The sequence below is a fragment of the Gordonia sp. VNK21 genome, assembly GCF_046098115.1.
In the GTDB taxonomy this organism is placed as follows: domain Bacteria; phylum Actinomycetota; class Actinomycetes; order Mycobacteriales; family Mycobacteriaceae; genus Gordonia.
Genome location: NZ_JBJURU010000007.1, coordinates 87,148 through 201,296, shown reverse-complemented (window position 1 = coordinate 201,296; position 114,149 = coordinate 87,148). Strand labels below are relative to the sequence as shown.

General features: G+C 70.1%; 100 protein-coding genes, 1 pseudogene and 3 riboswitches (1 of these 104 running past the window's edge). Of the genes and pseudogenes, 50 read left to right on the top strand and 51 right to left on the bottom strand.

The window, feature by feature from the left end; translation table 11 throughout:
• Window positions 1-821, top strand: partial view of an NAD(P)/FAD-dependent oxidoreductase gene (locus ACJMNC_RS09815; RefSeq protein ID WP_408947765.1) — the 3' portion only. Its footprint begins 424 nt before the window's first position; only the last 821 of its 1,245 coding nucleotides appear in the window; the start codon falls outside the window, past its left edge; the stop codon is at window positions 819-821.
• 106 nt (window positions 822-927) lie between these two features.
• Window positions 928-1,437: an IclR family transcriptional regulator C-terminal domain-containing protein gene (locus ACJMNC_RS09810; protein ID WP_408947764.1), complete on the top strand. Its 510-nt coding sequence runs from the start codon at window positions 928-930 to the stop codon at window positions 1,435-1,437.
• 41 nt (window positions 1,438-1,478) lie between these two features.
• Here the strand turns inward: ACJMNC_RS09810 and ACJMNC_RS09805 are convergent.
• Together ACJMNC_RS09805 and ACJMNC_RS09800 are read right to left on the bottom strand one after the other, a co-directional pair.
• Window positions 1,479-2,561: pseudogene (locus ACJMNC_RS09805) on the bottom strand (AMP-binding protein); the annotation flags it as partial.
• Window positions 2,562-2,633: 72 nt separating this feature from the next.
• Complete coding sequence (locus tag ACJMNC_RS09800) at window positions 2,634-3,641, bottom strand: MBL fold metallo-hydrolase (RefSeq protein WP_408947763.1); 1,008 nt, start codon at window positions 3,639-3,641, stop codon at window positions 2,634-2,636.
• A gap of 371 nt (window positions 3,642-4,012) precedes the next feature.
• Between ACJMNC_RS09800 and ACJMNC_RS09795 the strand changes: the two genes are divergently transcribed.
• The 3 genes from ACJMNC_RS09795 to ACJMNC_RS09785 all read left to right on the top strand — a co-directional run bounded on the left by ACJMNC_RS09795 (window position 4,013) and on the right by ACJMNC_RS09785 (window position 6,521).
• Window positions 4,013-5,335 (top strand): DUF222 domain-containing protein, encoded by a 1,323-nt coding sequence (locus ACJMNC_RS09795; protein ID WP_408947762.1) that lies wholly within the window; start codon window positions 4,013-4,015, stop codon window positions 5,333-5,335.
• Window positions 5,336-5,543: 208 nt separating this feature from the next.
• Window positions 5,544-5,771 (top strand): DUF167 domain-containing protein, encoded by a 228-nt coding sequence (locus tag ACJMNC_RS09790; RefSeq protein ID WP_408947761.1) that lies wholly within the window; start codon window positions 5,544-5,546, stop codon window positions 5,769-5,771.
• 9 nt (window positions 5,772-5,780) lie between these two features.
• Window positions 5,781-6,521 carry a glucosamine-6-phosphate deaminase gene (locus ACJMNC_RS09785; RefSeq protein ID WP_408947760.1) on the top strand — a complete coding sequence of 247 codons (741 nt, stop codon included), beginning with the start codon at window positions 5,781-5,783 and terminating at the stop codon, window positions 6,519-6,521.
• Between the two features lie 26 nt (window positions 6,522-6,547).
• Here the strand turns inward: ACJMNC_RS09785 and ACJMNC_RS09780 are convergent, their stop codons facing one another.
• Window positions 6,548-8,077, bottom strand: a complete 1,530-nt coding sequence (locus tag ACJMNC_RS09780) for an acyl-CoA synthetase (RefSeq protein WP_408947759.1) — start codon at window positions 8,075-8,077, stop codon at window positions 6,548-6,550.
• Between the two features lie 125 nt (window positions 8,078-8,202).
• Window positions 8,203-9,732: a class I adenylate-forming enzyme family protein gene (locus ACJMNC_RS09775; RefSeq protein WP_408947758.1), complete on the bottom strand. Its 1,530-nt coding sequence runs from the start codon at window positions 9,730-9,732 to the stop codon at window positions 8,203-8,205.
• Window positions 9,733-9,909: 177 nt separating this feature from the next.
• Here ACJMNC_RS09775 and ACJMNC_RS09770 point away from each other — a divergent pair, with 177 nt between their 5' ends.
• Window positions 9,910-10,671, top strand: a complete 762-nt coding sequence (locus tag ACJMNC_RS09770; RefSeq protein ID WP_408947757.1) for an enoyl-CoA hydratase/isomerase family protein — start codon at window positions 9,910-9,912, stop codon at window positions 10,669-10,671.
• A complete protein-coding gene (locus ACJMNC_RS09765; RefSeq protein WP_408947756.1) occupies window positions 10,671-11,159 on the top strand; it encodes a nuclear transport factor 2 family protein in 489 nt (162 codons plus the stop codon). The genes ACJMNC_RS09770 and ACJMNC_RS09765 overlap by 1 nt, the downstream gene beginning before the upstream one ends.
• A gap of 9 nt (window positions 11,160-11,168) precedes the next feature.
• On the opposite strand, the gene ACJMNC_RS09760 is transcribed toward ACJMNC_RS09765, so the two are convergent.
• The gene (locus ACJMNC_RS09760) at window positions 11,169-12,305 is read right to left on the bottom strand and encodes a TetR/AcrR family transcriptional regulator (RefSeq protein WP_408947755.1); all 1,137 of its coding nucleotides are present in this window, start codon (window positions 12,303-12,305) and stop codon (window positions 11,169-11,171) included.
• A gap of 214 nt (window positions 12,306-12,519) precedes the next feature.
• Here ACJMNC_RS09760 and ACJMNC_RS09755 point away from each other — a divergent pair, with 214 nt between their 5' ends.
• On the top strand, window positions 12,520-13,311 hold the full coding sequence (locus ACJMNC_RS09755) for an enoyl-CoA hydratase/isomerase family protein (RefSeq protein WP_408947754.1): 792 nt from the start codon (window positions 12,520-12,522) through the stop codon (window positions 13,309-13,311).
• Between the two features lie 84 nt (window positions 13,312-13,395).
• On the opposite strand, the gene ACJMNC_RS09750 is transcribed toward ACJMNC_RS09755, so the two are convergent.
• The 3 genes from ACJMNC_RS09750 to ACJMNC_RS09740 all read right to left on the bottom strand — a co-directional run bounded on the left by ACJMNC_RS09750 (window position 13,396) and on the right by ACJMNC_RS09740 (window position 16,745).
• The gene (locus ACJMNC_RS09750; RefSeq protein ID WP_408947753.1) at window positions 13,396-14,574 is read right to left on the bottom strand and encodes an acyl-CoA dehydrogenase family protein; all 1,179 of its coding nucleotides are present in this window, start codon (window positions 14,572-14,574) and stop codon (window positions 13,396-13,398) included.
• Window positions 14,575-14,825: 251 nt separating this feature from the next.
• Complete coding sequence (locus ACJMNC_RS09745) at window positions 14,826-15,290, bottom strand: tRNA (cytidine(34)-2'-O)-methyltransferase (RefSeq protein WP_408947752.1); 465 nt, start codon at window positions 15,288-15,290, stop codon at window positions 14,826-14,828.
• Between the two features lie 45 nt (window positions 15,291-15,335).
• Window positions 15,336-16,745, bottom strand: a complete 1,410-nt coding sequence (locus ACJMNC_RS09740; RefSeq protein WP_408947751.1) for a type I restriction endonuclease — start codon at window positions 16,743-16,745, stop codon at window positions 15,336-15,338.
• On the opposite strand from ACJMNC_RS09740, the gene ACJMNC_RS09735 reads away from it, so the two are divergent.
• Both ACJMNC_RS09735 and ACJMNC_RS09730 read left to right on the top strand, forming a co-directional pair.
• Window positions 16,647-17,468 carry a bifunctional methylenetetrahydrofolate dehydrogenase/methenyltetrahydrofolate cyclohydrolase gene (locus ACJMNC_RS09735; protein WP_408947792.1) on the top strand — a complete coding sequence of 274 codons (822 nt, stop codon included), beginning with the start codon at window positions 16,647-16,649 and terminating at the stop codon, window positions 17,466-17,468. The genes ACJMNC_RS09740 and ACJMNC_RS09735 overlap by 99 nt on opposite strands.
• Window positions 17,465-17,776, top strand: a complete 312-nt coding sequence (locus tag ACJMNC_RS09730) for a DUF3017 domain-containing protein (RefSeq protein WP_408947750.1) — start codon at window positions 17,465-17,467, stop codon at window positions 17,774-17,776. The genes ACJMNC_RS09735 and ACJMNC_RS09730 overlap by 4 nt, the downstream gene beginning before the upstream one ends.
• A gap of 65 nt (window positions 17,777-17,841) precedes the next feature.
• On the opposite strand, the gene ACJMNC_RS09725 is transcribed toward ACJMNC_RS09730, so the two are convergent.
• Both ACJMNC_RS09725 and ACJMNC_RS09720 read right to left on the bottom strand, forming a co-directional pair.
• Window positions 17,842-18,996, bottom strand: coding sequence for a homoserine O-acetyltransferase (locus tag ACJMNC_RS09725; protein WP_408947749.1), 1,155 nt, complete (start codon window positions 18,994-18,996; stop codon window positions 17,842-17,844).
• A gap of 37 nt (window positions 18,997-19,033) precedes the next feature.
• Window positions 19,034-20,335 carry a bifunctional o-acetylhomoserine/o-acetylserine sulfhydrylase gene (locus ACJMNC_RS09720; RefSeq protein ID WP_408947748.1) on the bottom strand — a complete coding sequence of 434 codons (1,302 nt, stop codon included), beginning with the start codon at window positions 20,333-20,335 and terminating at the stop codon, window positions 19,034-19,036.
• 61 nt (window positions 20,336-20,396) lie between these two features.
• Window positions 20,397-20,509, bottom strand: a riboswitch (SAM riboswitch).
• A gap of 259 nt (window positions 20,510-20,768) precedes the next feature.
• Between ACJMNC_RS09720 and ACJMNC_RS09715 the strand changes: the two genes are divergently transcribed.
• The 6 genes from ACJMNC_RS09715 to ACJMNC_RS09690 all read left to right on the top strand — a co-directional run bounded on the left by ACJMNC_RS09715 (window position 20,769) and on the right by ACJMNC_RS09690 (window position 28,423).
• On the top strand, window positions 20,769-22,622 hold the full coding sequence (locus tag ACJMNC_RS09715; RefSeq protein ID WP_408947747.1) for a PE-PPE domain-containing protein: 1,854 nt from the start codon (window positions 20,769-20,771) through the stop codon (window positions 22,620-22,622).
• Window positions 22,623-22,840: 218 nt separating this feature from the next.
• Window positions 22,841-24,061 (top strand): NADP-dependent isocitrate dehydrogenase, encoded by a 1,221-nt coding sequence (locus ACJMNC_RS09710; RefSeq protein WP_408947746.1) that lies wholly within the window; start codon window positions 22,841-22,843, stop codon window positions 24,059-24,061.
• 75 nt (window positions 24,062-24,136) lie between these two features.
• Window positions 24,137-25,426 carry an MFS transporter gene (locus tag ACJMNC_RS09705; RefSeq protein ID WP_408947745.1) on the top strand — a complete coding sequence of 430 codons (1,290 nt, stop codon included), beginning with the start codon at window positions 24,137-24,139 and terminating at the stop codon, window positions 25,424-25,426.
• The gene (locus tag ACJMNC_RS09700) at window positions 25,423-26,277 is read left to right on the top strand and encodes an exodeoxyribonuclease III (protein WP_408947744.1); all 855 of its coding nucleotides are present in this window, start codon (window positions 25,423-25,425) and stop codon (window positions 26,275-26,277) included. Before ACJMNC_RS09705 ends, ACJMNC_RS09700 begins: the two co-directional genes overlap by 4 nt.
• Before the next feature lie 43 nt (window positions 26,278-26,320).
• Window positions 26,321-27,355 carry a tryptophan--tRNA ligase gene (trpS, locus tag ACJMNC_RS09695; RefSeq protein ID WP_408947743.1) on the top strand — a complete coding sequence of 345 codons (1,035 nt, stop codon included), beginning with the start codon at window positions 26,321-26,323 and terminating at the stop codon, window positions 27,353-27,355.
• Window positions 27,356-27,367: 12 nt separating this feature from the next.
• Entirely contained in the window at window positions 27,368-28,423 is a 1,056-nt protein-coding gene (locus ACJMNC_RS09690) for a YhjD/YihY/BrkB family envelope integrity protein (protein ID WP_408947742.1), read from the top strand.
• A gap of 40 nt (window positions 28,424-28,463) precedes the next feature.
• Here ACJMNC_RS09690 and ACJMNC_RS09685 read toward each other — a convergent pair whose 3' ends face one another.
• The 5 genes from ACJMNC_RS09685 to sdhC form a co-directional block, all read right to left on the bottom strand.
• Window positions 28,464-29,729 carry a serine hydrolase gene (locus tag ACJMNC_RS09685; RefSeq protein WP_408947741.1) on the bottom strand — a complete coding sequence of 422 codons (1,266 nt, stop codon included), beginning with the start codon at window positions 29,727-29,729 and terminating at the stop codon, window positions 28,464-28,466.
• 122 nt (window positions 29,730-29,851) lie between these two features.
• Window positions 29,852-30,637 (bottom strand): succinate dehydrogenase iron-sulfur subunit, encoded by a 786-nt coding sequence (locus ACJMNC_RS09680; RefSeq protein ID WP_408947740.1) that lies wholly within the window; start codon window positions 30,635-30,637, stop codon window positions 29,852-29,854.
• Window positions 30,637-32,391, bottom strand: coding sequence for a succinate dehydrogenase flavoprotein subunit (gene sdhA, locus ACJMNC_RS09675; protein ID WP_408947739.1), 1,755 nt, complete (start codon window positions 32,389-32,391; stop codon window positions 30,637-30,639). The genes ACJMNC_RS09680 and sdhA overlap by 1 nt, the downstream gene beginning before the upstream one ends.
• Window positions 32,392-32,405: 14 nt before the next feature.
• Window positions 32,406-32,834 carry a succinate dehydrogenase hydrophobic membrane anchor subunit gene (locus ACJMNC_RS09670; RefSeq protein WP_408947738.1) on the bottom strand — a complete coding sequence of 143 codons (429 nt, stop codon included), beginning with the start codon at window positions 32,832-32,834 and terminating at the stop codon, window positions 32,406-32,408.
• 13 nt (window positions 32,835-32,847) lie between these two features.
• Window positions 32,848-33,255 carry a succinate dehydrogenase, cytochrome b556 subunit gene (gene sdhC / locus ACJMNC_RS09665; protein WP_408947737.1) on the bottom strand — a complete coding sequence of 136 codons (408 nt, stop codon included), beginning with the start codon at window positions 33,253-33,255 and terminating at the stop codon, window positions 32,848-32,850.
• A gap of 157 nt (window positions 33,256-33,412) precedes the next feature.
• On the opposite strand from sdhC, the gene ACJMNC_RS09660 reads away from it, so the two are divergent.
• From ACJMNC_RS09660 to ACJMNC_RS09650, 3 genes are all read left to right on the top strand, one after another.
• Window positions 33,413-33,853, top strand: a complete 441-nt coding sequence (locus ACJMNC_RS09660) for a cytidine deaminase (protein ID WP_408947736.1) — start codon at window positions 33,413-33,415, stop codon at window positions 33,851-33,853.
• Window positions 33,850-35,151 (top strand): thymidine phosphorylase, encoded by a 1,302-nt coding sequence (locus tag ACJMNC_RS09655; RefSeq protein ID WP_408947735.1) that lies wholly within the window; start codon window positions 33,850-33,852, stop codon window positions 35,149-35,151. Before ACJMNC_RS09660 ends, ACJMNC_RS09655 begins: the two co-directional genes overlap by 4 nt.
• Window positions 35,152-35,283: 132 nt before the next feature.
• On the top strand, window positions 35,284-36,387 hold the full coding sequence (locus ACJMNC_RS09650; protein WP_408947734.1) for an adenosine deaminase: 1,104 nt from the start codon (window positions 35,284-35,286) through the stop codon (window positions 36,385-36,387).
• On the opposite strand, the gene ACJMNC_RS09645 is transcribed toward ACJMNC_RS09650, so the two are convergent.
• The 4 genes from ACJMNC_RS09645 to ACJMNC_RS09630 all read right to left on the bottom strand — a co-directional run bounded on the left by ACJMNC_RS09645 (window position 36,388) and on the right by ACJMNC_RS09630 (window position 39,829).
• A complete protein-coding gene (locus tag ACJMNC_RS09645) occupies window positions 36,388-37,134 on the bottom strand; it encodes a GAP family protein (RefSeq protein ID WP_408947733.1) in 747 nt (248 codons plus the stop codon).
• Between the two features lie 115 nt (window positions 37,135-37,249).
• Window positions 37,250-38,521: a primosomal protein gene (locus ACJMNC_RS09640; RefSeq protein ID WP_408947732.1), complete on the bottom strand. Its 1,272-nt coding sequence runs from the start codon at window positions 38,519-38,521 to the stop codon at window positions 37,250-37,252.
• 70 nt (window positions 38,522-38,591) lie between these two features.
• Window positions 38,592-39,503, bottom strand: a complete 912-nt coding sequence (locus tag ACJMNC_RS09635; RefSeq protein WP_408947731.1) for a C40 family peptidase — start codon at window positions 39,501-39,503, stop codon at window positions 38,592-38,594.
• Window positions 39,500-39,829 carry a type VII secretion target gene (locus tag ACJMNC_RS09630; RefSeq protein ID WP_408947730.1) on the bottom strand — a complete coding sequence of 110 codons (330 nt, stop codon included), beginning with the start codon at window positions 39,827-39,829 and terminating at the stop codon, window positions 39,500-39,502. Before ACJMNC_RS09630 ends, ACJMNC_RS09635 begins: the two co-directional genes overlap by 4 nt.
• Before the next feature lie 143 nt (window positions 39,830-39,972).
• Here ACJMNC_RS09630 and upp point away from each other — a divergent pair, with 143 nt between their 5' ends.
• Window positions 39,973-40,617, top strand: a complete 645-nt coding sequence (gene upp / locus ACJMNC_RS09625; RefSeq protein ID WP_408947729.1) for a uracil phosphoribosyltransferase — start codon at window positions 39,973-39,975, stop codon at window positions 40,615-40,617.
• A gap of 7 nt (window positions 40,618-40,624) precedes the next feature.
• On the opposite strand, the gene ACJMNC_RS09620 is transcribed toward upp, so the two are convergent.
• From ACJMNC_RS09620 to ACJMNC_RS09610, 3 genes are all read right to left on the bottom strand, one after another.
• Window positions 40,625-41,422, bottom strand: coding sequence for a hypothetical protein (locus tag ACJMNC_RS09620; protein WP_408947728.1), 798 nt, complete (start codon window positions 41,420-41,422; stop codon window positions 40,625-40,627).
• Between the two features lie 82 nt (window positions 41,423-41,504).
• Window positions 41,505-43,037: a phospho-sugar mutase gene (locus ACJMNC_RS09615; RefSeq protein WP_408947727.1), complete on the bottom strand. Its 1,533-nt coding sequence runs from the start codon at window positions 43,035-43,037 to the stop codon at window positions 41,505-41,507.
• Window positions 43,027-43,854 carry a purine-nucleoside phosphorylase gene (locus ACJMNC_RS09610; protein WP_408947726.1) on the bottom strand — a complete coding sequence of 276 codons (828 nt, stop codon included), beginning with the start codon at window positions 43,852-43,854 and terminating at the stop codon, window positions 43,027-43,029. Before ACJMNC_RS09610 ends, ACJMNC_RS09615 begins: the two co-directional genes overlap by 11 nt.
• A gap of 90 nt (window positions 43,855-43,944) precedes the next feature.
• Here ACJMNC_RS09610 and ACJMNC_RS09605 point away from each other — a divergent pair, with 90 nt between their 5' ends.
• Window positions 43,945-44,640, top strand: a complete 696-nt coding sequence (locus ACJMNC_RS09605) for an enoyl-CoA hydratase/isomerase family protein (protein ID WP_408947725.1) — start codon at window positions 43,945-43,947, stop codon at window positions 44,638-44,640.
• A complete protein-coding gene (locus tag ACJMNC_RS09600; RefSeq protein ID WP_408947724.1) occupies window positions 44,640-45,842 on the top strand; it encodes an amidohydrolase in 1,203 nt (400 codons plus the stop codon). The genes ACJMNC_RS09605 and ACJMNC_RS09600 overlap by 1 nt, the downstream gene beginning before the upstream one ends.
• Before the next feature lie 12 nt (window positions 45,843-45,854).
• Here ACJMNC_RS09600 and ACJMNC_RS09595 read toward each other — a convergent pair whose 3' ends face one another.
• Complete coding sequence (locus ACJMNC_RS09595; RefSeq protein WP_408947723.1) at window positions 45,855-46,346, bottom strand: gamma-glutamylcyclotransferase; 492 nt, start codon at window positions 46,344-46,346, stop codon at window positions 45,855-45,857.
• A gap of 106 nt (window positions 46,347-46,452) precedes the next feature.
• On the opposite strand from ACJMNC_RS09595, the gene ACJMNC_RS09590 reads away from it, so the two are divergent.
• Window positions 46,453-47,853, top strand: a complete 1,401-nt coding sequence (locus ACJMNC_RS09590; RefSeq protein ID WP_408947722.1) for an NAD(P)H-quinone dehydrogenase — start codon at window positions 46,453-46,455, stop codon at window positions 47,851-47,853.
• Window positions 47,854-47,868: 15 nt separating this feature from the next.
• On the opposite strand, the gene glpK is transcribed toward ACJMNC_RS09590, so the two are convergent.
• Window positions 47,869-49,395: a glycerol kinase GlpK gene (gene glpK / locus ACJMNC_RS09585; protein ID WP_408947721.1), complete on the bottom strand. Its 1,527-nt coding sequence runs from the start codon at window positions 49,393-49,395 to the stop codon at window positions 47,869-47,871.
• Window positions 49,396-49,445: 50 nt separating this feature from the next.
• Here glpK and glpD point away from each other — a divergent pair, with 50 nt between their 5' ends.
• Window positions 49,446-51,191 carry a glycerol-3-phosphate dehydrogenase gene (gene glpD, locus ACJMNC_RS09580; protein WP_408947720.1) on the top strand — a complete coding sequence of 582 codons (1,746 nt, stop codon included), beginning with the start codon at window positions 49,446-49,448 and terminating at the stop codon, window positions 51,189-51,191.
• A 166-nt stretch (window positions 51,192-51,357) separates the two neighbouring features.
• Window positions 51,358-51,774: a pyridoxamine 5'-phosphate oxidase family protein gene (locus tag ACJMNC_RS09575; RefSeq protein ID WP_408947719.1), complete on the top strand. Its 417-nt coding sequence runs from the start codon at window positions 51,358-51,360 to the stop codon at window positions 51,772-51,774.
• Between the two features lie 112 nt (window positions 51,775-51,886).
• On the opposite strand, the gene ACJMNC_RS09570 is transcribed toward ACJMNC_RS09575, so the two are convergent.
• A complete protein-coding gene (locus ACJMNC_RS09570) occupies window positions 51,887-52,690 on the bottom strand; it encodes a DNA-formamidopyrimidine glycosylase family protein (protein WP_408947718.1) in 804 nt (267 codons plus the stop codon).
• Between the two features lie 9 nt (window positions 52,691-52,699).
• Window positions 52,700-57,346 carry an ATP-dependent helicase gene (locus tag ACJMNC_RS09565; RefSeq protein WP_408947717.1) on the bottom strand — a complete coding sequence of 1,549 codons (4,647 nt, stop codon included), beginning with the start codon at window positions 57,344-57,346 and terminating at the stop codon, window positions 52,700-52,702.
• Window positions 57,347-57,451: 105 nt separating this feature from the next.
• Window positions 57,452-57,527, top strand: a riboswitch (cobalamin riboswitch).
• Between the two features lie 77 nt (window positions 57,528-57,604).
• Between ACJMNC_RS09565 and ACJMNC_RS09560 the strand changes: the two genes are divergently transcribed.
• From ACJMNC_RS09560 to ACJMNC_RS09550, 3 genes are read left to right on the top strand one after another with little or no spacing between them, the layout of a single operon-like run.
• Window positions 57,605-57,838: a CbtB-domain containing protein gene (locus tag ACJMNC_RS09560; RefSeq protein WP_408947716.1), complete on the top strand. Its 234-nt coding sequence runs from the start codon at window positions 57,605-57,607 to the stop codon at window positions 57,836-57,838.
• A 51-nt stretch (window positions 57,839-57,889) separates the two neighbouring features.
• Window positions 57,890-58,708 carry a CbtA family protein gene (locus tag ACJMNC_RS09555; protein ID WP_408947715.1) on the top strand — a complete coding sequence of 273 codons (819 nt, stop codon included), beginning with the start codon at window positions 57,890-57,892 and terminating at the stop codon, window positions 58,706-58,708.
• A 7-nt stretch (window positions 58,709-58,715) separates the two neighbouring features.
• Complete coding sequence (locus tag ACJMNC_RS09550; protein ID WP_408947714.1) at window positions 58,716-59,243, top strand: histidine phosphatase family protein; 528 nt, start codon at window positions 58,716-58,718, stop codon at window positions 59,241-59,243.
• On the opposite strand, the gene ACJMNC_RS09545 is transcribed toward ACJMNC_RS09550, so the two are convergent.
• Window positions 59,218-60,504 (bottom strand): serine hydrolase, encoded by a 1,287-nt coding sequence (locus tag ACJMNC_RS09545; protein ID WP_408947713.1) that lies wholly within the window; start codon window positions 60,502-60,504, stop codon window positions 59,218-59,220. The genes ACJMNC_RS09550 and ACJMNC_RS09545 overlap by 26 nt on opposite strands.
• A 62-nt stretch (window positions 60,505-60,566) precedes the next feature.
• On the opposite strand from ACJMNC_RS09545, the gene ACJMNC_RS09540 reads away from it, so the two are divergent.
• Entirely contained in the window at window positions 60,567-61,793 is a 1,227-nt protein-coding gene (locus ACJMNC_RS09540) for an acyl-CoA dehydrogenase family protein (RefSeq protein WP_408947712.1), read from the top strand.
• A gap of 27 nt (window positions 61,794-61,820) precedes the next feature.
• Here ACJMNC_RS09540 and ACJMNC_RS09535 read toward each other — a convergent pair whose 3' ends face one another.
• The 3 genes from ACJMNC_RS09535 to ACJMNC_RS09525 form a co-directional block, all read right to left on the bottom strand.
• Window positions 61,821-62,204 (bottom strand): VOC family protein, encoded by a 384-nt coding sequence (locus ACJMNC_RS09535; RefSeq protein ID WP_408947711.1) that lies wholly within the window; start codon window positions 62,202-62,204, stop codon window positions 61,821-61,823.
• Window positions 62,205-62,347: 143 nt separating this feature from the next.
• Window positions 62,348-62,962: a hypothetical protein gene (locus ACJMNC_RS09530; RefSeq protein ID WP_408947710.1), complete on the bottom strand. Its 615-nt coding sequence runs from the start codon at window positions 62,960-62,962 to the stop codon at window positions 62,348-62,350.
• 163 nt (window positions 62,963-63,125) lie between these two features.
• Window positions 63,126-64,643, bottom strand: a complete 1,518-nt coding sequence (locus ACJMNC_RS09525) for a flavin-containing monooxygenase (RefSeq protein ID WP_408947709.1) — start codon at window positions 64,641-64,643, stop codon at window positions 63,126-63,128.
• 110 nt (window positions 64,644-64,753) lie between these two features.
• Here ACJMNC_RS09525 and ACJMNC_RS09520 point away from each other — a divergent pair, with 110 nt between their 5' ends.
• A complete protein-coding gene (locus ACJMNC_RS09520; protein WP_408947708.1) occupies window positions 64,754-65,986 on the top strand; it encodes a PucR family transcriptional regulator in 1,233 nt (410 codons plus the stop codon).
• A gap of 18 nt (window positions 65,987-66,004) precedes the next feature.
• Here the strand turns inward: ACJMNC_RS09520 and ACJMNC_RS09515 are convergent, their stop codons facing one another.
• On the bottom strand, window positions 66,005-67,459 hold the full coding sequence (locus ACJMNC_RS09515) for a short-chain fatty acyl-CoA regulator family protein (protein ID WP_408947707.1): 1,455 nt from the start codon (window positions 67,457-67,459) through the stop codon (window positions 66,005-66,007).
• A 118-nt stretch (window positions 67,460-67,577) separates the two neighbouring features.
• On the opposite strand from ACJMNC_RS09515, the gene prpD reads away from it, so the two are divergent.
• From prpD to ACJMNC_RS09490, 5 genes are all read left to right on the top strand, one after another.
• Window positions 67,578-69,080 (top strand): 2-methylcitrate dehydratase PrpD, encoded by a 1,503-nt coding sequence (gene prpD / locus ACJMNC_RS09510; protein ID WP_408947706.1) that lies wholly within the window; start codon window positions 67,578-67,580, stop codon window positions 69,078-69,080.
• Entirely contained in the window at window positions 69,080-69,994 is a 915-nt protein-coding gene (gene prpB, locus ACJMNC_RS09505; protein WP_408947705.1) for a methylisocitrate lyase, read from the top strand. The genes prpD and prpB overlap by 1 nt, the downstream gene beginning before the upstream one ends.
• Window positions 69,991-71,133, top strand: coding sequence for a bifunctional 2-methylcitrate synthase/citrate synthase (locus ACJMNC_RS09500; protein ID WP_408947704.1), 1,143 nt, complete (start codon window positions 69,991-69,993; stop codon window positions 71,131-71,133). The genes prpB and ACJMNC_RS09500 overlap by 4 nt, the downstream gene beginning before the upstream one ends.
• Window positions 71,134-71,236: 103 nt before the next feature.
• Window positions 71,237-74,539: a pyruvate carboxylase gene (locus ACJMNC_RS09495; protein WP_408947703.1), complete on the top strand. Its 3,303-nt coding sequence runs from the start codon at window positions 71,237-71,239 to the stop codon at window positions 74,537-74,539.
• Window positions 74,540-74,600: 61 nt separating this feature from the next.
• Window positions 74,601-75,221: an NUDIX hydrolase gene (locus tag ACJMNC_RS09490; protein ID WP_408947702.1), complete on the top strand. Its 621-nt coding sequence runs from the start codon at window positions 74,601-74,603 to the stop codon at window positions 75,219-75,221.
• A gap of 31 nt (window positions 75,222-75,252) precedes the next feature.
• Here the strand turns inward: ACJMNC_RS09490 and ACJMNC_RS09485 are convergent, their stop codons facing one another.
• On the bottom strand, window positions 75,253-76,902 hold the full coding sequence (locus tag ACJMNC_RS09485; RefSeq protein WP_408947701.1) for an FMN-binding glutamate synthase family protein: 1,650 nt from the start codon (window positions 76,900-76,902) through the stop codon (window positions 75,253-75,255).
• A 147-nt stretch (window positions 76,903-77,049) separates the two neighbouring features.
• A complete protein-coding gene (gene metE, locus ACJMNC_RS09480; RefSeq protein ID WP_408947700.1) occupies window positions 77,050-79,311 on the bottom strand; it encodes a 5-methyltetrahydropteroyltriglutamate--homocysteine S-methyltransferase in 2,262 nt (753 codons plus the stop codon).
• Window positions 79,312-79,435: 124 nt separating this feature from the next.
• Window positions 79,436-79,656, bottom strand: a riboswitch (cobalamin riboswitch).
• A gap of 173 nt (window positions 79,657-79,829) precedes the next feature.
• On the opposite strand from metE, the gene ACJMNC_RS09475 reads away from it, so the two are divergent.
• Entirely contained in the window at window positions 79,830-80,402 is a 573-nt protein-coding gene (locus ACJMNC_RS09475) for an NTP transferase domain-containing protein (RefSeq protein WP_408947699.1), read from the top strand.
• Window positions 80,403-80,437: 35 nt separating this feature from the next.
• On the opposite strand, the gene ACJMNC_RS09470 is transcribed toward ACJMNC_RS09475, so the two are convergent.
• The 6 genes from ACJMNC_RS09470 to ACJMNC_RS09445 all read right to left on the bottom strand — a co-directional run bounded on the left by ACJMNC_RS09470 (window position 80,438) and on the right by ACJMNC_RS09445 (window position 91,357).
• Window positions 80,438-85,906 carry a carboxyl transferase domain-containing protein gene (locus tag ACJMNC_RS09470; protein ID WP_408947698.1) on the bottom strand — a complete coding sequence of 1,823 codons (5,469 nt, stop codon included), beginning with the start codon at window positions 85,904-85,906 and terminating at the stop codon, window positions 80,438-80,440.
• Between the two features lie 240 nt (window positions 85,907-86,146).
• Window positions 86,147-86,518: a hypothetical protein gene (locus tag ACJMNC_RS09465; RefSeq protein ID WP_408947697.1), complete on the bottom strand. Its 372-nt coding sequence runs from the start codon at window positions 86,516-86,518 to the stop codon at window positions 86,147-86,149.
• Between the two features lie 31 nt (window positions 86,519-86,549).
• Window positions 86,550-88,364: an acetyl/propionyl/methylcrotonyl-CoA carboxylase subunit alpha gene (locus ACJMNC_RS09460; RefSeq protein WP_408947696.1), complete on the bottom strand. Its 1,815-nt coding sequence runs from the start codon at window positions 88,362-88,364 to the stop codon at window positions 86,550-86,552.
• Between the two features lie 213 nt (window positions 88,365-88,577).
• Window positions 88,578-90,008 (bottom strand): condensation domain-containing protein, encoded by a 1,431-nt coding sequence (locus ACJMNC_RS09455; protein WP_408947695.1) that lies wholly within the window; start codon window positions 90,006-90,008, stop codon window positions 88,578-88,580.
• A 16-nt stretch (window positions 90,009-90,024) separates the two neighbouring features.
• Window positions 90,025-90,450, bottom strand: coding sequence for a SufE family protein (locus tag ACJMNC_RS09450; RefSeq protein WP_408947694.1), 426 nt, complete (start codon window positions 90,448-90,450; stop codon window positions 90,025-90,027).
• Window positions 90,451-90,460: 10 nt separating this feature from the next.
• Complete coding sequence (locus ACJMNC_RS09445; RefSeq protein WP_408947693.1) at window positions 90,461-91,357, bottom strand: sulfurtransferase; 897 nt, start codon at window positions 91,355-91,357, stop codon at window positions 90,461-90,463.
• 156 nt (window positions 91,358-91,513) lie between these two features.
• On the opposite strand from ACJMNC_RS09445, the gene ACJMNC_RS09440 reads away from it, so the two are divergent.
• Both ACJMNC_RS09440 and ACJMNC_RS09435 read left to right on the top strand, forming a co-directional pair.
• Entirely contained in the window at window positions 91,514-92,464 is a 951-nt protein-coding gene (locus ACJMNC_RS09440; RefSeq protein ID WP_408947692.1) for a neutral zinc metallopeptidase, read from the top strand.
• 176 nt (window positions 92,465-92,640) lie between these two features.
• A complete protein-coding gene (locus ACJMNC_RS09435; RefSeq protein ID WP_408947691.1) occupies window positions 92,641-93,573 on the top strand; it encodes a type IV toxin-antitoxin system AbiEi family antitoxin in 933 nt (310 codons plus the stop codon).
• 85 nt (window positions 93,574-93,658) lie between these two features.
• On the opposite strand, the gene ACJMNC_RS09430 is transcribed toward ACJMNC_RS09435, so the two are convergent.
• From ACJMNC_RS09430 to ACJMNC_RS09420, 3 genes are read right to left on the bottom strand one after another with little or no spacing between them, the layout of a single operon-like run.
• Entirely contained in the window at window positions 93,659-94,312 is a 654-nt protein-coding gene (locus ACJMNC_RS09430) for a Maf family protein (protein WP_408947690.1), read from the bottom strand.
• The gene (locus ACJMNC_RS09425) at window positions 94,309-94,569 is read right to left on the bottom strand and encodes an acyl-CoA carboxylase subunit epsilon (protein WP_408947689.1); all 261 of its coding nucleotides are present in this window, start codon (window positions 94,567-94,569) and stop codon (window positions 94,309-94,311) included. The genes ACJMNC_RS09430 and ACJMNC_RS09425 overlap by 4 nt, the downstream gene beginning before the upstream one ends.
• Window positions 94,566-96,191, bottom strand: coding sequence for an acyl-CoA carboxylase subunit beta (locus ACJMNC_RS09420; protein WP_408947688.1), 1,626 nt, complete (start codon window positions 96,189-96,191; stop codon window positions 94,566-94,568). Before ACJMNC_RS09420 ends, ACJMNC_RS09425 begins: the two co-directional genes overlap by 4 nt.
• 113 nt (window positions 96,192-96,304) lie before the next feature.
• On the opposite strand from ACJMNC_RS09420, the gene ACJMNC_RS09415 reads away from it, so the two are divergent.
• A complete protein-coding gene (locus ACJMNC_RS09415) occupies window positions 96,305-97,135 on the top strand; it encodes a biotin--[acetyl-CoA-carboxylase] ligase (RefSeq protein WP_408947687.1) in 831 nt (276 codons plus the stop codon).
• A 31-nt stretch (window positions 97,136-97,166) separates the two neighbouring features.
• Here ACJMNC_RS09415 and ACJMNC_RS09410 read toward each other — a convergent pair whose 3' ends face one another.
• Complete coding sequence (locus tag ACJMNC_RS09410; protein WP_408947686.1) at window positions 97,167-97,757, bottom strand: DUF6069 family protein; 591 nt, start codon at window positions 97,755-97,757, stop codon at window positions 97,167-97,169.
• Window positions 97,758-97,884: 127 nt separating this feature from the next.
• On the opposite strand from ACJMNC_RS09410, the gene ACJMNC_RS09405 reads away from it, so the two are divergent.
• Genes ACJMNC_RS09405 through ACJMNC_RS09395 form a run of 3 tightly spaced genes read left to right on the top strand, consistent with a single transcriptional unit; the run spans window position 97,885 to window position 100,400 of the window.
• Entirely contained in the window at window positions 97,885-98,400 is a 516-nt protein-coding gene (locus ACJMNC_RS09405) for a PH domain-containing protein (protein WP_408947685.1), read from the top strand.
• On the top strand, window positions 98,397-99,098 hold the full coding sequence (locus ACJMNC_RS09400) for a response regulator transcription factor (protein ID WP_408947684.1): 702 nt from the start codon (window positions 98,397-98,399) through the stop codon (window positions 99,096-99,098). The genes ACJMNC_RS09405 and ACJMNC_RS09400 overlap by 4 nt, the downstream gene beginning before the upstream one ends.
• A 6-nt stretch (window positions 99,099-99,104) precedes the next feature.
• On the top strand, window positions 99,105-100,400 hold the full coding sequence (locus ACJMNC_RS09395) for an ATP-binding protein (RefSeq protein WP_408947683.1): 1,296 nt from the start codon (window positions 99,105-99,107) through the stop codon (window positions 100,398-100,400).
• Here ACJMNC_RS09395 and ACJMNC_RS09390 read toward each other — a convergent pair.
• Window positions 100,372-100,932 carry a GtrA family protein gene (locus ACJMNC_RS09390; protein ID WP_408947682.1) on the bottom strand — a complete coding sequence of 187 codons (561 nt, stop codon included), beginning with the start codon at window positions 100,930-100,932 and terminating at the stop codon, window positions 100,372-100,374. The two genes, ACJMNC_RS09395 and ACJMNC_RS09390, sit on opposite strands and share 29 nt — an antisense overlap.
• A gap of 90 nt (window positions 100,933-101,022) precedes the next feature.
• Between ACJMNC_RS09390 and ACJMNC_RS09385 the strand changes: the two genes are divergently transcribed.
• The 3 genes from ACJMNC_RS09385 (at window position 101,023) to ACJMNC_RS09375 (ending at window position 103,316) form a co-directional block, all read left to right on the top strand.
• Window positions 101,023-102,261, top strand: coding sequence for a 5-(carboxyamino)imidazole ribonucleotide synthase (locus tag ACJMNC_RS09385; protein WP_408947681.1), 1,239 nt, complete (start codon window positions 101,023-101,025; stop codon window positions 102,259-102,261).
• Window positions 102,262-102,322: 61 nt separating this feature from the next.
• Window positions 102,323-102,841, top strand: coding sequence for a 5-(carboxyamino)imidazole ribonucleotide mutase (purE, locus tag ACJMNC_RS09380; RefSeq protein ID WP_408947680.1), 519 nt, complete (start codon window positions 102,323-102,325; stop codon window positions 102,839-102,841).
• 7 nt (window positions 102,842-102,848) lie between these two features.
• Window positions 102,849-103,316 (top strand): DUF664 domain-containing protein, encoded by a 468-nt coding sequence (locus ACJMNC_RS09375; RefSeq protein ID WP_408947679.1) that lies wholly within the window; start codon window positions 102,849-102,851, stop codon window positions 103,314-103,316.
• Here ACJMNC_RS09375 and ACJMNC_RS09370 read toward each other — a convergent pair.
• The 5 genes from ACJMNC_RS09370 to ACJMNC_RS09350 are packed head-to-tail and all read right to left on the bottom strand — an operon-like array spanning window position 103,283 to window position 106,931.
• Entirely contained in the window at window positions 103,283-104,332 is a 1,050-nt protein-coding gene (locus ACJMNC_RS09370) for an NAD(P)H-dependent flavin oxidoreductase (protein WP_408947678.1), read from the bottom strand. The two genes, ACJMNC_RS09375 and ACJMNC_RS09370, sit on opposite strands and share 34 nt — an antisense overlap.
• Window positions 104,332-105,054 (bottom strand): GNAT family N-acetyltransferase, encoded by a 723-nt coding sequence (locus tag ACJMNC_RS09365; protein WP_408947677.1) that lies wholly within the window; start codon window positions 105,052-105,054, stop codon window positions 104,332-104,334. Before ACJMNC_RS09365 ends, ACJMNC_RS09370 begins: the two co-directional genes overlap by 1 nt.
• On the bottom strand, window positions 105,044-105,811 hold the full coding sequence (locus ACJMNC_RS09360; protein ID WP_408947791.1) for a dienelactone hydrolase family protein: 768 nt from the start codon (window positions 105,809-105,811) through the stop codon (window positions 105,044-105,046). The genes ACJMNC_RS09365 and ACJMNC_RS09360 overlap by 11 nt, the downstream gene beginning before the upstream one ends.
• A gap of 50 nt (window positions 105,812-105,861) precedes the next feature.
• Window positions 105,862-106,242: a nitroreductase family deazaflavin-dependent oxidoreductase gene (locus tag ACJMNC_RS09355; RefSeq protein WP_408947676.1), complete on the bottom strand. Its 381-nt coding sequence runs from the start codon at window positions 106,240-106,242 to the stop codon at window positions 105,862-105,864.
• Window positions 106,239-106,931 (bottom strand): Type 1 glutamine amidotransferase-like domain-containing protein, encoded by a 693-nt coding sequence (locus ACJMNC_RS09350; RefSeq protein ID WP_408947675.1) that lies wholly within the window; start codon window positions 106,929-106,931, stop codon window positions 106,239-106,241. The genes ACJMNC_RS09355 and ACJMNC_RS09350 overlap by 4 nt, the downstream gene beginning before the upstream one ends.
• Window positions 106,932-107,006: 75 nt before the next feature.
• Between ACJMNC_RS09350 and ACJMNC_RS09345 the strand changes: the two genes are divergently transcribed.
• On the top strand, window positions 107,007-107,747 hold the full coding sequence (locus ACJMNC_RS09345; protein ID WP_408947674.1) for a TetR/AcrR family transcriptional regulator: 741 nt from the start codon (window positions 107,007-107,009) through the stop codon (window positions 107,745-107,747).
• Between the two features lie 26 nt (window positions 107,748-107,773).
• Complete coding sequence (locus ACJMNC_RS09340; RefSeq protein ID WP_408947673.1) at window positions 107,774-108,946, top strand: acyl-CoA dehydrogenase; 1,173 nt, start codon at window positions 107,774-107,776, stop codon at window positions 108,944-108,946.
• A gap of 132 nt (window positions 108,947-109,078) precedes the next feature.
• Here the strand turns inward: ACJMNC_RS09340 and ACJMNC_RS09335 are convergent, their stop codons facing one another.
• Together ACJMNC_RS09335 and ACJMNC_RS09330 are read right to left on the bottom strand one after the other, a co-directional pair.
• On the bottom strand, window positions 109,079-109,801 hold the full coding sequence (locus ACJMNC_RS09335) for a TIGR03089 family protein (RefSeq protein ID WP_408947672.1): 723 nt from the start codon (window positions 109,799-109,801) through the stop codon (window positions 109,079-109,081).
• 48 nt (window positions 109,802-109,849) lie between these two features.
• On the bottom strand, window positions 109,850-111,649 hold the full coding sequence (locus tag ACJMNC_RS09330) for an LCP family protein (protein ID WP_408947671.1): 1,800 nt from the start codon (window positions 111,647-111,649) through the stop codon (window positions 109,850-109,852).
• A gap of 135 nt (window positions 111,650-111,784) precedes the next feature.
• Here ACJMNC_RS09330 and rfbD point away from each other — a divergent pair, with 135 nt between their 5' ends.
• The 3 genes from rfbD to ACJMNC_RS09315 all read left to right on the top strand — a co-directional run.
• Window positions 111,785-112,681: a dTDP-4-dehydrorhamnose reductase gene (gene rfbD / locus ACJMNC_RS09325; protein ID WP_408947670.1), complete on the top strand. Its 897-nt coding sequence runs from the start codon at window positions 111,785-111,787 to the stop codon at window positions 112,679-112,681.
• A 9-nt stretch (window positions 112,682-112,690) separates the two neighbouring features.
• On the top strand, window positions 112,691-113,581 hold the full coding sequence (locus tag ACJMNC_RS09320) for a glycosyltransferase family 2 protein (protein ID WP_408947669.1): 891 nt from the start codon (window positions 112,691-112,693) through the stop codon (window positions 113,579-113,581).
• 60 nt (window positions 113,582-113,641) lie between these two features.
• The coding region (locus ACJMNC_RS09315; protein WP_408947668.1) for an NDP-sugar synthase at window positions 113,642-114,149 on the top strand (508 nt) is incomplete at its 3' end.

Sequence of the window (114,149 nt, the reverse complement as noted above, 5' to 3'; positions counted from 1 at the left end):
TCACCGAAGGCGCCCGGACCGTGGTGATCGGCGCCGGGTTCATCGGCTCGGAGGTGGCCTCGGGTGCCAACAAGCGGGGAGTGGACGTGACGGTGGTCGAGGCACTGCCGACCCCGCTGGTCCGGGCGACCGGTGAGGCGATGGGGCACGCCATCGCCTCGCTGCACCAGCGCAACGGCACCGAACTGCGCTGCGGCGTCGGTGTTTCCAGAGTGGAAGGCGACGAGCACGTCGAGCGGGTCGTCCTCGCCGACGGCTCGGTGATCGACGCGGACCTGGTAGTGGTCGGCATCGGCGTGACGCCGGCCACCGATTGGCTCGCCGGCAGCGGTATCGAGGTGGACAACGGCGTCGTCTGCGACGAGACGCTCTGGACGGGAGTGCCGGGGGTCTATGCCGCCGGTGACGTGGCGAACTGGTTCAACCCGGTCCTCGGTGTGCGCCAGCGTATGGAGAACTGGACGGCAGCGGCCGAACAGGGTGCCGCGGCCGCGCGCAACGCCCTGGACCCGGCCAACGCCAAACCCTATGGGACGGTGCCGTACTACTGGTCGGACTGGTACGACGTCCGGATCCAGTTCGTCGGCTCCCCGGAGGCCGACGAGGTGCGCGTGGTCGACGGCGATCCGGCCGGCGGCGGCAAGTGGGTCGCCCTCTACCGGCGGGGAGACCGGCTGATCGGCGCCCTGACGCTCAACGGGCAATCGGTCATCATGAAGTACCGCGTGCAGATCATGAAGGAGACCTCCTGGGAGGACGCGCTGGCCTTCGCGCAGGCGCGCAAGGCCAAGATGGCGGAGAAGGCGGCGGCACGTGCGTGATCGACGTCGGCCATGACCGGCCAGAGCGCCACCCCGCGCATGCTGTCCACCGTTGCGCGCACCGGACGAGTGCTCAATCTGTTCACGCCGATCCGGCCCGAATGGGGTGTGCGGGTTCGAAGCCAAGGCACAGCAGCTGGTTCAGCGTTTCTCCGTGCATGTCGGCGGGACCATCACCGTGGGCGCCTGGGACGGCCTGCACGTGGTCTGCGTGGCCGGCACCGGGCCCGGACCGCAGTGCCGGCCCGGCGGCATCCTGCCCGGGCACGCCACCGCGCTGGGCAAACTCCTGATGGCCGGGCTGCCCCGGGAATCGACCCACGACATCGTCGAACGCTTCGGTCTTCCGCAGATCACCGCTGAGACAGTGGATCAGATCACGGTGTTCGACCGGCAACTGGAAGTCACCCGCAGTACCGGGGTGGCCTACGAGCACTCCGAGTACGTGCCCGGCTACGCATGTCTGGCGACCGGTGCCTATCACCGATCCGATCTGGTGGCCGCGGTCTCCGTCGCCGCCCCGGAGGAACGCTTCGCGGTCCGCCGCGAGGAGTTCGCCGCGGCGGCGCGCGGCATCGCACGGATGCTCACCGCGCCCGCCGGGGCGACGCCGTAGCGCTCACCCGATCGATCGGCCGTGCCCCTCCCAGTCATCTGGCCCGGGGCCGAGACGGCGATCTCGCCGATCTCGCCGGTCGGCACCTCGTTGCCGTCCGGATCCACGATCGTCACGATCGCGTTCGGGGTGGGACGGCCCACTGAGCGCAGGTATTTCCCGGTGTGCTCGTGCGGCTGCAGCATCGTCACCGTGATGCACTCGCTCTGGGCGTACAGCTGGTAGAGGACCGGACCGAACTTGTCCAGGGCTCGCTGCAGGGTGCGCTCGGCGATCGGCGAGGCCGCGTAGTTGAGGCACCGCATGCTCGACAGGTCGCGGGTGTCGATGTCGGGGTGGGCCAGCAGCGCGGTGATCATCGTCGGCACCACCAGGGTGCAGGTGGCCCTCTGGGTTTCGATGAGCTCCAGCGCCCGGCCGGCGTCGAAGGCCGGCATGACGATGATCCGGCCGCCCACCTGCAGCAGGGGCCACAGCCACAGCGACGCGGCGTGGGTCAGCTGCCCGGCGGCCAGGTATGCATCCCGAGAGTCGATCTGCGGTGTGACCCAACGGTATTCGTCGTCGTTGTTCATCCATTGGGCGATGGTGTGCACGATGCCTTTCGGTCGGCCGGTGGTGCCGGCGGAGAACCGGATCACGTGCACATCGTCGGGATGGTGCTCCACCGTCGGCGCCTCGGGCGACGCGGCAGCGAGCACCTCCTCGTAGGCCAGGGTGCCTTCGGGAGCGTCGCCGTCGAAGACGACGACGTGCTCGAGCGTCTCCAGGCTGGGCAGATGGTCGGCGATGACGGGGTAGAGGGCGGCGTTGACGAAGAGTGCCCGGGCATCGACCAGCTCGGTGAGATAGGCGTTCACCTCTCCGGCCTCGTGCGCGTAGAGGCCGGCGCGCACGAAGCCGCCGACGGCACAGCCGGCGATCAGCTCGACCGTCTCGAATGCGTTGTTGGACAGCAGCGCGACGCGATCGCCCTTCTCCAGTCCCAAGCCGGACAAGGCATTGGCGATGCGGCAGGCGCGCTCGTACAGCTCACCGTGGGTCTGTTCGCGGCCGTCGCACCAGACTGCGGGCTGGTCGGAGTACTGGCGAGCGGATTTCTGCAGAATCTGGCTGAAGTTCATGGCCACGACCGTGGCACCGGCGGATCGGCCGCCGCCCGGGCTGTCCGGGAGTCTCGGACAGGCGCGGTGGGGTCAGGACGTATGGAAGCTCTCTACCTCGCCGGTGGTCATGGTGAGCCGCCCCTGCGTCGCCAGATGGACCAGGTGCGCGCGGACCTCCAGAATCGCCGTCATCGCGTGCACCGGGGACAGCTCGGACAAGGCGCGGTTGCGGCGGGTCCAGACCATGCCTCCGGCTATCCCGGCGGCGGTGGACGCTCCGGCCGCGACCGCATCGTGGATCGCAGTCAGGCGCTCGTCGTGGTGGGCGAGCAGTTCTCTGGCCCGGACGTCGGTCCGGGCGGTCAGGGCGCCGTGCGCGGGCAGCATCCGATGTGAGGGGCCTTCGGCGGAAGCGCGGAGCGAGCCGAGATAGGAGGTCAGCGGTGAGGGCTCGGGCGTGCGCTCGAAGCCGATCGACGGGGTGATGCGGGGCAGCAGGTGGTCCCCGGTGAAGGTGACGCCGGTGCCGGGGAGGTCGTAGACCACGTGGCCGCGGGTGTGGCCGGGAGTGGCGTGCACCTCGATCCTCTGGTCCGCGCCGGTGAGCACCTGGCCGTGGTCCAGCCAGTGATCGGGAGGCCCGAAGCGCAGGTCCTTCTCGTAGTCGTCGAGCTCGAGGCGGTCGATCGTGTCGGCCAGCTCGGGGGCTCCGGCCAACCGGAGCAGACGTACCTGCTGCGGGTGCAGGCCGTCGTTCAGATCGAAGGCGTCGATCGTGTGATGCTCGTCGTGGCCGAGATGGACGGGGATGGAATAGCGCTGCTGCCAGTCCATGGCCAGCGTGTAGTGGTCCCAGTGGCTGTGGGTGATCAGCATGCCGCTGACGTCCGCGGGCGTCCGGTCGAGCTCTGCCAGGGCGTCGACCAGGATGGCCTCGCTGGTCTCTTCGCGCCAGCCGGGGTCCACCAGGATCAGGGAGTCGTCGTCGACGAGCGCGTAGGAGTTGATCTCGGTGAGATCGGGCAGGGGGAGGGGCAGCGGGATGCGAAACACCCCGCTGGTCACTGCCTCTGCCAGGTTCGGATGTGAACGGGTCATGCGCCGACCTCCCATCGGGATGGTGATCTGAACTTCTTCGGCTACCACCATTATTTATTATGAATTCAAATTAGATGGTAGCCGACGGAAGGGTCGGCGGCTGGTGTGGGGCGGACTTCATTCCCGGGGCCGGCGCCGGCCGGCCGGGCTGTCCGCGTGCTCTGGGAAGATTCTTTGGAAACTATCGATCGAACACTTGTGCCCATTGGGTATGGCATGTAACGTAGGAGTTGACCACAATTGCCGTCAGTTTCCGGAGGATCACCACATCCAGCCCGACCCGGCCGACAGCCGCACCCCTTGCACTGCCGGCCGAGCCGATTCATTGCCCTGAATCGCACCCTTGTGCATGAGCACCAAGTGAGACCCACATGGACGCACACACTTTGACCGGCTTCACCGACGCTCTCGTCGACGAACTCTCGACCACCACCGATGCCATCCGCGCCGACGTTGATGACGGTGGGGCGCTCGGTGCACGCCTGGCTGCGGTCGGTCCGGGCACCGATGATCGGCTGGTCCTGGATCTGATCGTCGCGGTGACCCGGTTGCGCAATGTCCTCGACCATCTCCTCGCGCTGCTGGTGGCGGTGGCTGAGCGGAACCGGATTCCGGCGCGCCGCCGGCTCAAGACGGGGCCGGACCTGTTGCTCGCGATCGGTGCAGCCCCGGTAGTCGCGTACCGGATCGGGCGCCTCGCCCGTAACCTGCATCGGCTGCCGACCGTCGCCTCGGCTCTGCGGGATGGTGCGATGTCGGCGGAGTTCGCCGACGCGATCACCCAAGGCGTCGACCACATCGAACGCCGTGTGCCGATCACCAGCGAGCAGCGCGAGCTGATCGTGCGGACCCTGACCGTGCAGGTGACTCCGGCCGCCGTCGCCGCCCGGGCACGCGCCTTCGCCATCGAACTCGCCCCCGCCGCCGAAGAGGTTTCGGACGAGAGGGTTCCGGTGGCGGAGGACACCGATCTCAACGAGATGACCCTGACTCAGGGCGGGGACGGGCGATTCACCGCGACGCTGGATCTGGATGTGGTCGCCGGCGACGCTCTGGTGACTGCACTGGATCCGCTGACCAAACCGGTCCCGCAACCTGACGGCACCGACGATCCGCGCTCACCGGCACGGCGGCGCGGCGATGCGATCGTGGACCTGCTGCGCGCCTACCTCCACGGTGCCGACAGGCCCGTCTCCGGCGGCGTGCTTCCGACCGTCACGGTCATCCGGCAGGGCCTGCACGATCAACTCGGCTACGGCGGTCCGATCACCGCGACCACCGCCGAGTTGATCGCCTGTGACTGCTCCACCTCCCAGGTCCTCGTCAACGACAGTTGCGTACCCCTGGACGTGGGGAGAAGCCGGCGCCTGTTCACCGGCGCCCTCCGCAAAGCCCTTGAGGTGCGGGACCGCGGATGTGCGTTCCCCGGCTGCGGCCGGCCGGCCAAATGGTGCGACGGCCACCACATGACTCCGTGGACTCAAGGTGGGACTACGTGTCTCGACAACGGTGTTCTGCTCTGCCGACGGCATCACACCCTGATCCATCACTCCGGATGGGAGGTGGTGCTCGGTCCGGATCGGCACCCGTGGTTCCGGCCGCCGGTCGATCCCGAGCGCCCGCACGCGCGCCGTGAACTGATCCGGTCGAACGCGCGCCGCACCCTGACCATCTACCAGCACCCCGCCGCCTGATCGTCCCCATCGCCCCAAGTTGTTTGAGACACACGTTGTTTGAGACGCACGTTCTTTGAGAACTTCATATCGAACACGGGCCCCGTCACGGGTGCCGGTCGCGCCGAGGACAGAGGCGCACCGGCACCCGGGCGGGAGCCTGCCCACTCCGGTGGCGCGCGGCGCCGATTATTCTTTTCGAGTAGTTCGCGAGTCAGGAGCGCCGGCGATGAGTGACACCGTCACGGTCATGGTCAAACCCAACAGCCGTAAGGGGCCGTTGGTGGAGACCGGCGACGGCGGGGCGCTGACGGTCTACGTCCGCGAGCCGGCCACCGAAGGTAAGGCCAACAAGGCGGTCGCACTGTTGCTCGCCAAGCATTTCGGGGTGCCCAAGTCGACGGTGGAACTGGTCGGCGGCGCCACGTCCCGCCACAAGCGATTTCGGATCGGGTGACGGCAGACGATGCGGATAGTGATCACGGAGCAACCGGAACTGGTGATCGCCGATCGCGTGGCCGCGGCCGTCCGGGACGGCGCCCGGACCATCGGGCTGGCCACGGGGTCGTCGCCGTTGAAGGCCTACGGCGAACTGATCCGTCGGCATCGCGACGAAGGCCTCAGCTTCGCGGGAGTGTCCGCAGTGTTGCTCGACGAGTACATCGGCCTGCCTCCCGATCATTCCCAGTCGTTCGCGCGGTTCATCCGCGAACACCTGACCGACGGGCTCGACCTGGCGGCCGTCTACGCGCCGGACGGGATGGCCGCCGACCTGCCGGCCGCCGCCCGCGCCTATGACGAGTTGATCGCCCGGCTCGGCCCGGTATCGGTGCAGGTCCTCGGGATCGGCGCCAACGGGCACCTCGGCTTCAACGAGCCGGGATCGTCGTTCACCTCGCGGTCGCGCGTCGTCCAGCTGGCCCGGCGGACCCGCGAGGACAACGCCCGCTTCTTCGGCTCCGTCGACCAGGTGCCCAGCTCGGCCATCACTCAGGGCCTCGGCACCATCTGCGAGGCACAGGAACTCGTGCTGATCGCCACCGGGGAGGCCAAGGCGGAGGCCGTCGCCGCGGCGGTGGAAGGCCCGGTCGGCGTCGGCTGCCCCGCCTCGGTGCTGCGACGGCATCCGCATGCGACGATCGCGGTCGACGAAGCCGCCGCCGGCCTGCTGCATCATCGCGAGCGATACCGGCTCCCGGATACCTGAGCCCGTCGGGCGTGACGACTCCGCACCTACGAATAGGTGGCCGTGAGCTTGCCCTTGACCAGCTTGCCGGTCGGCGTGCGAGGCAGATCGTCGACGAAGTCGACGCTCTTCGGAGCCTTGTAGTGTGCGATCCTCGCACGCACGTAGTCGATCAGTTCGGCCGCCAGCTCGGGCCCGGGTTGGACTCCGTCGCTGACCTTCACCACGGCCTTGACCTGCTCGCCCATATCGGGATCCGGGACTCCGATCACGGCGATGTCGTCCACCGCCGGATGCAGGGCGAGTACGTTCTCGATCTCCTGCGGGTAGATGTTGACCCCGCCGGAGATGATCATGAACGACTTGCGGTCGGTCAGATACAGGAAGCCGTCATGATCGACGTAACCGACGTCGCCCACGGTGGTCCAGGTCGGGTGCTCGGGATGTTGGGCCTGAGCAGTCTTCTCGGGATCGTTGTGGTACTCGAACGGAAGCGTCTCGCGCTCGAAATAGATCGACCCCACCTCGCCGACCGGCATCTCGCTGCCGTCGTCCGCGCAGATGCGAATGGTCCCGAGTCCGGCGCGGCCGACCGACCCCGGATGCGTCAGCCACTCGTCGGCGGCGATGAACGTGACGCCGTTGGCCTCGGTCGACGAGTAGTACTCGTCGACGATCGGCCCCAACCAGTCGATCATCCGGTGCTTCACCTCGGGCGGGCACGGGGCGGCGGCATGGATCACCTTCTGCAGACTCGAGAGGTCGTATCCTGCCCGCACGTCGTCGTCGAGTTTGAGAAGCCGGACGAACATGGTCGGCACCATCTGGGCGGCGGTCACCCGGTACTTCTCGATGTCGTGCAGGGCCTGTTCGGCGTCGAACTTCTCCGCCATCACGACCGTGCCGCCGAGCGCCTGAATGATCCCGCCCCACCGCAGCGGCGCCGCGTGATAGACGGGAGCCGCCGAGTAGTAGACGGTGTTCCCGTCGAACCCGTACAGATGGCTGAACATGGCGATGTACGGATCCCCGGGCTCGTTCACCTCACGGTCGGGTAGCGGAGGCGCAATGCCTTTCGGCCGGCCGGTGGTGCCGGACGAATACAGCATGACGCTGCCTGCCGGCTGCCTGCCGGGAATGCCTTCCGGCGCGGCCGACAGCACCTCTTCGTAGTCGGTGAAGCCGGGAAGGGCGTGGCCGAAGGCGATCCGGACGGTGACCTTCGGGCTGAGATCGGCGACGGTCCGGCCGAGATCGCCGAGCGCCCCGGAGACGATGAGCGCCCTGGCGCCACTGTCATCGACGATGAACGCCGCCTCTTCGGCGGTCAGATGCCAGTTGACGGCCGTCAGATACAGGCCGCAGCGCTGCGTCGCCCAGAAGATCTCGAAGACCTCGGCAGCATTGTCGGACAGCAGGGCGACCACGTCGCCGCGTTCGAGTCCCGCGTCGCGGAAAGCCGCCGCCAGCCTCCGGGACCGGTGCTCGAGCTCACCGTAGGTCACGGTGAAGCCGGTTTCGGCGATGATGACGGCCGGCCGGTCCGGGTCGGACTGGGCATGAGTGCCGGGATACATGGTGGTGGGTGCTCCTCGGTGATGGGCGGTGGCCAGAGACAGGGTGGGATTACAGACGGGGGGCTTACAGACAGGGGGGATTACAGACAGGGGGGATTACAGGCGGGGAATGAGATGCAGGGGGATCAGTCGGCGAGGAGGTCGTCGCGGATGGCCCGCTTGAGGATCTTGCCGGACAGATTCCGCGGGATCGGCGCGACGACCAGCTGGCGCGGTAGCTTGTAGTCGGCGAGCAGCGATGCGCAGTGGGCACGCAGATCCTCGATCGTCAGAGTCTGTCCGGGGACCGGTGTCACCACGGCGACCACGGTCTCTCCGTACACCTCGTGCGGGCGGCCGACCACGGCACAGTCGGCGACGGCCGGGTGGGTGGCGACCGCGCTCTCGACCTCGGCGGAGTAGATGTTTCGGCCGCCGCTGATGATCATGTCCTTGATCCGGTCGACGATCGTCATACCGCCGTCGTCGTCGAGACGGGCCAGATCACCGGTGTGCAGCCAGCCGTCGCGGAGAGTTTCGGCGGTGGCGGCCGGGTTGTTCCAGTATCCCTTCATCACCGACTCGCCGCGCAGCAGAACCTCCCCGACCTGGCCGGGCCGGACGTCCGAGCCGTCCGAGTCGACGATCCGCACCGCCATCATCGGGGTCGCTCGATAGCCGGTGACGTCAGGACGTGCGGCGACCTCCGCCGGCCGAGAGTAGATGCCGTTGGGCCCGGCTTCGGTCTGGCCGAAGAACGAGTAGATGCGCGCATGCGGGATCTCGTTCTGAATGCGGGCCGCCAGCGGCGCCGGCATCGGTGCGGCGCCGTAGAACCCGGACGTCCACGAGCTCAGGTCCAGCTTCAGTTCCGCCTGAGCGTCGAGCATCAGCTGATACATGGTCGGCACCCCGAAGAAGGCGGTCACCTTCTCCCGGGCCATCGTCTCGACGACGGTGCGCGGCTCGAACCTGGGCAGGATCACATGCTTGGCGCCGAGCATGATTCCGCTGATCAGCATCAGCGTCAGCTGTCCGGAATGGTAGAGCGGAGCGACGTGCAGCAGGCAGGCGCTGTCGCTGATGCCTGCGGTGCCCAGGCTGATGGCGACCCCCGCCCAGAGCAGCCGATGATGATCCATCAGCACGCCCTTCGGCAGACCCGTCGTCCCCGAGGTGTAGACGATCAGCGCGTCGTCGGACTCGTTCACCTGCACGTCCAACGGCAGCGACGAGTGCTCGCGGCTCGCTTCGAGAGCATCGGGACCGTGCTCCCCGGGGCCGAGCAACAGACGCGTGACGGTCCCCGCCGTACCGAGGTGAGCCAGAGCCTCGTCGACGGCGGCCGCGGGACCGGGCTCGGAGAGGACCATCGCCGCCCCCGAATCGCTCACGATGTGCGCGATCTCCGGAGCGGCCGACTGCGGATTCACCGGGACCACGATGGCACCGAGCCGGGCGGCCGCGTAGAAGGCCAGGACGAACTCGATGCTGTTCCCGCTGACCAGAACACACCGGTCGCCCTTGGACAGGCCGTGGTCGGCGAAGCCGCGGGCCAGCCGGTTCACGACCTCGTCGAGCTCGCGGTAGGAGAGTCGCTGCTCGCCGCAGCACAGGGCCGGAGCGTCGGGGGTACGCGCCGCGGAGTAACTGAGTGAGCTTCCGATCGTTGTCATGTACGAGTCCTCGAGTTGGCGTCAGTGAGATATCAGTCACCCTAACTGAGATTCACCAAAGATCAAACACGATGTTCGACAAACCGCGATTTCTGTCGCATACTACTGGTGATGACGCGAGACCATCTCGTCCACCGAGGTGACAATCGGTCGAATATGAATTAACCAAGGAGTGAGATGAAGAGCTATACGGAGATCACTGCGACGATCGAGAACGGCGTGGGAACGATCGCCTTCAGCCGCTACGAACGCCGCAATGCGCTCAGCCTCGAGCTGTTCGCCGACCTGAGCGACTGCCTCGACGATTGGCGGGAGAACGACGACGTCGCCTGCGTGGTGATCACCGGCGGCGAGGACGTCTTCTGTGCCGGCCTGGATCTGAAGCTGCAGTCGATGTTCACCAACAAGGAGCGTCGGGATGCGTACTCGAAGGCCTGTCTGCGTGCGTACGGCACCCTGCTCGACTACGCCAAGCCCACCATCGCGGCAGTCGGCGGACCGGCGCTCGGCGGTGGCTGCGACATCGCGGTGTTCTGCGACATCCGGATCGGCGCCGAGAACGTCGTGATGGGATTCCCTCAGATCAAGATGGGGCTGACGCCGTACTTCTCGCCGCTGTGGAAGATCGTCGGTCTGAGTCAGGCGAAGCTGCTCACGCTCTCCGGTGACCGGATCGACGCGGCCGAGGCCGCCCGCATCGGTCTGCTCGACCGCCTAGTCCCGACCGGCACCGTGGTGGCCGAGGCGACCCGTCTGGCCGAGTCGATTGCCGAGACCACGACCGAATCGGCCGCCAACAACAAGGAGATGATGCTCCGGTCGCCGGCGATGGACCCGATCAGTGCGCTCACGTACGAGACGCTCGCCTACCGCGAGGTGATCTGGCACGACAGCGTCGTCGACCGCATCGGCGCCGCCTACAAGAAGCTGGGCCAGTGATGACCGACGACGCCTTCTTCCGGGACTTCGGTACGCGCTGGGAGGCCGCCTGGAACTCGCATGAGACCGATCGGGTCCTGGAGCTGACGCATCCCGACATCCACTGGAACGACACGGTCTTCTGGCCGCAGGAGATCGACGGGCACGCCGCGCTGCGCGGGTACATCGACACCATCTGGCAGGTGATGCCCGACGTGGAATTCGAAGAGGTGCAACTGTTCACGGCGCCGGCGGACGGCCGGGCACTGTACCTCTTCCAGCAGACTGCGACGGCGCCGCCGAAGTTCGGCACCGATCAGCGCGCCGTCACCTACGGCTGCGACATCTTCCTCGGCTTCACCGACGGGCTGCTGTCGAATTACCTGGCGCAGTACGAGATCTCGGACATGATGCGCCAGTACGGGGCGCTGCCGCCGCGTGACGGACGGGTCGGGGGCCAGTATCTGCTTTCGCTGCTCGGCCGGGGCGACTGGCGCGAGCGGCGGTGAATCGCGCGGCTACGGCGAGGTGCTCGTCGACCTCACGAGATCTGCGGTGAGGTTGGCGAGCACCTCGCCGTAGCCGGGTTCTGCCGGCGCGCGAGGATGCCCGGACAGCTCATTGATGATGCTCAGCGCGCAGGACGCCAGAATCCGGGCCGAGACGTCCTTGCAGCCGCGCACATCCGCGATGAGCGTGGCCCAGGACTGAACGTAGTCGCGATGGGATCGCTCCACCCACCGGCGATCCGAGTCGGGCAGATGGGGGCCTTCGTTCGTGTAGATCACGAACAGACTGTGGTGGCTGATGGCCATCTGCGCGTAGCGGTGCAGCCAGATCGTGACCACCTCGGCGGGATCGGTCGATTCGGAGAAGGCCAGGCCGCGGTCGAACTCGATCCAGCCCACCGCCCGGCGCATCAGCGTCTCGAGGATCTCGCTCTTGGTGTCGAAGTGTGAGTAGATGCTCGGACCCGACATGCCTACCGCCTCGCCGATGTCGGCCAGACTCACCGCGTCGTAGCCGTGCATCGCGAACAGCTGGGCGGCGGCGACGAGGAGGCGTTCGCGGCGCGAGACCTGCGGCTGGAACGGCGGGAGCGGTGCCGTTCGCATGTCCGGTGCGGGATCCGTCCGGCGATGCAGGGTGAAGATCGTCGACACCGCCGCAGCGATGTTCCGGATGAGTGCGGTGTCGGTGTTCTTCTGTGGATACTCCGAGGGGGCGGCCAGGCAGGCGACGGCCGCCCGGGCCCTCAGATCGAGATCGTCCGGGCCGGCGTCCGGCCGGGAGACCGCGAGGTGGTGCCGGATGGTCTCCTGGATCGTGCGCAGCTGTGCACGCGTGGCCGCCTGGGCATCGTCGCTCAGATTCTGCAGATCCCGGTGCACGATGATCCATAGATCGCGGTGCTCGACGGCTGACTGGGCCAGCCGCTCGGCGAAGTCCGCGTCGGACGCGCCGGGCTGCCCGGCCTGCGTCACGACGTGGCAGACGTCGGTGAGCTCCGAGTCGATCACGGCCTGCAGGATCTCGCCCTTGCCGGTGAAGTGTTTGTACAGGGCGGGCGCCGAGATCCCGGCGCCGGCGGCGATGTCCTTGAGGGTGATCTGCTGGTAGCCGCGGCGGGAGAATGCGGATGCCGCGACCTGCACGATCTGCCGTCGCCGCTGCTGACTGTCGATGGGGGACCTCCTGTGGGTTCGACGATTGTAGGCAGACTTCGCCTGCGCGCAGCGAATCCGGACGTAGAACCCCCCCAATAAATCAAACACATTGTATGATTTACCTACGGATGATCGGCTCCGGGCCCATCCGTGTTCATCCGGATCGATTCGATGATCCGCGCACTCCGAAGGAAGAAGGGCCATGCCTGAATACCAGTACCTGTTGACCTCTGTTGAGGACGGCGTCGGGATCCTCCAGCTCAACCACCCGCAGAAGCGCAATGCGCTCGGCTGGGAACTGCATCGGGAGATCATCGCTGCTCTCGAGGGGTGGGCCTACGACGACGAGGTGGCCGCCGTGCTCATCATCGGCAACGAAGACTACTTCTGCTCCGGATGGGCGCTCGATGTGCTGCAGGGGACGCAGGGCGGCGACCGCACCGAGTTCACGGACCTCGCTCTGGCGCTGATGGTCGCGATCTACGACTATCGCAAGCCGACCGTGGCCGCGGTGGCCGGTGTCGCGCCGGGCTACGGCATGGACGTGGCCAACATGTGCGACATCACGATCGCCTCGGCCAATGCGGCGTTCGGCTCGACGCAGGTCAAGTACGCGATGAACGGCTTCTACCACGCGATGCTCGCGAAGATGAACACCCAGCGCGCCCGGCGGATGCTCTTCACCGGCGATCCGATCACCGCGGAGGAGGCGTTGCGCGTGGGCCTCGTCGACGAGGTGGTCGAGCCCGGGACACTGCGTGAGAACGCCCTGCGGCTGGCCAAGCAGATCGCCGAGAACGGCTCGGAACTGACGACGGTCCTCAAGGAGGTGGCCCTGCGCGCTCAGAACATGGATCACATCGGGGCCACCGCGTACGAACTGCGCGTCACCCACGATCTGGTGCAACGGGGACTCTTCACCCGCCGGATCGCCGAGGGGCTGGCCCGGATCAAGGAGGGGACCAGTAAGGCCACCGAACGTCTCGCGCGCTGAACGGTTCGCGCTGAACTGTTCTCGGACGACGACGGCGCCGGTGCGGTGGATTCGTATCCGCCGCACCGGCGCCGTCTGTTGTGATCAGAAGCCCAGCGACTTGCCGATGATCTCTTTCATGATCTCGGTGGTGCCACCGTAGATCGACTGGATCCGCGCGTCGGCGAAGTCCCGGCTGACCTGGTACTCGCGCATGTAGCCGTAGCCGCCGTGCAGTTGGAGGCAGCGATCGGCCACCCGCATCTGGAGCTCGGAGGCCCACCACTTGGCCTTGGCCGCCTGGACCGCCGTCAGCTCACGGCGGGTGTGCAGCTCGACGCATCGGTCGACGTAGACTCGCGCGATCTCCACTTCGGTGGTCAGCTCGGCCAGCAGGAAGCGGCTGTTCTGGAAGGAGCCGATCGGCACGCCGAAGGCATGCCGCTCGGCAACGTAGGCGAGGGTGCGCGCCAGGGTGCCCTCGGCTGCGGAGACTGCCGTCACCGCCAGCGACAGGCGCTCCTGGGGAAGGTTGCGCATCAGCTGGTAGAAGCCCTCGCCTTCCTCGCCGAGGCGATTGGCGACCGGTACCCGGACATCGGTGAAGCTGAGTTCGCTGGTGTCCTGCGAGTGCAGGCCGAGCTTGTCGAGATTGCGCCCCTTCTCGAATCCGGGCGTGCCGGCCTCGACCGCCAGCAGGGTGAGTCCCTTGTGCGGGTTGTCCCCGGTCCGCGCCGCCACGATCACCAGATCGGAGTTCTGCCCGTTGGAGATGAAGGTCTTGGCGCCGTTGAGAACGTAGTGGTCGCCGTCGCGCACTGCCCGGGTCTTGATTCCGGACAGATCGCTGCCGGTTCCCGGTTCGGTCATCGCGATGGCGCCGATGATCGTGCCGGCCGTCATTCCGGGCAGCCACCGGCTCTTCTGCTCGTCATCGGTCAGGTCGAGCATGTACGGTCCGATGACGTCGTTCTGCAGGGCCAGTCCGAGCCCGGCGCCGCCGAGGCCCGACCGCGCGAACTCCTCGTCGAGGACGGCGTTGAAGCGGAAGTCGTCGACTCCGGCGCCGCCGTACGACTCGGGAGTGGGGAACAGGAGCAGGCCGGCCGCTCCGGCGGCGCTGAACATCTCCCGGTCGACGATCTTCGCCGCCTCCCAGTCCTCGAAGTTCGGTGCGACGGTGGTCGCGATGAAGCCGGCGACGGTCTCCCGGAACTGTTCGTGCTCGGGTTTGTAGACGGTGCGAGGAATGGTGGATACGGAACTGGTGGACGGGGAAGCCACTGCGATTCTCCTTAGGGTGCGATCCGCCTGTCGGCGCGCAGCTGGCGCCGCGCAGCACGGAGAGGGCTCGGTGCACGAAGTCGTACACCGTGTACGACAAAGTAATCGTACACGGTGTACGTCATTACGGCGGCTCCCGGATGGTCTCGGCGTGCATGAACCCGCGACCCCGGGGCGCAGAAGAAATTTCGGCACTGAAGTGTGGATCAGATCCACACTTCAGTGCCGAAATTTCTGTGCGAGAGGGTGGGTCAGACTGCGCCGTCGAATCCGTGCTGGCGCCAGGCCTCGTAGAGCGCGACGCTGGTGGCGTTCGCCAGATTCATCGACCGCCGGCCGGCCAGCATCGGGATCCGCAGCCTGTCGGTGACCTGCGGATCGTCGAGTACGTCGCCGGGCAGCCCGGTGGGTTCGGGACCGAACAGCAGCACATCGCCCTCGCGATAGGCGACGTCGGTGTGGAAGCGCGAGGCGTGTGCGGTGAACGCGAAGACGCGTTCCGGCTTCAGCTTCTCCCACGCGGTCGGCAGGTCCGGATGCACCGTCACCATGGCCATCTCGTGATAGTCCAGGCCCGCGCGCTTGACCTGGGCGTCGGACAGCGAGAACCCGAGCGGCTCGATCAGGTGCAGTTCGCAGCCGGTGTTCGCCGCGATCCGGATGGCGTTTCCGGTGTTCGGCGGAATGCAGGGCTGGAAATACACGATCCGGAACATGGAAGCCGAGTCTACGGGCCGCTCTGCGCTCACCCCCCGGCGCGGCTATTGGTAGCTGCGCACCGTCTTCCTGATCTCGTCGGCGACGGTGTAGATGTCGACGACCGACTCGATGTCGTGCCGGGTTCCGTCCTTGCCGTGTTCAAAGGTGGTGACGAACTTGACGTTCTTGCCGTTGAGGTGGAGCCGGATGATCGGCTTCCGGTTGTTGTCGTCGAGAAGGATTGCGAAGTAGTTCTTCGCATCCCGGTAAGTGACCCGTTCGGGACCCACCTCGGCGACTGCGATCGCCCGGACGATGTTGAAGCCTTCGAGTTCCTCCTCGGTGGTCACGATGTCGGGATCTGTCTCCGGCTTCGGCGCCGCCTCGCTCGTCGCGGCTTCTGAGGGTTGCTGGGCGCGCACCTCCGGTACGTCGATGTCGCCGACTGCCGCATCGTCGCCCAGGGCGGTCTTCAGACGATCATTGACCTGGGCGCCGATGTACTGACTCAGTGCCTGCGCGACGAGCGGACGGAACTGGTCGACCACCTTCTGAGTCGCCTTGCCGTCGTACACGCGCGAGACGAAGTAGCGCACCCACTCGTCCGATGGTTCCTTCACCTCGTTGGCGAGCACTCTGCGGATGCCGCCGACGTATTTGAGTTCCTGCGCGGCGTTGATCACCGAGTCCAGGTCGAAGGAGTCCTTGGCGAGCTTCTGGACCTCCGGCAGGAGGCCGCGGTCCAGGTCGAGAAGATCGAAGACCAGGAACGGCCGATCATCCATGCGGTTCGGAAGGTCGCCGTCTGTGAATACCTGGTACTCCTGGCCGTTCGTCAGAATCGCGATACGCGCCGATGTGACCGAGAAGTACCGGAAGAGCTGGCTGGCGTACTTGAGATCGAGCGCGGCGCCGATCGGCTTGCACTCGATGAGGATCTGTACCTCGCCGTTGTGGAAGATCGCGTAGTCGACCTTCTCGCCCTTCTTCAGCCCGACATCGGCCGTGAACTCTGGCACCACCTCTGCCGGATCGAAGACGTCGTAGCCGAGGACGTTGGAGATGAACGGCATGATGAAGGCGTTCTTCGTCGCCTCCTCGGTCTCGATACGGCTCTTGCTATTGCGGATCTTCTGCGCCAGCGCCTTGGTCGCCTCGGCGATACTCATCATGGTCCTCCTGGTGGGATACAGCCGCACGCTATCCCGGGCTTCGGACAGTGCTTCTGCGGTTGCCGACGAAAGCACATGTACGACCGACATCCCGGCCGGACGGGGCGGCCGGAGCGCCGTTGTGCGTTCGGCGGGGGAGAAGTGGAACAATAGGAAGCCGTGACGGCGATTCGACTGGACGGCAAGCTCACCCGCGACGAAATCTTCACCGACCTGAAGGCGCGCGTCGATGCGCTGCGCGCGGCCGGCATCACGCCCGGCCTGGGCACGGTGCTCGTCGGCGACGACCCGGGCTCGCATTCGTACGTCAAGGGCAAGCACGCCGACTGCGCGAAGATCGGCGTCGCCTCCATCCGCAAGGACCTGCCGGCCGACGCGACCACCGAGCAGCTCAACGCCGCGATCGACGAGCTCAACGCCGACCCGGCCTGCACCGGCTACATCGTGCAGCTGCCGCTGCCCAAGCACCTCGACGAGAACGCCGCCCTCGAGCGGATCGCGCCGGAGAAGGACGCCGACGGCCTGCACCCGATCAACCTGGGACGGCTGGTCCTGGGCAAGGAGTCGACGCTGCCGTGCACCCCGCGCGGGGTGATCCACCTGCTCCGCCGGTACGACATTCCGCTCGACGGCGCGCACGTGACCGTGGTCGGCCGCGGCGTCACCATCGGCCGCCCGATCGGGCTGCTGCTGACCCGCCGCAGCGAGAACGCCACCGTCACCCTGTGCCACACCGGCACCCGGGACCTGGCCGCCGAGGTGCGCCGCGCCGACATCGTGATCGGTGCCGCCGGTGTACCGCACCTGATCACCGCCGACATGGTCAAGCCGGGCGCCGCGGTCATCGACGTGGGCGTGAGCCGCACCGAATCCGGGCTCACCGGCGACGTCGCCCCCGACGTGTGGGAGGTGGCCGGCGCCGTCTCCCCGAACCCCGGCGGGGTGGGCCCGCTCACCCGGGCGTTCCTGCTCGTCAACGTCGTCGAGCGAGCCGAACAGCAGCTGGAGGCGAGCCGGCAGTGACCGCGAGCGCCGCCGCGGCCCGGCAGTCCGAACGCCGGGCCCGCATCCTCCGCCAGATCCCGTTCTTCGCGGTCCTGGCGGTGGTCGCGGTGGCGGCGATCCTGGTCATCATCGACCGCTGGCGCCGCGGCGCCTTCGTCTTCGGTGCGGCCCTGCTGCTCGGCGCGGTCCTGCGGGCGCTGCTGCCCAGCGAACGCGCCGGTCTGCTGCAAGTGCGCAGCCGGCCCTTCGACATCGGAGCGATGGCCTCGATGGGAGTGCTGGTGATCTGGCTGGCGACGTCGATCGACTCGCTGGGCACCGCGTGACGGCCACCGCGTAACCGCGCCGCACCAACAGGGCCGCACGAACAGGGCCGCCAAGCCCGGGGCTGTCAGGCCCGGAGCCGGCGGGCCAGTGCCATGGTGTCGGTGAGCAGTACCCGGATCGGCTCGAACTCGGTGAGGAAGCCGTCGTGACCGCTCGCCGAATGCACCACGCGCAGCCCGTCGACGGCGCCGCCGAGCTGTTCGGCCAGCTCCACCTGCTGGTAGAGCGGATACAGCCGGTCGGAGTCGATTCCGCCGACCACCACCGGCACCGTGGAGGCGTTCAGCACCGCCTGCACGCCGCCCCGGTCACGCCCCACGTCGTGGCTGTTGAGCACCTCGGTCAGGGCCACATAGCTGGCCGGATCGAACCGTTTGGTGAGCTTGTCGGCCTGGTACTCCAGGTAGCTCTGCACCGAGAAGCGGCCGTCGACCAGCGGGTCCTCGTCGCCCTGCGGCGAGTTCTCGAAGCGCTCGTCCAGCTCGCGGTCGCTGCGGTAGGCCAGATGTGCGATCCGGCGGGCGATCCCCATCCCGGTCATCGGGGCGCGCCCGGTGCCGTGATAGTCGCCGCCCTGCCAGTCCGGATCCGCGGTGATCGCCGCGATCTGGGTGGTCTGGGTGCCGATCTGATCGGCCGACGCCCGGGCGCCCACCGCCAGCACCAGGCCGGCGTCCACCAGCTCCGGATACATGATCAGCCACTCGAGCGCGCGCGCTCCGCCCATCGATCCGCCGGCCACCGCGGCCACGCGGGAGACGCCGAGACGCTCGAGCGCGATCGCCTCCGAGCGCACCAGATCGCGGACCGTCAGCCTCGGGAAACGTGAGCCCCACGGGCGGCCGTCCGGGGCGATACTCGACGGTCCGGTGGATCCGTAGCAGCCGCCGATCGCATTCGGCGCCAGTACGCACCATTCATCGGTGTCCACCGCGCACCCCGGCCCGACCAGGCCGTCCCACCAGCCCGGCATCAGGAAACGCTCGTTGGCCGGACCGGCCACATGCGAGTTGCCGGTCAGCGCGTGCAGGGCGAGCACGATGTTGTCGCGCGCGGCGTTCGGCGTACCCCAGCGCTGGAAGGTGATGGAGGCGTCCGGCAGCACCGCGCCGTTCTCCAGTGTCAGATCGCCGATGGCGACCGAGGTCTCGGCCCCGTCCGGACCGGTGGTCCAGTCGGGGCCGTCGACCGTGGTGATCGGGTCGATGCTCAACGACACCGGCCGTCTCCGTGTGATGGGCTGATCACGATGCGCCTCAGGCCTTGGCGGCGGCGAAGCCCTGCTCGAGGTCGGCCAGGATGTCGTCGATGTTCTCGATGCCCACGGCCAGGCGCACCAGACCCGGGGTCACACCCGCGGCCAGCTGCTCCTCGGCGGAGAGCTGGCTGTGGGTGGTCGACGCCGGGTGGATGACCAGCGAGCGGACGTCGCCGATGTTGGCCACATGGCTGTGCAGGGTCAGCGCGTTCACGAACTTCTTGCCGGCCTCCACACCGCCCTCGATCTCGAAGCCGATCACGGCGCCCTGCCCCTTCGGCGCCAGCTTCTGGCCGCGCTCGTAGTACGGCGAGGACGGGAGACCGGCGTACGAGACCGAGGTGACCTGCGGGTGCGCCTCGAGGAACTCGGCCACGCGCTGGGCGTTGGCCACATGCCGCTCCACCCGCAGGCTCAGCGTCTCGATGCCCTGGGCCAGCAGGAAGGCGTTGAACGGCGAGACGGCCGCACCGGTGTCGCGCAGCAGCTGAGTGCGCGCCTTGAGCGCGTACGCCGGAGCACCGAGGTCGGCGAAGACGACGCCGTTGTAGCTCGGATCCGGGGTGGTGAAGCCGGGGAACAGGTCCTGACCGTCGCGCTGGACGCGCCAGTCGAAGGTGCCGCCGTCGATGATCACGCCGCCGATCGCGGTGCCGTGCCCGCCGATGTACTTGGTGGCCGAATGCACGACGATGTCGGCGCCGTGCTCGAAGGGCTTGACCAGGTACGGGGTGGCGACCGTGTTGTCGACGATCAGCGGCAGCGAGTTGCTGTGCGCCACCTCGGCCACGCCCTCGATGTCGAGGATCTGATTGTGCGGGTTGGCGATGGTCTCACCGAACAGTGCGCGGGTGTTCGGCTTGATCGCCGCACGCCACGACTCCAGGTCGTCCGGGTCCTCGACGAAGGTCACCTCGATGCCGAACTTGGGCAGCGTGTGCTGGAACAGGTTGTAGGTGCCGCCGTAGATGCGCGGGCTGGAGACGACGTGGCCGCCGGCCTCGACGATGTTCAGGATGGCGTAGGTGGTCGCCGCCTGGCCGGAGGCCACCAGCAGCGCCGCCACACCGCCGCCGAGCGCGGCCAGCCGCTGCTCGACCGCATCCTGCGTCGGGTTCATGATGCGGGTGTAGATGTTGCCCGGCTCGGCCAGGGCGAACAGGTTGGCCGCATGGTCGGTGTCGTTGAAGACATACGACGTGGTCTGGTAGATCGGCAGCGCCCGGGCGTTGGTGTCGGGAACCACCTGGCCGGCGTGCACCTGCAGAGTCTCGAAGCTCCAGTTGCTGGTGTCGGACATCAGTCGTCAATCGCTTTCTGGTCGGCCGGGCTCACGCCCGGGAGGTGGGGTCCGACCTGCGGACCCGCGCTTGCCGCGACGGCTTGTCGCGACCAGGTCATCACCCGGAGCACCCCACCGCGGTTGGAGGGTTGCCGGACAGCAAGCCGGGGCTCGATGCTGACACTCATGACCTGCAGTCGAGGATATAGCACCGCTTGACGGCCCCGTTAACGCCGTAATCGGCGTGCACAAAAGTCTCGCGGACCCGGGCGTGCATGTTATTGAGCCGGGCGAATCGGGCATCGCGATCCGCCGGGGATTCGACAACGGATCGATCTCTGTCACGCGATCGGACCAATCGGCGTCCGGAGCGCTGCGCGGGGCGACGGAGCCGCACCACGATGGGCCCAGCAAGCGGTCACAGCCCGACCGCTGCGGATCGGGGGATCCGATGAGTTCAGCACAGCACCACCAGTCTCGACGGGGCCGTCTCCGGCGGCACGACGGCACACGACCGTTCGCCACCCGGGCGGCTGCGGCCGTGGCGGCGGTTCTGGCCGTGGCCGTGGCCGTCGTCCTGCCCGGCGGCGTCGCGATGGCCGACGACGACGAGTGCGGCACCGGTGCGGCGATCGTGGTGGCCGGCACCAACGATCCGGACGCGATCGCGCTGCGCGGGGTGTCCGACCGGTACCGGGACGACGGCTACCGGGTGATCAACGTGTCGGAGGATCCGGCGGACTACGCGACCACCCTGTGGCCGCTCGGATCCGTCGGGTACGACGACGACGTCGCCAAGGGCACCGCCGCCACCTACGCGGCACTCGAGGAGTATCAGGCCGCCTGCGCGGGCAGGCCTGTGGCGATCATCGGCTATTCGCAGGGCGCCCGCATCGCCGGCGACGTCCTCAACGGCCTGGCCACCGACACCGACGGCTCGGTGACCGGGCCGGACGGCCGGGAGTACGCGGTGAGCAAGACCGGGGTCTCGGGCACCCTCTACTCCGATCCCCGGCGCGACGGCCCGGAGTCGAGCCGCGGCGTCGAACTGGCGCTGCCCGGAATCGTCCCGGGACTGACCCTGGCCGGGGCGCGCCCCGGTGGCTTCGGCGACATCCCGGTGACCACCTATTGCTGGCAGAGCGACGGCATCTGCGACCTGGCCGATCCGCTGCACGACCCGCTCGGGGCGCTCGACTCGCTGGTGGGCTTCCTGACCACCCGGCACGGGATGTATCCGCGCACGCTGATGCAGCACTCCGACGCGGACAATCTGGGACAGCCGGGCACCGAGCCGATCTGCACCAGCATCACCACGGTCGGCAACACCACCACCTGCTTCGTCGACGACGGATCGGCGATGGGGGAGCTGGGCGCAACCCTCGCCGGATCCGCCCTCGGGCTGGTGGGACTGACCCTCGACGACGTCGTCCTGATCGACCGGGACATCGACCTGTACGCATCGCTGCGCCGACTGCTCAACGTCAACGGCGTCCTCCCGCACGCCGACCTCGGTGATCTGCAGCAGTACCTGGCCCCGATCCTGAACGTGCTGCCGCCGCTGCCGTACATCGGCTACGCCGGTGCCCACGTTCCGGATCTGCTGGCCGTCGCCGACCTGCTGACCCACCTGGTGACCCTGGACGGGGACGGTCTGCGCAACGACGCCGCGGTCTTCGGCGGCAGCGCGCTCAGCTTCCTCAAGGCGCCGTTCAACGCCGCGGCGTACCGGCGCGCACAGCTGTCGCTGGTGCGCGACCAGCGGCGGCTCACACCGCTGCTCGACCCCGTGCGCGGTGTCCTGAGCGGCACCCGCCCGGTGATCCTGGGACTGGACGAGTGCGACTCGCTCAACTGGGGCCACCCGCAGACCTGCCCGGCGGCCACGACGGCCACCGCGGCCGGCGGCGGATCGCCCGACGAGGACGCCGCGCCGAGGCCGGCGGCGGAACTCGCCGTCGGGGCCGGTGACGGCCGGGACGACCACAGCGGGGACGACCGCAGCAGCGACGACCGCAGCGGGGAGGGCAACAGCGGGGCCGGCAACAGCGGGGAGCACGACAACCCGGACGGTGACATCGGCGACACTCTGGGCAACAACGGCGGAAATCTCGGCGACCCCGAGGCGAACGCCGGTGACGACGAGTCCGCCGGTGACGGCGGGGACGCGGGGGCCGGCCCGCCGGATGCCGGCGGCGAGGCCGTCTCACCGTCGCCGGACGCGCCGCCGCAGGCCGGATCCGGTGCGTCGCCGCAGCCGGGGGCCGAGCCCGCCGCACAACCGTCGGGTGAACCTGCGACATGACCGCACCTGACTGTTCGGTAAGCGGACTCCGGGGTGTGATGTGGGATATGCTGGTCATCAAACAGTACGAGCGTTCTGTTTGGACCTGTTCAACGCGGAGCGGGAACTCGTACTAGGTTTGAGGCCGGACTGCTGCGCAATCCGCAGCACTATCCGGCACCGTGAGGAGTCGCGTCATTACCCGAGCGCGGCCGACGCCGAGGAGGGCACCGAGCCATATGGGCAAGATCAAGGTTGAAGGCACCGTCGTAGAGCTCGACGGCGACGAGATGACCAGGATCATCTGGCAGTTCATCAAGGAAAAGCTGATCCATCCGTACCTGGACGTCAACCTTGATTACTACGACCTGGGTATCGAGTACCGCGATGCCACCGACGACCAGGTGACCGTCGACGCGGCGCACGCCATCCAGAAGCACGGCGTGGGCGTCAAATGCGCCACCATCACGCCCGACGAGGCCCGCGTCGAAGAATTCGGCCTCAAGAAGATGTGGCGTTCGCCCAACGGAACCATCCGGAACATCCTCGGCGGCACCATCTTCCGCTCGCCGATCATCATCTCCAATGTGCCGCGCCTGGTGCCCGGCTGGACCAAGCCGGTGGTCATCGGCCGTCACGCCTTCGGCGACCAGTACCGCGCCACCGACTTCAAGGTGCCCGCCGGCGGCACCGTCACCATCACCTACACGCCCGACGACGGCTCCGCGCCGATCGAGCACGAGATCGTCAAGATCCCCGACGAGGGCGGCGTCGTGATGGGCATGTACAACTTCAACAAGTCCATCGAGGACTTCGCGCGGGCGTCGTTCAACTACGGCCTGCAGCGCAACTACCCGGTGTACCTGTCCACCAAGAACACCATCCTCAAGGCCTACGACGGCGCCTTCAAGGACATCTTCCAGGACGTCTTCGACCGCGAGTTCAAGAGCCAGTTCGACGCGGCCGGCCTGCACTACGAGCACCGGCTGATTGACGACATGGTGGCCTCCTCGCTCAAGTGGGAGGGCGGCTACGTCTGGGCGTGTAAGAACTACGACGGCGACGTCCAGTCCGACACCGTCGCCCAGGGGTACGGCTCGCTGGGTCTGATGACCTCCGTGCTGCTCACCCCGGACGGCAAGACCTGTGAGGCCGAGGCCGCGCACGGCACGGTCACCCGGCACTACCGGCAGCACCAGCAGGGCAAGCCCACCTCCACCAACCCGATCGCCTCGATCTTCGCGTGGACCCGCGGCCTCGATCACCGCGGCAAGCTCGACAACACCCCCGAGGTGCGCGAGTTCGCCGAGAAGCTCGAAGACGTGGTCATCAAGACCGTGGAGTCGGGCAAGATGACCAAGGACCTGGCGCTGCTGGTCGGCGGCGACCAGAAGTTCCTCACCACCGAGGAGTTCCTGGCCACCCTCGACGAGAACCTGCAGGCCGCCCTGAAGGCCTGACCGGTTCCGTCCCGTCCGGGACGCACATCGTTCGGCCGGGGAATCGTTGACGGCGGGCCCGGCGTTGAGGTTCTGGTGAGCTCTTCGTCTTCTCCGGGCCGCTCTTCTCCGGGCCGCTCGTCGCCCTCCGCCGGACCGGCGCCGCGGCATCGGTCCCATCGGGTGGGACTGGTGCTGCTGGTGCTGGCCCTCGGCGGCTTCGGCATCGGCACCACCGAATTCGTCGCGATGGGGCTGTTGCCCGACATCGCCGAGGACCTGAACGTCACCGAGCCCACCGCCGCCGGCCTGATCTCCATGTACGCCCTCGGCGTGGTGGTGGGCGCACCGTTGATCGCGGTCCTCGCCGCGCGGGTGCCGCGGCGGGTGCTGCTGATCGGCCTGATGGTGGCCTTCACACTGGGCAACGCGCTGAGCCTGATCGCCCCGAACTACGAGACGGTGATGGCGGCGCGGTTCGTCGCCGGACTGCCGCACGGCGCCTACTTCGGGGTCGGTGCGCTGGTGGCGGCGCATCTCGCCGGTCCGGGTCGACGCGCCCAGGCCGTCGGCCAGATGATGATGGGTCTGTCGGTGGCCAATGTGGTGGGTGTGCCGGTGGCGACCTGGCTGGGTCAGCACATCGGCTGGCGCGCTGCGATCGCGTTGGTGGTGATCATCGGCGCGATCACGGTGATCGCCCTCTGGTGGGTGCTGCCGGCGCTGCACGACATGCCCACCTCGGATCCACGCACCGAACTGCGCGGCCTTCGCACCGGCCAGATCTGGCTGACGCTGCTGGTCGGGGCCGTGGGATTCGGCGGCTTCTTCGCCTTCTACACCTTCCTCAATTCGGCGCTCACCTCACTCGGGCACCTGCCCGAGTCGGTGGTGCCGGTGGCGTTGGCGATGTTCGGCGCCGGCATGGTCACCGGCAACTACGTGGGCGGCCGGCTCGCGGACACGCTCGGAGACAAGGCGATCGGTCTGGGCATGCTCGCCACCGCCGCGGCACTGGTGCTGTTCGCGGCGCTGGTGAGCACCGGCTGGCCGGCGGTGGTGGTGACCTTCTTCATCGGCTGCGCCGGTTCGAGCGCCATCCCCGGTCTGCAGACCCGGCTGATGGATGTGGCCAAGCAGGCGCAGACCATCGCCGCCGCCCTCAACCACTCGGCCCTGAACGTGGCCAATGCGCTCGGGGCGTGGATCGGCGGGGTGGTGGTGGCCGCCGGCTACGGCTACCGGGCGCCGGCGCTGGCCGGTGCCGCACTGGCGCTCGCCGGGGTGGCGGTGCTGGTCGCGGCGGTGGCCGTCGGCCGTCGCTGGGCCGCGCAGGACCTGCACGAGGAGCCGGTGCCGACCGGCGGCTACGGTGGGTCCTCGTGAGCGCTCAAACATCCGGATTCACCGTCACCACCATCAACGTCAACGGCGTCCGCGCCGCCGTGAAGCAGCGCAACGACGACAACCCGGGCATGTTGCCCTGGCTGACCGCCGCCGCCCCGGATGTGGTGCTGCTGCAGGAGATCCGGGCCAGCGAGAAACTCGCCCGTAAAGCCCTCGCGCCGGCCCTCGACGACGGCTGGCAGCTGGTCATGACCGAGTCGTCGGTGGCCGGGCATGCGGGCGTCGGCCTGCTCACCCGGACCGAGCCGGCCGCCGTGCGGATCGGCTTCGGCAGCGACGAGTTCGACGGTCTCGGCCGCTACCTGGAGGCCGACGTCGACCACGACGGGCAGACCGTGACCGTCGGCAGCCTCTATCTGCCGACCGGCGCCGCGCTCACCGAGGACCCGAAGGACGTCGCCAAGTACGAGGAGAAGCTGCGCTTCCTCGACGAGTTCGGCCCCTACCTGGACGGGCTCCTCGCCTCCGGGCGTGCGGCGGTGGTCGCCGGGGACTGGAACATCGCCCCCGACGAACGCGACATCAAGAACTGGAAGGGCAACCGGAAGAACGCCGGCTTCCTGCCGCATGAACGGGAGTGGGTCGCCGCCCGGCTGGCCGGCGGCTGGGTGGATGTGGCGCGTGAACACCACGGCGACGTCCCCGGCCCGTACGCCTGGTGGTCGTGGCGCGGCAAGGCCTTCGACAACGATGCCGGCTGGCGCATCGACTACCACCTGGCCACCCCGCAACTCGCCGCCCGCACCCGCCGGACCTGGGTGGACCGGGCCGATGCCTACAACCTGCGCTGGTCCGACCACGCCCCGGTCAGCGTCGTCTTCGGTTCCTGACCTGCCCGCCGCGGCGCGCGGCGGCTTTGAGAGAATCAGGCCTATGACCACCGATTCGACACCGACTCCGCAGCCGCGCCGGGTGCTCTCCGGAATCCAGCCCACCAGCGATTCCTTCCATCTCGGCAACTACCTCGGTGCGGTGCGGCAGTGGGTGGCGCTGCAGGACCAGTTCGACGAGGCCTACTACTTCATCCCGGACATGCATGCGATCACCGTGCCGCAGGATCCCGCGCAGCTGCGTGAGCGGACGCTGCGCGCGGTGGCTCAGCTGCTGGCCGTGGGTGTGGATCCGCAGCGGGCCACGCTCTACGTCCAGTCGCACGTCCCGGAGATCGCGCAGCTCACCTGGGTGCTGACCTGCCTCACCGGTTTCGGCGAGGCCAGCCGGATGACGCAGTTCAAGGACAAGAGCGCCAAGTCCGGGCAGGACGCGGCAGGGGTGGGGCTGTTCACCTACCCGATCCTGATGGCCGCCGACATCCTGGCCTTCCAGGTCGACGACGTCCCGGTGGGCGAGGACCAGCGTCAGCACCTGGAACTGACCCGGGACTTGGCGCAGCGCTTCAACAAGCGCTACGGCCGCGCGCTGAAGGTGCCGCGCGCACACATCGTGGAGGACTTCGCCAAGATCTACGACCTGCAGAACCCGACCGCCAAGATGAGCAAGTCCGCCGACTCGGACAAGGGCCTGATCAACCTGCTCGACGACCCCAAGGCGTCGGCCAAGAAGATCCGCTCGGCCGTCACCGACACCGACACGGTGATCGCCTTCGACCGGGAGAACAAGCCCGGCGTCTCCAACCTGCTGACCATCCAGGCCGCCCTGACCGGCCGGGACCTCGACGAGATCCTCGCCGGCTACGAGGGCAAGCAGTACGGGCACCTCAAGGTGGACACCGCCGAGATCCTCACCGACTTCGTCACCCCGCTGCGCGGGCGCGTCGACGAATACCTCGCTGACCGGGCCGAACTGGATGCGATCCTGGCCGCCGGCGCGGCCAGAGCCCGCGAGGTGGCCTCGGTCACACTCGCCGACGTCTACGAGAAGATCGGATTCGTCGCGCCTATCGCGTAGCCTCTGGAACCGATGGGTGACTCGATCAAGAAACTGATCGCGCGGCTCAAGGCGGTCTACGCCGAGTTGACCGAGCGATGGGGTTGGCTGGCGCACCTGCTGGCGATGCTCGAACGGTACAACCAGCGGCGCGGCAATCTGTACGCCTCGTCGATCGCCTTCATCGGCATCCTGTCTCTGGTTCCGATCCTGATGGTGGCCTTCGCGATCGCCGGTTTCGTGCTGGCCAGCCGCCCCGATCTGGTGCAGACGATCATCGACTCGGTCGTCGAGCACATCCCCGGTGACCTCGGGGACACCCTCAGTGACGTGATCCGCTCGGCGATCGACTCCCGCGCCACCGTCGGTGTGATCGGTCTGGTCTCGGCCGCTCTGACCGGGATCGGCTGGATGAGTCTGTTCCGGACGGCGCTCACCGAGATCTGGGGTGGCCGGGCCAAACGGAACGCGATCCTCTCCAAGGTCTTCGACCTGCTCATCTTCGTCGGTCTCGGGGCGGTGTTCCTGCTGATCGTCGCTTTGTCGGTGGTCGCCAACGGCCCGATCGCGCAGTGGCTGATCGACAATCTGACCTTCCTGCCCGGCAGTCTGCGCGGCGGTCTGCTCAGCTGGGGTTCGCGGGCTGTCTCGCTGCTGGCCATCTGGGCGCTGCTCTGTTACGTCTACTCGCGGCTGCCGCTGCATCGGGTGCCGGTGCGCGCTGTGGCGGCGCCGGCCGCCGTGGTCGCACTGGTCTTCGTGCTGCTGTTCACCCTGGGCACCTCGTACCTGCAGTCGATGTTCGCCAGTCCGGCCGCCGCCGCCTTCGGTCCCGTCCTGGGTGTGATGGTCTTCGCCTACCTGGCCTCGCGGATCGTGCTGTACGGGGCCGCCTGGGCGGCATCGAACCCGGCGAACGAGGCCTACCAGATGGTCGACGAGGTGGAGCCGCCGGTGGAGGTGGAGGAGCCGGTGCTGCTCTCCCCGGTGTACGAGAACTCGCCGACGGCCCGGCCGCGCCAGCTGCTGGCCGCGATCGGACTCGGTGCGGCCGTCGCCGGTCTGGTGGAACTGTTCCGCCGGAACTAGCGCGCCCGTCCGCAGGGCCGGCCGTTCGGCGCGCCGGGATTCAGCCGCGACGGCGGCGGAGCATGCGGACGGCGATCGCCGCCAGCAGTGCCGCCACGAGAATCGCGATCACCGAACCGACGGTGACCCACGTCGAGCCCGAGGACTCCTGGTTGAGGGCGGCCTGCGGCTGCGGCTTCCCGGCGTAGGGGGAGACGTCCGAGCCGTCGGTGGCGGCGAGTGAGCCCACCGAGGTGCCCGCCGGTGCGGCGAATCCGTAGTCGAACATCCGGGCCGCCTGATCGGCGTAGGTATTGCCCTCGGTGGTCAGGCCGTACATCTGCACGATGAGCACCTTGCGGCCGTCCCGTTCGGCGGCGCCGACGAAGGTCTTGAGGGCGTCGTCGGTGTAGCCGGTCTTCCCGCCGAGCATGCCCGGGTATCCGTCGCGCAGCAGCGGATTGGAGGTGTCCATCCAGTACCCGGGATGGTCGACGTCGCCGGGCACGTCCTTGCGGGCCGGATAGCCGGGGAAGTCGTAGCCGCGCATCGCCATGACCTCGCGGAAGGTGGGGTGGCGCATGGCCTCGCGGAAGAGCACCGCCAGGTCGTACGGGGAGCTGGACATGCCGGCGGCGTCGAGTCCCGACGGGGTGGCGGCACGGGTGTCGAGGGCCCCGAGCTCGCGGGCCCGGGCGTTCATCAGGTCCAGGGTCTCCTGGTAGCCGCCGAGCTGCCGGGCCAGTGCGTTGGCGCAGTCGTTGCCGGAGACGATGAGCAGACCGGTGACCATGTCGCGTACCGTGTACTGTCCGCCCGGTCCGACTCCGCAGGCGTCGCCCTCCATGCTCCAGTCGTTGGCGGTCACCTCCACCTTCGCGTCCAGGTCGAGGTGTTCGAGCGCCAGGATCGCCAGCAGCACCTTGATCGTCGACGCCGGGCGGAACCGGCCATGCGGGTCCTTCGCGGCGATGATGTCGCCGGACTCCAGATCGGCGATCAGCCAGCCCTGCGAGTTCAGGTCGGCCGGCAGCGGACCGGCGGCGGGGTCGGCGACCACCCCGCACTCGCCCAGGCGCGCCCCGCCCACCGGCTCGTCCGGCACCGCCAGCGCCGTCGGGCTGGCCTCACCGGGGGCGACCACCTCGGACTCGTCGACGGCCGGGGCCGGCCACACCCGGTACGGGCAGTCCGCGGACTGCCCGCCGGCCGCGGCAGGGCTGGTGGCGGGCTCTGCGGCGGCGGGACCGGTCAGGGCGAGCGTCGAGACGGCGATCGCCGCGGCGGTGGCCGGCGGCAGGATCCGGGACAGGCGTGAAGCGAGCATTGCCCGATGATTCTACTGGCCGGACCGGCGCAGCCCGTCGCAGATCACGCGATCCCCGGAGACGAGCAGGGCCCCGCCGGTACGCGACCGGCGGGGCCCTCCTCTGGGCTGCAGAGATGGTTCTAGCGGGAGAACATCAGGGCGCGCTTGACTTCCTGGATGGCCTGCGTGACCTGGATGCCGCGCGGGCAGGCGTCGGTGCAGTTGAAGGTGGTGCGGCAGCGCCACACGCCGTCCATGTCGTTGAGGATGTCCAGACGCTCCACGGCGCCCTCGTCGCGGCTGTCGAAGATGAAGCGGTGCGCGTTGACGATCGCGGCCGGGCCGTAGTAGCTGCCCTCGTTCCAGAACACCGGGCAGCTGGTGGTGCAGCACGCACACAGAATGCACTTGGTGGTGTCGTCGAACCGGGCACGGTCCTTCTGCGACTGGATCCGCTCACGCGTCGGCTCGTTGCCGCTGGTGATCAGGAACGGCTTGATGGCGCGGTAGGCGTCGAAGAACGGCTCCATGTCGACCACGAGGTCCTTCTCCACCGGCAGACCCTTGATGGGCTCGATGGTGATGGTGATCTCCTTGGCCGGATCCTTGGGGAGCAGATCCTTCATCAGGAGCTTGCAGGCCAGCCGGTTCACCCCGTTGATCCGCATCGCGTCGCTGCCGCACACGCCGTGCGCACACGACCGGCGGAAGGTGAAGCTGCCGTCGAGGTAGCCCTTGACGTACAGCAGCAGGTTCAGCAGACGGTCGGTCGGCAGCGCCGGCACGCGGAAGCTCTCGAAGCCCTGGGCGTCGGGATCCTCCGGGTTGAAGCGGTAGATCTTGAGCGTGACCATCGTCGCCTCGGGCGGAACCGGAGGCAGCGGAGGCTCGTTGGCCGCGGGGTTCTTCTCCAGAGTTGCAGTCATCAGTACTTCCGCTCCATCGGCTCGTAGCGGGTCTGGACCACGGGCTTGTAATCGAGCTCGATGTCCGAGATCAGACCCTGCCCCTTCTTGTAGGCCATGGTGTGAACCATGTAGTTCTCGTCGTCGCGCTTCTGGTAGTCCTCGCGGGCGTGGCCGCCGCGCGACTCCTTGCGGTTCAGCGCGCCGACGACGGTCACCTCGGCCAGCTCGAGCAGGAAGCCCAGCTCGACGGCTTCGAGGAGATCGGAGTTGAACCGCTTGCCCTTGTCGTGGATCCGCACGTGGTTGTAGCGCTCCTTGAGCGCGCGGACGTCGCTGAGCGCCTGGTTCAGCGTGTCCTCGGTGCGGAAGACCGCGGCGTTGTTGTCCATGGTCTGCTGCAGCTCGGTGCGGATGTCGGCCACCCGCTCGTTGCCGTGCTCGGAGAGCAGGCCGGCCAGCCACTCGTCGACCATCGCGGTGGGAGTCTCCTCCAGCGGCACGAACTCGTGGCTGTTGGCGTACTCGGCGGCGGCGATGCCGGCGCGCCGGCCGAAGACGTTGATGTCGAGCAGCGAGTTGGTGCCCAGGCGGTTGGCGCCGTGCACCGACACGCAGGCGCACTCGCCGGCCGCGTACAGGCCGTGGACCACCTGGTCGTTGTTGGCCAGTGCCTGACCGGTGATGGTGGTGGGGATGCCGCCCATCACGTAGTGACAGGTCGGGTACACCGGCACCAGCTCGGTCACCGGGTCCACACCCAGGTAGGTGCGGGCGAACTCGGTGATGTCCGGCAGCTTCTCGTTGAGGACGTCCTCGCCGAGGTGGCGCACGTCGATGTAGACGTAGTCCTTGTTGGGGCCGGCGCCGCGGCCCTCGAGCACCTCGGTGACCATCGACCGGGCGACGATGTCACGCGGCGCGAGGTCCTTGATGGTGGGGGCGTAGCGCTCCATGAAGCGCTCGCCGTCGACGTTGCGCAGGATGCCGCCCTCGCCGCGGACCGCCTCCGAGATGAGGATGCCCAGGCCGGCCAGGCCGGTCGGATGGAACTGGTGGAACTCCATGTCCTCGAGCGGCAGGCCCTTGCGGAAGACGATCCCCATGCCGTCACCGGTGAGGGTGTGTGCGTTGGAGGTGGTCTTGTACATGCGGCCGGATCCGCCGGTGGCGAAGACGATCGACTTGGCGTGGAAGACGTGGATCTCGCCGGTGGCCAGCTCGTAGGCGACGACCCCGTTGGCGACGGGCTCGCCGTCCTCGTTGGTCGTCATGTTGATGTCCAGGGCGTAGAACTCGTTGAAGAACTCCACGTCGTGCTTGACGCAGTTCTGATACAGCGTCTGCAGGATCATGTGGCCGGTGCGGTCGGCGGCGTAGCAGGCGCGGCGGACCGGGGCCTTGCCGTGATCGCGGGTGTGACCGCCGAAGCGGCGCTGGTCGATCCGGCCCTCAGGGGTGCGGTTGAACGGCAGACCCATCTTCTCCAGGTCGAGCACCGCGTCGATGGCCTCCTTGGCCATCAGCTCGGCGGCATCCTGGTCGACGATGTAGTCGCCGCCCTTGACCGTGTCGAAGGTGTGCCACTCCCAGTTGTCCTCCTCGACGTTGGCCAGTGCGGCGCACATGCCGCCCTGAGCCGCGCCGGTGTGGCTGCGGGTGGGGTAGAGCTTGGTCAGAACGGCGGTGCGGGCGCGCGGCGCGGCCTCGATGGCTGCGCGCATCCCGGCGCCGCCGGCGCCCACGATGACGACGTCATAGCGGTGTTCCTGCATGAGGGTCAGGTCTCCTAGTTGCCGAAGGTGAGGATCGCGTAGGTGCCGAGGACGAGGACCAGGAGCATCGAGATCCCCAGGACCACATTCAGCCAGAAGCGGGTGGCGTCCTTACGGGAGTAGTCCGCGATCACGGTGCGCAGGCCGTTGCCGCCGTGCAGCTGAGCCAGCCACAGCATGAGCAGATCCCAGATCTGCCAGAACGGCTGCCGCCAGCGGTCGGCGACGAAGGCGGCGTCGATGCGGTGCACGCCGTCGTCCCAGGCGAGCATGATGAACATGTGGCCGATGGCCAGGATGATCAGGGCCAGGCCCGAGAAGCGCATGAACAGCCATGCCCACTTCTCGAAATTGCCGCCCTTGCGCGGGCGCGGGCTCCGCGGATTGTCCAGGCTGGCCGGGCGGTCGTACTCCTTGCCCAGGGTCTTTGCTTCAACAGTCATGGGTTGCGGCTCCCTAGAAGGCGTGCGTGAACAGGATCTGCAGCAGGCGCACGGCCGCAGCGATGAACACGATGGCGAAGACGGTCAGGACGGTCCACAGCATCTGGCGCTGGTACTTGGCGCCCTTGCCCCAGAAGTCCACGAGGATCACGCGCAGGCCGTTGAGTGCGTGGTAGAGCACGCAGAAGACCAGGCCGATCTCCATCAGGCCGATGATCGGAGTCTTGTAGGTCTCGATGATCTCGGTGTACGTGCTCTCGTTCACGCGGATGACCGCGGTGTCGAGGACGTGCACGAAGAGGAAGAAGAAGATGCTGACGCCGGTGATGCGGTGCAGCACCCACGACCACATGCCCGGGTCTCCCCGGTAAAGAGAGCGCTTGCGCACCGGTGCCGGTGCAACCTCCGTGGGGGTGCTCATCGCGAAACTACGCCTCCAAAGTGTCGACTAGAAACCTCGGGCACCGCGGGCATGACCGCGCCGAGCGGGTCCCAATACGTTTGACTTTAAACCCATGCTGAGTGATGTCGTAAATTGCTCGAATAATGTGACCTAAGACAATTGTTGTTTATTAGGTATGCCTTACCTACGGCCATTTAGGGAAAGGAGTCGCCCGGTGACTCAGGAAATCGACTTCACCACCCTTCGTGATGCCGCCAGAGGGGTGGTGACCAGGGCATATGCACCCTACTCGGGGCTGTCTGTGGGTGCCGCCACACTGAGTGAAACGGGCCACATCGCGGTCGGATGCAATGTGGAGAATGTCTCATACGGTCTCGGTGTCTGCGCGGAAGTGTCGATGGTCGCCGGCGCTGTTTCTGCGGGAGAGCGGAGGCTGCTCGCAGTGAGCGTCTGCGACGGCCGCGGGCGCCTGCTGACCCCCTGCGGACGGTGCCGGCAGGTACTGCTCGAGTTCGGCGGTCCCGGACTGCTGGTGGACACCGACGACGGTCCGCGACGGCTCGGTGAGCTGCTCCCGGAGGCCTTCGGTCCCGACGATCTCGAGCGCGGCCGGTGAGCGCGGCCCTCGACCCGGTGAGCGTGATCGTCGCCAAACGCGACGGGCGCGAGCTGACCGGCGGGCAGATCGCCGCCGTCGTCGACGGCTACACCCGCGGGCGGGTGGCCGACGAGCAGGTGTCCGCGCTGCTGATGGCGATCCTGCTGCGCGGAATGAGCCGCCGGGAGATCGTCGACTGGACCGGGGCGATGATTGCCTCGGGCAGCCGGCTCGACCTGAGCGGGCTGCGCCGGGACGGACACCCGTTGGTGACCGTCGACAAGCACTCCACCGGCGGGGTGGGCGACAAGATCACCCTGCCGCTGACCCCGCTGATCGCCGCCTGCGGACTGGCCGTCCCGCAGATGTCCGGCCGCGGCCTCGGGCACACCGGCGGCACCCTGGACAAGCTCGAGGCCATCCCCGGCTGGCGGGCCGACCTGACCGCCGACCGGCTGGTCGAGCAGCTCGAGCAGGTCGGTGCGGTGATCTGCGCGGCCACCGCCGACCTGGCGCCGGCGGACCGCAAGCTCTACGCGCTGCGCGATGTGACCGGCACCGTCCCGGCGATCCCGCTGATCGCCAGCTCGATCATGAGTAAGAAGATCGCCGAGGGCACCTCGGCGCTGGTGCTGGACGTCAAGGTGGGGAGCGGCGCCTTCATGACCACCGTGGACGACGCTGCCGAACTGGCCCGGACCATGGTCGATCTGGGTGCCGATGCGGGTGTGCGCACCCGTGCCCTGCTCACCGACATGTCCACCCCGCTCGGCCGCAGCGCCGGCAACGCCGTCGAGGTGGCCGAGGCGCTGGAGGTGCTGGCCGGGGGAGGACCACCCGACGTGCGCGACCTGACCCTGGCCCTGGCGGAGGAGATGCTCGCCGCGGCGGGCCGGGCCGACGTCGACCCGGCGGCGGTGCTCGCCGGCGGGAAGGCCATGGATGCCTGGCGGGCGCTGATCGCCGCGCAGGGTGGCGATCCCGCGGCCCCGCTGCCGCGGGCCCGGCACACCCGGCAGGTGGAGGCGGCCGCGTCGGGCTACCTGGCGGGACTCGATGCGCTGGCCGTGGGCCATGCGGCCTGGGAACTCGGGGCCGGTCGTTCGGTGCCCGGCGAGGCCGTCTCACCGGTGGCCGGGGTGACCTGGCATGCCGGGGTCGGCGACCGGGTGCACGCCGGTGCGCCGCTGCTGACTCTGCACACCGACCACCCGGAGCGATTCGAACGGGCCCTGGCCCGTCTCGACGGGGCGGTGACGATCACCGCGGAGCGTCCGCAGGTACCCGGCAGCCGGGTCCTCGGCCGGGTGGAGTGACGCCGCGGCGGCGCCGGAGCGGACGAATCCTCGGTGGCGCCGATGCCGCCCGGGGTGAACACTCGGCGACATCTTCGGCTCGTCGGCGTCGGGCGGCCCAACGGGGCCGGTAGGCCGGGTTACCGTCGAGGCATGATCACCCTCGACGACTGCCGGCTCGCCCCCAAGGTTCTGCTGCACGATCACCTCGACGGTGGACTGCGACCGGCCACCGTGCTGGAACTGGCCGAGCAGGACGGCTACCGGGGACTGCCCGCCGACGACGCCGCCGCGCTGGCCACCTGGTTCGCCACGGCCGCCGACAGCGGCTCGCTCGAGACCTACCTGGAGACCTTCACCCACACCGTCGCCGTCATGCAGACCGCCGACGCACTGCGCCGGGTGGCCCGCGAATGTGCGGAGGACCTGGCCGGGGACGGCGTGGTGTACGCCGAGGTGCGCTTCGCCCCGGAACTGCACGTAGAACGCGGACTGAGCCTGGACGAGGTGGTCGAGGCGGTGCTCGCCGGTTTCGCCGAAGGCCAGGAACAGGCCCGCGCCGCCGGCACGCCGATCACGGTGCGCACACTGCTCACCGCCATGCGGCACGCCGCCCGCTCACAGGAGATCGCGGAGCTGGCGGTGCGCTTCGCGGGCCGGGGAGTGGCCGGCTTCGACATCGCCGGCGCCGAAGCCGGGAACCCGCCGTCGAGACACCTCGCCGCCTTCGAGTTCATGCGGGACCACAACGCGCACTTCACCATTCATGCCGGTGAAGCCTTCGGGCTGCCGTCGATTCACGAGGCGATCGCCTTCTGCGGCGCGGATCGTCTCGGCCACGGGGTGCGGGTGATAGACGACATCACGCTGCCGCCGGGCTGCGGACCGGACGATCGGGACTTCACCGGGGCGAGGCTGGGCCCGATCGCCGACTACGTGCGGGACAAGCGGATTCCGCTGGAGCTGTGCCCGAGCAGCAATGTGCAGACCGGGGCGGTGCCGTCCATCGAGCAGCATCCGTTCAACATTCTGGCGCGGCTGCGGTTCCGGGTGACCGTGAACACCGACAACCGGCTGATGAGCAACACTTCGATGAGCCGCGAGTTCCTCCTGCTGCACGAGGTCTTCGGCTTCGGCTGGAGCGACTTCGAACGGTTCACCGTCAACGCCATGAAGTCGGCGTTCATTCACTTCGATGAGCGCATCGCGTTCATCGACGAGGTGATCAAGCCGGGCTACGCCGTGCTGATGGGCTGATCAGAGCACGCTCTCGATGCCCTCGTAGAGGTAGTAGACGCCGAGCACTGCGAACAGCACGATGCTGATGGGGGTCAAGTGCGCCTCGATCCACTCGCGGGCGCGGCGCAGCGGACCGATGACGCGGTCGCCGGCCACCAGTGCGACCGTCACCGGCACGATGACGCCGATCGACGCGATCAGTGTGAAAATCGCTGCGGCGAGGAAGGTTTCGGGAATGTTCAGGTCTTCGGTGCCCAGGGTGGCGCCGGCACTGATGCCCAGCGGGATGTTCTTGAAGACGATGACGCCCTGCGCCAGGCCCAGGCCGAAGCAGCCGAGGACGCTCACGCCGTCGAGCCGGTCGAGCAGGCCCGGTTTCGCGGAGGCGGTGGGCACACCGAACTCGGTCTCGAGGTATTCGGCCGGCGCCTGCGCGCCGTCGGGACCGCCCTTGCGGCGTTTGAGCCAGGCGATCGCGGCGAGCAGGAAGAAGAGGCCGGCGAAGACCAGTTTGCCGATGCTGATGCCGTCGGCGGTGTCCTGCGGATTCTCCTCGTCGGCGGAGTCGACGAGCCACCAGGAGAGCATGGTGATGGCGAACAGGGTGGTCCACCAGCCGACGCCGAAGAGGCTCGCGCGCAGCGGGCCGCGATCCCCGAGGAGCAGCACGATGGCCGTCGTGATCGCGAACGGACTGATAGCCAGCGCGATGGCGTAGGCGAGCGTATCGGCCAGCGTGGTCCACATGAGGGCGGATGTTGCCACACCATCACCCAGAGACGGCGCCGATCTGCCCGGGTACGGCGAGATCTGGCACGGACTGCTCCCGATGCGTCCGGCCCGGAGCGATGCTCCGGGCCGGACGTGGTCGATCGGGGCGTCAGCCGCGGCGGACCAGACGCTCCTCGAAGTCGTGAACCAGGGCGCGCCAGGACTCGGCCTCGTTGTCGAACGGTCCGGACGGCGCCAGCCGGTTCGGATCGGGGTTGATCGCGTAGTCCACGAACCAGCCGAGCGGGGTGGTGGTGCCCAGCGCCTCGGAGACGGTGCCCAGATCCGCGAAATCGGCGGCATCCGTGAGCAACTCCACCGCCAGATCCAGCTGCTTGCCGTCCACCCGGCGCGGCCCCTCGAGCATGTCCTCGTCGATGCCCGAGAGCGCGTACACGTTCTCCGGCAGCACGTCGTAGACCAGCTCGCCGCCGTTGGCCATCGCCTGCACCTCGTCGTAGGTGGAGACGTGGGCCAGGGCGTGATCGTTGGAGTTGGCCAGATAGCGGGTCAGTCCGCGTTCGGAACTGAAGCCGTAGATGACGCCGTCTTTGCCCAGGAAGACCGGTTCGTCGCCGAGATAGCAACGCAGGGAGAGGAACTCGCCCTCGTCGGTGTAGATCCGGATCGGGTCGATGCCGACCTCGGCCCAGAAACCCTCGTCCTCGTCGTCCTCGTCGTCCGCGTCCTGATCGTCGTCCTCGTCGGACTCGCCGTCCTCCGAGTCGTCGTCGAGCGGGTCGATCGGATCGAAGTCCGGCTCGTCCTCGTCCTCGGCGGAGGCGGCCGCCTCGAGCTCGTCCTCGGCGATCTCGAGGGCCTTGGCGTCCACGTCCGGGACGCTGACCACGCCGTCGAGCTCGTCGATCACGTCGTCCCAGTGCTTGGCGATCAGCCGGCCGATGCGCACCCACAGGTCGATGCCGTCGCGGCCGCGGAAGTTGTCGGTGCCCACGGTCACCGCACCGGTGATCGGGTTGGCGGTGAAGAACTTGGTGGTGGCCGGCAGCTCACAGACCTCGCCGAGAATCCGGACGATCTCCAGTGCGTCCTCGAGTTCGGCGACCACCTCGGGCCGCGGGTCCTCGGCGGCGAGCTCGGGGACGCCGATCAGGTCGTAGCTGTGCTTGTCGTCGGGGATCAGCTCGGTGATCGCCACCTGCTGCAGCGTCTCCCACTGCGGATGGTCCACCAGGTCGTTGTCGTCGTCGGTGCGCACGAAGGCGGCCAGCGCGGCGACCGACTCGAACGCGTACAGATCGTCCTCGAGCCCGAGGAAGCCCTCCCACTCGTCGTCGCCCTCGCGCCAGCGCGGAGCCCACAAGGTCACGAGATTGCCCTCGGTGAGGCCGAGTTCGATGGGAACGATGTCACCTGCCATGCGCATGAGCCTACCGGTGGCGATCGGTGTCATCGACCCGGTGTCGCAGGTTGGCTGCGCGGGCGCGGTCTCACCTCGGCCGGTAGAAGCCTTCGAAGGTCTGATCGAGGTTGGTGGTGCGCACCGGACTCACCTGAACGGGGTCGCCGGCCTCGACAATCTGACCATTGCCGACGTACATCGCCACGTGACCGGACCACACCGCCAGATCGCCCGGCTGCAGCTCGGACCGGGCGACCGCATAGCCGGCGGTGTCCTGGTCCTGCGCCAGCCGGGGCAGTTCGAGTCCGGCCTGGCGGTAGGCCCACTGCGTCAGTCCGCTGCAGTCGAAGCCGCCGGGCGCGGTGCCGCCCCACACATACGGGGTGCCGCGCTGACTCAGGGCGGCCCGCACCGCGGCCGCCGCCCGGGCATCGGGCGCGTAGGCCACCGAGCCGTCGGGCAGGGTGATCGGGATCCGCCCACCGCCGGCCACCGTCACCTCGGCGGGAGCCGGCGTCCGGCCCAGCCGCGCCGCATCCCCGGCCAGTTCCGCCTGCGTCTTCTGCACCACCGCCAGCCCGCGCTGCAGATGCGCCGCGGCCACCGGCAACAGGGCGGCGAGCGTCGCCGGGGACAGGGTCGGCGCCACGGCGGAGGCCGACGCGACGAACGAGTCGACGAGCCCGTTCAGCTCGGTGTTGGCCCGCCGTACCCGGTCGGCGGCCGTCTGCACCACCGCCGCGTAGTCCACCCCCTGATCGGCCAGCGCCCGGTCCTCGGTCGCCGCCCGCTCGGCCAGCGCGGTGGCCGCGGTCCCCGCACGGCCCCGCCAGCCGTCGACGGCCTGCCGGCCGGTCCGGGCCGAGAGTTCGGCGGCCTGCTCGAGCCGTTGCGACGCCGATCCCAGCGCCGCGTCCACCCCGCCGGCCGGCAGCACCCCCGTGCCCAGAGCTGCCACCAGCGCCCGCAACGGCGCGACCAGTATCTCCACCCCGCTCATACCGTCACCTCCCCGCCGTTTGCGGTATCCGCGCCGTCGTAGGCCAGGGCTGCGACGGCGGTACGGTCCGCATGCTCGACGTGGACGGCGCTCGCCGCGTCCAACTGCCGGGCCCGCCCGTTCATCGCCGCGGTGAGTGCACCCAGAAAGGGCGCACCGATCAACCCGAAGGTGGGCACCAGTTGCGCACTGTCGAAGCGTTCGGCGGCCGCCTGCGCGGCCACCGCCCCGGCCGCACCGCTCTGCGCGCCGGCGATGCCGGTCAGGGTGTCTGGGGACACGGTCAGCGCAGAGCCGCCGATAGTCGTAGTCGTCTCGTCGTTCATGACAATTGGACGCAGCGCACGCCGGTTCGGTTCCACGAAACGCCGGGGGCCGTCGAACCGGGCAGGCAGGTCGACCGCGCCCGCACGACCGACCTCGATCAGACCGTCGAAGGCTTCTAGCGGCCCCGATAGGCTGATGGCCCATGAGCACCGATGCGGTCGACCTGCACGTCGTGGCCCACCCGCTGGTCCAGTCCCGGCTCACGGCGCTGCGCGACGAACGGACCGGGAACGACCGGTTCCGCGAAACGCTGTCCCAGCTGGCCCGCATGCTGGTCTACGAGGCGTTGGCGCAGGCGCCGACGGTGGACCGGCCGGTGACGACGCCGATCGGCCCGTGCGCGGGCACCCGGCTGAGCCGGCCGCCGCTGCTGGTGCCGGTGCTGCGCGCCGGCCTGGGCATGCTCGATGCGGCGCTGTCGATGGTCCCGGAGGCCGGGATCGGCTTCGTCGGACTGGCCCGCGACGAGCAGACCAAGCAGCCGTGCGAATACCTGGTGTCGCTGCCCGACGACCTGAGCGAGCAGCCGGTGATCATCCTCGAACCGATGCTGGCCACCGGCGGATCGCTGGTGCATGCGCTCGACGTGCTGGCCGCCCGCGGCGCCGCCGACGTCACCATCGTCTCGGCGGTGGGGGCGCCGCAGGGCCTGGCGGCGCTGCAAGCTTCCGGTCATCGCGTGCGGCTGATCCTGGCCGCCCTCGACGACGGCCTCAACGAGGACGCGTACATCGTCCCCGGGCTCGGCGATGCCGGCGACCGTCAGTACGGCCCGCGGCAGTTCTGACGCCCGGTCAGCGCCACCACGACTGATGCCACGGCTCATCGCCGATGGTCGAGCCGTTCTCGGTGATCAGCAGCCGGTCCGGCGAGATGATGTAGCTCACCGCACCGCTGCTGGCGGTGATGCTCTGCCCGGACCGAGTGGGGAAGTCGATGTGCTTGCCGGCGCCGTCGGCGAGCGCCTTGTAGTAGTACCGCCCCTCCTGTGCGCCCACCTGGCAGATGAGGACCTGCGAACGGTGAGTGCGACCGATGAAGATCACCGGATCGGCGGAGTCGTCACAGGTGGGGCCGCCGTCGGTGAAGCCGTGCGCATCGGTGCTCGATACCCCGAGCGGCGCCGAACCACCGGCGGCCGTCGTCGCGGCGGTGGTCTGCGCGGTGGCGGTACGGGTCACCGTGGTCTGCTCGGCCGGTGCGGACTCGGTGTGCGTGGAGGTGACCGTGACGGCCGACGAGGCGTCGCCGGCAGTGGTGCCGCCACCGGATCCGCCGAGATTCTTGACCACCAGGAAGGTGACGGTGCCCACCGCGATCAGGCCCGCGATCAGGGCGATTGCCAGAATCCACTGGTGACCGCCGCCGCGCGGGCCGGGACCGGTGGGATAGCCCCCCGCTGCGGGATACCCGCCGGACGGCGGATAACCGCCGGGCGCCGGATATCCGCCGGCTGTGGGGTACTCCGTGCTGTGCGGCTGACCCGGGTACTGCCCGCCGTAGCCGGCCTGGTCGGGCATCTCCGGGAGCGATCCGGCGATCTGCGTCGGTTCATACGGTGCCGACTGGTCGTCGTCGTACGGCCTCGTCATCGATCCCCCTGGCGTGGTGCGCGGTCGCGCCGCTGATGATCGGGCGCTGACCAGGATGATAGCGGCAGGTGGCGACAGTCGATCATTCGTCCGACAGGGCCTTCAGGGCCCGCGCCAGCAGCCCGTTCAGGCCCTCCGGTGCGGTTCCCGGCGCCGCCGAGACCTGACCGCAGAACTTGATCTTCGGCTCGGTGCCGCTCGGCCGGACCACGATCCGCAGGGCGACGCCGTCGGCGGAGGATCCGGACAGCTCCACCGCATCGGTGCGCAGCCGCCCGACGCCGGCGGCGGTCCCGTCCGCGAAATCGCGCACCTGCACGAGGATCCCGCCCAGCTCGGCCGGAGGAGCCGAACGCAGCCGCGCCATGACCGCGTCGAGGTCGTGCTGCCCGGCCAGCCGCCGGCTGCGCTGCGCCGTCCGGTGCGGTCCGTAGACGGCGGCCAGCTCGTCGAGCCGGGCCGCCAGATCGGTGCCCGCCCGTTTGCGTTCGGCGGCGAGCAGCGACAGCGCCACGGCGGCACTGATCCCGTCCTTGTCGCGCACCGCCTCCGGATCCACACAGTGCCCGAGCGCCTCCTCATAGGCGTAGACCAGCGGCTCACCGGCCCGCACCAGGTGTTTGAATCCGGTCAGGGTGCGCCGGGCGTCGGCGCCGCGGGCCCGCGCCAGAGTGTCCAGCAGCGTTCCGGAGACGATCGACGAGGCCACCACCGGCGCGGGCGCACCGAACGGCTCGTACTCGTCGAGCACCGCGTCGCCGAGCAGCGCACCGGTCTCGTCGCCGGTGAGCATGCGCCAGCGGCCGCCGACCGGAACCCCCACCGCGCACCGGTCGGCGTCCGGATCGAGGGCGATCGCCAGATCGGCCTCGCAGTTGCGAGCCAGCTCCAGCAGCAGATCGGTGGCCCCCGGCTCCTCGGGATTGGGGAAGGCGACGGTCGGGAAGTCCGGATCGGGAGTGAACTGAGCGTCCACCACCCGGACGTCGGTGACACCGGCCTGCGTCAGTGCCGCCAGCGCCGTCGCCCCGCCCACCCCGTGCATCGGGGTCAGCGCGATCCGCAGCGGCGCCGCCGCCGGCCGCCCGAAGCGGACGCGCAGCCGGGCCAGATAATCCGGGAGCACCGCCTGCGCCCGCCGGTCGGATGTCACCGCCCGCCGGGCGACGCGTGCCGGATCGCCGGCCAGCCCGATCTGCTCCTCGATCTCGCTGTCGGCCGGCGAGATCAGCTGCGCGCCGCCGTCGAGATACACCTTGTAGCCGTTGTCGGCCGGCGGATTGTGCGAGGCCGTGATCATCACCCCGGCCACCGCGGCCAGCCGCCGCGTGGCGAACGCCACCAGCGGCGTGGGGCCCGGCTCGGGCAGCAGCACCACGTCGAAGCCGGCCGCGGCGAGCACCTCGGCGGCGGCCGTCGCGAACTCGGCCGAGCCGTGACGGGCATCCCGGCCCACCACGACGGTCCCGCCCGCCCGGCCGTGGGCGCCGAGCCAGGCCGCCAGGCCCGCCGTCGCCGTGACCACGTTGGGCACGTTCATCGCGTCCGGTCCGTCGCCGACCGGGCCGCGCAGCCCGGCCGTGCCGAAACGCAGCCGCATCGGCTCAGTGCTCATCGCGGGTCCGGTCGCCCAGAGCGCCGATCACCTCGGCGAGCAGTGCACCCATCCGAGCCGCCGAGGCGGCGCCCACCTGCAGCACCTCGGTGTGGTCGAGCGGCTCGCCGGTGATCCCGGCCGCCAGATTGGTCACCAGCGACAGCCCCAGCACGTCCAGACCGGCGGCCCGGGCCGCGATCGTCTCGTGCACCGTCGACATGCCCACCAGGTCGGCGCCCATCGTGGCGAGCATCCGGATCTCGGCGGGCGTCTCGTACTGCGGTCCGGGCAGGCCGGCGTAGACGCCTTCGGTGAGCGTCGGATCCACGCTCCGCGCCAGCCGGCGCAGCGCCGGGGAGTAGGCGTCGACCATGTTCACGAACTCCGCCCCGGTCAGCGGGGAGCGTCCGGTCAGGTTCAGCTGATCGCTGATCAGCACCGGCCGGCCCACCGACAGCCCGGAACCGATGCCGCCGGCGGCATTGGTCAGCACCACGGTGTGCGCGCCGGCCGCGGCCGCGGTGCGCACCGGATGCACCACCCGCGAGAGGTGGTGACCCTCGTAGGCGTGCACCCGGCCCAGCAGCACCAGCACCCGGGCGCCGCCCACCCGCACCGACAGCACCTTCCCGGAGTGGCCGCGCGCCGACGGCACGGAGAAGCCGGGCAGCGAGGTCATCGGGATCTCGGCGGTCGGCACGCCCAGCTCGGTGGCCGCCGGGGCCCAGCCCGAGCCCAGCACCACCGCCAGATCGTGACGCGGACAGTCGGTTTCGGCGGCGATGGCGGCTGCGGCGGCGACGGCGGCGGCCGACGGATCGTGCGTGGGGTCCATGGCCTGCAAGCCTAGAGCCTGCCGGCGCCGTGGTGGAGGAGTCGGGCGGTGCCGATCATCACGCGGATTCGCCGCGATAAAGTCACTGCCATGCCGTACGTGAATCTGACCGATGACGCCGCCGAAGTCTTCCTGGGCGCGGCGGGCGCCGAACTGGACGAGCACAACCCGGAGAACCGGTTCGGGCTCAGCTGGCTGCAGGAGGTGAACCAGGCGTTCGACGACGCCCTGGCCTCCGGCAAGCCGATCATCCTCACCGCCACCGGCAAGTACTTCACCAACGGTCTCGACACCGACTACATCGCCGCCGAGTTCGCGAAACTGCCCGGCTACCTGGACACGGTGCACGCCCTCTACACCCGCGTGCTCACCGCACCGGCCCCGGTGATCGCCGCGGTCAACGGCCACGCCTTCGGCGCCGGCGCCATGCTCACCCTGTGCGCCGACTACCGGATCATGCGCACCGAGCGCGGCTTCTGGTCGCTGCCCGAGGCCGCCCTGAACATGCCGTTCACCCGCGGTATGGCCTCGCTGATCCGCCACCGCATCCCCGACGCCGTCGCCACCGAGGCGATCCTCACCTCCCGGCGCTACAACGGTGACGCCGCCGCGGCCGCCGGTATCGTCGACGAGGCCGTCGCCGTCGATGACCTGCTGACGCGCGCCCACGCGGTGGCCGGCGAACGCGCCCACCTGGTGGGCGAGAACCTGTCGGTGATCAAGCGCGGCTTCCGGCTGCCGCTGCTCGAGGACCTGGCCGTGCAGACACCGCCGACGCTGCTCTGATGACTGCCGCGCACCCCGATCCGATCCGGTCCTGGCTGGACGCGAACCTCGACCAGGTGATCGCCTGGCGCCGCGAGATCCACGCCAACCCGGAACTGTCGCGCGCCGAGTTCGCCACCACCGCCAAGATCGTCGACGTGCTCACCGGCGCCGGCCTGACCCCGCAGGTGCTGCCGCGCGGGACCGGGGTGGTCTGCGACTTCGGCCCGGCCGACAGACCCCGGATCGGTCTGCGCGGCGACATCGACGCCCTGCCCGTCCCCGAACGCACCGGCCTGCCGTTCAGCTCCCGCGTCGACAACGTCTCGCACGCCTGCGGGCACGACGCGCACACCGCCATGCTGATGGGCGCCGGCTGCCTGCTGGCCGGACTCGACGACCTGCCCTTCTCGGTGCGGCTGATCTTCCAGGCCGCCGAAGAGGTGATGCCCGGCGGCGCACTCGACGCGATCGACGCCGGCGTCACCGACGGGCTCTCGCGCATCTTCGCCCTGCACTGCGACCCGCATCTGCCGGTGGGCACCGTGGGACTGCGCACCGGTGCGCTCACCTCGGCCGCGGACTGGATCGAGGTCCGGCTGCACGGTCCCGGCGGGCACACCTCCCGCCCGCATCTGACCACCGACCTGGTGTACGCGATGGGCGCGATGATCACCGGGCTGCCGGGGGTGCTGGCCCGGCGGGTGGATCCGCGTTCGGGCACCGTCATGGGCTGGGGGGCGGCGCACGCCGGCGATGCGCCCAACGCCATCCCGCAGGAGGGCACGCTGCGCGGCACCGTCCGCACCGGCGACCACACCGTGTGGGGCGACCTCGAGCCGCTGGTGCGCAGCATCGTCGGCGAACTCGCCGGGCCGATCGGCGTGGGCTACGACCTGACCTACGTGCGCGGGGTGCCGCCGGTGGTCAACGACGAACACAGCATCGGCATGCTGCGCCGGGCGGTCAACAACATCGATCCGGCCGCCGAAGTGGACACCCCGCAGTCGCCCGGCGGCGAGGACTTCGCCTGGTACCTCGACCATGTGCCCGGCGCGATGGCGCGGCTGGGCGTCTGGTCGGGCCTCGGTGAGCACTTCGACCTGCACCAGCCGAACTTCGATCTGGACGAGCGCGCCATCGGCGTCGGGGTGGCGACCCTGGCCGGCGTGGTCCTCGGCGGCGAACTGGACCTGGAGATCCCGGCCGTTCCCGCCAACTGAGGCCGCCGGGGCTCAGCCCTGGTTGTCGAGCGGCTCGTCCGGGCCGGGGCCCACGTTGCGGGCCTCGTGCAGGCGCAGCCGCTGCACGTACTCGGCCGGTGCGCCGGCCACCTCGGCAGCGTCGGCCATCACCCCCAGATAGCGGGCCGACGGCAGTCCGCCCTCATAGCCGTCGATCACATACAGCCAGGCCAGCACCGGTCCGTCGGCGGTCTCCACGCGCGCCCGGATCTTGCGGTGCACGCCGAGCTCGGTGCCCTCCCAGCGGTCCAGACTCGCCGAATCCTCGTCGGTCACGTCGTAGAGCACGACGAAGACCTTGCAGTCGGGATCGTCGCGGTCCTCGGTGACGGTGGCCAGCGAACCCTCCCAGCCGATGTCGTCGCCGGCGAAGGTCAGACGCCAGCCGTGCAGCCAGCCGGTTCCGGCCATCGGGGAGTGCGGGGCCCGCTCGAGCATCTGGGCGGGATCCATATTGGAGGCGTAGGCGGCATAGATCGGCACGGCCAAAGCCTATTCCGTCACTGCCGGGGAAGGGAACTGCACACGGCCATCGTCGACCCGATAAGTTGGAGGGGTCAACGGCTCCCCAGCCCCAGGAGTGTGCAGCGTGGCCAGAATCGTGATCATCGGTGGTGGACCGGCAGGCTATGAAGCCGCATTGGCCGGCGCCGCCTACGGTGCGGACATCACCGTCGTCGACTGTGACGGCGTCGGTGGTGCGTGCGTGCTCTGGGACTGTGTGCCCAGCAAGACCTTCATCGCCTCCACCGGGGTGCGCACCGAGGTGCGCAAGGCGGGGGATCTGGGCATCGACATCGACGCCTCCGACGCGCTGGTGACGCTGCCGCACGTGCATCAGCGGGTCAAGGCGCTCGCCTTCGCCCAGTCCGCCGACATCCGTGCCCGGATGCTCAGCGAGGGCGTCCGGATCATCAACGGCCGCGCCCGGCTCGCGCCCGGACAGCAGGCGGCCGTGCACTCGGTGATCGTGCGCACCGCCGACGGCTCGGAGCAGGCGCTCGACGCCGACATGGTGCTGATCGCCACCGGTGCGTCGCCCCGGGTGCTGCCGGATGCGCGTCCGGACGGGGAGCGGATCCTGAACTGGCGCCAGCTCTACGACCTGACCGAGCTGCCCGAGCACCTGATCGTCGTCGGCTCGGGTGTGACCGGTGCCGAGTTCGTCCACGCCTACACCGAGCTCGGGGTGCAGGTGACCCTGGTATCGAGCCGCGACCGGGTGCTTCCGCACGAGGACGAGGACGCCGCACTGGTCCTCGAGGAGGCCTTCGCCGAGCGCGGCGTCACGCTGATCAAACACGCCCGCGCCGACAAGGTGACCCGCGACGAGACCAGCGCCACCGTCTACCTGGCGGACGGGCGCGAGGTGACCGGCACCCATGTGCTGATGACCGTGGGTTCGGTGCCCAACACCAAGGATCTGGGGCTCGACGAGGCGGGTGTGGTCACCGATCGCGGCGGCTACATCACGGTCGACCGGGTCTCGCGCACCTCGGTGCCGGGCATCTACGCCGCCGGCGACTGCACCGGACTGTTGCCGCTGGCCTCGGTGGCCGCCATGCAGGGCCGCATCGCGATCTACCACTCGCTCGGCGAGGGCGTGAGCCCCATCCGGCTCAAGACGGTCTCCTCGGCCATCTTCACCCGGCCCGAGATCGCCACCGTCGGCGTCTCCCAGAAGGCCATCGACGCGGGGCAGTACCCGGCGCGCACCGTCATGCTGCCGCTGGCGACCAACCCGCGGGCCAAGATGAGCGGCGTGCGGCGCGGTTTCGTCAAGATCTTCTGCCGTCCCGCGACCGGTGTGGTGATCGGCGGCGTCATCGTCGCCCCGAACGCCTCCGAACTGATCCTGCCGATCGCGCTGGCGGTGGAGAACAAGCTGCAGGTCTCCGAACTGGCGAACACCTTCTCGGTGTATCCGTCACTGTCCGGGTCGATCACCGAGGCCGCCCGCCAGCTGGTCCGGCACGACGACCTGGACTGATCCGGAGCAGGGGGCTCAGGCCAGATCCAGCGAGTGCTCGACGGCGCGGTTCCAGCCGGCGTACAGCTCGGCCCGGCGTTCGTCGGTCATCGCCGGCTCCCAGCGCTTGGCCTCGGACCAGTTGCGGCGGATGTCGTCGGTGTCGTTCCAGAAGCCGACCGCCAGACCCGCCGCGTAGGCGGCGCCGAGGGCCGTGGTCTCGCCGACCACCGGGCGCACCACGGGCACCCCGAGGATGTCGGACTGGAACTGCATGAGCAGCTCGTTGACCACCATGCCGCCGTCCACCTTGAGGGTGGTCAGCGGGACCCCGGAGTCGGCTTCCATCGCCTCGATCACCTCGCGGGTCTGATAGGCGCTGGCCTCGAGCACGGCGCGCGCCAGGTGCCGCTTGTCGGCGAAGCGGGTCAGGCCGACGATCACCCCGCGCGCATCGGGCCGCCAGCGCGGCGCGAACAGGCCGGAGAAGGCCGGCACGAAATACACCCCGGCGTTGTCCTCGGCGTCGGCGGCCAGCGCCTCCACCTCGCCGGCGCTGCCGATCAGCCCCAGATTGTCGCGCAGCCACTGCACCAGTGACCCGGTGACTGCGATCGAGCCCTCCAGCGCGTACCGGGCGGGCTGACCGTCGAGGCGATAGCAGACGGTGGTGAGCAGTCCGTGATCGCTGAACACCGGCTCGGTCCCGGTGTTGAGCAGCAGGAAGTTGCCGGTGCCGTAGGTGTTCTTGGCTTCGCCCGGTTCGAGGCAGGCCTGCCCGAAGGTGGCGGCCTGCTGGTCGCCGAGGATGCCGGCCAGAAGCACGCCGGGCAGCGGGCCGGTCTCGCGCAGCGGCCCGAGAACCTCTGAGCTGCTGTGGATTTCGGGCAGCAGGGACATCGGCACGTCCAGGGCCGCACAGAGTTGCGGATCCCAGTCCAGGGTGCGCAGATCCATCAGCATGGTGCGCGAGGCGTTGGTCACGTCGGTCACGTGCAGGCCGCCGTCCACCCCGCCGGTCATGTTCCAGACGATCCAGCTGTCCATGGTGCCGAAGGCCAGTTCGCCGCGTTCGGCGCGCTCGCGGGCGCCGTCGACGTTGTCGAGCAGCCACCGGAGTTTGGGGCCGGCGAAGTACGTCGAGAGCGGCAGCCCGGTCTGTGCGCGAAAGCGGTCCACCCCGCCGTCGGCGGCCAGTTCCTCGCACAGGGCGGCGGTGCGCGTGTCCTGCCAGACGATCGCCGGGGCGATCGGCTGGCCGGTGCGCCGGTCCCAGACCAGGGTGGTCTCCCGCTGATTGGTGATGCCGCAGGCGGCGATGTCGCTGTGCGTCAGATCCACCGAGGCCAGCGCCGCGGCGGTGACCCGCCGGGTGTTGCGCCAGATCTCGGTGGCGTCGTGCTCCACCCATCCGGCGCGCGGGAAGATCTGCCGGTGTTCGAGCTGCTCGCTCGCGATGACCGTGCCGGCGCGGTCGAAGATCATCGTCCGCGTGGAGGTGGTGCCCTGATCGATGGCCGCGACGTAACGCGGGGCGGAGGATTCGGAAGCAGCTCGTGTCACGAGCACAGTGTGCCACGCGATCCCCGGCGCCCTCCGGTAGTCTGGCCAACGTGTCCAGCGACGTGAACCAGGAACGACCTGCGGATTTCAATGCCGAGCAGCGGGCGCAGGCGTGGCGCCGGCTCGGTGAGGAACAGTTCGACGTGGTGGTGATCGGCGGCGGCGTGGTGGGCGTGGGCTCAGCGCTCGACGCCGCCACCCGCGGGCTGCGGGTGGCGCTGGTCGAGGCCCGTGACATCGCCTCGGGCACCTCGAGCCGTTCGTCGAAGATGTTCCACGGCGGCCTGCGCTACCTCGAACAGCTCGAATTCGGGCTGGTGCGTGAGGCGCTCGCCGAACGGGAGCTGTCGCTGCGGCTGCTGGCCCCGCATCTGGTCAAGCCGCTGCCGTTCCTCTACCCGCTGACCAAACGTGTCTGGGAGCGCCCCTATGTGGCGGCCGGGCTGTTCCTGTACGACCGGATGGGCGGGGCCAAATCGGTTCCCGGCCAGCGGCATGTGACCCGGGCCGGTGCGCTGCGGGTGGCGCCGAGCCTGCGCCGTGATGCGCTGGTGGGTGGAATCCGGTACTACGACACCGTCGTCGACGATGCGCGGCATTCGCTGACGCTGGCGCGCACCGCCGCCCAGTACGGCGCCGTGATCCGCACGTCCACCCAGGCCGTCGGCTTCCTCACCGAGGCCGACCGGGTGATGGGTGTGAAGCTCCGCGACAGCGAGACCGGTGCCCTGACCCAGGTGCGGGCGCATTCGGTGATCAACGCCGCCGGCGTGTGGACCGACGAGGTGCAGCGGCTGACCGGCCAGCGCGGGCACTTCCGGGTGCGCGCGTCCAAGGGGGTGCACATCGTGGTCCCGCGTGACCGGATCGTCTCGGAGACCGCGATCATCCTGCGCACCCCCAACTCGGTGCTGTTCGTGATCCCGTGGGAGACGCACTGGATCATCGGGACCACCGACACCGACTGGAATCTGGATCTGGCGCATCCGGCGGCGACCCGCAAGGACATCGACTACATCCTCGACCGGGTGAACGCCGAACTGGTCACCGAACTCACGCACGACGACATCGAGGGCGTGTACGCGGGTCTGCGGCCGCTGCTCGCCGGTGAGGACGAGGCCACCTCGGCCCTGTCCCGCGAGCACGCGGTGGCCGCGGTCGCGCCCGGCCTGGTGTCCATCGCCGGCGGCAAGTACACCACCTACCGGGTGATGGCGGCCGACGCCGTCGACGCGGCGGCTCCGTTCATCCCGGACCGGGTGGCCGGTTCGGTGACCGAGCGAGTCCCGCTGGTCGGTGCCGACGGCTACTACGCCCTGATCAACCAGTGCGAGCACTTGGGGGAGCGCTTCGGCCTGCACCCGTACCGGGTCCGGCGGCTGCTCAACCGGTACGGCTCGCTGCTCGAGGAGGTGCTCGAACCGGCCGCCGAGGATCCCTCGCTGCTGCGGCCGCTGGCCGGGGCGCCGCAGTACCTGCGCGCCGAGGTCCTGTATGCGGCGGCCGCCGAAGGCGCGCTGCACGTGGAGGACGTGCTGGCGCGCCGTACCCGGATCGCCATCGAATACAGCGATCGCGGAGCGGAATCGGTGCGCGAGGTGGCCGAGTTGATCGCTCCGGTGCTCGGCTGGGACGGGCCCACCGTCGAGTGGGAAGTGGAGAACTACCGCGCGCGGGTGGCCGCCGAGATCGCCTCCCAGCGCGAGCCGGACGACGAGAGCGCCGATGCGCTGCGGGCGGCCGCACCCGAGGCCCGGCGGGAGATCCTCGAGCCGGTGCCGGCCCCCGAGGACTGACCGTGCCGACGGTGACCGCCGACCGGATGCGGCGTGACGAGAATCGCCCGGGCCCTAGGTCCTTGATCGCCGGGGCCTTGGTCCCCGCACCCCCTGCGCGGGCGCTTCGCCGGGCATAGGGTGAGGGAAAGCCGATCCCTCGGCCCTGCGTGAGAGGAAGTGTGCGATGGAAGCGGTCTCGATTCTCGACGAGGACCAGTGCTGGAATCTGCTCTCCGAGTCGGTCTTCGGCCGGCTGGCGATCAGTGTGGACGGCGAGCCGGAGATCTTCCCGGTCAACGCCTGCGCCAGCGACGGCAAGATCTACTTCCGCAGCGGTGAGGGCACCAAGCTCGCCGAGATCGCGGTGAACAACCGGGTGGTCTTCGAGACCGACGGGTTCACCAGCCGGATCGGCTGGAGCGTGGTGGCCAAGGGTCGGGCCCGCATCCTCACCGGCACCAAGGAGATCCTGGAGGCCGACAAGCTGCCGCTCAAGCCCTGGGTGCCCACCCTGAAGATGAACTACGTGGAGATCACCCCCGACGAGGTGACCGGCCGCCGCTTCAAGTTCGGCGACGAACCCGACCGCTACCCGGTGTAGTCAGGGCGCGGCTGGGTAGTCGCGGTCTCATTTCGAGTTCGCGGCCTCGGCTCAGGCCGCGAATTGGAAACGACGCAGCGAGATGGTGCAGCAGTGGCGGGTCGGGTGCCGGCTAGTCAGGGCGCGGCTGGCAGCGCGGGCAGAGATAGATCGACCGGCTCGTGTCGGCGGGGCGGGTGTCGTCGCCGAGATACTCGCGGACGACGGTGGTGCCGCAGCGCCGGCAGGGCCGGCGGTCCCGGCCGTACACCCACAGTTCTCTGCCGCGCGCGGCGGCACCGGTGGTCACCCGGACGGTGCGCAGCCGGTTGGCCGTGAGCAGCCGGTGCGCCAGGGCGACGGCCGTGTCGGTGTCGACCTCACCGGCTGACGCCGCCGGGTGCACGCGCAGCAGAAAGCACAGCTCGCTCCGGTAGACGTTGCCGATGCCGGCCAGATTCCGTTGGTCGAGCAGCGCGAGTCCGATCGGCCGGCCGGGATCGGCGCGCAGATTCCGCGCCGCGCGCTCCGCATCCCACCCCGCGCCCAGGAGATCCGGGCCCAGATGCGCGACGGCCGCGTCCGGATCGGTGAGCAGCTCCAGCACACCGAGGTCGAAGCCGACGGCCTGCACCGCGTCCGCCTCCAGGACGACGCGGGCGGTGTGACCGGCCCGGCGCCAGCGTTCGCCACGGCGGTAGACGTGCCAGACACCCTCCATCTTCAGGTGGGAGTGGATCGAGACGGCCGCGCCGCCGGGGCGGATCAGGTCGATGAACAGGTGCTTGCCCACCGAGCGGACGTCGCCCACGGCCGAGCCGGAGAGGTCCACGGTGGCCAGTGACGGAATCCGGAAGTCGGTGCGGGTCAGTGTCTTTCCGGCCAGGGCGGCGCGCAGCCGGTGCGCGGCGGCGTAGACGGTGTCACCCTCGGGCATGGCCGGTCGTCACCGCGTCCTCGGGTCGTAGTGCATTCGGATGCCGCGCGGAGTGACCGAGAAACCGTGCTCGCGCAGCAGATCGCCGAACGAGCTGTCGCGAACCGGCCGGCCGTCGATCGTGTCGACGTGGATCCGGGCCACCGCACCCGAACGGACCGACTCGGCGAGGCGGGCCGCGGCGGACTCGAGGTCCGCCCGCTCCTCGGTGAAGGTGAGCAGACGTTTACCGCCGCGTTCGACGAAGACCGTCGCCCGGCCGTCGACCAGGACCACCAGGGCGCCGGGTTTGCGGCCGGGGCGGTGGCCGCTCTCACCCTCGCCGGTGCCGGGCCACGACAGGGCGGCCCCGTAGGGATTGGCCGGGTCGGTGGCGGCCAGCAGGACGGCGGTGCCGCGCTGCTCGCGGGCCACCACGGCCGCCGCGCGCAGCTCGTCGACGCAGACCGCGGTCGCGAATTGGGCGCCGCCCAGGCCGTCGATGAAGTAGCCGCGGCGCACCTGCCCGCTGTCCTCGAAGACCTGCAGGGCCCGGTAGATCCGGGCGAAGCCGCCGGGCACCTGCTCCACGGTCACCGGGCCCTTGGTGACAACCCCGTACCGGTCGAGCAGAATCTCGCAGGCGGCCGCGGCCGCCTCGGTGGCGTCGAGCACTCCGCTCTCAAGCGCCGACCAGCGGCCGCCGAGCAGCGGCGGCGTGGGAGTGGACTCGATTCCGGCCAGGTAGCGGGCGGACAAACGCGCCGAGCGTAGCCGTGGCGCCCCGCCGCGGATCCGATGTGCGGGGGTGGCCTGCCGGCGGGACCGGCCCGGAGTGAGCAGGGCCCGCACCACGCTGAACGAGTCATTGGTGATCCGGGTGCCCCACACCAGATTCCAGACGGCCGTGGTGATCGCGGCCTCGTCCGGAACCGCATCGTGCTGATCGCGCAGAGCCTCGGTGAGCTGGGGCAGCCGGAGCGCGCCGCCGATCCCGGTGCCGCCGGCCAGGGCGCCCAGAACGGCGGTGTCGAGCTCGTCGAGCTCGGCATCCGGATCGGGCGGGCGGACGGTGACCGGCGCGGCCTCCGCCGGATGCAGGGCGATCCAGCCGTCGGCGGCGCCGATCCGGCCGTGCCCGGACCACACCACCTCTCCGGCCGACAGGAGCTCGTCGAGCAGGGCGGGAGTGTAGCCCTCGACCCGGCTCGGCAGTACCAGTGATTCGAGCGACGACGCCGGAATCGGCTGCCCGGCAAGCTGTTCGATCACCGAGAGCAGCCCGTGAACCCCGCTCAGGCGCCGGCCGGGCTGGACGTGCTGCCAGCCCAGCAGGAACCGGGCATAGGTGGGGTGGTCGACGGGCTGGACCTCGGCGCGCCCGGCCGCCAGCGAACCGCGGCGCAGCTGTCCGAGGACCTCGCTGTGGCACCACTGCGGCTCGGGTGTTCCCGGCCGCGGTACGAACTCGCCCTCGATCACGGTGCGCCGCTGGGCGAGCCGGCCCAGCGCGTCGGCGACCACCGCCGGAGCCATGCCGAGACCGGCCGACGCCTCGGCGGCGGTGAACGGTCCGTGCGTGCGGGCATAGCGGTGCACCAGATCACCCACCGGGTCGTCGACCGGGGTGAGCCGGGCGGCCGGCACGCCGGGCGGCACCGGCACTCCCAGACCGTCGCGCAGGCGTGCCAGATCGTCGACGGCGGCGAAGGCGCGGCGGCCGGCCGGCAGACCCACCCGGACCACCCGGCCGGAATCGGTCAGCGAGGCCAGCACGGCGTCGAGATCGGTGTCCCCGCAGTACCGTTCGGCGATCTCGTCCGCGTCGAGCGGACCGAGCCAGGTCAGCAGATCGGTCACGTCCTGACCGTCTCGGGCCTGCCGGTCCGGCGCCGTGCGCTGCAGCCGGGCCACGGTCTGGGCGATCACGTCCGGATCGAGCAGCTCGCGCAGATCCACCCGGCCGAGCAGCTGGGCGAGCAGTGCGGTGTCGAGGGAGAGGGCACTGGCCCGGCGCTCCGCGAGCGGCGCGTCGTCGTCGTACATGAAGGCGCCCGTGTAGCCGAGCAGCTGCGCGGCGGCGAACGGCGACGGGCTCTGCGTCTGCACATCGACCAGCCGGACCGTGCCGGCGGCGATCCGGGTGAGCAGCTCCCGCAGGGACGGCAGATCGTAGACGTCGTCGAGGCATTCGCGGACCGCCTCGAGCACGATCGGGAAGTCCGGGAACCGGGAGGCGACCGCGAGCAGCTCGGCAGCCCGCTGGCGCTGCTGCCACAGGGGTGCGCGCCGGCGCGGATCGCGCCGGGGGAGCAGCAGCGCCCGGGAAGCGCACTCCCGGAAGCGGGCGGCCAGCAGCGACGAGTCGGCCAGCGCCGCCGTCACGACGGCCTCCACCTCGTCGGCGCCGACGGCGAAGAGGTCGCTGCCCGGCGGGGTGTCGTCGGCGTCCGGCAGCCGCACGATGATGCCGTCGTCGGTGGCCGTGGTGGCCCCGTCCAGGCCGAGACGCTGCGCCAGCCCGGTGGCGACGGCGCTCGCCCACGGCGCGTGCACCCGCAGCCCGTACGGCGAATGCAGCACCAGCCGCCAGTCGCCCAACTCGTCACGGAAGCGTTCGACCACCAGGGTCCGGTCCGTCGGCAGCACCCCGGTGGCCTCGCGCTGCTCGGCGATCAGGGCGGCGAGATTCTCCCGGGCGTTGTCGGTGAGCCCGATCCGCTGTGCGTGCGCGGCCAGCTTCTCCGGATCGGCGGCCTGCCCGACGAACTTCCCGATCGCCGCCCCCAGCTCCGCCGGCCGGCCCACCGCGTCGCCGATCCAGAACGGCAACCGGCCCGGCAGGCCGAACGCCGGGGTCACCAGCACGCGGTCAGGAGTGATCTCGGCGATCCGCCAGCTGCTGGCGCCGAGCGCGAAGACATCACCGACCCGCGACTCGTAGACCATCTCCTCGTCGAGCTCGCCGACCCGGCGCGGGCCGCGTTCGTCCTCGGCGCCGAGCAGGAACACCCCGTACAGCCCCCGGTCGGGGATGGTGCCGCCGGAGGTGACGGCGATGCGCAGGGTGCCGCGGCGCGCGGAGAGGGTGCCGGTGGCGCGGTCGTAGTCCACCCGCGGCGCCAGACCGGCGAACTCGTCCGACGGGTACCGGCCGGAGATCAGATCCAGGACACCGTCGTACACCTCACGCGGCAGGGCGGCGTAGGGCGCCGCCCGGCGCACCGTGTCGAACCAGGCGTCCACGTCGACGTCGTCGACGGCGGTGGCCGCGATGGTCTGCTGGGCCAGGATGTCGAGCGGATTGGCCGGAAACGTGATCTCCTCGATGGCGCCGTCGAGTATGCGCGAGACGGTGACCGCGCAGTGGATCAGATCGGTGCGGTGCTTGGGGAAGACCACACCCTGGGAGATCTCGCCGACCCGGTGCCCGGCCCGGCCGACGCGTTGCAGCCCGGAGGCCACCGACGGCGGTGCCTCGACCTGGATCACCAGATCCACGGCGCCCATGTCGATGCCGAGTTCCAGCGAACTGGTGGCGACCACCGCGCGCAGCCGGCCCGATTTGAGGGCGTCCTCGATGTCGGCGCGCTGCTCCTTGCTCACCGAACCGTGGTGGGCGCGGGCCAGGATCTCCGGGGCACCGCCGGTGATGACCGCGCCGGTGATCTGCGCGGGCGCGCCCCCGGGAACCTGCCGGTTGGATGCGGCCGGATCCACCGGATCGCCCGCCCGGTCGGCGGCGATCTCGTTGAGCCGGGCGGTGAGCCGCTCGGCCAGCCGTCGCGAGTTGGCGAAGACGATGGTGGACCGGTTGGCCTCGATGAGGTCGACGATGGCGTTCTCCACGAACGGCCACAGCGAGCCGGCCGTGGGGGAGAAGGCGTCGTCGAGCTCGCCGGTGTAGCCGGGCGGCAACGGCAGATCGGTCATATCCGGGACCGGGACGTCCACCCGCAGATCGAAGGTCTTGCGCAGCGGCGGCCGGACGATCCGGCAGTCCGCCGAGCCGGTGAGGAAACGGGCCACCGTCTCGGGCGGCCGGACCGTCGCCGACAGCCCGATGCGCTGCACCGGAGCCTCGGTGAGCAGGTCGAGACGTTCGAGGGACAGCGTCAGATGGGTGCCGCGTTTGGTCGCGGCCATCGCATGGACCTCGTCGACGATCACGGTGTCGACACCGGTCAGCGTCTCCCGGGCCGACGAGGTGAGCATCAGGTACAGCGATTCGGGGGTGGTGATCAGGATGTCCGGCGGATCGGCGATCAGCGAGCGGCGGACCGCCGGCGGAGTGTCGCCGGAGCGGACTCCGACCGTCACCGGTGCGGTGGGCAGGCCGAGTTCGGCGGCGGCGTTGGCGATCCCGGCCAGCGGTGCCGACAGATTGCGCTGCACGTCCACGGCGAGGGCTTTGAGCGGCGAGACGTAGACGACGCGGGTGCGGGTGCGCCGGGGCGGGCGCCGGTCGGCCGGGGCGTGCAGCAGCCGGTCGATCGCCCACAGGAAGGCGGCCAGCGTCTTGCCCGAGCCGGTGGGGGCGATGACCAGGGTGTGCTCGCCGCCGGTGATCGCCTTCCAGGCACGCGACTGGGCCGGCGTCGGTGCACCGAACGAGTCCGTGAACCAGCGCCGGGTGGCCGGACCGAAACCGCCCGGGATCCCTGAATTCACTGCCACCCGTCCATTCAAGCTCACCGCCCCGACAGAGAACGGAAATCCCAGCGCACGAGGCTGCTGACGCGGCGGGTCGCGTGGGGTTAAGCTGAATCTCAGCCTGACGCGGGGAATCCGGTGAGAATCCGGAACGGTCGCGCCACTGTGACTCGCAGCCGTCCACGCTGCGGGCAGTCAGACAACCGGGTCGGGCCGCCGCGGATCAAGCCGACCGCGGCCGACGAATCGGACGCACGATCCGGAAAGCAGGTACCCCGGCCCATGACCGCTACCACCCACCATCAGAGCAGCGCCCAGCAGGCGCGCGCGCTCGCGGTCCCGCACCTCGACACCGTTCAGGCGGCGCTGTGGCTCACCGCCACCGTGCTGGTCGCCGCGCTGGCCTACTACTTCCTCGGCTACGACCAGGGGGCGGTGTCGGTGTTCGGCAGCGACACCCACGTTCACGAGTTCATCCACGATTCCCGGCACTTCCTGGGCTTCCCCTGCCACTGACGGCAGCTGTCACCCACTCCCACCACCGGAATCGTTAAGGACAACTCCACAATGGAACGCAAGTTCATCGGCGCAGGCCTGCTCTCGGGTCTGATCGCCGGCATCGTCGCATTCATCTACGCCCGCATCTACATCGAGCCGCAGGTGGCCAAGGCCATCGACTACGAGGACGTGCGCAGCCACGCCGAGGAGAAGCTGGCCGGCGAGACCGGCGGCCACGAGCACGGCGAGGTCTTCACCCGCTCCGTGCAGGAGAACATCGGCGCCGGCATCGGCACCGTCGTCTTCGCCCTGTGCATCGGCGCCTTCTTCGCCGTCGCCTTCACCGTGCTGTGGGCCTACGTGGGCCGGCGCTGGGCCTCGGCCGATCCCCGGCTGGTGGCCACCGCACTCGGCCTGATCGGCTTCGTCGCCGTGATCGGCGTGCCCTTCTTCGTCTACCCGCCCAACCCGCCGGCCGTCGGTGAAGAGGACACCATCGGCTCGCGGTCGTCGTCGTTCCTGACGATCACCCTCGTCTCGGTGGTGCTGGCCGTGATCGCCGTCGTCATCGCCATGTACCTGTGGGACCGTCTGGGCGGCATCGTCTCCGGCATCGCCGGCACGGTGGTCTTCCTGATCGGCGTGACCATCACCGCAGCGCTGCTGCCCGAATTCAAGGAGATCCCCGGACCGGTCGAGGCGGCGGACGGGACGATCGTCGCCCCCGGCTTCCCCGGCCAGGTGGTCGCCGACTTCCGGGTGTACGCCATCGCGAATCAGGCCCTGCTGTGGATCGTGCTGGTGACGGTGTTCTGCCTGTGCCTGACGCTCATCGCCAAGCGCAGTGCGGCCAAGAACCCGCCGGCCGCCGACCTGGTGGACGCCTGATCGCTGCGTGCCCCTGCTGATCGTCGCCGGCCGCACCGCCCCCAATCGGGCGGTGCGGTTCGGCGGTGAACACGATGGGCTCGACGAGCGCGGCCGCGCCGATGTGACGGCGCTGGCCGACGTCGTCACCGGTGCGCTGATCGCCGGACCGGAGACCTCGGTGCGGGAGAGCGCGGCACTGCTCGGCTGGTCCGGTGAACCGGTTCAGACTCTGGCCTCGCTGGACGTGGGCCGCTGGCGCGGACGGCGGCCCGAAGACCTGACGCCAGCGCAGTTGCAGCCCTTCTTCACCGATCCGCACGCCGTGCCGCACGGCGGAGAGTCGGTGCACGCCTTCGTCGAGCGCATCCGGGCCGCCGCCGGTGACCTGACCGCCGAGACCGTTCTGGTGGTCGCCTCGCCGGTGGCGCAGGCGCTGCTGTGCTCGTCGGCGTCGTCGTACTTCTCCACCCCGGTCCGCCCGGCCGGTGTGTACCGGCTCGAACCGGGCGGCTCCGCGCACGCCCGGGTCAGCCCCGTGCGAAGGCGTCGTTGACGGTGTCCAGCAGCCGGTCGTAGCGGCCGGCTTCCGGGTGCGGCCCGGGTTTGCCGGTGCTGACGATCCCGACGGCCAGCTCCCGCGACGGATCGGCCCACACCGCGATCTGGGTGAGGCCGGTGTGACCGAAGGCATCCGGCGCGCCGCGGCCGAACGGTCCGTGGCGCTGCGAACCGAGCATGTACCCGGTGCCCCAGCGGATCGGTGCCCCGCCGGTCGCGATGTCCGGGCGCAGCCGGCGGCGCTGGCGGGTCGCGGCGGCGATCGTCGACGGCGCCAGCGCGCGCACCCCGTCGAGCTCCCCGCCGCGCTGCAACAGGTCCGCGAAGCGTGCGAGCTCCGCAGCGGTCGAGACGGCATTGGACGAGGGCACCACGCCGGTGAGGAAGCCCGGTGTGTTGGCCGTCGACACCACCGCCGACATCCCGCCGCCGACCACCTTGGCGAAGGCCGCATCCATGGCGCCCGACGGTGGCGGTCCGGTCACGTAGCTGGGCGCAACCAGCGATACATCCTGTTCGGCGACACCGAAGTTGGTCCACCGGAACCCGAGCGGGTCGAGGATCTGCTCGGCCAGGATGTCCCGGATGCTGCGCCCGGTGGCCGCGGCGACGATCTCGCGCATGAGCGGCCCCCAGGTCAGCGCGTGATACATGTGCAGGGTGCCGGGCGGATAGACCGGCCACAGTCCGGCCAGCATCTCGCGGGTGTACGTGCTGTCCTCGCTGCGTCGCAGGTCCGGCCGCGGGCCGGTGATCACCGGCACTCCGGCGCGGTGGGTGAGCACGTGGTCGACGGTGGTGCGCCCCTTGCCGTGGCGGCCGTACCCGGGCAGCAGATCGGCTACCGGCTGCGCCGGATCGAGTCGGCCGCGCTCGATCAGCAGATGGGCGACGGTCACCGCGAGGGCTTTGGCTGCGGAGAAGACGCACACCGGGGTGGAGGTGAGCAGCGGTGCCGGCGCGATGCCGGGATCGTCGTCGGGCCCGTTGCCGCGCGCGTGGCCGATGGTCCGGTCGAGCACCGGCACCCCGCGGCGGCGGATGCAGATCCCGATACCCGGCTGGGTCCCGGCCTGATACCAGTGCTCGGCGGCGGCCCAGACCCGGTGTGCGGCCTGCGCGTCGGCGGCCGACGGGTCCTCGTCGCCCACGTCGGTGACGGCGTCGAGGTAGTCGCGTCGCAGGCTGTCGGGCAGGTGGATGCGTCCGGGCGGCAGCGGGCCGGTGCGATCCGGACGTGGTGGTGTTGCAGTCACGGTCTTCACGCTACTGTCAGAACAGAATCTAGAACGTGTTCCAACTATGGAGGAGATCCGGGATGTTCGAGTGGTCCGAAGAAGACCTGATGGTGCGCGACGCGGTGCGCGCGTTCATCGACAAGGAGGTGCGCCCCCACATCGACGAACTCGAAACCGGTCAGCTGCCGCCGTACGACATCACCCGCAAGATGCTCAAGACCTTCGGCATGGACACCCTCAACGCCGAGAAACTGGCCCGCGACCTCGAGGCCGAGGAGGCCGGTGAGAAGCCGGCGTCGACCGGCGGTTCCACGGCGATGGCCGACTCGATGTTCCTGATCCTGAACATGGAGATGGCCGGGGTGAGCCTGGGTCTGATCAGTTCGATGGGCGTCTCGATGGGCCTGGCCGCCTCGACCATCCGCAGCCGCGGCACCCTGGCGCAGAAGAAGCGCTGGCTGCCGGGTCTGGCCACCATGGAGACCGTCGGCGCCTGGGCGATCACCGAGCCGGACAGCGGCTCCGACGCGCTCGGCGGCATGAAGACCACCGTCCGCCGCGACGGCGACGACTATATCCTGACCGGCAACAAGACCTTCATCACCAACGGCCCGTACGCCGACACCATCGTCGTCTTCGCCAAGCTCGACGAGGGCGACGGCACCCCCATCCGCGACCGCAAGGTGCTGACCTTCGTCCTCGACAAGGGCATGGAGGGCCTCACCCAGGGACCGCCGTTCAAGAAGATGGGCATGATGAGCTCGCCGACCGGCGAACTGTTCTTCGACAACGTCCGGCTCTCCAAGGACCGGCTGCTCGGCGAGACCGAGGACACCGGTGAGGACAAGCGCGGCGGGGCCGGCGCCAAGGCCGGCTTCACCGCCGAGCGCATCGGTATCGCCGCACTCTCGCTGGGCATCATCAACGAGTGTCAGCGGCTGTCGATCGCCTACGCCAAGGAGCGCACGCTGTGGGGCACCGAGATCGCCAAGTTCCAGCTCATCCAGCTCAAGCTCGCCGAGATGGAGGTGGCCCGGCTCAACGTGCAGAACATGCTGTTCACCGCGATGGAGGCCAGCAAGGCCGGTAAGCCGCCGACCCTGGCGCAGGCCTCGGCGATGAAGCTGTACTCCTCGCGCGCGGCCACCGAGGTGGCGATGGAGGCGGTGCAGCTCTTCGGCGGCAACGGGTACATGGCCGAGTACCGGGTGGAGCAGCTGGCCCGCGACGCCAAGTCGCTGATGATCTACGCCGGATCCAACGAGATCCAGGTGACCCACGTGGCCAAGGGCCTGCTCGCCGACTGAGCGCTCTCGGCCGTTCCGCAGGCCTGGTCAGCGTCCGAGCGGGGTGTAGAAGACCAGCCCGTTGCCGGTGTTGTCGTAGACCACCACACGGCGCTCGTGGGCGTCGTCGTACGGACCCTTCACTATGGCCCCGCCGCCGGCTTCGACGGCCTTCGCGGCGGCGTCGACGTCGTCGGTCTTGATGCCGACGACCACCTTGCCCGGAATCGGATGATCGATCTCGGTGGCCAGCGCGAGGGTCACCGGGCCGCCGTCGAGTGCGGCGAAGTGTGCGCCGTCGCGGAACTTCAGATCCATGCCGAGCGTCTCGGTGTAGAAGGCGATCGAGCTGTCCAGGTCGTCGGTGGAGAGCATGATCATCTTGGCTTCGTAACTCACGGGTGCTACCTCCTCGGTGGAAACGGCGTTCATCGACCGTGCCTTCCACGCTAGGACGCCGACCGCACCCGCGGCAGGGCATTCCGGCCCCCGATCGAGGCCTCCCGAGACACGTCTCGGCTCCCGAGACCGGCTGATCAGTCTCGGGAACCGAAAACGGTCTCGGGAACCGAGGCCTACCGACGGACGGCGTCGAGGGCGCGCCGGATGCGGGGGATGGCGCGGCGGTGCTCGAGGTCGGCCCAGATCCAGCGGATCACGACGAGGCCGAGGTCGCGCAGCCGATCCTCCCGGAGCTTCTCGCGGATCACCACGTCGCGTTCGGTCTCGCCGGGCCGCAGATCCCGCGCGTACTTGAGCAGGCCGTCGAATTCGCCGACCAGACGCCGATCCCACTCGAAGTCGGTGAACACCTCGCCGTTCTCGGTGACGAAGCGGGTCTGCAGATTCGGCAGCGGCAGGCGGGCCTCGATCATCTGTGCGCGGCTCCACGACTCGCCGACGCTGGCGGCGCGACCGTCGGCCCGGGCGAGCGCGGCGCGCGCCGTCGCGATGCCGCGACGACGCCGGAACTCGAGCAGCCGTCCGAGCTCGGCCCTGTCCACGCCGTCGCGCAGGGCAGAGTCGAAGACCGTCAGGGCCTGGGCGAAGCCGTGCGCCGCGACTGCGAGGTCGACGGCGGTCCGGGCCGGGCCGGTCAGGGTCACACCGTCCACCACGACGACGTCGTCGTCGAACGGGGCCGCGTGAATGTGCCGTGACCGGTGGACGGTGCCGCCGTCGTCGCGCACCGCCTCCGCCGGGGCATAGACGCCCGGGGCGACGGGGAGCAGTTCGGCCCGCGTTCGTCCACAGACCGTCGTGGTGCTTCCCGAGACACGTCTCGGTTCCCGAGACCGTTGGATCAGCCTCGGGAACCGAAAGCGGTCTCGGGAACCGGGCAGGCAGGGGCGGTCAGCGGGCGGCGGCGACCGGCGCGGCGGTGTACTGCAGGTACCGGTCGTCGACGCTGCCGTGCCTCAGCTGCCGGATGTCGGCCGCCACGCTCATGCTCATCTGCCAGGGCTTGACGGTGCCCTGCTTGGGCAGCGAGTCGATCGAGCGCTGGACGTACCCGGCGCCGAAGTCCAGCAGCGGGCGCGTCTCCATCCCGGCATCGGGCACCGGCTGGACGGAGCTGTAGCCGTGGGCGTCCATATGGGTGAGCAGCCGCATGAAGTACTCGCACAGCATGTCCACCTTGAGCGTCCAGGAGGAGTTGGTGTAACCGATCGCCAGCGCGAAGTTCGGCAGGCCGGAGAGCATGATGCCGCGGTAGGCGACGGCCTCCGACAGCTGGACCGGCTCACCGTCGCGCAGCACCTCCATGCCGCCGAAGAGCTGCAGGTTCAGGCCGGTCGCCGTGACGATGATGTCGGCCTCGAGTTCGGTGCCGCTCTCGAGCAGGATGCCCTTCTCGGTGAACGAGGCGATCCGGTCGGTGACGATCGAGGCCTTGCCCTGCCGGACGGTCTTGAACAGATCCCCGTCGGGCACCACGCACAGCCGCTGGTCCCACGGCTTGTACGGCGGATTGAAGTGGGTGTCGACGTCGAATCCGCCGGGCAGCATCGACTTGTTGATGCGCCGGATGACCGCCCGCGACGGTGCGGGGAAGCGCTGGCAGAGTTCGTACACCACCCGCTGCTGGATGATGTTCTTCTGCCGGCTCAGCTTGTAGCCGCGCCGCGGACCGAGGAACTTCTTGAGCGCATTCGCGATGGCGTCCTCGCGCGGCAGCGGGATCACGTAGGTGGGCGTGCGCTGCAGCATGGTCACATGTCCGGCTTCGGCGGCCATCGAGGGCACCAGGGTCACCGCGGTGGCGCCCGAACCGATCACCACCACCTTCTTGCCGGCGTAGTCGAGGTCCTCGGGCCAGTGCTGCGGGTGGATGATCTGCCCGGTGAAGGTGTCCTGCCCGGGGAACTCGGGGCTGTAACCCTGGTCGTAGTTGTAGTAGCCGGTGCCGGCGTAGATCCAGCGGGCGAAGACCTGCTCGGTCTCGCCGGAATCGTTGTCCCGCACAGTGATCCGCCAGTACTGATCGTCCGAGGACCAGTCGACGGCGACGGCGCGCCGGTTGTAGCGGATCTTGTCGGCGAGCCGGTCGTCGTCGATCGCCTCGTGCAGGTAGTCGAGGATACGCGGGGCGTCGGCGATGGCCTGCGGGTCGGTCCACGGCTTGAAGGCGAAGCCGAAGGTGTGCAGGTCGGAGTCGGAGCGGATGCCCGGGTAGCGGAAGAGGTTCCAGGTGCCACCGGCCACCGGCCGCGACTCCAGGATGGCGAAGGACTTCTCCGGATGTTCGACGGTCAGGTAGTGCGCGGCGCCGATTCCGGAGATGCCGGCCCCGATGATCAGGACGTCGAGCACCGGCCGGCCGTCGTCGGGCGCCGGGGCGGGATCGGCGTTGAGGGTGGTCTCGGTCATGGCTGCGGTCTCCGTTCGGAAGGTGTTGGGTCCATCCTGCTCGTTGACATCGAACGATGGCAAGATCAATATCAACCTCAGACAATGCCGTGGTGGTGCATTATGAACACATGGAGGTTTCTCGATCGACATCCGAGCTACCCGCACCGTCGCCCCGGATCGCTGCGCTGCTCCGGGCCGGGGTGGAACAGGTGATCGACGCGCCGCCGGAGTGGATCGACGCACTGAACCGGGCCACGCTGCGCGGCGCCGGACTCGAGGAGGTCTCGCTGGGGGAGGATCTCGTGGCCATCGCGGTCCGCAACAACCTGAGCAATCTGCTGCTCTGGGCGGAGTCGAATCTGGAGAATCCGGGTGCCCGGGTCCCGGCGCGACTCACCGAGGATGCCGAGGTGCTGGTCCACGAGCTGGTGCGCCGGGGGCTCGACACCGGTGCGGTGGACTCCTTCCGCACCGCGCAGGACACCGCGTGGCGCCACTGGATGGAGATCTGTTTCACGCTCACCGACGATCCCGCGGAACTGCGCGAACTGCTGCAGGTCAGCTCGCTGTCGATCACCACCTTCATCGACGACTCGGTCCGGTTGATGAACGCCCGGGTGACCGCGGCCCGGCACCGGCTGTCCGCCGGCACGCATGCGCAACGGCGCGCGGCGGCGGCCCTGGTCCTCGAGGGGGCGCCGATCGCCGACGATCGCGCCTCGGAGCAGCTCGGCTACCGGCTGTCCGGACCGCACTGCGCCGCGGTGATCTCCTGCGCGCCGAATGTGCCGGCCGAGCAGATGGAGACCGTCGGCGAGGCGATCATGACCGCGAGCGGTCTGCCGCGCCGGCTGACCGTGCTCTCCGGTGCCGACGAGAACTGGGTGTGGTTTCCCGGCCGCGTCCACTCGGTGCCGGAGGTCCTGCGCAGCCATCCCGGAGTGACCGTCGCCCTGGGGTCTGCGGACGAGGATCGGGAGGGCTTCCGGCGCAGCCACTTCCAGGCGCTGACCACCCACCGGCTGCTCACCGGCGGGGGCTCGCGGCGGCACGCGCGCTATGAGGACGTCCGGCTGCTCGATGCGATGAGCGACGATGCCGGCCGGCTCGACGACTTCCTCTCCGAGACGCTCGGCGACCTGCGCTCGGCGCCGCCGGAACTGGCCGAGTCCCTGCGCGTCTGGTTCGCCGCCCACTGCAATGCCAGCGTCGCCGCTCAGCGGCTCTACACCCACCGCAACACGGTGGTGCGCCGGCTGGAGAAGGCCCGCGAACTGCTGCCGATCGATCTCGACGAGCAGCCGATCGCCGTGGCCGCGGCCCTGGAGGTGCACCATTGGCGGGGCGGCGCAGCCGGCTGATCCGGCGCCGCTCCGGGCTCAGAGGACCGGCTGATAAGGGACCGCGGCGCTGACCGTCTCGTCGTGGCGGATGGAGTGCCCCAGCAGCGGGAACGCCCGCTGCGGACAGGCCGGCCGGGCGCACACCTTGCACCCCGCGCCGATCGGCACCCGGGTGCGCGGCTCGCTGAGATCCACGCCGGTGGCGTAGACGAGCTCGTCGGCATGGGCCAGGTCGCAGCCGAGGCCGACGGCGAAGCTCGACGGTGTGGACAGGTGCCCGCCGTGCACCGGATCGGTGGTCCGCGCAAGCCAGAAGTAGCTGCGCCCGTCGGGCATCTCGGAGACCTGGGTGAGGATCCGGCCCGGCGCGGAGAAGGCGTCGTGGACCACCCACAGCGGGCAGCTGCCGCCCACGCGGGAGAAGTGAAAGGCGGTGGCGGACTGGCGTTTGGAGATGTTCCCGGCCTTGTCGACCCGGACGAAGATGAACGGGATCCCGCGATCACCGGGCCGCTGCAGGGTGGACAGCCGGTGGCAGACGGTCTCGAAGCCCACCTCGAAGCGCCGGCCGAGCAGGTCGACGTCGTAGCGGAACTCGCGTGCGGCGGCGGCGAACTGGGTGTACGGCAGCAGCAGCGCGCCGGCGAAGTAGTTGGCCAGGCCGGTGCGGGCCACCGGCATCGAGCTCTCGGCCAGCTCGCTGGTGCGGTGATCGGAGGAGGGGGCGGCCGCCTCGGCCACGAGCCGGTCGATCAGCTCGCGCTGGCCGGCCAGGGCCAGCTGAGTGGCCAGCTGGAAAGCGCGCTGGCCGGTGGTGAGCCGGCGGGCCAGGGTCAGGGTGCGCGTCGCCGGGTCATAGCGGCGTTTGGGGGTCGCCGCGGCGGCGTCGGTGGAACCGGCCTCGGCGATTCTCACCTGGATGCCGAAGTGTTCGGAGAGCACCTGCGCCAGTTGCAGATCCAGGCCCCCGATGCGCAGGCCGAAGTCGGCGAACAGCTCCTCGGCGGCCAGATCGAGCTCGGGGATGTGGTTGCGGCGATCGTAGAAGTAGTCGCGCACCTGCTCGAAGGGGGCGTTGGGGCGGGTCTCGTCGCCGGCCGGGTCGCTGCCGCGGCTGCGGTAGCTCTCCAGCTCCGCGGTGGCCGCGGCGAGTTCGCGGTGGAGCTCGACCAGCGTCTGGCCGACCGAGGGCATCCGCGAGACCAGTTCGCTCACCTCGGCTTGACTGACCGCCCCCTCGTGGTGGGTCATGAGCACCTCGGCGAGGTCGGCGCCGAGCCGGGCATCGCCGTCGGCGGCGAAGAAGTCCGGCGCCAGATCGAACTCGCGGGTCAGCGTGAGCAGTACCGGCACCGTGATCGGCCGCTGGTCGTTCTCGAGCTGGTTGACGTAGGTGGTCGACAGGTCCAGGCGCCGGGCGAGGGCGGCCTGCGAGATGCCTCGTTCGTCGCGCAGCCGCCGCAGCCGGGCTCCCACGAAGGTCTTCGCCATGACCTCAGGTTAACGCACCGAACATCCGCAACATTCGCAGAATCGATGCAAAAGATCCGCAGAAATACGCATTTGCCAGGTCTTTCATGGATTCGACGGATCTGCGTATGGTGCGAACATGATCAATCACGAGGTACGCACCCGACGTAGTTCCGACGACTTCCCGACCACAGAGCATCTGGCGTACAAGATCGCCCAGATCGCCGTCGACCCCGTTCCGGTGGACGACGACGTGGCCGGCATGATCATCAACCGCATCCTCGACAACGCCGCCGTCTCCGCGGCCTCGGTGGCCCGCCGGCCGGTCACCAGCGCCCGCCGCCAGGCCCAGACCCGCCCGATCGACGGCGGCTCGACGGTCTTCGGCATCGACGGCACCTACGCCCCCGAATGGGCGGCCTGGGCCAACGGCGTCGCCGTACGCGAACTGGACTTCCACGACACCTTCCTGGCCGCCGAATACTCCCATCCGGGCGACAACATTCCGGCACTGGTGGCCGTCGGCCAGCGTGTGGGCGCCACCGGCGCCGACCTGATCCGCGGCCTGGCCACCGCCTACGAGGTGCAGATCGACCTGGTCCGCGGGATCTGCCTGCACGAGCACAAGATCGACCACGTCGCCCACCTCGGCCCGTCCGTGGCCGCCGGCCTGGGCACCATGCTCGGCCTGGAGATCGACACCATCTACCAGGCGATCGGTCAGGCGCTGCACCTGACCACCGCCACCCGCCAGTCCCGCAAGGGCCTGATCTCGAGCTGGAAGGCCTACGCCCCGGCACACGCCGGCAAGATCGCCGTCGAGGCCGTCGACCGGGCCATGCGCGGCGAGGGTGCCCCGGCCCCCATCTGGGAGGGTGAAGACGGCGTGATCGCCTGGATGCTCGGTGGACCGGACAAGACCTACACCGTGCCGCTGCCCGGCCCGGGCGAAGCCAAGCGCGCCATCCTCGACAGCTACACCAAGGAGCACTCCGCCGAATACCAGAGCCAGGCGCCCATCGACCTGGCCCGCCGAATGCGGGGGAAGATCGCCGATCTCAACGACATCGAGTCGATCGTGCTGCACACCAGCCACCACACCCACTACGTGATCGGCACCGGCTCGGGCGACCCGCAGAAGTTCGATCCGAGCGCCAGCCGCGAGACCCTCGACCACTCGGTGATGTACATCTTCGCCGTCGCCCTCGAAGACGGCACCTGGGATCACGAGGCCTCGTACGCCCCCGAGCGGGCGAACCGCCCGGAGACGGTCGAACTGTGGCGCAAGATCTCCACCGTCGAGGATCCGGAGTGGACCCGCCGGTACCACTCGACCGACCCGAACGAGAAGGCCTTCGGCGCCCGCGCCGTGATCACCCTGCGCAACGGCGAGGTGATCACCGACGAACTGGCCGTCGCCGACGCCCATCCGCTCGGTGCCCGGCCGTTCGCCCGGGAGCAGTACCTGGACAAGTTCGCCCGGATGGCCCGCGACGTGGTGGACCCGGCTGAGCAGGAGCGCTTCACCACCGCCGCCACCGGGCTGGCCGAGATTCCGGCCGGCGGCCTGGGCGCGCTGAACGTGCGCGTACTCGACCAGGTGCTCTCGCAGGCTCCGGCCACCGGAGAGGGGATCCTCTGATGGCACTGTTCTCCTCATCTGTCAGTGACACCGACAAGCGGGCGAACCTGCGGGGCGCACTGGACTCCGGTCGGCTGCAGCGCTGGCCGGGCGCCTTCTCGCCGCTGGTCGCCAAGATCGTCGCCGAAGCCGGTTTCGAAGGCGTCTACGTCTCGGGCGCGGCCCTTTCGGCCGACCTCGGACTGCCGGACATCGGTCTGACGACCCTCACCGAGGTGGCCGAGCGTGGCGGGCTGATCGCCCGGGCCACCGACCTGCCGACGCTGATCGACGCCGACACCGGCTTCGGCGAGCCGATGAGCGCCGCGCGCACCATCGCCGCACTCGAGGACGCCGGACTGTCCGGCTGCCACCTCGAGGACCAGGTCAACCCCAAGCGCTGCGGGCACCTCGACGGCAAGGAGGTGGTGCCGGCCGAGACCATGATCAAGCGGCTGGCGGCGGCCGTGGGCGCCCGCCGGGATCCGAACTTCATCATCTGCGCGCGGACCGACGCACGCGGGGTGGAGGGACTCGACGCCGCCATCGAGCGGGCCAAGGCCTACGTGGACGCCGGCGCCGATCTGATCTTCACCGAGGCTCTGGCCGATCTCGACGAGTTCCGGCGCTTCCGGGAGGCGGTCGACGCCCCGCTGCTGGCCAATATGACCGAGTTCGGCAAGTCGGCCCTGCTGACCACCACCGAACTGAAGGACATCGGCTTCAACGTGGTGATCTATCCGGTCACCACCCTGCGGCTGGCGATGGGTGCGGTGGAGACCGGGCTCAAGCAGATCGCCGAGGACGGCACCCAGGAGGCGATCCTCGACCGCATGCAGCACCGGGCCCGGCTCTATGAGTACCTGCGCTACGCCGACTACAACGACTTCGATTCGTCCATCTTCACCTACGTCCGACCAGGAGAGCAGTCATGACGACTTCGACGACGGCGTCGGCACCGGCCGACCAGAAGATCTACAAGGGGCTCGCCGGAGTCGTGGTGGACACCACCGCGGTCTCCAAGGTGGTCCCGGAGACCAACAGCCTGACCTACCGCGGCTACGCGGTCCAGGACCTGGCCACCACCAAGAGCTTCGAGGAGGTCGCCTACCTGCTGTGGAACGGTGAGCTGCCGACCGACGCGCAGCTCGCGCTGTTCAGCCAGCGCGAGCGGGCCAACCGCCGGCTGGACCGGACCGCGATGGGGGTGCTGCAGCGGATTCCGGACAACTGCCATCCGATGGACACCGTCCGCACGATGGTGAGCTTCCTGGGCAGCGAGGATCCCGATGAGGACCTGCCCACGCCGGAGGCCAACAAGGACAAGGCACTGCGGATGCTCGCGGTGCTGCCGACCATCGTCGCCGCCGATCTGCGGCGCCGGCGCGGCCTCGAACCGATCGCCCCGCATCACGGGCTCGGCTACGCCGAGAACTTCCTCAACATGTGCTTCGGCTCGGTGCCCGACCCGGTCATCGTCGACGCCTTCAACCAGTCGATGGTGCTCTACGCCGAACACAGCTTCAACGCCTCGACCTTCGCGGCCCGGGTGGTCACCTCCACCACCTCGGACATCTACAGCGCGGTCACCGCGGCCATCGGTGCGCTCAAGGGGGCCCTGCACGGCGGCGCCAACGAGGCGGTCATGCACGACATGATCGACATCGACCGTCCGGAGCGGGCCCGGGACTGGCTCAACGCCAAGCTCGACGCCAAGGAGAAGGTGATGGGCTTCGGGCACCGGGTCTACAAGAACGGCGACTCGCGGGTGCCGACCATGTACGACGCGCTGGTGAAGGTGGCCGAGCACACCGGGGACAGCACGTGGCTGGGTATCTACCACGAGCTGGCGGCGGCGATGGACGAGCGCACCGGGATCAAGCCGAACCTGGACTTCCCGACCGGCCCGGCCTACTACCTGATGGGCTTCGACATCCCGATGTTCACCCCGCTGTTCGTGATGAGCCGGATCACCGGCTGGACTGCTCACATCATCGAGCAGACGGCCTCCAACGCGCTGATCCGGCCGCTCTCGGCCTACGACGGCCCGGTCCAGCGACCCATTCCCGCCTGAAAGGCAACCATGTTCACGAAAGTCCTGGTGGCCAACCGCGGCGAGATCGCGGTGCGTGCCTTCCGCGCAGCCTATGAGCTAGCTGGGTGCGGGCACGGTCGCGGTGTATCCCGAGGAAGATCTCGGCGGTATCCATCGCGGAAAGGCCGACGAGTCCTACCTGATCGGAGAGCCCGGACATCCGGTCCAGGCGTATCTGTCGGTGGACGAGGTCCTGCGGGTGGCGGCCGACAGCGGTGCCGACGCGGTCTATCCCGGCTACGGATTCTCGTCGGAGAATCCGGAGCTGGCCGCCGCCTGCGAGGCCGCCGGGATCACGTTCATCGGTCCGAACGCACGGGTGCTGGAACTGACCGGTGACAAGCAGCAGGCGGTGGCCGCCGCCCGGGCCGCAGGACTGCCGGTGCTGGCCGGCTCCGAACCGAGCGACGACGTCGATCAGCTGCTGGCCGCCGCCGAGTCGATGACCTTCCCGGTCTTCGTCAAAGCCGTGGCCGGCGGTGGCGGCCGCGGCATGCGGCGGGTGGCCGATCCGGCAGACCTGGCCGATGCCATCGGTGCCGCATCCCGGGAGGCCGCGGCCGCCTTCGGGAATCCGACGGTCTTCCTCGAGCAGGCCGTGGTCAACCCGCGGCACATCGAGGTGCAGATCCTGGCGGATACGACCGGCGAGGTGATCCACCTCTTCGAACGGGACTGCAGCCTGCAGCGCCGGCACCAGAAGGTCGTCGAGATCGCACCGGCACCGAATCTGGATCCGGCTCTGCGGGAACGGATCTGCGCCGACGCGGTGCGCTTTGCACAGCACATCGGCTACTCCTGCGCCGGTACCGTGGAGTTCCTGCTCGACGAGCGCGGTCAGCACTTCTTCATCGAGATGAACCCGCGCATCCAGGTCGAGCACACCGTCACCGAGGAGATCACCGACGTCGATCTGGTCGGTGCTCAGATGCGCATCGCCGCGGGGGAGACGCTCGCCGACCTGGGCCTGGCCCAGGACCGGCTCACCATCCGCGGCGCGGCGCTGCAGTGCCGGATCACCACCGAGGACCCGGCCGGCGGATTCCGGCCCGACACGGGCAAGATCACCGCCTACCGGGCGCCCGGCGGCGCCGGGGTGCGGCTGGACGGGGCCGCCGCCCTGGGCAGCGAGATCACCGGCCACTTCGACTCCATGCTGGTCAAACTCACCTGCCGCGGCCGCGACTTCCCGACGGCGGTCACCCGCGCCCGGCGGGCGCTGGCCGAGTTCCGCATCCGCGGGGTGACCACCAACATCGCCTTCCTGCGCGCCGTCCTCGCCGACGGCGACTTCCAGGCCGGGAAGATCACCACCTCGTTCATCGACGAGCGGCCGCAGCTGCTCGAGGCCACCGAAGGCGCCGACCGCGGTTCCAAGCTGCTCGCCTACCTGGCGGACGTGACCGTGCACAAGCCCTACGGCGAGCTGCCGACCCCGGTGCACCCGCACGCCAAACTGCCGGAGGTGGACCCGGACCTGCTCGCTCAGCCGCCGGCCGGTTCGAAGCAGCGGCTCGACGAGCTCGGCCCGGAGGGCTTCGCCCGGGCGCTGCGCGAGCAGCCGCAGCTGGCGATCACCGACACCACCTTCCGGGATGCGCACCAGTCGCTGCTGGCCACTAGGGTGCGCACCAGCGGGCTCGTCGCCGTCGCCCCGTACGTGGCGGCGCTGACCCCGCAGCTGCTGTCGGTGGAGTGCTGGGGCGGGGCCACCTACGATGTGGCGCTGCGCTTCCTCAAAGAGGACCCGTGGGAGCGGCTGGCCCGGCTGCGTGCGGCTCTGCCCAACCTGTGTCTGCAGATGCTGCTGCGCGGTAAGAACACCGTCGGGTACACCCCGTATCCCACCGAGGTCACCACGGCCTTCGTCGACGAGGCGGCCCGCACCGGTGTGGACGTCTTCCGGATCTTCGACGCACTCAACGACGTCGACGCGATGCGGCCGGCGATCGACGCGGTCCGCGAGACGGGCACCACGGTGGCCGAGGTGGCGCTGAGCTACACCGGGGATCTGGCCGATCCGGCCGAGGACCTGTACACACTCGACTACTACCTGCGACTGGCCGAGCAGATCGTCGGCGCCGGAGCCCATGTGCTGGCCATCAAGGACATGGCCGGCCTGCTGCGGCCGGCGGCGGCCCGGAAGCTGGTGGGAGCCTTGCGGTCCGAGTTCGATCTGCCGATCCACCTGCACACGCACGACACTCCCGGTGGCCAGCTGGCCGCCTACCTCGCCGCCTGGGAGGCCGGGGTGGACGCGGTGGACGGGGCGAGCGCCGCGCTGGCCGGCACCACCAGCCAGCCCGCGCTCTCGGCGATCGTCGCCGCGGCGGCCCACACCGACTACGACACGGGAATCGACCTGTCGGCGGTCACCTCCCTCGAGCCCTACTGGGAGTCCGTTCGGAAGGTGTACGCGCCGTTCGAGTCCGGCGTCCCCTCGCCGACCGGCCGGGTGTACGAGCACGAGATCCCCGGCGGTCAGCTGTCCAATCTGCGTCAGCAGGCGGTGTCGCTGGGCGTGGGCAACCGCTTCGAAGCGGTCGAGAACGCCTACGCCGACGCCGACCGGCTGCTCGGGCGGCCGGTCAAGGTGACCCCGTCGTCCAAGGTCGTCGGCGACCTGGCGCTCTCCTTCGTGGCCCAGCACATCACCGCCGACGAGTTCGCCGCAGCGCCGGGCTCGTACGACGTGCCCGACTCGGTGGTGGGCTTCCTGAGCGGTGAGCTCGGCACCCCGGCGGGCGGCTGGCCGGAGCCGCTGCGCAGCGAGATCCTGGCCGGCCGGGCTGCGGCCGGGGCGCGGGAGGAGGATCTGGCCCCCGCCGACCGGCGGGCGCTCGCCGAACCGGGGCAGGCGCGGCGAACGGCGCTGAGCCGGTTGCTCTTCCCGGGCCCGGCCGCCGACTACGCCGAGCACTGCCGGCGCTACGGGGACACCTCCCGGCTGGCCGCCCATCAGTTCTTCTACGGACTGCAGCCCGGCCTCGAGTACCGGGTGCGGCTGCAGAAGGGCGTGGAGCTGGTGATCACGCTCGAGGCGATCAGCCCGGCCGACGAGTCCGGCATGCGTACCGTCATGTGCACGATGAACGGCCAGCTGCGGCCGGTGTATGTGCGTGACCGCAGCGCCGAGGTGACCGTGGCCGTCGCCGAACAGGCCGACCGCGACGACCCCGGTCAGGTGGCAGCACCGTTCGCCGGCGTGGTCACGGTGACCGTGGCCGAAGGGGATGAACTCGCGGCGGGTGCGGTCGTGGCCACGATCGAGGCGATGAAGATGGAGGCCTCGATCACCACGCCGGTGGCCGGTGTGGTCAAGCGGGTCGTAGCCCGCGGAGCCACCGAGGTCTCGCCGGGCGACCTGCTGGTGCAGGTCGGATGAGACGGCGCCGGCTTCGGTTGGCCGGCGCACTCCGGCTCCCGGATCGGGTAGACAGGACCGTATGGAACTGTCCCGGGAGCTGGCCGTCGGCCGGCTGGCGCGGTGGCGGCGCCGGGAGCTTCCCGGCGACGGACTGCGCCGGTCGGCCGTGGCGGTCACCGTCACCCGGCGGCCGGACACGCATCCGGGGGCGGGCATGGACCAGGGGATCTGGGTGGCCCGCAGGCCGTCGACCATGCGCAACCACGCCGGCCAGTTCGCACTTCCGGGCGGAAGGCTGGATCCGGGGGAGACCGTGCAGGATGCGGCGCTGCGCGAGTTGCAGGAGGAGTTCGGCATCCGGCTCGGCCCGGAGAGCGTGATCGGCATGCTCGACGACTTCGCCACCCGGTCCGGGTATCTGATCACCCCGATCGTCTGCTGGTCCGACGCGCAGCCGCAGGTGCGGCCCAACCCCGACGAGGTGGAGCAGGCCTTCTTCGTCACCCTCGAGGAGACCGCGGCCCGGCCGACCTTCGACCTGATCGAGGAGTCGGACCGGCCGGTGATCCGGATGCCGATCATCGGCCGCTGGGTGCACGCGCCCACCGCGGCGATCATCCACCAGTTCGGCGAGGTGGTGGTCCGCGGCCGCGGAGTCCGGGTGAGCGATCTCGAACAGCCGCTCTTCGCCTGGCGCTGAACGAGGTCCGCGCCGAACGTGCGGACCGGGTTCAGGTGGCGAGCGGGCCGTGAGTGTGCGTCACGGGCCGCCACCCCGGGCCGTCGCCGTGTTCGGCGGCGAGCACGAACGACTCGGCGCTGGCGTACTCCCAGTCCGAACGCCACGACTCCGGCGGATGGGTGAGCAGCTCGCCGGGGGAGAGCCACTCGTAGAGTTCGGCGTAGGACTGCGCCCGGTTGGCGTGCACGGTGCGCATCACCATCGAGGGGCGGAGCTGGTCGAAGCCGTCGAGTCCCATCGAGGCGACCAGCTGGGTGGCGTTGTCGACCACGTTGCGCTGCAGATGGAACACCCGGGCGGTCTTGTCCGGGACGTAGAGGGCGCGGGCGCGCCGCGGATCCTGCGTGGTCACCCCGGTCGGGCAGGTGTTGGTGTGACAGCGCTGGGCCTGGATGCAGCCGACGGCCATCATCATCGCCCGGGCGGCCAGCGTGAAGTCGGCACCCTGGGCGATCCGTTTGACGATGTCGATGCCGTTGGTGATCTTGCCGGAGGCGCCGATCCGGATCTGCTCACGCAGCCCGGTGCCGACCAGCGCGTTGTGCACGGTCATCAAGCCCTGAGTGAGCGGCATGCCGACGTGATCCTCGAACTCGATCGGCGCGGCGCCGGTACCGCCCTCGGCGCCGTCGACGATGATGAAGTCCGGGGCGATCCCGGTCTGCCGGATCGCCTTGCAGATGCCGAGCAGCTCACTGCGCGAGCCCACGCACAGTTTGAAGCCGACCGGTTTGCCGTCCGAGAGTTCGCGCAGCTCGGCGATGAAGCGGCACAGGCCGATCGGGGTGTGGAAGGCGTTGTGGCCGGGCGGGGAGACCACGGTCTGCCCGACCGGCACCCCGCGGATCTCGGCGATCTCCGCGGTCACCTTGGCGCCGGGCATCACCCCGCCCAGCCCGGGTTTGGCTCCCTGCGAGAGCTTGATCGAGATGCACTTGACCTGTGCCCGATTCGCGTTGCGCGCGAACAGCTCCGGGTCGAAGCCGCCGTCGGCGGTGCGGCAGCCGAAATATCCGGTGCCGATCTCCCAGATCAGATCCCCGCCGGGCCGCAGGTGGTACCGGCTCAGTCCGCCCTCACCGGTGTCGTGTGCAAAACCCCCGCGGGCGGCGCCGCCGTTGAGCGCCAGGATCGCATTGGCCGAGAGCGCACCGAAACTCATCGCCGAGACGTTGTAGAGCGCGATGTCGTAGGGCCTGCGGCAGTCCGGCCCGCCGATCCGTACGCACGGGGTGGTCTCCGGTGCCGGGCGGGCGGCGATGGAGTGCTGGACGAACTCGTAGCCGATCGCCGTCGGATCGCGTTCGGTGCCGAACGGATCGACGTCCTTGATGTTCTTCGCGCGTTCGTACACGGTGGTCCTGGTGTCGCGGTCGAACGGCGTACCGTCGGTGTTGCGCTCGATGAAGTACTGCTGCAGTTCCGGGCGCAGGGCCTCGAGCAGGAATCGCAGATGCCCCAGGATCGGATAGTTGCGCAGGATGGTGTGCCGGCGCTGTCCGAGGTCGTAGCCGCCGATCGCGGCGAGGACAAGCAGCGGCACCGCCGGCAGCAGCCACCACGGCGAGACCAGCACCACCGGGACGAGGCTCGCGACGCCGACGACGCCGAGCCCGATCACCGCAAGCCACCTGACCATGGCAACCCTCCCGTGGTGGACCTCCACAGGCGGTCGCAACCGGGCGGCCGCGAGTGCTTCAACCGCCATTGAACCACTGTGCCCGGGACCCGTCGACGGATCCCGGGCACAGCTGTCCGGCTTGCCGGAAGTGCGAAGCGGCCGCGGTCAGCCCAGGGTGGCGCGGACCTGCTTGGTGGCGGTCACCAGGTTCCGCAGCGCCGCGGTCACCTCGGCGGTGGTGCGGGTCTTCAGGCCGCAGTCCGGGTTCACCCAGAGCCGCTGAGCGGGCACTGCCGCGAGCGCCTCCTGCAGGGAGGCGGCGATCTCGCCGGCGTCGGGCACCCGCGGGGAGTGGATGTCGTAGACGCCCGGACCCACCTCGTTGCCGAAGCCGATCGCGTTGAGGTCGTCGAGCACCTCCATATGCGAGCGGGCCGCCTCGATCGAGGTGACGTCGGCATCGAGGTCGGCGATCGCCCCGATCACGTCACCGAACTCCGAGTAGCACAGGTGGGTGTGGATCTGCGTCTCGTCGGCGACCCCGGAGGTGGAGAGCCGGAACGCCGCGACGGCCCAGTCCAGGTAGGCCTGCCGGTCCGCCGAGCGCAGCGGCAGCAGTTCGCGCAGCGCCGGCTCGTCGACCTGGATGATGCCCACACCGGCGCGCTCGAGATCGGTGGTCTCGTCCCGGATGGCCAGCGCCACCTGGTTCGCGGTGTCGGCCAGGGGCTGGTCGTCGCGCACGAACGACCACGCCAGGATGGTGACCGGACCGGTCAGCATGCCCTTGACCGGGCGCTGGGTGAGCGACTGGGCGTGGGTGATCCAGCCGACCGTCATCGGGTCCGGGCGCGCCACGTCGCCGTACAGGATCGGCGGCCGCACACACCGCGAGCCGTACGACTGCACCCAGCCGTTGGCGGTGGCGAAGAAGCCGTCGAGCTGCTCGGCGAAGTACTGCACCATGTCGTTGCGCTCGGGTTCGCCGTGCACCAGCACGTCCAGTTCCAGCTCCTCCTGGAGCTTGATCACCGACGCGATCTCGGCCTCCATCGCGGTCCGGTAGGCCTCGCCGTCGATCTCGCCCTTGCGCAGCGCCTGCCGGGCCTTGCGGATGTCGACGGTCTGCGGGAACGAGCCGATGGTGGTGGTCGGCAGCTGCGGCAGCCCCAGCGAGGCCTGCTGGCTCTCCCGGCGTCCGGCCGCCTCCGGGCGGGCGAAGTCGGCCGGGGTCAGCGCGGCGAGCCGATCCCGCACGGCCGCGACGTGCACGCGCGGATCGGTGGTCCGGCTCGCCAGCGCATCGCGGGCGGCGTCGAAGGCCTTGGCCTGGTAGGCCCGGCCGTGCTCGAGGGCCCGGGAGAGGGCCACGACCTCGGCGAACTTCTCCGAGGCGAAGGCGAGCCAGCCGCGCAGCGCGTCGTCGAGGTCGGTCTCCGGCTCAAGCGAATAGGGCACGTGCAGGGTCGAACACGAGGTGGACACCGCCAGGGCGCCGACCGCGCCGGACAGGCCGGTAAGGGTCTCGAGGGCGGCGTCGAGATCGGTACGCCAGATGTTGCGGCCGTCCACCACCCCGGCGACGACCAGCTTCTCGCCCAGACCGGCGGCGGCGACGGTCTCGGCCGAGCCGTAGACCAGGTCCACGCCGACGGCCTCGACACCGGTCCGGCCGAGCGCGGCCAGGGCCTCGCGGGCATCGCCGAAGTAGGTCTGCACCAGCAGTTCCGGACGCTCCGGGACGGCCGAGAGCTCGGTGTAGATGCGCTCGGCGAGGTCCGGCAGACCGTCATGGGCGTCGGTGACCAGGATCGGCTCGTCGATCTGCACCCACTGAGCGCCGGCCTGCTTCAGGGCGCCGAGCAGCTCGCGGTAGAGCGGCAGCAGCTCGTCGATCCGGGTCAGCGGATCGGCGCCGCCGCCGACGGCCTTCGACAGTCCGAGGAAGGTGATCGGCCCGATCACCACCGGCCGTGCCGGGATGCCCTGCGCGGTGGCCTCGGCGAGCTCGCCGAGCACCTTGTCCGGGTGGAGGGAGAAGACGGTGTCCGGGCCGATCTCCGGCACCAGGTAGTGGTAGTTGGTGTCGAACCACTTGGTCATCTCGAGGGGGGTGACGCCGTCACCGCCGCGCGCGGCGGCGAAGTAGCGGTCGAGGTCGTCGTCGATGCCGGCCACCCGCGGCGGGAGCGCGCCCAGCAGGGCGGCGGTGTCGAGCATCTGGTCGTAGTACGAGAAGGTGTTGACCGGAATGGAGTCCAGTCCGGCGGTGAGCAGCTCCTGCCAGCCGGTGCGGCGGATCCGGGCGGCGACCTCCTCGAGCGCGGTGCGGTCGATGCGGCCGGCCCAGTAACCTTCGACGGCCCTCTTCAGTTCCCGGTAGGCGCCGATGCGCGCAATACCCGGGACAGTGGCGGAAAAACGCATTGTCAGTTCTCTCCTGCAAACAGTGGTGATGACCACCGCCCTCACAGGGGATGTCGAGGAGCCCGTTCGACGTGTACAGCCCTTCGACATCGCCCATTCCACGAGGCGGACAGTCACCGGACGCGGCGCATCCGGTACGACAGGCAGGTCTTCGGGCTCACCGGCGCGCACCGAACTGGTGCTCCTACTGGCCGTCGCTTCCCAGGAGTCCAGAGGCTTCCGGCTCCCAGTGCTGGTGACGGCGATCGTTCCGGTATACCGCTGCGGGTCAGCTCCGGATTCTCACCGGATTCCCTCTCGCCGATGCCGCCGCCGCAGGCGGCGACCCGGCTCGGTGCCCGGCACGCACTGAAGGGGCTCCTTGAATGTGCGCGCACCGGGCGAAACCAATCGCGACCCCGAGTGTAATGGTCTGCCGCCCCGGCGGGCACATCGCGCCCGCCGGTGGGTTTAACTCTTGCCCCGGACGCGCCGCGGCGTACCGTCTGCGCAGGCTTCGGCGTAGGGTCGGAAGCGGTATGAGACTGAACGGCACGACGGCGTCCGGTGACCGGATCGAACCGATCGCCGGCATCGTGCTGGTCGCCCGCGGCGACGAGAGCGCCGCGCCCGTCGACGACGAGGTCCCGCAGAACGAACGCCTGAGGATCCTGCTCGACGATCTCTCGGCCGGCGGTTGCGACGAGTTGTACGTGGTCCTCGGTTCCCGGCTGGTGGTGCCGCCGACCGACTCGTCGACCACCTTCTATCTGCCCGGCTGGTTCGAGGCGCTCGACGAATCCGTCGGTGCGGCCATCGACTTCGCCCGCAGCCGGCCGGATCTGGCCGGGGTGCTGCTGCAGACGGTGGACGCCCCGGTGCTCGGCGAGGTGGGGGTGCGACGGGTGCTCGCCGCCGCCGGCGGCAGCCGGGACACGATGGCCCGGGCCACCTGGAACGGCCGGCCCTCCCAGCCGGTGTACGTGGGCGCAGGCATGCTCGCTCAGGCCGCCGAGCTGGTGGCGCAGGCCGGCGGCGCCGTGGCATACCTGGACCACAACGCCGCCGCCCTCGCGCAGGTGGACTGCAGCGACCTCACCTCCACCCCCTGACCGCCCGGTCCGGCACGATCAGGGGATGAGGCGGGTCAGGCGGTGTGGTTCTCGATCGCCTCGATGATGCGGGGCCGGAGCTCGGCGGCGCTGATGATGGCGTCGGCGGAACCGACCTTCACCGCGCGCTCGATGCTGTGCACCGCGTCGAATTCGGCGGCCACCTCGGCGAGCTTCTCGGCGCGGACCGTGGCCCGCATCTCCTCGAGCTCGGCGGAGATGTCGTTGAACTCGGTGTCCGAGGCGGTCTCGAGCCGGGTCTGCAGCGCCTGGATCCGCGGATCGTTCTCCGTGCGGGTGCGGACGTCGCCGGCGAAGACGACGGCCGCGGCGGGCGCGCCGCCGAGCACCGAGGCGAACGAGCCCTCGATGGCCAGCACCGTCATATTCGGGTTCAGGGCCTTGGAGAAGACCACGAATGCGCCGCCGTGGTACCGGGAGATCACCGTGAAGACGATCGGGCCGTCGAAGTTGATGATGGCCCGGCCGATCTCGGCGCCGTACTCGAGCTGCAGCTTGCGCAGCGACTCGGGAGAGCCGTCGAAGCCGGACAGATTGGCCAGCACCACCACCGGGCGGTTGCCGCTCGCCGCATTGATCGCCCGGGCCGCCTTCTTCGACGACTGCGGGAACAGGGTGCCGGCGCTGAAGGTGTCCGGACCGTCGGCCGGCACGAAGCCGCGCCGGGGAACCGGTGTGGACTCGATCCCGATCAGGGTCACCGGATGCCCGCCCAGATGCGCGTCCTGGACGACGACGGTCTCGGCGTCGGCCATCCCGGCCCACCGCTCGAGCGCCGCCTGATCCTGGTCGAGCACGGCGTTCATCACCGAGCGGATGGCGAACGGCTTCTTGCGATCCGGGTTGGCGGTCGCCGAGAAGATCTCGCCGACGGTGGCGAACTCGCTGCCCTCGAGCTCGTGCGGGTAGTCCGAGATGTCGCGGTCGGCCGGGTCGGCGGTGGCCGCGGTCCGCGGACCGGACTCGCCGGGCAGCACGTAGGTGTGCTCGTAGTGGCTCATCACCACACCGATCGCCGCCGTCAGGTTGGGCGCCCAGTACTGCGCCTCGCCGTTCGGGCCCATCACCCGGTCGTGGCCGCCGATCCCGAAGTTGTCCTCGGCCGAGACGCCGCCGGAGAAGTCCAGCGCGTTCTTGCCGGTGAGCACCATCGACGAATCCGGGGTCATCACCAGAATGCCCTTGGTGTGCATGAGCATGGTGGCCTCGGCGTTCCAGTAGGCCTGCCCGCCGACGTTGATGCCGGCCACCACGATGTTGATCTCACCGCCGTCCTGGGTGAACTCGACGATGCGCTTGAGCGCGGCCGCCACCCAGTCCAGGTTCTCGGTGCCCGACTCCATCTTCACCGCGGCACCGGACGAGACCGCGTACCACTCGACCGGCAGCCCCAGTTCCTCGGCGAGGTCGAGGGCGGCGATGTAGCGCCGGCACTCCGGTTCGGTGAGTGCGCCGAGCGACTTGGTGGGGTCGCCGAGCATCACCACGCGGGAGATGCCCTCGGGGTACTTGACGGTGGGCGTGCTGACCACACCGACCACCACGGCCGCCGAGTTGTTGCCCTTGGGCCGGGTCACCGGCGCGAGTGCGCCGTGCTCGTCGAGGTCGTATTCGGTGAAGCTGCCGAGCATCTCGGTCAGCTCGTACGGGTAGACGGTGTTGCGCCGGGCGGCGCGCAGCACCTTCTGCCGGTACTCGTCGACCGGTTCGATCGGCGAGCTGTCCGGCTCGCCGACGACGATCCGGGTGTCGCCGGCGGCGTTGAAGTTCACCGTGACCGCGATCTTGCTGAGCTCGCCGGTCTGCGGATCCCTATGCCGGGCGATCAGCAGGATCTCCTCGAGACCGGCCCCGTCGGTCGAGGCCGCGGTGCCCAGCGTGTGCTCGACCACCCGCAGCAGCTGACGTTCGGACACCTCCAGCGGCGGCCAGATGTACATGACGATGCGGTTGGTGTTGAACCGCGTGGACGAGGGCCGCTTGGCCTGGGCGCGGCGGATCGAATCCACGCTGGCCTCGAAGGCACGCTCGGCGGTCGGCAGGGTGAGCAGGTTGCCGTCCTGCTCCTGTACCGCGGTCAGGTCGCGGATCTGGGTGAACGCGATCAGCCGATCGTCGTTGGCGTTGGCCTTGGCCACCGCCCGGTACAGGTAGACCTCCTCGTTGTCCGACGAGCGCAGCCGGGTGAGGTCGAACTTGCGCAGCCGCTCCATCTGCATGCGCTGGGCGATGTACGGATGCAGACCGCGGATCAGCCGGTCCTCGGTCATCCCGGTGACCGACGGCCGGAAGGTCACGTGATGGTGCATGGCCTCGTCGCCGGGGGCGGCGACGGTGGTGGTCACCCGGTGCACCTGATTGGGCAGCATCCGGCCCGAGACCACATCGTGCAGCCGGGCCGCCATCTCGTCGAGGTCGTCGGGCTGATCCTCCCAGCGCACGTAGACGTCGGCGTCGATGGAGACGGCACCGTCGGCGAGTTCGGCGAGCCCGAGGATGGCGGTGTCGAGCCGATCGAAACTCGTCGCCGCCGAGACCAGCAGCGAGTCCTCCCGCTGCGCCAGTACGAAGGTCACCCCGCCGGCCCGGTGGGTGGCCACGTCCTTGATGCCCTTGTTGCCGTAGTAGCGGCGGGTGAGCACCTCGAGCATCACCGCATTGTCGAGCTCCGGGTCGGCGAGCCGGCGGCTGAGCACCCGCACCAGCGGCTCGGTGCTCTTGACCATCTCGGCGATCCGCTCGGCGCGGTCGGAGGCCTGCGGATCGGCGTCCAGGTAGTTCAGGTCGCTGTCGATGGCGGCGTAGACCCGCTCACGGGTGCGCCGCAGCCGCGGCCGCCCGTACCAGGCGTACAGCACCCCGCGAGCGAGGTCCGCGATCGCCGGGAAACGCAGCTGCGCCGCGCTCACCAGATGCTCGAGGACGTGCCCGACGTGGTCGCGCAGTTCGGGGGCCGGCGCCGGCTCCTTCATCCAGCGCCGCAGCAGCGCCGCGATGCCGGGCACCGTGTCGTCGATACCCTGCAGCGCCAGGAAGATGCGGAAGACCGCGGCCTCGAGGTCCTCGGTGCGGTCGAGGCTTTCGATCCCGTAGTGGGCGAGCGCCGCGGCGAGTTTGGTGCGGAACTGCTCGGGCAGTCCGGCCACCTCCACGTCGAGGCTCTGCAGGTAGGTGTGGAAGTGCTCGCGGGCCGAATGCACGCGGGTGTCGACGTCGTCGTCGGACGGGCGGCGCCGGGCCAGCTCGGCCAGATCGGCGAAGATCACCAGCAGTTCGCTTTCGGCGGCCAGCGGGAACCGGCCACCGGCGGCCTCGGCCTCCTCGGCGCGCAGCTGCAGGTAGTGGTCGAGCAGCCGACCGCTGTCCTGCGGGGCGACGTCGAAGCCGAGCATCAGCGAACCGAGGTCCTCGCGGTCGCGTTCGGCCAGGCGGCTCGCGTCGCTCTGGACCCGGAGCTCGGGCAGATCCAGCGCTGCGCCGGCGCCGTCCGTCTCCTGCTCGTCCTCGCCGTCGCCGATCGGCTCGAGCCGCAGCAGCGGCGCCCCGGTCTCGACCTGAGCGCCCACCGAGACCACGCACTCCTTGAGGCGGGCGGCGAACGGTGCGCGCAGCACCGTCTCCATCTTCATCGACTCGAGGACCAGCACCGGATCACCGGACTGCACTTCGTCGCCCACCTCGAGCGGGGTGGCGATGACCAGCGCCGGGGCGGGGGAGCGGACGACGCCGCCCTCGTCGCGGCTGATCCGGTGGGTGACGCCGTCGACGTCCACCAGGTGGATCGGGCCGTGCGTGTCGGTGAGGATCCGGAACCGCTCGCCGTTGACGGTGAGCCGGCCGGTGTGCTCGTCGTAGCGTTCGAGGGAGACGTCGGCGGTCCGCGACTCGGTGCCGGCCTCGATGATCACCCGGAAACGCTGGGCGCCCACCCGGGCCACCCGGACCCGGTAGCTCACGCCGCGCAGTTTGAAGTCGATGGGCCGGCCGCTCTCGTGCCTCACCTGCGGACGGCCGCCGCGGGCGGTGGCCAGCAGCCGGTTCAGCTCAGCCTGCTCCTCCTCGATGTACGCCTCGATGGCGGCGGTGGCCAGCGCCACCGACGAATGCCGGTTGCTCACCAGGCGTCCCTCGGCGCGCACCCGGTCGATCCAGCCGGTGTCGGCGCTGCCGTCGATCACCTCGGGCTGGTCGAGCAGATCGATGATGAAGCTGCTGTTGGTGGCGCCGCCCTCGATGACCACGCGAGTGCGCGACATGGCGCGGCGCAACCGGGCCAGCGCCTGATCGCGGTCGCTGCCGTAGGCGATGATCTTGGCGATCATCGAATCGAAGTCGGCGGGGATGGTGTCGCCCTCGCTGACCCCGGTATCGACCCGCACGCCCGGGCCGGAGGGCAGTTCGAGCCGGGCGATGTAGCCGGGTGCCGGGGCGAAGTCGCGGTCCGGATCCTCGGCGTTCAGGCGCGCTTCGACGGCATGGCCGCGCTCGCCCGGCCGGTCGCCGGTGAGCTTGCCGCCGAGTGCGACGTGAATCTGCGCCCGCACCAGATCGAAGTCGGTGGTGACCTCGGTGATCGGATGCTCCACCTGCAGCCGGGTGTTGACCTCGAGGAAGGCGAAGAGCTGTTCGCCGGGGTGGTACAGGAATTCGACGGTGGCCGCACCGCGGTAGCCCACCTTCACGGCCAGGCGTTCGGCGGAGGCCTTGACCTCGGCCACCTGGTCGGGGGCGAGGACCGGCGACGCGGACTCCTCGATGACCTTCTGGTTGCGCCGCTGAACCGAACAGTCGCGCACGCCCAGCGCCCACGCGGTCTCGCCGTCGGAGATCACCTGGACCTCGACGTGGCGGGCTCCGGTGACCAGCCGCTCCAGGAAGACCACACCGCTGCCGAAGGCGCGCTCGGCCTCGTCGCGGGTCCGCTGGTAGGCGTCCACCAGGTCGGCCTCGTCGTCGACCCGGCGGATGCCGCGGCCGCCGCCGCCGGCGGTGGCCTTGAGCATCAGCGGATACCCGATGCGTTCGGCGGCCTCGACGGCCTCCTCCTGGGTGCGCACCTCGCCGCCGCTCCACGGCGCCACCGGCACGCCCACCTCTTCGGCGATCAGCTTGGCGCCGATCTTGTCGCCGAGCCGGCGCATCGCCTCGGCCGACGGGCCGATGAAGGTGACGCCGATCCGCTCACACAGCTCCGCGAAAGCCGGGTCCTCGGCGACGAAGCCCCAGCCCACCCAGGCCGCGTCGGCCTCGGTGTCGACGAGGGCGCGTTCGAGCACCTCGAGGTTGATGTAGGGGCGCTGCGCGGCCGGTCCGAGGTCGTAGGTCAGATCGGCCTCCCGGACAAAGGTGGCGCCTGCATCCACGTCGGTGTGCAGAGCGACGGTCTGCACGTCCTGTCCGGTCTCGGCGCCCAGATCCCGGACGGCGTTGATCAGCCGCATGGCGGCCTCTCCCCGGTTGACTATCGCGATACGACGGAACATGCGCCCTCTCTGCGTTGTGCCGTGAACGACCACGGCGGGTTGGCTGACGGCTGATGCTGGGGTGCGGTGCCACCGGTGTCTCGGGCTGTGAGAGCACACGACCGGGTGGCCGGACGCACATCGGCCGGCTCGTCCACGGTATGCGGACGGGCAGCGTAGGGGTAGTGCCTACTGAAACGTAACCCGGGGGAAGCGACGAATGACACACCTACCGGCCGGTCAACTTCCCGGTAACCCGGATCACGGGGTCTCCGGCCGGATCGGGGCGTCGCCGACGGTCACCGACAGGGCCTGTTCGGCGAAGCGGCGGACCGGTCCGGCGACGTCGGCGAGCGCCCCGGCGTAGCCGGACCGGGCGCGCCCGCACAGCGCGCCGTCGCCGCCCTCGCGGCCGGTCACCCCGATCAGGGCGATCAGTTCCCCGGTGGTGGGGATGCAGACCGCCCAGACGCAACGGACGTCGCCGTCCGCGTCTGGGCGGTCTGCGCCGGCGATGTAGCCGGCCGGGTCACTCAGACCCAGATCGGTCAGGGCGGGTACGTCGGAGAGCCGGTCGTCGCCGCGCAGGGCGCGCAGATACCACGCGCCCGCATTGATCTCGACGGCCTGCACCGGTACCGATTCCCGCGGGATCGATCGCGGCTTACTTGATCTCGAGCAGGACGGTGCCCTGGGTGACGGCGGCGCCGGCCTCCACAGCCAGGCCGGTCACGGTGCCGTCCTTGTGCGCGGTCACCGGGTTCTCCATCTTCATGGCCTCGAGGACCACGACCAGGTCGCCGGCGGCCACGGTGTCGCCCTCGGCGATGGCCACCTTGACGACGGTGCCCTGCATCGGTGCGGCCACCGCATCGCCGGAGACCTTGGCCCCGCCGGACTTGCTGCGGGTGCGCGACTTGGGCTTGCGCCGCAGCGCACCGTTCGCGCCGTTGCCGCCGCCGGAGAGGTTCAGATCACCCGGCAGCGAGACCTCGACGCGCCGGCCGCCCACCTCGACCACCACGCTCTGCCGCGGCAGGGCGTCGTCGTCGGCGGCCTCGGCGGCCCCGCCGAAGGGCTCGATCTGGTTGTCCCACTCGTTCTCGATCCACTTGGTGTAGACGTCGAACTTCTCGACCCCGTTCTCGTCGGCGCTGCCGATGAAGGCCGGGTTGGTGACGATGTGCCGGTGGAACGGGATGACCGTGGCCAGGCCGTCGACCTCGAACTCGGCGAGGGCACGGGCCGAGCGCTCGAGTGCCTGCTGCCGGTTCTCGCCGGTCACGATGAGCTTGGCGAGCATCGAGTCGAACTGGCCGCCGATGACGTCGCCGGCGCGCACACCCGAGTCGACGCGCACGCCCGGGCCGGTCGGCTCGCGGTAGACCGCGACCGGGCCGGGGGCGGGCAGGAAGCCGCGGCCGGCGTCCTCGCCGTTGATCCGGAACTCGAAGGAGTGCCCGCGCGGGGTGGGGTCCTCGGTGATCTCGAGGGTCTTGCCCTCGGCGATGCGGAACTGCTGGCGCACCAGGTCGATGCCGGAGGTCTCCTCGGTGACCGGGTGCTCGACCTGCAGGCGGGTGTTGACCTCCAGGAAGGAGACGGTGTCGCCCTGCACCAGGTATTCGACGGTGCCGGCGCCGTAGTAGTGGGCCTCGCGGCAGATGGCCTTGGCCGAGGAGTGGATCCGCTCGCGCTGGTCGTCGGTCAGGAACGGCGCCGGGGCCTCCTCGACCAGCTTCTGGAAGCGGCGCTGCAGCGAGCAGTCGCGGGTGCCGGCGACGATCACGTTGCCGTGCTGGTCGGCGATGACCTGCGCCTCGACGTGGCGGGCCTTGTCGAGGTACTGCTCGACGAAACACTCGCCGCGGCCGAAGGCGGCGACCGCCTCGCGGGTGGCCGACTCGAAGAGCTCGGGGATCTCCTCGATGGTGTGGGCCACCTTCATGCCGCGCCCGCCGCCGCCGAACGCGGCCTTGATGGCCACCGGGACGCCGTACTGCTCGGCGAAGGCGACCACCTCGTCGGCGCCGGCGACCGGATCCTTGGTGCCGGCGGCCATCGGGGCGTTGGCGCGCTCGGCGATGTGCCGGGCGGTGACCTTGTCGCCGAGATCGCGGATCGACTGCGGCGACGGTCCGATCCAGATCAGTCCGGCGTCGATCACGGCCTGAGCGAAATCGGCGTTCTCGGACAGGAAGCCGTAGCCGGGGTGGACGGCGTCGGCACCGGAGCGGGCCGCGGCGTCGAGGAGCTTGTCGAAGACCAGGTACGACTCGGCTGAGGTCTGGCCGCCGAGCGCGAAGGCCTCGTCGGCCAGCTGGACGAACAGGGCGTTCGCGTCGGGTTCGGCGTACACGGCGACGCTGGCGATGCCGGCGTCCCGGGCGGCGCGGATCACTCGGACAGCGATTTCACCGCGGTTGGCGATGAGCACCTTGGTGATGGTCTTCTGGACGATCTCTCCGCTGTTGGGCACTGGCTCTCCTGATCCGAGCCCGCGGGTAACGGGCCGTTGCTGGTGGACCGTTGCCGTCAGACACCGGTCACTGTCTTCTGCTGCCACCGCGGGCTTGATCCGCGCAGTGTGCGATACGGCCCCGGAGTGTAGGCGCCGTGATCTCCGGCACTCAGACTAACGCACCGAGCATCTGCTCTGTGCGACCGAGGGTCTGCATCTAGAACTGGTTATTTACCCGACCGCCGGGGTACTCGCGAGTAACGCGGCGAACTCCTGGAAAAAGGCCTGCAGAACCGGGGAGTGGGCGTGTCCGGGTGCGTCGCCGGGGTAGCGGCAGTGCAGCCGCAGGCCGGTCGGGGTGCGGTTGAACCAGATGTACACCTCGTCGTCGGCGTAGGAGTGGCTGCGCAGGGCCCGCGCCCCGCCGTCGTCGGCGATGTCGCTGGCCGGCACCATCCGGGTGTCCATGAACGACACGACGAACCGCGGCTCGGGCGAGAAGCCGAGCAGCTGCGACAGCCGGACCAGGGGCAGGGAGGCGCCGCTGCGGGTGCGGTCGAGGGCGAGCATGGCCCGGTCGAGGGCGGCGGCGAAGTCCGGATCGTCGGCCACGTCGATGCTGATCGGGGCCAGGCCGACGAACCAGCCGAGTGCGGTGTGCAGACGGGCGTGCTGGCGGGTGTGCCGGGGCATGACCGTGCGCATGGTCTCGGCACCGGACTGGTGGCGGTAGACGATCGCCAGCAGAGCGAGCAGGCCGCCGATGAGCGAGCCGCCGCGGGCGGTGCAGACCGACTCGAAGGAGCGGGTGGCGTCGTCGTCGAGCAGCATCGAGGTGATCGACAGCTGCGCCGGTCCGCGTTCGCTGGCCGGACTCAGCTCCGCCGGCACCGGCGCCGGGATCGGCTCGAACCGGGGCAGCCCGCCGCCGGCGAGGAACTCGTCCCAGACCGCGACGGCGGTGTGCCGCTCGTCGGCGTCGTCGGCGGCCACCCTTTCGCTGCCCGAGAAGTCGATGTAGCTGCCCGTCGAGCGCAGCTCGGGGGCGCGCCGGTCCCGGTGGGCCCGGTACAGCTCGCGCAGCTCGTGATGCGCGGTCACCAGCGAGTAGCCGTCGACCAGCGAGTGATCGGCGGCGAAGAGCAGGGTGAAGCTGTCGGCGCGGGCGACGGTGGCGAAGCGGTAGGCCGGCCAATGCAGGGGAGCGGTGACCCGGTCGAAGGAGCCCGCGATCTGCTCGAGGAGGATCGGGGTCTGCGCGTACCAGCCGATCCGGCTCATGGTGACCTTCACGGTGCCCGGGTCGGTGGTGTAGCGCGCGGTGCCGGTCCGGACGGTGCCGTCGGGTTCGGTGGTGTCGTCGACCACCACATGGGTGCGCAGCACCTCATGCCGGTTGATCCACGCGATCACCGTGGCCCGGACCGCGGGCACCGACATCGGTTCGTCGAATTCGGCCGTCAGGCCCAGCCAGGACTCGCGGCCGCCCGCTCGGCGGGTCCGCTCCCGGTACTCGAGCGCCGCCCGCAGATGCTGCTCGTGATTGTGGGAGGTCGGCCGCGGATCACGATGCCAGCTGCCGAGGCCGCCGGGCACCGAGGGCACCCACTCGACGAGGCCTCCGGGGCGGATGTCTGCGTCGAGAATCTGGATGAATTCCATTGCGCTGGTAGAGCTTTCAACCGGCGGTCTGCTCGGCGACCTGCCGCTTGATACGCATGAGCATGCCGGACATGCCGCGCAGACGCAGCGGCGAGACCACCGACGCCAGGTTCAGCGTGGAGGCGAAGTCGGAGGGCACCTCGGCGATCTCGGCGGCACTGGCGCCGTCGAGACCCTGGTGCAGGATCGACGCGAAACCGCGGGTGGTCGGGGCCTCCCGCGGTGCACTGAAGTACAGCCGGACCGCTGCCGGATCGGCCGCATCCACGGACAGGAAGATCGGCGACTGGCACTCCGGGACCGGCTCCATCGCCGCGGTCTGCAGATGCTCGGGCAGGTCGGGCAGATCGTCGGCGAACTCCAGGAGCAGGGTGGCCCTGTCCCGATCGTCGAGCGCGGCGAAGTCGTCGACGATCTCCTGAAGGGCTGGGGTCAGGGTCATCGCGGTAAGACTACTCCGCGGCCGGCGCGCCGTCCGGCTCCGGTCCGGTGACGATCGGGGCGCGCACGGAGTTGCCCCATTCGGTCCAGGAGCCGTCGTAGTTGCGGACGTTGGGGAAGCCCAGCAGGTGGGTCAGCACGAACCAAGTGTGGCTCGAGCGTTCGCCGATCCGGCAGTAGGCGATGGTCGGCGTCTGCGGATCCAGGCCCGCGTATACCTCTTCGAGTTCGGCGCGGGAACGGAACCGGCCGTCGGGGGCGGCGGCCTTGGCCCACGGGATGGAGATGGCCGTGGGGATGTGACCGCCGCGCAGCGCACCCTCCTCCGGGTAGTCCGGCATGTGGGTGCGCTCGCCGGTGTACTCCTGCGGGGAGCGCACATCCACCAGCGGCTCGCGGCCGATGGCCTCGCGCACCTCGGCGGCGAAGGCGCGGATGGGCGCATCGTCGCGGGTGACCACCGGGTAGTCGCTGCGCGGGTATTCGGGAACGTCGAACGAGGTCTCGCGCTGCTCGTTCATCCAGGCGTCCCGGCCGCCGTCGAGCAGGCGCACGTCGGGATGGCCGAAGAGGGTGAAAACCCACAGTGCGTAGGCCGCCCACCAGTTGCTCTTGTCGCCGTAGATCACCACGGTGTCGTCGCGCTCGATGCCCTTGCTGCGCATCAGCTCGGCGAACTGCTCGCCGTCGATGTAGTCGCGCACCGTCGGGTCGTTCAGATTCAGGTGCCAGTCCACCTTCTGCGCGGTGGGGATGTGGCCGATGTCGTAGAGCAGCACGTCCTCATCGGATTCGATGATCTTCAGACCCGGCGCGCCCAGGTGAGCTGAGAGCCAGTCGGCACTCACCAGTCGCTCGGGGTGGGCGTAGGCGGCGAAAGCCGGGTTCGGATCGAGTTCGACTGGCACTTTGCGTAGCTCCCAAGGTTTCGGATCGGGCGGTGTCACACGCAGCCCACCGGTGAGCTGTGCGTCTCCGGTGTCACAAGCATACGGCCCGATCCGCTGCAACGTGTGAATGACGTACCGGCGCAGTGCGACCGGCTTCTTGCTAGCTTTCATGCCATGACATCTGCCCTCACGCTGCGCCGTCGACGGAGAACGGGCGGCGCCGGCCGGCTCGCGGGCGCCGCCGTCGCACTGAGCGCCGTGGCGGCACTGCTGGCAGGTTGCACGGTCGACGGCTCGCCGCAGCGGGTGGTCAAGGGCGATCCGATCCGCTGCACCGAGGCGCAGTGCCCGACCCTCGAGGTCCCCGGCGTGACCCGGGTCGGCGAGAGCGGGGTGACCGACGGCAGCCAGAGCGCGGCGGTCACCACCTACCTGACCGCGGTGCTCGACGACCTCGACACGATCTGGGCGGACTGGTTCGGCCAGCTCAACATCGACGACGCGAGCACCGGCCGCAAGCTGATCGAGCCGGGCGCCACGTTCACCTCCGAATGCATGGACGAGGACGGCGCGTCGGAGGCGCTCACCAGCGACTTCCCCAACGCCTTCTACTGCTCGATCGACAAGCAGCCCGACGGCTCCGGCACCCTGCGCGTGGGCTCGGTGATCCTGCCGGTGCAGACCTTCGCCGACATCTGGGACGGCCGGCTGATGGGGCAGAGCGGGGTCATGCTCGGCGACTTCAGCGCCGCCACCATCGTCGCCCACGAATACGGGCACCACGTCATGTACCGGCTCGCCGAGGCCTACCAGATGACTGAGGACGAGAACTCGGCGCCGACCGGCAACAACGCCGAACTGCTCGCCGACTGCTTCGCCGGGAACTGGGCGGCCACCGTGTTCGCCCGGAAGGACCTGGGTGTCAAGGACATCGCCCAGGCGGTGGTGCTGATGGCCAGCGTCGCCGATCCCGGACCGGACATGGGCCACGGCACCATCACCGAACGCATCGGGGCGATGACGACCGGTTTCACCGGCGGCCAGTGGAGGGCCCAGCTGCCCCAGACCGGGCTGCCCGGGGTCTGCCTGGCCAAGTACTGGCCGCAGGCCCTCGGCACCGCCTGAGCCGATCTCCGGGCCGCGCGACACTCGAACGTCCGCGCTCCCGATCGACGGGGAGCGCGAGCATTCGAGTGTCGCGCGGTGTGACCGCGCAGGCGTCGATCGCGATCTGTGGACAGTGCCTGGGCCTGTGAACGGCGTGCTGGTCGGCGTCGCGGATCGGTGGTGCACTCGGGGGCATGAGGCTTCCGGTGAACGCCCAGGGCCTGCTCGTTCGCAGCAGTCTGCTCGACGCGGGGCACAGTCCGGCGGAGATCAACGCCCGGGTCCGCGCCGGCGACTGGCTGCCCGTCGCCCGGGGCATCTACCTGCCGGAAGCCGCGCTGAGTGAGGAGGAGCGGACCGTGGCCTGGCGGCGCCGCGCGGCGGTGTACCGCTACCGCTGCCTGGCGCAGGCGGCCGGCGGACCCGTGCTGAGTCACCAGTCGGCGGCCGCGGTGCTCCGGCTGGAGCTGCTCCGGCCCGATCTGACCAGGATCCATGTGCTGAGCGGCCGGCCCACCGGCGGGAAGATCCAGCGGCGGCGGCACATCCACGTCGGCGATGCGGGCGGGACCGAGGTGGAGGTCGACGGGGTCGTACTGACCGGCCCGGCACGGACGGCCGTCGACGTCGCCGCCGCCGGCACCTTCGCCCAGGCGCTGGCGGTCTTCGACGCCGCGTTGGCGCGCGGAGTGACCCGCGAGGAGCTGGCGGAGGTGCTTGAGCAGCGTCGCCGACCGGGGCACGCGCGGACCCGGTTCGCGCTGCAGCACGCCGACGGCCTGTCCGCCAACCCGGGCGAATCGTGGGGACGGGCCCAGATCATCGAGGCCGGCCTGCCCGTCCCGCGGATTCAGGTGCACTACGTGCTGCCCGACGGCAGCGACGCCTATACCGACTACGACTGGGAGGGCAGACTGGTCGGAGAGTTCGACGGCGTCGAGAAGTACACGCGGCTGCGGCGGCCCGGGGAGAGCGTCGCCGACGTGGTGCTCCGGGAGAAGCGCCGGGAGGACGGTCTGCGCGCACTGGGGCTGGACGTCACCCGCGCGATCATCGCCGACTTCGAGCACGATCGGTGGGTACCGCGGGTGCACGGACGTCTGGAACGGCTCGGCCTCCTCCGTTGAACGGCTTCGCGCGACATCCAGATGTTCGCGCTCCCGATCGACGGGGAGCGCGAACATCTGAGTGTCGCGCGCGGTCGAACGGTGGTTAGCGGGGCGACCAGAGGCTGGTGACGTCCACGCCGAGTTCGGCCAGCAGAGTGCGCACCAGCGGCAGACTGATGCCGATCACGCTCGACGGATCGCCGTCGATCCCGTCGAGCAGCCAGCCGCCCAGACCGTCGAGGGTGAAGGCGCCGGCCACCTCGAGCGGCTCGCCGGTGGCCACATAGCGGTCGATCACCGCATCCGGGACATCGGAGAAGAAGATCGCGGTCGACGCGCTGCGGGCGATCGCGCCGGTCACGGCGCCGCCGGCGAGCCGGGTGACGCAGTGCCCGGTCAGCAGATGCCCGGTGGTGCCGCGCATCCGCCGCCACTGGGCGGCCGCGGCCTCGGGGGTATGCGGCTTCCCGGAGAGCTCGCCGCCGAGCAGCAGCATCGAATCGCAGGTGAGCACCACGCCGTCGTCGGCGACCGCGGCCAGCGCCGGATCGGCGCTCGGGGCGAGCACCTCCGCCACCACCGCGTCGGCCTTGGCCTGCGCGAGCCGGGTGACGATCTGCGGCTCGGGCAGCCCGGCCAGTTCCTCGATCAGTGCATCCTCGTCGACGTCGGAGACCAGCACCAGCGGATCGAGCCCGGCATCGGTGAGCACCCGGCGCCGGGCCGGGGAGGCCGAACCGAGCAGGACCCGGGTCACCGGCCGTGGACGAAGCTGGTGGGCATCCCCCACGCCGGACGGAGGTAGTCCTCCGGACGGCCCCAGCGGTCCACCGGGCCGGCCTCGGCCGGGCCGCCGTCGCTGCTGCCGGCTGCGGCCATCACGGTCACCAGGGCGGCGAGCTCCACGTCGCTCGGATCGCCCTTGACGACCCGCAGGAACGGCTCCTTCGGCTTCTCATCGGCCATCGCAGCCTCCGGGTTCGGCGTCGGTGCGGTGTTCTGGTCGGCGCTCACAGCGGAATGTTCCCGTGCTTCTTGGGCGGCAGCTGGACGTACTTGCGTTTGAGCAGACGCAGGGCGTTGGCGATCTGGCCGCGGGTGTGGCTCGGCGGGATCACCGCATCGACGTAGCCGCGCTCGGCCGCCACGTACGGGTTCACCAGGGTGTCCTCGTACTCCTGCTGCAGTTCCAGGCGCAGCGCATCGACGTCCTCGCCGTTGGCCTCGGCCTCCTTGAGCCGGCCGCGGTAGACGAAGCCGACGGCGCCGGAGGCGCCCATGACCGCGATCTGCGCGGTGGGCCAGGCCAGGTTCACGTCGGCGCCCATGTGCTTGGAACCCATCACGTCGTAGGCGCCGCCGTAGGCCTTGCGGGTGATGACGGTGATCTTGCCGACGGTGGCCTCGCCGTAGGCGTACAGCAGCTTGGCGCCGCGGCGGATGATGCCGTTGTACTCCTGGTCCGTACCGGGCAGGAAGCCGGGAACGTCCACCAGCGTGATGATCGGGATGTTGAAGGCGTCGCAGGTCCGGACGAACCGGGCGGCCTTCTCCGAGGCGTTGATGTCCAGGCAGCCGGCGAACTGGGTGGGCTGATTGGCGACGATGCCGACGCTGCGGCCGTCCACCCGGCCGAAGCCGACGATGATGTTCCCGGCGTACTCGGCCTGCACCTCGAGGAACTCGTCGTCGTCGAGGATGTTCCGGATGACGTGGTGCATGTCGTACGGCTGATTCGGGGAATCCGGGATCAGCGTGTCGAGCTCGATGTCCTCGTCGGTGAGGTTGTCCTCGATGGCGCCGGGATGCGCCTGGGCCGCGAGCCGGGGCGCTTCGGCGCGGCTGTTGGACGGCAGGTAGCTGATCAGCTCCTTGACGTAGTCGAGGGCGTCCTCCTCGTCGGAGGCGACGTAGCTCGCGGTGCCGGACTTGGTCATGTGGGTGGTGGCGCCGCCGAGCTCCTCCTGGGTCACCTCCTCGCCGGTGACCGTCTTGATCACGTCCGGGCCGGTGATGAACATCTGGCTGGTCTTGTCGACCATCACGACGAAGTCGGTCAGCGCGGGGGAGTAGACGTGGCCGCCGGCTGCGGCGCCCATGATCAGCGAGATCTGCGGGATGACGCCGGAGGCGCGGACGTTGCGGTGGAAGATCTCGCCGTAGAGGCCGAGCGAGACCACGCCCTCCTGAATGCGGGCGCCGGCGCCGTCGTTGATGCCGATCAGCGGGCGGCCGGTCTTGATCGCCAGGTCCATCACCTTGACGATCTTCTCGCCGTAGACCTCGCCGAGGCTGCCGCCGAAGACGGTCGCGTCCTGGCTGAAGATGCAGACCTCGCGGCCGTCGATGGTGCCGTAGCCGGTCACCACGCCGTCGCCGAGCGGCCGCTTGTCGGCCAGACCGAAGTTGGTGCTGCGGTGCCGGGCCAGCGCGTCGAGCTCCACGAAGGAGCCCTCGTCGAGCAGGTGGGTGATGCGTTCGCGGGCGGTGAGCTTGCCCTTGGCGTGGGTGCGCTCGACGGCGGCCTCGCCGACCGGGTGTTCGGCGTCGGCCAGCCGATTGCGGAGGTCGGCCAGTTTGCCGGCCGTGGTGTGGATGTCGGGGGCGGCGTCATCGTCGCGGCGAGCTGTCGTCATAAACCGTCATGCTAACGAGAACCCTGTGAGCCGGGTCAAAGGGGGCATATATGAGTGTTTCCTCACATTGCATCGCCCGGGGCGTGATCGCGGCTGCGGCTACCCTCGACGGGGTGAGCGATGCAACCTCTGCCGACCGGTCCCTGCCCGATCAGACGGGCCTGGAACAGGCCCTGCGCGGTACGCGCTGGCGCCGGATCGAGGTGGTGGCCGAAACCGGATCGACCAACGCCGATCTGGCGGCCCGGGCCGACGCCGGTGAGGACCTGGACGGGCAGGTGCGCATCGCCGGCTTCCAGTCGGCCGGCCGGGGGCGGCACGCGCGGCTCTGGCAGACCCCGCACGGGCAGATCGCGGTCTCGGCGGGGGTCGCGGTGAGGCCGGACCAGTTGCCGGCGATCGGCTGGCTCTCGCTGCTGACCGGTCTGGCCGCGGCCGAGGCGGTGCTGCAGGTGACCGGGGTACGTCCCGACCTGAAGTGGCCCAACGACGTGCTGGCGCCCTCGACGGCGGCCGGCGCCGGCAAGAAGCTGGCCGGGATCCTCAGCGAATTCCATCCGGCCGGTGACAGCGGAGGCGGGGCGGCGATCATCGGGACCGGCCTGAACCTGGATCTGACCGGGGCCGAGCCGCCGATCGAGACGGCCGCCTCGCTGCGCGAGCTGGCCGGAGCGCCGGTCGATGCGACGGAACTGACCGCGGCGTACCTGCGGGCGCTGTCCGAGCGGCTGGTCCGCTGGCCGCACGACCTGCCCGGGCTGGCCGCGGACTATCGGGCCGCCAGCGCCACCTTGGGCCGGCAGGTGCGGCTGATCCTGCCCGGTGACCGCGAGGTGGTCGGCGAGGCCGTCGACATCGACGACGAGGGCCGCATCGTGGTCGATGCGTCCGGCCAGACGGTGGCGGCCGCCGCCGGTGACGTGACGCACCTGCGGGCGGTCTGAACGCCGCCGATGCGCGGCCGTCCGTAGCGGGTCAGTTGCGGCGGCGGCTGTGGCTGCCCATCGTCGGGATCAGGATCAGCACCGGCACGCCGATGCACAGGTGCAGGATGGCGGTGCCGATGCCCTTGGAGATCTCCTCGGAGGCGGCCAGCGGAATGATCACGGCGGCGGCGATCAGCAGGCCGACGATCCACCGGTAGAAGGCGTCCGGGGCGGGAGTGGCCAGCTGCAGCACGTACCAGAGCGCACCGGCGAACAGTGCGGTCAGGAAGCCGACCAGCGCGAACCAGTACTCGCTCTGGTCGAGCGGATTCCAGATGCCCAGCTGCCCGGACTCGGTGACCTTGTTGCTGACGGTCCGCACGATCCAGGCGACCAGCCAGGCTGCCAGACCGGTGACCACGCCGGTGGCGAGCACCCCGCCGGAGAACAGCACCGGATCGATGTCCGGGCCGCGCCGGGCGGCCGGCCGCTTCGACTGCTGCGGGGCAGGCCGGTAGGCGCCGGTCTGCTCGTCCGGGTAGCCGGAATAGGCCTGGCCCTGGGTGTAGGCCTGGTTCTGGGTGTACGCCCGAGTCTGCGGGTTCTGACGATTCGGATCGCGCGGGTCTCGGTAGGTCATGCTCGGCCTTCTCGTTTCTGGTGACGGACCGCCGGGGCGGCGTCACAGTGGTCGGGGCGGCGGGTTCGGTCCGAGTCTACCGGCGCACGCCACCGCCCCGGAGTGCTCGGCGATTACGCTGATGCGCATGGCATACCCGCGGGAGAACCTCGCACCCGGCGAAACAGTGGTGGTGCACCGCCATCCGCACTGGAAGGGCCTCGTCGCTCCGATTCTGCTGTTCTGGCTGGTGACCGCGGTGTGCGGGATCCTGCTCGGGCTGCTGCACGGGGCGGATCTGGACTCGACCGCCCGCACCTGGCTGACCGTCCTGATCGTGGTGGTGTGGGCGCTGGCCACCCTCTGGTGGCTGGTGCGCCCGCTGGTGGCCTGGCGCACCACGCACTTCGTGGTGACCGACCGGAGGGTGATCTACCGCAACGGGATCCTGACCCGCTCGGGTATCGACCTGCCGATCAGCCGGATCAACACCGTCGAGTTCTCGCACAGCCTGATCGACCGGATGCTGCGGACCGGTTCGCTGGAGATCCAGTCGGCGTCCGACGATCCGCTGGTCTTCATCGACATCCCGCGCGTCGAGTCCGTGCACGCGCTGCTCTACGAGCAGCTGCTGGAGGAGGACGAGGAGGACTTCCGCCGATGACCTTTCCGCCGACCGCCCCCACCGGTGCGGTACTGCTGGCCGAGGACGATCCGGCGATCGCGCAGCCGCTGGCCCGGGCCCTGATCCGCGAGGGCAACGACTGTCAGGTGGCGCAGACCGGACCGGAGGCCCTGGAGCTGGCGCGCTCGGGCAGCTACGGGCTGCTGATCCTGGATCTGGGGCTGCCCGGAATGGACGGCCTCGAGGTGTGCCGCCGGATCCGGGCCGAACGCCCGCAACTGGCGGTGCTCATGCTCACCGCCCGGACCGACGAGGTGGACTTCGTGGTCGGCCTCGATGCCGGTGCCGACGACTACGTGGGCAAACCCTTCCGTCTGGCCGAACTGCTGGCCCGGGTCCGGGCCCTGCTGCGGCGCAGCGGCGGCGCGGACGACGTGGTGCTCGACAGCGGCGACATCCAGCTCGATGCGCGGGCGCGACGGGTGGTGGTCGACGGCGCCGAACTGACCCTGGCCAACCGGGAGTTCGATCTGCTGCGCTGCCTGATGGAACGTCCAGGGCAGGTGCTCAGCCGCGACGAGATCATGACCGAGGTGTGGGGATCGACGGACCTGCGGTCGTCGAAGACCCTGGACATGCACATCTCCTGGATCCGGCGGAAGATCGGCGACGATCAGCCGGACAAGCGCAAGCACATCGCCACCGTGCGCGGTGTGGGCTTCCGCTTCGACCCGTAGACCGCCGTGCGCCAGCGCATCCTGAAGACGATGATCGCCTCGCTGATGGCGATGATCGTGCTGCTCGGCGTGCCGCTGACCGCGCTCACCTGGGTGTGGATCTCCGAATCGGCACGGCAGGATCTGTCCACCCGGCTGCTCACCGTGAGCGAGCACGTGCTCTCCGAGGAGGCCGCCGGACGGCTCGCCGGGCCGGAGGACCTGGATCTGGAGCAGTTCCACCTGCTGCTGCCCCGGAACGGGCGGCTGACCCTGGACTCGCCGGCCGGGCCGCAGTCGATCGGCGGCGAGATCGACGGCGCCCGGCTCAGCGAATCGGTGGCGCTCGGTTCCGGTGCGACCCTGACCCTGTCGATCCCGCAGTCCGACGTGCGGCCCACCCAGTGGCTGGCGGTGGGGGTGCTCGCGGTGGTCATGCTCGGCGCGGTCGGCGGCGGCGCCCTGGTGGCGGTGCTGACCGCCCGGCGGCTGACCGAACCGCTGACCCAGGTGGCCGGCCGGGCCGCGGCGATGGGCCGCGGCGATCTGAGCACGGCGTGGCCGCAGTACGGGATCGACGAGCTCGACCGGGTGTCGGCGGCGCTGGCGCGGGCCAACGCCGAGATCACCCAGCGGCTCGAACGCGAACGGCAGATCATCGGCGACGTCTCCCACCAGCTGCGCAGCCGGCTCACCGCGATCCACCTGCGACTCGACGAGCTGACCCTGCATCCCGATCCGGAGGTGGTGGCCGAGGCCGAGGCCGGCGTCGATCAGGTCGAGCGGCTGGCCGCCGAACTCGACGAGCTGGTGATCGCCTCGCGGGAGGAGACGGTGCCGCAGACCGACATCGACGTGCAGGCGGTGGTACGGACCCTGGTGGCCGACTTCGCCCCGGCGTACGCGGCGGCGGGCCGTCGGCTGCGCGCGCGGTTCGACGGCCCGTCGGTGCCGGTGGCCGGCCAGCCCGGGCGGCTGCGCGAGGCGCTCAGCGTGCTGATCGACAATGCGCTCAATCACGGGGCCGGCACCACCACGGTGCGCGTCGATCAGCTGCCGTCGGCGGAGATGGTGCGCGTGCGGGTGAGCGACGAGGGCGCCGGGGTGCCCGACGAGCTGGCCGACGGGATCTTCCGTCGGGGCGTGTCCGGGGACCGCCGCACCGGAGTGGGTCTGTCACTGGCCCGGGCGCTGATCGAGGCGGACGGCGGCCGGCTGGATCTGACCTCGCGGCGGCCGCCGGTCTTCGCGATCGTCGCCCCGGCCGGGGGCCGGGGGCCGGACTCGGGCGCGATCAGGCGTGTCCGAGTTCCTCATCGGTGAGTTCGTCCGGGCTCGGATCCAGGTCGGTGGAGCCGCCCGGGCCGCCGGGCGGTTGCGCCTCCGGGAAGGCGAAACGTCGCAGCGCCCAGAACCGGAAGGCCATCTGCAGCAGGTTGCCCAGGATGAAGGCGAGGAGGAAGTCCACCACGGCCAGCTCGAGCTTGCCGAGGTTGTGGCGCATGTCGAAGACGTTGTTGCCGAGCCAGAGCGGGGCGGCGGCCAGCAGGACGCCGATGCCGCTGATCGCGAAGAAGAGCAGCGCCTCGTGGGTGCGCTCGCGGCCGCCCCGGTTCTTGAACGCCCACTCCCGGTTGAGGATGTAGCTGAGGATCGTCGCGATGACCCCGGAGATGATGCGGGCGACCACCGGCTTCTGATCGAGCACGGTGAACACGAGCGTGTAGTAGATGACCGTGTCGACGACGAAGGTGGTGCCGCCGACGATCGCGAACTTGATGAGTTCACTGTGCTTCATCAACAGCCGATGGATCGGCGTGGGCAGCGCTGAGACGAGCCCGTCAATGGTTGGCACAAGGAGTCAGTGTACGGAACGAGTGCGCGCAGACCGGAATCCGTGGTGGCGGATGTCGGCCACGCCACCCCGGCATGCCAGGATTGACCCGTGACTTCCAGCTCGCCACACCAGACCGGGATGCCCACCGTCACCATGATCGGTGGTGGGCAGCTCGCCCGGATGACGCACCAGTCGGCGATCGCGCTCGGCCAGTGCCTGCGGGTCCTCGCCGGGTCTCCGGACGAGCCCGCCGCGCAGGTCAGCGCCGACGTGGTGCTCGGCTCGCACGATGTGCTCGAGGATCTGCTGCGGGCGGCGGACGGGTCGGTGGCGCTGACCTTCGATCACGAGGGGGTGCCGCTCGAGCATCTGCAGGCGCTCGAGGCGCGCGGGGTGGCGGTGCGCCCGCCGTCGGCGGCCCTGCACTTCGCGCAGGACAAGCTGGCGATGCGGCTGCGGCTGCGCGAGCTGGGACTGCCGGTGCCGGCCTTCGTGGACCTGTCCGGTCCGGTGGAGCAGGCCCGCGCGGAACTGGTGGCGTTCGGCGAGCAGCAGGACTGGCAGATCGTGATCAAGGCGGTGCGCGGCGGCTACGACGGCCGTGGCGTCTGGCTGATCGACGGCGACCGGGAGTCCGCGCTGAGCGTCTTCGACCAGCACAGCGGTGCGGCCACGGTGCTGATGGCCGAGCAGAAGGTGGCGATGGCCCGCGAGCTCTCGGCGATGATCGCCCGCTCCCCGCACGGTCAGGGTGCGGCCTGGCCGGTGGTCGAGACCATCCAGCGCAACGGACAGTGCGCGGTGGTGCTGGCGCCGGCACCGGACCTGGATCCGGAGGTGGCCGAGCAGGCCCAGCAGATGGCTCTGAGGCTGGCCGACGAGCTCGGCGTGGTCGGCGACATGGCGATGGAGCTGTTCGAGACGACCGACGGACGGCTGGTGGTGAACGAGCTGGCGATGCGGCCGCACAACAGCGGGCACTGGACCATGGACGGCGCCGTCACCTCGCAGTTCGAGCAGCATCTGCGCGCGGTGCTCGACTATCCGCTGGGGGAGACCTCGGCCACGGCCGGGGTGGTGGTGATGGCCAACATCCTCGGTGCCGAGCGGACCCCGGCGATGGCGATGGACGAGCGGCTGCATCATCTGATGGCGCGGATGCCCGAGGCCAAGGTGCACCTGTACGGCAAGGGCGAGCGCCCCGACCGCAAGGTGGGACACGTCAACATCGTCGGCCGTCCCGGACAGTCGCTCGCCGAGGTGCGCGAGCGCGCCGAACGTGCCGCGCACTGGATGAGCCGCGGGGAGTGGACCGACGGCTGGGATCCGCACGCCGAAGCGAACTGAACGGCCGGGCGAACTGAACGGCCGTGCGAACTGAACGGCCGAGCGAACTGATCGGAGAGACATGGCAACGACGACGACCCCCGCCCCCCGGGTGGGACTGATCATGGGCAGCGACTCGGACTGGCCGGTGATGGAGCCGGCGGCGCTGGCGCTCGCCGAGTTCGGGGTGCCCTTCGAGGTGGGGGTGGTCTCCGCGCACCGCACCCCGCAACGGATGCTCGACTACGCCGCGGGGGCGGCCGCCCGCGGCATCTCGGTGATCATCGCCGGCGCCGGCGGTGCGGCGCACCTGCCGGGCATGGTGGCCGCCGCCACGCCGCTGCCGGTGATCGGTGTGCCGGTGCCGCTGAAGTACCTCGACGGCATGGATTCGCTGCTCTCGATCGTGCAGATGCCGGCCGGTGTGCCGGTCGCCACGGTCTCGATCGGCGGCGGCCGCAACGCGGGCCTGCTGGCCACCCGGATCCTGGGCGCCGGCGACCCGGCCCTGCAGCAGGCCATGGAACGCTTCCAGGCCGACCTGGAGGAGACCGTGCTGGCCAAGGACGAGAATCTGCGGCGTTCGCTGCTCGAGGACTGACGCAGCCGTGCCGCACGAGGCTCTCGAGACCGCCTGCCTGACGATCGTCGGGGAGATCCTCGACGACATCGCCGCGGCCCTCGACGACTGCGACGACGCCACGGTCAACGCCCGGCCCGAGGTGCCGGGAGTGAACTCGGTGTACGCCCTGGTCGCCCACCTCGACGGGGTGGTGGCCGACTGGGGCGGGAACCTGGTGGCCGGTGAGACGCTGGCACGGGACCGGGATGCGGAGTTCGCCGCGGTGGGCACCGTCGACCAGGCGCGGGACCTGCTGTCCCGGATCCGTGAGCGGCTGCCGCGCTATGTGCACCGCGCGCTCACCGAGGGCATCGCCGCGCCGACGGCCATCGCGTCGACCCGGACCGACGCCGCCGACTCGTCACCGGAGTTCGTGGTGCTGCACCTGCTGCGCGAGCTGGCCCAGCACACCGGTCAGCTTCAGGTGTGCCGGGACGTGGTGACCGGGCCCTGACCGGGAGCCGGGCTCAGACCGGCGATCACCTCGGCCGCCGGGACCGCGCGGGCATTGCGGAAGCCGGTGCCGGCCCACAGGTTGATCACCTGCGGATCGTCCGAGCCGGCTCGGCGGATCGGTCCGGTGAGGGTGTTGACCTGGGGGAAGAGCGCGGGAGCGAGGTCGCTGTAGTCTCGGATGAAGGCGTTGAGCAGGCCGCGCGCCAGCCGGCCGGAGTAGGCGCGGGTGGTGACCGTCTCGGTGAACTGCGGATCGGCGAGGGCATCCCGGTGCGCCTGGCGGGTACCGGCCTCCGGGCAGCGCAGCAGCAGGGTGCCGATCTGCGCGGCGACCGCACCGGCGTCGAGCAGGGCCTGCACGTCCTCCCGGCTGCCGACGCCCCCGGCGCCGACGGTGGGCAGACCGGTGGCCTCGATGGTGCCGGCCACCAGGTCGGCGGTGCTCACCTGCGGGTCGTCGTCGGCGATGTGGAAGGTGGCGCGATGGCCGCCGGCCTCGATGCCCTGCGCGCACAGCGCCAGTACGCCCGCGCCGGAGGCGCGCTGGGCTTCACGGACGCTGGTGACGGTGCCGATGGTGAGGATGCCGGCCTCGGTGAACCGTCTGATCGTCGCCCGCGACGGCACGTCGAAGGTGAACGAGACGGCGTCGACGTTCATCGCCAGCAGCAGCTCGATCTTGGCGTCGAAGTGGTCGTCGGAGTAGGCGACGGTCTCGGGGAGTTCGGCGCCGACCCGGTCGGCGACCAGCTGCAGCAGATCCCGGTACTCGGCGAACGCCGCCTCGTCGAACGGGATCTCCTCGGGGACGAAGAGATTCACCCCGAACGGGCGGTCGGTGGCCGCACGGACGGCGGTGATCTGCTCGCGCAGGGTCTCCAGACTCAGGTAGGTGCCGGCCAGCATGCCGAAGCCGCCGGCCTCGCAGACGGCGGCGGTCAGTTCCGGGGTGGACGGTCCGCCGGCCATCGGGGCGCCGACGATCGGAACCTCGAGCGTGGACAGGTCGAACATCAGATCTCCTTCTCCGGACGTCCCCGGGGAACCCGGACGATGTCCAGAGTGACCGAAGACCGCAGGTGGAAGCCGAGCCCCTCGTAGAGCCGGCGGGCCGGATTGCCGGCCGAGGTGTGCAGGAAGGGACGATCGCTGCGGTCGACGATGCCGGCGCCGACGGCCCGCACCAGGCGGGTCGCCAGACCCCGGCCCCGGGCATCGGGGTGCACGCAGACCGCGCTGATCTCGGTCCAGCCGGGGGGACGGGCGCGTTCGCCGGCCATGCCCAGCAGCCGTCCGTCGGCCGGATCCCGGTAGCCGAGGTAGCGGCCGAGTTCGACCGTCCGCGGCAGGAACGGGCCCGGATCGGTGAGGCGGACCAGTTCCGTCATCTCCGGGACGTCGGGCTCGCCGAGTTCGACCAGTCCGGCATCGTGGGAGGTGCTCAGCTGCTCGCCCGTGTACTGGACCATCTCGAAGGACTCGAGCAGCTCCCAGCCGTCGGGCAGCGGCGTGCGGCGCTCCCGCAGCCCGACGGTGCCGCCGGGACCGGCCAGGGCGGCCAGATCCGCGTAGGCGGCGTCGCCGAGCTCGACCGGATGCGCGTAGAACACCGAGACGTCGCGCAGATAGGCGATCGCCGTGCCGTGCGAGCGGGCGAAGGCGCCCTGGCGTCCGCGCAGGGCGGTGCCGAACGGGTCGTCGAGGGGGTGCCCTCCCGGTGCGCGATCAGGCGACATCGAGTTTGGTCCGGAAGAACTCCAGGACTCGGTCGAGAGTGTCGCGGGTGGGCTGGCCCGGCTCGTCGATCAGATGCTCGGTCAGCACCGAATGCGGTGGGATGGCGGCATCCGGATTGGCTGTGTCGTCGGGAAGCTCGACGGCGAGGAAGGCATCGCCGAGCTCGCGGCGCAGGAAGTCGAACCGGCCGCCGGGGGACATGAGGTCGCCCTCGAACCGGGCGCCGAGCACCTGAAGTCCTTTGCCGCAGCGCACTTTCACCGTCTCCAGGTCTGCGGCGCTGATGTCGATGGTGTTGCGCCGTCCGGGCGTGATGCCCAGGGGCAGGGAGGGCTGGGAGAGCACCGGCGCGAGCATCCGGTCGTCGACGGCCATCGCCAGGGCGAAGCCGCCGGTCAGGCACATGCCGACCGCGCCGACGCCCGGGCCGCCGCATTCCTCGTGCGCCTTCGCGGCCAGTGCCCGCAGCCAGCGCACCACCGGCGAGGACTTGCCGGTGGCCAGGACGGTGAACTCGCGGGAGACGCAGACCTTGCCGAGCGCCTTGACGGCGACGCCGGCGGCGCGCGGCATGTCCGTGACGCCCGTCGGGTTCACGTCGGCGCCGTCGGTTCCGAACAGCGAGGGCAGATAGACGGTGCAGCCGGCGGCGGCGACCCGCCGCGCGAAGTCGATCACCTTCGGCGTGATCCCGGGGATCTCGGCGATCACGATCACCGCCGGGCCGGTGCCGAGCCGGTAGTAGCGGTGGCTCATGCCCTCGGCTTCGAAGACCGCGGCGTCGAAGCCGGCCAGGGCCGGGGCGGTCACCGCCGGCCCCCGGCGATGCGCCCGTAGAGCACCCCGTCCAGACCCCGCCCCAGATACCGGGCGAGGCCGACGATGTCCGGGGAGTCCGGCGGAACGATCCGCGCGCCGGTCACGGTCAGCCGGCTGCCCGCGCGGACCAGGGTGAACTCGCCGGCCGCCAGCACATTGCGCACCCAGTCGCTCTCGGTGCCGTACACCAGCGGGATCGAGAGCTTGCCGCCCTCGACCCAGGCCAGCACCGGGGTGGAGTACTGCGTGCCGGATCGGCGGCCGACGTGCTCGACGACGGCCCAGGGCGGCAGCTTGTCCGCCCACAGGCGCTGCAACGGGTTGGCGACGTATTTGTTCGCGGTCGCGACGAAACGGGGCACCTTCATGGTTCCAGTCTCGCATCGTCGGCGGGAAGGTCACCCCGAGTCGGGCGTCGCGGGTCGTCGGGCGAGGCGACGAGCTGCGCGGCGGCACCGCTGACCAGCAGGGCCTGATCGTCGTCGATGAACGCCAGCGTGTAGCGGCCGGCGTACTCGGCGCGGATCCGGTCGAAGACCGGCGGGGGATAGCCGGGGATGCGGCCGTCGGCGTGGGGGACGGGGACGGCGTCGATCAGACCGAGCTCGCGGTGGTCGGTCAGCCCCGGGGCGAGCCCGGGATCGTCGAGCAGGGTCACCGGCTCGGCGCTGGGACCGGCGATCACCGCCCCGGCCGACAGACCGAGGTAGGGCAGGCCCGCACGCACCCGGTCGGCGAGCACCTCGCGCATGTCGTGACGGGCCAGCGCCTCGAGCAGCACGAAGGTCTCGCCGCCGCAGACGTACACCGCGTCGGCGCCGTCGAGCGCGCGGGCGAACTCGTCCGCCGAGCCGAGCGTCCCGGCGGTGATCGCGGTGACCGCGCAGCCGAAGCCCTCGAGGCGCTCGCGCTCGTACTGGGAGAAGTTGGGCTCCCCGAGCACCCGGGCGGCGTCGTCGATCATCACCACCGCGACCGGTCCGGCACCCGGGCGGGTGTGCGCGGCCAGGAATCCGGGCACCGCGCCGGCGCCCCAGGACAGCAGCAGCAGGTTCATCGAGACCCGATGGTAGGCCGGGGAGCGGGCGGATGCGGGCCGGCGCCGCCGCGGGGATGCGCCATACTGGCAACCATGGCTACGACCGATCAGGTGAGCGCCGACCCGGGGGCGTTCCGCATGCAGGTGGTCGCCGAGTCCATCCGGCTCTTCGCCGCGCAGGGGTACGAGGCGACGACGGTCGACGAGGTGGCCGCGGCCGCCGGGGTGTCGCGGCGCACTCTGTTCCGGCAGTTCCACTCCAAAGAGGACCTGATCTTCGCCGACCACGAGTCGCTGCTCGAGCAGGTCGGCGAACTGCTGACCGGTGCGGCCCCAGGCGATGATCCGTGGTGGTCGGTGTGTGCGGCGGCCGAACTGGTCTTCGCGCATTTCCACGCCAACCGGGAGCTCGCGGTCCGGCGCTACCGGGTGGTCGCCGATGTCGCCGCGCTGCGCGACCGGGAACTGGTCACCACCTACCGCTACCAGCGCCTCTTCGAGGATCACCTGCGCAGCCGGCTGCCCGCGGTGCGCCCGGTGCAGATCGTGGCCTATGCCGCGGCGGTCACCGGCGCGCACAACTTCCTGCTGCGCTCGATGCTGCGCGGCGATCCGGGTGCCGACGCGGCGACGCTGCGCGGTGAGCTGGTCCGGCTGCATCGGGCGGCCGTGGCCGAACCCGGCGCCGCCGGTGCGGAGATCGCCGTCGTCAGCTATCCGGCCGGCACCAGCCCGGAGGCGATCGCGGAGGCGGTTCGCAGCCAACTGACCCAATTGACTGGCACGCCGTGCCATGATGGACTGAAACAAGCAGAAACTCGCGGCACTCGGTGACACGCCGGGGCAGATAAGGAGAGATCATGGCGAGCAAGTTCGGCAATCCCGATTTCGACCTCTTCCAGCTTCCGGAGGAGCACCAGGCGCTGCGCGAGGCCATCCGCGCGCTCGCCGAGAAGGAGATCGCCCCGCACGCGAAGGACGTGGACGAGAACGCCCGCTTCCCCGAGGAGGCGCGCACCGCGCTGGTGGCCAACGGCTTCAACGCCATCCACGTCCCGGAGCAGTTCGAGGGCCAGGGCGCAGACTCGGTCGCCGCCTGCATCGTCATCGAAGAGGTGGCCCGCGTGGACGTCTCGGCTTCGCTGATCCCGGCCGTGAACAAGCTCGGCACCATGGGCCTGATCCTCTCGGGCGACGACGCGCTCAAGTCCACCGTGCTGCCGTCGATCGCCTCCGGTGAGGCGATGGCCTCCTACGCGCTCTCCGAGCGTGAGGCCGGCTCCGACGCCGCCGGCATGAAGACCCGGGCCCGCAAGGACGGCAACAACTGGGTGCTCAACGGCTCCAAGTGCTGGATCACCAACGGCGGCCAGTCCACCTGGTACACCGTGATGGCGGTGACCGACCCCGAGAAGCGCGCCAACGGCATCTCCGCGTTCATGGTCCACAAGGACGATCCCGGCTTCACCGTCGGACCGCTCGAGCACAAGCTGGGCATCAAGGGCTCGCCGACCGCTGAGCTGTACTTCGAGGACTGCACCATCCCCGAGGATCGCATCATCGGCGACGAGGGCACCGGCTTCAAGACCGCGCTGGCCACCCTCGATCACACCCGCCCGACCATCGGCGCCCAGGCCGTCGGCGTGGCGCAGGGTGCACTCGACGCGGCCATCGAATACGTCAAGGACCGCAAGCAGTTCGGCAAGTCCATCAGCACGTTCCAGGGCGTCGAGTTCATGATCGCCGACATGGCGATGAAGGTCGAGGCCGCACGGCTGATGGTCTACAGCGCCGCCGCCCGCGCCGAGCGCGGCGAGTCCAACCTGGGCTTCATCAGCTCGGCCTCGAAGTGTCTCGCCTCGGACGTCGCGATGGAGGTGACCACCGATGCCGTGCAGCTCTTCGGCGGCGCCGGCTACACCACCGACTTCCCGGTGGAGCGGATGATGCGTGACGCCAAGATCACCCAGATCTACGAGGGCACCAACCAGATCCAGCGCGTGGTGATGAGCCGCGCCCTGCTGCGCGGCTGACATCTCCCCGGTCACCGGCCCCGCCGGTATCGGACACACGACTCCCGCGGACCGCTCCGGTCCGCGGGAGTCGTAGTCTGTGCGGGATCGGCCCAGGAGAGATCAGCCCAGGAGAGATCAGCGCAAGAGAGATCAGCGCAGGATCAGGTCGGCGTTCTCCGTGCCGGCGATCGCGGCGAGCCGCTCGTCGTCGTCGGTGCCGCCGACCCAGACCAGGGAGGCGCCGGTGAGCAGGGGAGCGAGCAGCGCGGTGACGATGCCGTCGGCGGTCCGCCACTCCCGGGTCGACAGCACCCGCGCACCCGCGGTGATCGCATCGGCGCCGGCCACCGCCCGGGCGGCGTCGGCCACCTCGGACAGCGGCCGCGCGCCGAGGGCGGCGGCGCCGCTGCCGGCCGGGACGAACCGGTCGCCGTGCGCGCGAATGGCGGTGCCGAAGTCGTCGACGCCCACCGGCAGCTGCGGGGCGCCCATCGCGAACGGGTCCAGCGGCACCACGATCAGCGGGTCGGCATCGGGGTACCGGTCGATCCGGTCCGCAGCGGTGAAGACGGGGGCGGCCACATCGGGGGCGGGCTCGTCGTCGAGCCGCACCTGCAGGCCGGCCCACCAGGCGCCGAGCAGCACCGCGGCGCTCTGCCAGTGTTCGGGAAGGTCCACCTGCACCGGGTCGCCGGGGGCGGCCATGGTCTCGTCGCGCAGGTAGTTGCCGATCTTGGCCGCCCAGTTGCCCAGGGTGGCCGCCGAGAGCTCGGTGCGCTCGCCGGTGCTCTCGTTGTAGTAGGTGAGCAGCGGGCGGGCCGGATCGGCCACCGCGTCGAGGATCATGCCGGTCAGGGTCTGCGCGCTCGTCATGACTCCATCATGCGTGCCGGCCGGCCGGATGATCACCGCGGGGCGTGCTCAGTTGACGCAGACCGGGCCCTTGGTGTCGGCCTTGATGGCCGGCTGGGCTGAGGCGGAGGCCTTGGCCGCCCCGCTCGGCGAGGCGCCGTCGTTGGTGTTCTCGCCCTGGTCGCCGGTGTTCCAGATGGCGCCCATGCCGGTGTAGGTGTTGGTCAGGACGGCGCGCAGCTTGTCGCCGGGCAGCGACGAGTCCTCCCGGATGGCGATGTTGCCGCCGAGGTCCTTGGCCAGTTGCTTGGCGGCATCGGAATCGGGGTCCTTGGCGAAGATCAGCGAGTCGAACTCGTCCATCGGCTCGTTGGACAGCTCGCCCTCCTTCCAGCCCTTGCCACCCAGCAGACCTGCGACGTTGGCGGCCAGTCCGTCGACGGTGCCGGCGTTGGTCACGTCGACGGTGGTGTCCGAGCGGACGTCGGAGGAATCGTTGCGGGACTCCTTGCCGAGCTCCTTGTCGACGAAGGTGTGCACCTGCTGCGGATCCACCTCGACCACCGACTGCATGCCGTCGTCGCTCCAGCCGTGCTCGGTGACCACCGGGATGGTGCTGAACTTGACGCTGCCGCCGGTCAGATCCTTCAGCCGGTCGGCCAGCGAGATGATGTCCCAACCGTCGTCGATGACCACCGAGCGGCTCATCGCCTGTTCGAGCTCCTTGAGCTTGCCCGGATTGGTCAGTGTGGAGGTGGAGAGGACCTTCTGGGCCAGGGCGGCCATGAAGACCTGCTGGCGGGTGATGCGGTCCAGGTCGCCGCGCGGCAGATCGTGCCGCTGGCGGACGAAGCTCAGCGCCTTGGGACCGTTGAGGGTCTGCGTGCCCTTGCGGAACCGCGCGCCCGAGAGCGGTTCGCGCACAGCGGCTTTGAGGCAGACGGGGACGCCGCCGACGGCATCGGTGAGCAGGGCGAAGCCGAGCAGACCCACCTCGGCGTAGTGATCGACGGTGACGCCGGTGAGATTGCCGACCGTCTCGATCAGTGTCTTGCGGCCGGCTTTGGCGCCGTCGGCCTCGGCCTGCTTCTCGCTCTCGCCGGACTCCACCGCTCGCCGGCGCACCCCTTCTTTGGTGGTGCCGTAGGCGGCGTTGATCTTGCTCATGCCCAGCCCCGGGACGTCGACGTAGGAATCGCGCGGGATGGAGATGGCGGTCGCGGCGCTGCCGTCCTTGGGGATCCGGATGAGCAGGATGGTGTCGGTGGAGGTGGTGATCTCGTCGCCCACCCGGAGCCACTTGAGCTCCTCCTCGCTGAGCGGGTTGCCCTTCGCGTCCAGCCGCGAGTCGGTGCCCACCAGCAGGATGTCCAGCGCGCCGTCGGACCCGCCGCCGCCCAGATCGAGGCCGCCGAGCAGGGTCACGCTGGAGTTGAGCGAGCGCAGCTGCGACCAGCCGTATCCGGTGACCACCAGGGCGGCGACGGTGAGCAGGGCCACGATCGCCCGGCCCAGGTTGGCCAGCGACCGGGGCCGCCGGCGGACCGTGGTGGCGAGGGTTCCGGCCGAGTTCAGCAGGCCGCGTGCGCCCGTGCCCGCAGCCTTGCCGAGGGCGGCCAGATCGCTCTTGAGGGTGCGGTGGCCGGTTGCGCCGGCGGCCGGGCGCGCGGCGGAATCCGTGCGGCGGGGCCGCGTGTGGATCTCGGCGGAGGTGCGCCGGGTGGTGCGGCGACTGCGGGTGTCGACCGGCGCCGGCCGCCGGCGGCCGCGCTCGTCTCCTGAGGCCCCGGAGCGGCGGTCATCCGGTTGACCTGCTGCGGAGCGGGCGGTACGAGCTCGGCGCTCGTGGCCCTCGCGACGCTGATCCACCCTGACCCGTTCCCTTCGCTGTTGCTTGTGTGACACGTGTGAAATTCACAGTACCGGCGCCGCGGCGCACGGCGGGGGAGGCGGCGCCGGTGTCGCGCAGGTCGGCGGCCCCGGGCATGCGGCACCATGGTCGCCATGAACGATCTGCGTGTGTACATCGTCGGAGCCGCCGGACAGCTCGGCCGGGCTCTGGCGGCCACCAGGCCGGCGGCCGTGCAGGCGGTGCCGCTCACCTCGGCGGAGATCGACGTCACCGATCCGCTGTCGGTGGCCTCGGCGCTGGCCGGCGTCCGGGCCGGGGACGTGGTGATCAACGCCGCCGCCTACACCGACGTCGACGCCGCCGAAACCGAGGTGGCCGCGGCCACCGCGGTCAACACCGCCGGTCCGGGGAACCTGGCCCGGATCACCGCCGCGGCCGGGGCGCGCCTGGTGCACGTGTCCACCGATTACGTCTTCACCCCGGAACCCGGCCGCGACAGGCCCTTCGAGCCCGGCGAGGTGGCCGCCGACGCGCAGCCGGCCACCGTCTACGGGGCGACTAAACTGGCCGGGGAGCGGCTCGCCTCGGCGGTGGATCCTGACGCGGTGATCGTGCGCACCGCCTGGGTGTTCACCGGGAGCCCGGGGGCGGGCGACTTCGTGGCCACGATGCGCCGGCTCGAGGCGGAGAGGGAGACGATCTCGGTGGTCGACGACCAGCTCGGATCGCCGACCTACGCTCCCGACCTGGCGGCCGGGCTGTGGGAACTGGCCGGACTCGCACCGGCGCACTACCCGGCCGGCGCCGTGCTGCACGCCACCGGCGGCGGCCAGGGCACCTGGTTCGACCTGGCCCGTGCGGTGTTCGCCGGGCTGGGCGCCGATCCGCAGCGGGTGCAGCCGTGCACCACCGCCGACTTCCCGCGGCCGGCGCCGCGGCCGGCGTACTCGGTGCTCTCCGGGGCGTCGTGGGCGGCGGCGGGCCTCACACCGCTGCGTGACTGGCACGAGGCCGTCGCCGCCGCACTGGCCGATGCGGGCGTTGGTTAACCTATGGCGGTGACTTCCCAGCCAGCAGGCGAGACGGCCGAGCCCGTCATCGGCGTGGTGACCGTGACGTTCTCGTCGGGCGACTATCTGCGCAACTTCCTCGACACCCTCGCCTCGGCGACGACGGCGCGGGTGCAGGTGGTGGTGGCCGACAACGGCTCCGACGACGGCGCCCCCGAGCGCGCCGCGCAGCGCGACAACGTGACCCTGGTCCGCACCGGCGGAAACATCGGCTACGGCGCCGCGGTCAACCGCGGTGTGGCCGAGCTCCCCGGGGACGTCGAACTGATCGTGGTGGCCAACCCGGACATCGAGTGGGCGCCCGGCGCCCTCGACGAGCTGCTCGCGGCCGCGCAGCGATGGCCGCGCGCCGGCAGCCTCGGACCGCTGATCCTCGAACCGGACGGCGCGGTGTACCCGTCGGCGCGACGCGTCCCGGACCTGGTCTCCGGCAGCGCGCACGCGGTCCTGGGCAGCGTGTGGCCGGGCAATCCGTGGACGGTGGCCTACCGCAACGAGAACGACGACGCAGGCGAACGGCCGGTGGGCTGGCTCTCCGGCTCGTGCCTGCTGCTGCGGCGCACGGCGTTCGAGGGCGTCGACGGCTTCGACTCCCGGTACTTCATGTTCTTCGAGGACGTCGACCTCGGCGACCGGCTCACCCGGGCCGGCTGGCTGAACGTCTTCGTGCCGACGGCGCGGGCCACCCACGCCAAGAGTCACTCGGTGTCCCGGCACCCGGAGAAGATGATCCCGGCGCACCATGCGAGCGCCTACCGCTTTCAGGCCGACCGGCATCGCGGGCCGCTGTGGTCGCCGGTGCGTCTGGCCCTGCGGGCCGGACTGGCGGCCCGCTCCCGGCTGGCGGTGGCCGCCGCACGGCGCGAACAGCGTTCCTGATCCCGCCCGCATCCGGGCATGCGCGCATGCGCAGACGAGTAGACGACGAAAGGTTGTTCCGTGGCACCTGCAGTGCAGGCTCTGATCCTGGTGGGCGGCAAGGGAACCCGTTTGCGGCCGCTGACCCTCTCGGCGCCCAAACCGATGCTTCCTACCGCCGGTGTGCCGTTCCTGACTCACCTGCTGACCCGCATCCGCCAGGCCGGCATCACCGACGTGGTACTGGGCACCTCGTACCAGGCGGAGGTCTTCAGCGAGTACTACGGTGACGGCTCCGAACTGGGGATGACGCTCACCTACGTCACCGAGAAGGATCCGCTGGGCACCGGCGGCGGCATCCGCAACGTCTACGACGTCCTCACCGCCGACACCGTCCTGGTCTTCAACGGCGACGTGCTCGGCGGCACCGACGTGCGCGAGGTGCTCACCACCCACCAGAACTCCGGGGCCGAGGTCACCCTGCACCTGGTCCGGGTGAGCGATCCGCGGGCCTTCGGCTGCGTCCCGACCGACGCCGACGGCCGCGTCACCGCCTTCCGCCGGCAGCCGCAGCCAGCCCTGCGTCGGC

Coding starts and splice junctions, on each gene's coding strand:
- ACJMNC_RS09800 (WP_408947763.1), bottom strand. CDS start 3,641: ATGACCCGTTCACATCCGAACCTGGCAGAGGCAGTGACCAGCGGGGTG.
- ACJMNC_RS09795 (WP_408947762.1), top strand. CDS start 4,013: ATGGACGCACACACTTTGACCGGCTTCACCGACGCTCTCGTCGACGAA.
- ACJMNC_RS09790 (WP_408947761.1), top strand. CDS start 5,544: ATGAGTGACACCGTCACGGTCATGGTCAAACCCAACAGCCGTAAGGGG.
- ACJMNC_RS09785 (WP_408947760.1), top strand. CDS start 5,781: ATGCGGATAGTGATCACGGAGCAACCGGAACTGGTGATCGCCGATCGC.
- ACJMNC_RS09780 (WP_408947759.1), bottom strand. CDS start 8,077: ATGTATCCCGGCACTCATGCCCAGTCCGACCCGGACCGGCCGGCCGTC.
- ACJMNC_RS09775 (WP_408947758.1), bottom strand. CDS start 9,732: ATGACAACGATCGGAAGCTCACTCAGTTACTCCGCGGCGCGTACCCCC.
- ACJMNC_RS09770 (WP_408947757.1), top strand. CDS start 9,910: ATGAAGAGCTATACGGAGATCACTGCGACGATCGAGAACGGCGTGGGA.
- ACJMNC_RS09765 (WP_408947756.1), top strand. CDS start 10,671: ATGACCGACGACGCCTTCTTCCGGGACTTCGGTACGCGCTGGGAGGCC.
- ACJMNC_RS09755 (WP_408947754.1), top strand. CDS start 12,520: ATGCCTGAATACCAGTACCTGTTGACCTCTGTTGAGGACGGCGTCGGG.
- ACJMNC_RS09745 (WP_408947752.1), bottom strand. CDS start 15,290: ATGTTCCGGATCGTGTATTTCCAGCCCTGCATTCCGCCGAACACCGGA.
- ACJMNC_RS09740 (WP_408947751.1), bottom strand. CDS start 16,745: ATGCGAGCCCGGGTCGTCGCCGACGAGCACCGTGCCCAGGCCGGGCGT.
- ACJMNC_RS09720 (WP_408947748.1), bottom strand. CDS start 20,335: ATGTCCGACACCAGCAACTGGAGCTTCGAGACTCTGCAGGTGCACGCC.
- ACJMNC_RS09715 (WP_408947747.1), top strand. CDS start 20,769: ATGAGTTCAGCACAGCACCACCAGTCTCGACGGGGCCGTCTCCGGCGG.
- ACJMNC_RS09710 (WP_408947746.1), top strand. CDS start 22,841: ATGGGCAAGATCAAGGTTGAAGGCACCGTCGTAGAGCTCGACGGCGAC.
- trpS (WP_408947743.1), top strand. CDS start 26,321: ATGACCACCGATTCGACACCGACTCCGCAGCCGCGCCGGGTGCTCTCC.
- ACJMNC_RS09690 (WP_408947742.1), top strand. CDS start 27,368: ATGGGTGACTCGATCAAGAAACTGATCGCGCGGCTCAAGGCGGTCTAC.
- ACJMNC_RS09685 (WP_408947741.1), bottom strand. CDS start 29,729: ATGCTCGCTTCACGCCTGTCCCGGATCCTGCCGCCGGCCACCGCCGCG.
- ACJMNC_RS09680 (WP_408947740.1), bottom strand. CDS start 30,637: ATGACTGCAACTCTGGAGAAGAACCCCGCGGCCAACGAGCCTCCGCTG.
- sdhA (WP_408947739.1), bottom strand. CDS start 32,391: ATGCAGGAACACCGCTATGACGTCGTCATCGTGGGCGCCGGCGGCGCC.
- ACJMNC_RS09670 (WP_408947738.1), bottom strand. CDS start 32,834: ATGACTGTTGAAGCAAAGACCCTGGGCAAGGAGTACGACCGCCCGGCC.
- sdhC (WP_408947737.1), bottom strand. CDS start 33,255: ATGAGCACCCCCACGGAGGTTGCACCGGCACCGGTGCGCAAGCGCTCT.
- ACJMNC_RS09660 (WP_408947736.1), top strand. CDS start 33,413: ATGCCTTACCTACGGCCATTTAGGGAAAGGAGTCGCCCGGTGACTCAG.
- ACJMNC_RS09650 (WP_408947734.1), top strand. CDS start 35,284: ATGATCACCCTCGACGACTGCCGGCTCGCCCCCAAGGTTCTGCTGCAC.
- ACJMNC_RS09640 (WP_408947732.1), bottom strand. CDS start 38,521: ATGGCAGGTGACATCGTTCCCATCGAACTCGGCCTCACCGAGGGCAAT.
- ACJMNC_RS09635 (WP_408947731.1), bottom strand. CDS start 39,503: ATGAGCGGGGTGGAGATACTGGTCGCGCCGTTGCGGGCGCTGGTGGCA.
- ACJMNC_RS09630 (WP_408947730.1), bottom strand. CDS start 39,829: ATGAACGACGAGACGACTACGACTATCGGCGGCTCTGCGCTGACCGTG.
- upp (WP_408947729.1), top strand. CDS start 39,973: ATGAGCACCGATGCGGTCGACCTGCACGTCGTGGCCCACCCGCTGGTC.
- ACJMNC_RS09620 (WP_408947728.1), bottom strand. CDS start 41,422: ATGACGAGGCCGTACGACGACGACCAGTCGGCACCGTATGAACCGACG.
- ACJMNC_RS09615 (WP_408947727.1), bottom strand. CDS start 43,037: ATGAGCACTGAGCCGATGCGGCTGCGTTTCGGCACGGCCGGGCTGCGC.
- ACJMNC_RS09610 (WP_408947726.1), bottom strand. CDS start 43,854: ATGGACCCCACGCACGATCCGTCGGCCGCCGCCGTCGCCGCCGCAGCC.
- ACJMNC_RS09605 (WP_408947725.1), top strand. CDS start 43,945: ATGCCGTACGTGAATCTGACCGATGACGCCGCCGAAGTCTTCCTGGGC.
- ACJMNC_RS09600 (WP_408947724.1), top strand. CDS start 44,640: ATGACTGCCGCGCACCCCGATCCGATCCGGTCCTGGCTGGACGCGAAC.
- ACJMNC_RS09575 (WP_408947719.1), top strand. CDS start 51,358: ATGGAAGCGGTCTCGATTCTCGACGAGGACCAGTGCTGGAATCTGCTC.
- ACJMNC_RS09570 (WP_408947718.1), bottom strand. CDS start 52,690: ATGCCCGAGGGTGACACCGTCTACGCCGCCGCGCACCGGCTGCGCGCC.
- ACJMNC_RS09560 (WP_408947716.1), top strand. CDS start 57,605: ATGACCGCTACCACCCACCATCAGAGCAGCGCCCAGCAGGCGCGCGCG.
- ACJMNC_RS09555 (WP_408947715.1), top strand. CDS start 57,890: ATGGAACGCAAGTTCATCGGCGCAGGCCTGCTCTCGGGTCTGATCGCC.
- ACJMNC_RS09540 (WP_408947712.1), top strand. CDS start 60,567: ATGTTCGAGTGGTCCGAAGAAGACCTGATGGTGCGCGACGCGGTGCGC.
- ACJMNC_RS09535 (WP_408947711.1), bottom strand. CDS start 62,204: ATGAACGCCGTTTCCACCGAGGAGGTAGCACCCGTGAGTTACGAAGCC.
- ACJMNC_RS09525 (WP_408947709.1), bottom strand. CDS start 64,643: ATGACCGAGACCACCCTCAACGCCGATCCCGCCCCGGCGCCCGACGAC.
- ACJMNC_RS09520 (WP_408947708.1), top strand. CDS start 64,754: ATGGAGGTTTCTCGATCGACATCCGAGCTACCCGCACCGTCGCCCCGG.
- ACJMNC_RS09515 (WP_408947707.1), bottom strand. CDS start 67,459: ATGGCGAAGACCTTCGTGGGAGCCCGGCTGCGGCGGCTGCGCGACGAA.
- prpD (WP_408947706.1), top strand. CDS start 67,578: ATGATCAATCACGAGGTACGCACCCGACGTAGTTCCGACGACTTCCCG.
- prpB (WP_408947705.1), top strand. CDS start 69,080: ATGGCACTGTTCTCCTCATCTGTCAGTGACACCGACAAGCGGGCGAAC.
- ACJMNC_RS09500 (WP_408947704.1), top strand. CDS start 69,991: ATGACGACTTCGACGACGGCGTCGGCACCGGCCGACCAGAAGATCTAC.
- ACJMNC_RS09490 (WP_408947702.1), top strand. CDS start 74,601: ATGGAACTGTCCCGGGAGCTGGCCGTCGGCCGGCTGGCGCGGTGGCGG.
- ACJMNC_RS09485 (WP_408947701.1), bottom strand. CDS start 76,902: ATGGTCAGGTGGCTTGCGGTGATCGGGCTCGGCGTCGTCGGCGTCGCG.
- metE (WP_408947700.1), bottom strand. CDS start 79,311: ATGCGTTTTTCCGCCACTGTCCCGGGTATTGCGCGCATCGGCGCCTAC.
- ACJMNC_RS09475 (WP_408947699.1), top strand. CDS start 79,830: ATGAGACTGAACGGCACGACGGCGTCCGGTGACCGGATCGAACCGATC.
- ACJMNC_RS09470 (WP_408947698.1), bottom strand. CDS start 85,906: ATGTTCCGTCGTATCGCGATAGTCAACCGGGGAGAGGCCGCCATGCGG.
- ACJMNC_RS09455 (WP_408947695.1), bottom strand. CDS start 90,008: ATGGAATTCATCCAGATTCTCGACGCAGACATCCGCCCCGGAGGCCTC.
- ACJMNC_RS09450 (WP_408947694.1), bottom strand. CDS start 90,450: ATGACCCTGACCCCAGCCCTTCAGGAGATCGTCGACGACTTCGCCGCG.
- ACJMNC_RS09440 (WP_408947692.1), top strand. CDS start 91,514: ATGACATCTGCCCTCACGCTGCGCCGTCGACGGAGAACGGGCGGCGCC.
- ACJMNC_RS09435 (WP_408947691.1), top strand. CDS start 92,641: ATGAGGCTTCCGGTGAACGCCCAGGGCCTGCTCGTTCGCAGCAGTCTG.
- ACJMNC_RS09420 (WP_408947688.1), bottom strand. CDS start 96,191: ATGACGACAGCTCGCCGCGACGATGACGCCGCCCCCGACATCCACACC.
- ACJMNC_RS09410 (WP_408947686.1), bottom strand. CDS start 97,757: ATGACCTACCGAGACCCGCGCGATCCGAATCGTCAGAACCCGCAGACT.
- ACJMNC_RS09405 (WP_408947685.1), top strand. CDS start 97,885: ATGGCATACCCGCGGGAGAACCTCGCACCCGGCGAAACAGTGGTGGTG.
- ACJMNC_RS09400 (WP_408947684.1), top strand. CDS start 98,397: ATGACCTTTCCGCCGACCGCCCCCACCGGTGCGGTACTGCTGGCCGAG.
- purE (WP_408947680.1), top strand. CDS start 102,323: ATGGCAACGACGACGACCCCCGCCCCCCGGGTGGGACTGATCATGGGC.
- ACJMNC_RS09370 (WP_408947678.1), bottom strand. CDS start 104,332: ATGTTCGACCTGTCCACGCTCGAGGTTCCGATCGTCGGCGCCCCGATG.
- ACJMNC_RS09365 (WP_408947677.1), bottom strand. CDS start 105,054: ATGTCGCCTGATCGCGCACCGGGAGGGCACCCCCTCGACGACCCGTTC.
- ACJMNC_RS09360 (WP_408947791.1), bottom strand. CDS start 105,811: ATGAGCCACCGCTACTACCGGCTCGGCACCGGCCCGGCGGTGATCGTG.
- ACJMNC_RS09355 (WP_408947676.1), bottom strand. CDS start 106,242: ATGAAGGTGCCCCGTTTCGTCGCGACCGCGAACAAATACGTCGCCAAC.
- ACJMNC_RS09350 (WP_408947675.1), bottom strand. CDS start 106,931: ATGAACCTGCTGCTGCTGTCCTGGGGCGCCGGCGCGGTGCCCGGATTC.
- ACJMNC_RS09345 (WP_408947674.1), top strand. CDS start 107,007: ATGGCTACGACCGATCAGGTGAGCGCCGACCCGGGGGCGTTCCGCATG.
- ACJMNC_RS09340 (WP_408947673.1), top strand. CDS start 107,774: ATGGCGAGCAAGTTCGGCAATCCCGATTTCGACCTCTTCCAGCTTCCG.
- ACJMNC_RS09335 (WP_408947672.1), bottom strand. CDS start 109,801: ATGACGAGCGCGCAGACCCTGACCGGCATGATCCTCGACGCGGTGGCC.
- rfbD (WP_408947670.1), top strand. CDS start 111,785: ATGAACGATCTGCGTGTGTACATCGTCGGAGCCGCCGGACAGCTCGGC.